The following is a 112,107-nucleotide window of genomic DNA, read 5'->3' on the forward strand; positions in this document are numbered from 1 at the left end:
GTGCGGCGACCCGACTTGCCCCGCGATCACAACAATGGACTCAACCGGCAACCAATACCCGGATCGCCTCCAGGCGCAGTGCGGCTTTTTCCAGCATGGCCAGACCTTGCTCACGTTGCTTGCGCAACGCGTCGATTTCGCTGTCACGCACGCTTGGGTTCACCGCTTGCAAAGCGGTCAGGCGCGCCAGCTCTTCATCGGTTTCCGCTGCCAGGCGGCGCTGCGCTTCGGCAACACGTTCGGCGTGGCGCGGCATGATCTTGGCTTCGCCGCTGTTGATCCGCGGCGTCAGCACATCGCGCTGGGCCTGGATGAACTTGTTGGCACTGGCTTTAGGCACGCTTTCGAGCTGGTCGTTGAGGGTCTCGAACGACACGCGCGAGGCCAGGTCGTTGCCGTTGGTGTCGAGCAAGCAGCGCAAGGCAGCCGGTGGCAGGTAGCGGCCCAGTTGCAGGGCACGAGGTGCCACCACTTCACTGACATACAGCAGTTCGAGCAGCACAGTCCCCGGCTTGAGTGCCTTGTTCTTGATCAGCGCCACCGCGGTGTTGCCCATCGAGCCGGACAGCACCAGGTCCATGCCACCCTGAACCATCGGGTGCTCCCAGGTAATGAATTGCATGTCTTCGCGAGACAGCGCCTGGTTGCGGTCGTAGGTGATGGTGACGCCTTCGTCATCGCCCAGCGGGAAGCTGGCGTCGAGCATTTTTTCGCTCGGCTTGAGGATCAGTGCGTTTTCCGAGTGGTCTTCGCTGTCGATACCAAAGGCATCGAACAGGGTTTCCATGTAAATCGGCAGGGTGAACTGATCGTCTTGCTCAAGAATCGCTTCAACCAGCGCCTGACCTTCACCCGCGCCACCCGAGTTAAGCTCCAGCAGGCGGTCGCGACCACTGTGCAGTTCGGCTTCAAGACGCTCGCGCTCGGCACGGGCTTCGTCAACCAGGGCTTGCCATTCGCCGTCGTCACCGCTTTCCAGCAGCGGCAGCAGGCGCGGGCCGAACTGATGCTGCAAGGCGTTGCCGGTCGGGCAGGTGGCCAGGAAGGCGTTCAGGGCCTGGTCGTACCATTGGAACAGGCGCTCTTGCGGGCTGTTCTGCAGGTGCGGTACATGCAGTTGGATAGTGTGTTTCTGGCCAATCCGGTCAAGACGCCCGATACGCTGTTCGAGCAGGTCTGGGTGGGCGGGCAGGTCGAACAGCACCAGATGATGGGCGAACTGGAAGTTGCGGCCTTCACTGCCGATTTCCGAGCAGATCAACACCTGGGCGCCAAATTCTTCGTCGGCAAAATAAGCCGCGGCGCGGTCGCGCTCCAGAATGCTCATGCCTTCATGGAACACCGTGGCAGGAATACCCGAGCGCACGCGCAGGGCGTCTTCCAGGTCCATCGCGGTTTCGGCGTGGGCACAGATCACCAGGACCTTGACCCGCTTGAGCATTTTCAGGGTATCGATCAGCCAGTCGACCCGTGGGTCGAAGCGCCACCAGCGCTCTTCTTCGTCGCTGTCGCTCTGGGACTGGAATGCCACTTCAGGGTACAGCTCGGCATGCTCGCCCAGCGGCAGTTCCATGTACTGGTCTGGGTTTGGCAGCGGGTAAGGGTGCAGGTTGCGTTCCGGGAAGCCCTGGACCGCAGCACGGGTGTTACGGAACAGCACGCGGCCAGTGCCGTGGCGATCAAGCAATTCGCGAATCAGGCGTGCGCTGGCCTGGCTGTCACCATCGTTGACCGCCGCCAGCAGTGCTTCGCCTTCGGCACCGAGGAAACCTTCGATGGTGGCGTGTGCCTTGGCCGACAGGCGTCCTTCGTCCAGCAGCTCCTGCACGGCTTCGGCCACAGGGCGATAGTGCTCGCTCTCGGCGCGGAAGGCGGCGAGGTCGTGGAAACGGTTCGGGTCCAACAGGCGCAGGCGCGCAAAGTGGCTGTCCTGGCCCAGTTGTTCCGGAGTTGCGGTGAGCAGCAGTACGCCCGGGATCACCTGAGCCAGTTGTTCGACCAGCGCATATTCGGGGCTGACCTGATCTTCGTGCCACACCAGGTGGTGCGCTTCGTCGACCACCAGCAAGTCCCAGCCGGCGGCGAACAGCGCGTCCTGGGCTTTTTCGTCTTCGGTCAGCCATTCCAGCGCGACCAGCGCCAGTTGGGCATCTTCGAACGGGTTGCTGGCGTCGCTCTCAATGAAACGCTCGGCGTCGAACAGGGCAACCTGCAGGTTGAAGCGGCGGCGCATTTCTACCAGCCACTGATGCTGCAGGTTCTCTGGAACCAGGATCAGCACGCGGCTGGCACGGCCGGAGAGCAACTGGCGGTGAATGACCAGGCCAGCCTCGATGGTTTTACCCAGGCCTACTTCATCGGCCAGCAGTACCCGTGGGGCAATACGGTCGGCGACTTCACGGGCAATGTGCAACTGGTGGGCGATAGGCTGGGCACGTGTGCCACCCAGGCCCCACAGGGAAGACTGCAATTGGCGGCTGGTGTGTTCCAGGGTGTTGTAGCGCAGCGAAAACCACGACAGCGGGTCGATCTGCCCGGCGAACAGACGGTCGCTGGCCAAACGGAACTGAATGAAGTTCGACAGTTGGGTTTCCGGCAGGGTGCAGGCCTGGTTCTGCGCATCGAGGCCGTGGTAAACCAGCAGGCCGTCGACATCGTCGACTTCGCGCACGGTCAGCTTCCAGCCTTCGAAGTGAGTGATCTGATCGCCGGGCGAGAAGCGCACCCGGGTCAGCGGCGCATTGCGCAGGGAATACTGGCGGGTGTCGCCAGTGGCCGGGTAGAGCACGGTCAATAAGCGGCCGTCCTGTGCCAGAACGGTCCCCAGACCTAGCTCGGCTTCGCTGTCACTGATCCAGCGTTGCCCCGGTTGATACTGCTGCGCCATACTGCCTGACTCCCGCCTTGAAAAGCCGACTATCTTAACGGATAGGACTCTGCAGACCAAAGAGTCTAGCAATTTGTGCGATAAAAGCTGCGTCGCCAGTGAGGGCCCGAACGTTCATGCGTCTACAGCCGTCGTGTCTACCCCGTTATCTGTTGGTTGCCAGCGTGTCACTGTTGAGCGCTTGCGATTCTCCCAAATTTGAACTGTTGGCGCCGCTCCCGTCCGGGCAACTTAATGCATTGAGGATCGAGTCGCCGGTGCAGGCGGTGCACTTTCGTGACCGCGAGGGCGAAGGTTTGTTGATTCTCAGCCGTGGTGACGATCAGGTTCAGGACGAGCAAACCAGCGAAGACCTCGATCAAGTGATCCTCACCGCCACGCTGTATGGGCGGCCCACCGAGCGCGACACCTTTAAAGTGCGCTGGAAGATCGAAAATGAAACCGACTGTGCCGGGCTGGACCTGGACGTCGGCTTTTATACCGATGTCAGCGGCGTGACTGACCTGAACAATGATGGCGTTGCCGAGCTGACCGTCGCCAGCCATGCGTTCTGCGGGGGTGGCATCGACCCTCACGAGTTGCGTGTTGAGCTTCGAGAAGGTCAGCAAAGCTATGCCATTGTCGGCCAGTCGCTGATCACTCCGCCGGGCGAAGCCCCCTATGGTGGTGAGCGTGAAGACAGCCCGTCATTGCAGGCAGCACCGGTTGCCATCCGTGAGCATCTGGACCAGGTGTGGAACAAAATTCTTACCCGGCCCTGGAACGAGATTGCTCCCATGCCAGAGGACAGCGACGAGCCATAGCCAGGCAACCGCTATACTTGGCCGCAACGCGTGATGTGGGCATCACGTGATTACGGATTCTCGGCTCAAGGCCGCGGCTGGCTAGCCGACACACTGGCGACAGGAGATTACCCCATGCTGCCGCCCATTATTCCGCTCAGTGCTGCTCCCGTGACATCGCAACTGGACCCGGTCAAGCCAACCCCGGATATCAAGCCCGTGGTGCCTGCGCAACCGGCCTCCAGCGAGGGTGCCATCGACTTGAAACATCGCGACCCGGAAAAGTCGGCCTTACTGCTGCGGGAAGAACAGCGCCGCCAGCAGGGCGGGCGCCAGTCGGGCAAGGATCAAGAGCGCTATCAGGCGCAACCGGGGGATGACGTCAATGCCGACAACACCGTGCCGGTCTCGCCCTTGATGGATGACCAGCCGCGCCAGGGCTTGTTGGTCGACATCGAAGTCTGAAGGCAGCCTTCAGACTGGTCAGCGACGGCAACTGCCTTCATTATTGCCAGATCGCAGCCCGCTTTCTGAGTCAGACCATGAGCCAAGATGACAACCTGATCGACCTAGGTGCCGAACGCGCCCGGCGCGTCCACGACCTTAATGAAAAACGCCTGAACGAAGTGCGCCAGGCGTTCGAACAGGCCATGCCACTGGGCAAGGTCAAGAAAAAGCCCAAGGGCAAACCCAAGAAGCGTTGAAAACTTGATGCAGGTCAACCCTGCACACGCCTCCCGCGCCCGGTTCCGGGCGCTATTGACCTCGGTCAATTTCCTCTCGCAGTCCATTCGATACCTTGAACCCATCAGACAGGTACAGGCGAATGGAGGCCGACATGTTCTTCGATAATGTGGTAATCGCTGGAGTGATTACAGTCGGCCTGATGCTGCTGTTCTTTGTCGGATTCGGAATTTTCATCTGGAAGGATTCGAACAAGCGCAACCAGCGCTGATCCTTTCAGTACACGAGCACGCAAGGCATTTAGGGCGACTTCGGTCGCCCATTTTTTTGTGCGTAAAAAAAATCCCGGTAGGAGCGGGCTTGCCCCGCGAGGCGATGCGGCTGATAAATCGCTATCGCGGGGCAAGCCCGATCCTACCGGGCGCTGGACTTTTGATAGTTAGCTAGCTAATAATTCACCTCGAATGCTTCTGCTCCATCCTGTCTATCGTTACAAAACAGTCAGCCAAGGTTCGTCCCGTGCCCATCACTTTGCAGGCCCTGTTGGCGCCGAACAAACTCGCCGTGCAATTTGCCATCAAGACGCTGCTTGGCGGTGGCCTGGCGCTGTGGCTGGCACTGCGCTGGGGCCTTGAACAACCGGCCTGGGCGCTGATGACCGCTTTTATCGTGGCTCAGCCACTGTCCGGCATGGTGTTGCAAAAAGGGCTGGCGCGACTGCTCGGTACCTTGGTGGGTACCGTCATGTCGGTGGTGTTCATGGGCCTGTTTGCGCAGACGCCGTGGCTGTTTCTGTTGGCCTTGGCCTTGTGGCTGGCCTTGTGCACTGCAGGCTCGACCATGCTGCGCAGTGCCTGGGCGTATTCCTTTGTGCTGGCGGGGTACACCGTCGCAATCATTGCCTTGCCCGCAGTCAATCATCCGCTGGCGGTGTTTGACCAAGCGGTAGCACGCTGTACCGAGATCAGCCTGGGCATTGTCTGCGCCACCCTGACCAGTGCCTTGCTCTGGCCGATGCGCGTTGAACAACAGCTAAGCGGTCAGGCACGCCAGGCCTGGGCCAGTGGCCTGCAGGCAGCCAGTGCAACCCTGGGTGGTGAGGCGCAGGCCCGCAAGGGGTTGCTGGAGATCCTCGGGCGGATTGTAGCGGTCGATGCACAGCGTGAGCACGCCTGGTTTGAAGGGCGTCTGGGACGAGAACGTGCCAGGGCGATCCGCAGCTTGAGCCAGAAATTGCTGATTCTGTTGCGCATTGCCCGTTCAGTGCGACGCCAATGGCAGCAACTGGATGACACCCAGGCGCAGCATCTGCAACCCTGGCTTGATGCCGTGCATGACACCTTGGCGGCACCCGATCAGGCCAGTTTGCTGGCCCTGCGGCAACGCCTGTGGGATGCCGCACACGATGAACGACTCAGTTCGGCCGAACATTATTGTCTGGCCCGCCTGACCTTGCTGCTCGACAGCGCCATGGCCGCGACTCTGGCTTTGCGCGCAGTAGAGGAGGGCAAGGCGCCGGACAATGTTCCTGATAGCCTGGCGGTACACCGCGACCTGCCCCTGGCCTTGCTGTTCGGCTCGCGCAGTGCCTTGGCGTTCTTGGCAATGGCAAGCTTCTGGATGGCCACCGCCTGGACCGCAGCCCCTGGCGGGCTGGTGCTGACCTGCGTGGTCTGCAGCCTGTTCGCCAGCCGTGAGAACGGTGCCCAGATTGGCATGAGCTTCTTGCGCGGCATCCTTTTGGCCATGCCGGTGGCGTTTGTGGTCGGGCAGATCCTGTTACCGCAATGGAGCGGTTTTCCCATGCTGTGCATGGCGATGGGTGTGCCGTTGTTTTTCGGCGCACTGGGCATGGCCAATCCACGAATTGGTGCGACGGCGACCTCCTATTGCCTGCACTTCATTGTTTTGGTCGCGCCGCTCAACGCCATGAATTTTGAGGTGGCGACCTTCCTTAATAGTGCCCAGGCCATGCTGATTGGCGTGGGCGCGGCGGTATTAGCCTTCAAGTTGCTGGTGCTGCGTAATCCGGCCTGGCACGGCCGCCGTCTGCGCGCCGCAACCCAGAACGATCTGGCGCGCTTGACCCGACGTGAGTTGCGCGGTGCCGATACCTGGTTCGGTGGGCGCATGGCTGACCGTCTGATACAACTGGCGCGGCACTACGCGGCGTTGACCGAGCAGGAACGCGGGCGTTGGGATGATGGTGTACACGGGCTGGATATCGGTGATGAGCTGCTGCACCTGCGCCACTGCCTAGCGGTCGCGCAGGCGCCGTTGGATGCTGCCGAACGCGAGTACTTGCACCAACTGCAAGCCGTATTGGCACGCGGCCCGGCACCGGGCCGCGGCCAGCGCCTGGATGCCGCCAGCGAAGCCTTCATCGACGCCCTGCAGCGCCAGCCGCCCAGTGATGCGCTGCGTCTGGCGGTTGGGGCAGTGCTGCAGTTGCAGCGCAGTTGGGGCAAATGGTGCCGTCGACAGGAGGAAATCCATGGGGTTGCGTGAGTGGGCGTTGGGCGGGGTACTGCTTAGCCCGTTTCTGATCTATGTGGTGCTGGCCATGGCGCTGACGGTGGTCGTGCGCCTGCTGCTGCGCCTGACGCCATTGGGACGCTGGATCTGGCATGAAGCCTTATTCGATTTCGCGTTGTTCATCTGTGTGTTGACCCTGGTCACGCTTGAGTTGGGACCTCGGTAAGGAGAGTGTTGATGCGAGCTTTACTGCGAATCGCAGTAACCCTGAGTCTGGTGGCTGTGGCGGTATTCGCCGGCTGGAAACTCTGGCAGTACTACATGCTGACCCCCTGGACTCGCGATGCAAAAATCCGCGCCGATGTGGTGATCATTGCCCCTGATGTATCGGGGTGGGTGCGTGAGCTGAAGGTGCAAGACAACCAGCAGGTCAAGGCCGGCGAGCTGTTGATGTCGATTGATCGCGACCGCTTCGAGGCAGCCCTGGATAAAGCCAATGCGGTGGCCGAAACCCGTCAGCAGCAATTGCGCCTGCGTGAGCACGAAGCGTCTCGCCGCGCTGCGCTTGGCCCTCAGGCCATCAGTGCCGAACTGCGCGAAAATGCCCAGATCAATGCGGCGGTGGCCCGGGGTGAGTTGAGCCAGGCGCAGGCGGACGTCAAGGCTGCGGCCATCAACCTGGCCCGTAGCCAGGTCAAGGCCCCGCGTGATGGTCACATCACCAACTTGCGCCTGGCCGAGGGTAACTATGTCAATGCCGGGCAGCCGGTGATGGCCTTGATCGATGACTCGACCTTCTACGTGCAGGCGTACTTTGAAGAAACCAAACTGCCGCGTATTCGTGTCGGCGACCCGGTCAAGGTCTGGCTGATGAGCGCTGGCGAGCCGATGCAAGGGCATGTCGAGAGCATCAGCCGCGGCATCACCGACCGCAATGCCAACCCCGATAGCCAGCTACTTGCCGAGGTCGAGCCTACGTTCAACTGGGTGCGCCTGGCCCAGCGCATTCCGGTGCGGATCAAACTGGATCAGGTGCCTGACGGCGTGACGCTCAGTGCCGGTATGACCGCCAGTGTCCAGGTGCACGAAGACCAGGCGCAGCGCTGATCAAGGCTGCTGGCGAGTAGCGGCCAGGACAATTTCGCGGATGCACACATGTTGCGGTTGCTGATAGGCGTAGGCGATGGCCGAGGCAACATCGTCGGCACTCAGGACCTGACCGCCCATTTCCGCTTTCCAGGCTTGATAGCCGTCTTTGATGGCTTCGTCGGTGGTATGCCCGAGCAGTTCGGTTTCCACGGCGCCTGGGGCAATCGTCACTACCCGCACGTTGTGCGCCGCGACTTCTTCGCGCAGGTTCTCGGAAATCCCGTGCACCGCAAACTTGGTGCCGACATAGGCGACATGGTTGGGGAAGGTCTTGCGCCCGGCCACCGAGCTTACGTTGATGATGGTGCCTTGGCGGCGCTCGATCATGCCGCCCACCAGCGCATGAATACCGTTCAACAGCCCTTTGACGTTGACGTCGAGCATCTGCTCCCACTGCTGTGGGTCTTGCTCATGCATTTGCCCCAACAGCATGACCCCGGCATTGTTGATCAGCGCATCGGCCGGGCCATACAGCGCTTCGGCTTGCTTCACCGCCTTGACGAACCCTTCGCGGTCACTGACATCCACTGCCAGGCACAGGCAATTGGGCAGGTTAAGCGCCTGCATGCGCTCCAGGCGTCGGGCCAGCAGCAACAGTGGGTGGCCGGCCTGGGACATCAGCCGCGCGGTGGCTTCGCCGATCCCTGAACTTGCACCGGTGATAATGACTAATGGTTTGCTCATGGTAACCTCCGAGACATAATCGTTTTGAATGGCTCAAGTGTATTGGCTTGGGTTTGCCCTGAAAAACTGCTTGTTTCTCTGGCTGGCATCGGAATTAGCTATGGATATTCGCCATCTGAAGGCGTTTCTCGCGGTGTTCGAGGAGCGCAACATCACCCTGGCCGCTCAGCGTCTGTGTGTTGCCCAGCCCACCTTGTCGGTGACCATTCGCCAGCTCGAAGAGGAGTTGGGCGTGGCCTTGTTCCTGCGCCAGGCACGCGGTGTTGAGGTCAGCGAGCAGGCCCGTCAGTTGTACCCGCAGGCTCAGCGCATGGTGGCCCAAGCCCAGGCGTTGAGCCGGTGCTTTCGCGAGCCTCAGGATCGTGTGGCGTTGCAATTGGGTATAGAAGCAGATATCGCCGTTAGCCAGGTCGAGGCGTTCGTGCGTTTGGCCACTCAAGCGCTGCCCACTGTGCAATTGACCCTGCTCGACGGCTGTACCGGCGATGCGCGGCTCGGGGTAGAAGCGCTGTGCTGCGAGGACGAGTTGTTTCTGGCGTTGTGGGAGGAGCCGTTTGTGTTTGCCATGGCCACTGGCAGCAACCCGGTTAACCAGTGGATTACCTGCCCACAGCACATTTCCCATCAACGTTTGCTTGGTTTCTATGGCAACGACGAGCAGGTCGGCCATGCCGCTTCTTTGCAGCAGGTGGTGCCAATGGTGGCCGCTGGATTGGGCGCGGCGTTGTTGCCGCAGTCGTTGGTCGAGCGCCATCCCGGCTTGCAATGGCGCCCGTGCCAAGGCTCGGCCCTGAGCCGTCGGGTAGGGTTGTGCTTTGCTGCTCAAGCCTTGCAACTGCCAGTGCTTGAGCAACTCTATCAAGCCTTGGGCGGTGTACCGGCCGGTTAGAGGAACATGCCGCCGGACACTTCCAGGCGCTGGCCATTGATCCAGCCACCGCCATCGCCAAGCAACAGGGCAATAGCCGCGCCGATATCGTCTGGCACGCCCACTCGTCCCAGGGCGGTATTGCTGGCAATAAAGCCGTTAACGTCGGCGTTGTCGCGCACCACACCGCCACCAAAGTCGGTTTCGATCGCGCCGGGGGCCAGAATGTTGACACGGATCCCGCGTGCACCCAGCTCTTTGGCCTGATAGCGGGTCAGCACTTCCATCGCCCCCTTCATCGCCGCATAAGCGGCGTAGCCGGGCAGGGCAAAGCGCGTCAGGCCGGTGGAAATATTGACGATGCGGCCGTGGTCGGCAATCAGCGGCAGCAGGCGCTGAGTGAGGAAAAACGGCCCCTTGAGCTGAATGTTGCAGAGTTGCTCGAATTGCGCCTCGGTGGTTTCGCTGAACGGTACATGGATGCCGATGCCGGCATTGTTCACCAGATAGTCCAGGTTGCTGCGGCCAAACACTGACGAGAGGGTTTGCTGCAATTGCCGGGCGAAATCTTCAAAACCTGCGCTATCACTCACATCCAGTTGCAGCATGGCGGCACGTACACCCTGTTGCTCCAGCGCCTGTACCAGCGCCTGAGCTTCCTCGGCCTTGCTGTGGTAAGTGCCGATGATGTCGATGCCTTGGGCGGCCAGGTGTTGCGCGGTGTTTTTACCCAGGCCGCGGCTGGCGCCAGTGATCAATGCGATTTTGCGGTTCATGTGCTGTACCTCGAAGGGCGGGGTGTCGAGGAAAGTCTATTGGTCGGTTTACTGCTGATAAATCCATGCATTTCGGAAATACTGGTCGGTACTTGCGAACAATCGAGCCTGCACCCATGAACAAGTTGGAGTTGCTGCGTACCTTTGTCCGGGTCAGCGAGTTATCGAGCTTTACCCTGGCCGGAGAGCGCTTGGGGCTTCCGCGATCGACGGTCTCCGAGCAGATCCGGGCCTTGGAGGCATTGCTTGGGACGCGGCTGCTCAACCGCACTACGCGACGGGTCCAGGCCACTCAGGATGGCTTGCAGCTGTACGAGCGTAGCAAAGAGCTGTTGGCGCGTATGGATGAGATCGAAGGCCTGTTCCACAGCGACCAGGCGGCGCTGGCCGGCCGTTTGCGGATTGACCTGCCGACGCTGATCGCGCGGCGCATCATCTTGCCTAACCTGCCGTCATTCGTTGATTGCCATCCGGACGTCGAGCTGGAGATCAGTTGCACGGATCGCCAGGTCGACCTGCTGCGCGAGGGCTTCGACTGCGTGCTGCGCATTGGCACCTTGAGTGACCTTGACCTGATCGCCCGGCCACTGGGGCAGATGCTGCAAGTCAATTGCGCCAGCCCGGCCTATTTGCAGCGCCATGGTGCGCCTCAGAGCCTGGCAGACCTGCAGCACCATCGTTTGATCCACTATGTGAAAAACCTGGGCAGCCGTAGCCCGGGCTTCGAGTACCTGCAAGCCGGTACCCTGCAGGTTCAGCCGATGGCCGGGGCGATCACCGTCAACAGTAGCGAAGCTTACGAGAGTGCCTGCCTTGCCGGCCTTGGCTTGATCCAAGCGCCATTGGCGGGTTTGCAAAGCTATTTGCAGCGTGGCGAGTTGGTCACCCTGTTGCCTGATTTCGTTCCGCCGCCGTTGCCGGTGTCGTTGCTGTATGCCCGGCAGCAGCACCTGCCGCCCCGCGTGCGTGCCTTCATGGATTGGCTGGCGGCGTTGCTTGAGCCGCGCCTGGATCCAGTGGCATGTGGAAACTGAACAGCGTCCCGGCTTCCTGGCTTGAAATCACATCCAGACGCCCGCCATGCGCCAGAGCGATCTGGTTGGCGATGTACAGACCCAGCCCCAATCCGGGCTGTACTGCGTCATTCAGTGGGTGGGAGAAGGGCTGGAACATCTGTGCCAGCACCTGCGGGGAGATTGGAGCGCCAAAGTTGTGAACCCCGAGTAACAGGGACTGGTCACGTATCTGAGCGCTGACTTTTACCGGTTGATCCTGAGCACCATGGGTCAGCGCGTTGGCGATCAGGTTGGAGAGCAATTGGGTGACGCGTTCGCGGTCACAGTTAACATCACTCAAGTCGCCAATCTGCAGGTCGATCTGCCGTTGTGGGTGGATACGTTGCAGTTCTGAAGCAACATGCCTGATGGCATCGCCCAGGTCTGGGCAAGGCTGGATATTGACGGTAATGCCATTGCCCAGGCGTCCGCGGGCAAAATCGAGAATGTCGCGGACCAACTGCGTAGCACGCCGCCCGCAGGTGAGGATGTGCTGGGCAATCGTGCGGCTTTTTTCCTCCTGCAGGCGTTGGGTCAAAAGCTCAGCCCCGGCGGTGATCGCAAACAGTGGATTGCGCAGATCATGGCCCAGTACGGCAATGAATTGTTCGCGTAGCTCAGCCATGGCCCGTTCTTTTTGCAGGGCCTCTTCGGTTTTCTGAGCGCTTTCCTCGCTCTCGATCTGGATCGACAGCAAGCGCGCGAAAGACTCCATCATCGGCTGGATGGCACTGCCTTTAAGGGCTGCGGGTAGGGGGTCAAAGGCGCAGATGGTGCCGAAAAAGCTGCCATCGGTACGGAACACCGGTACCGATATGTAACTTTCGAATTGATAGATACGAGGGGTTTGGTGGTTGCAGTACAGCTCGTCTTCGCTGGCTTTATCGATGACGATGGTCTGATGACTGCCGCGAATTTCGTGGCACAAGGTGGTCCTCAGGTCCAGCTCCTCACCCGCCTTCAAGCCAAACCCCAACAGGTCGAGCACGGCACACGCCGTCCAGCTGTCATCGGTGACCCGTGTCACCGCAGCAAAACGCATCCCGGTGGATTCGCAGATCACCTGCAAAATAGCCGGTACCACATTGATGCGGCCTATTGTGGCGATGTCGGAGGTAATAGCGTTGCTCATGAACCATCCACAGTAGCAGGTGACCTGAACAGCCAGTGTGGCTTAAGTCTAGCGAGCAGGTTCGAATCGGGTGAGAAATCCGTAACGGCTGGTCAGTATTTTCCATTAACCTTGGGGCCAGAGCCGTTCCGCCAGAGAACAGCCAGCAATGCCCAGCGTGCCAATCCCTTTCCCTCGCCCCCAAGGGGCTTCAGTGAGGTTTGACATGCAGATCACATCACAGGACATTTGTGCCGCCGCCGACCAGCTCAAGGGCTTTGTCGGATTTCATCGCAAGTTTGGCAAGCACATCGTGCGTTTCAGTGAAGACTCCTTCGGCATGGACGTTGCCGATGACAGCATCACTCCCAGCAACGAATTCGTCTGGAAGGCGGGGGAGGGCGACGTCATGACACTGAGCCGTGCACTCATCGAAATCCTCCTGGCGCAGAATGTCGATGAGCGCCTGAACGTCAGTGAGCCATTGCGCGTTTACCTGCGCCGCCGTGACTTGCCGGAAATCGCCGCGCAACGGCGTTTACGCGCGTAGTTTCCGCTTCATCGGGCGCGCAGCGAGCGTTCAGTCGGGGTAGGCCGGGTTCAGCGTGGTCAACGCCGGTTGGCAGAAGTTGACCTGGTTGCGCCCGCTTTTCTTCGCCGAATACAAGGCTCTATCGGCTTCGTTGAGCCAGGCTTCGGCGTCGCTCAAACCCTCGCGGTAGCTGGCCAGGCCAATACTCAAGCTGATGCGCAGCTCCGGCAGTTGTGGATTGCGGTAGCTGCCGACCCGCTCGCGCAAGCGCTCCATGGCCCGTTTGGCCTGCTCCAGGTTGGTGCTGGGCAGAATCAGGCAGAATTCGTCACCGCCATAGCGGCCCGCCAGATCCTCTTCTCGCAGGCTGCGTTTAAGCTCGCTGCTCAGTTGGCTGAGTACGCAGTCACCCACCACATGGCCGTACGTATCGTTGATGCTTTTGAAGTGATCGATATCGATGATCGCGATCACCGCCTGGCAGTGCTGCTGCTGGCAGATCTGGAACTTGAGCTGCAGCATGTCCTTCCATGAGCCGTGGTTCAGCAGGCCGGTCAGACTGTCGGTGCGGCTCAAGGCGCTGAGCCGGCGTTTATGTTCGGCAAGCTTCATCGCCAGCGTATAGCAGACCCAGCCAACGGCCATCGGGTAAAGCGTCAGCATCGGCAGGCAGGCATATACCTGCAGCGGCGTAGCTTGCAATTGCACGTGGGCGCCAAACAAGGCCATCGAAAATCCTGCCCCCAGGCCTTGGGCCAGCAATCCCCTGAAGAACAGGCGCTGGCCGCCGGCGGCAAAGTTGTTCATCGTCATCATCGCCAGGATGGTCACGCTGGGCAGGGGATTGAACTGCAGGGCAGCGGTCCAGAATCCGCCCATGAACGAATCGAGCAGCAGGTTACGGTACTCGGCGTTGTACGGGACGGCTGCACGTCGCGCCAATTGATAGGCCAGGTGCGGCCAGAGCAGACCATTGAACAGCAATAGCCCCCACACCCAAGTAGGCATCTGCAGGGTGGAAATACCGGCCATGACGCTGAGCATTCCGATGCCCAGGCCAACAATGCGCGGCAGGTATATTCTCCTGACGAATGAAAGTCCCTTGCCGCTTCTATTATCCATCATGGTGCTGGCCTATTCCGGGGCGCCGTTTATCGCATAAAAAGTGTCAATATTGTTGGACAATCACAGGCTATTGAAAAATGGCCTTACAAGCCATTTCACGGTTGATGCAGCCACCTTGGGGTACTATGAAACTCGCCCTCATCCTTGGAGTGCTTCTATTTATGGCCCCCTTGACTCCCAAGGCCGGTGATCCGGCACCGTACCAGGATGGGCGATATCATAATCAGCGCCAGTTACCGCAAGACAGCGTGTTCAAAAAACTGCGCATCGGCCTGAAGTTTCTGTTCATGGGCAAGCCGCCCGGAACCCGCCCTGAGGTGGAGATCGCTGTGCAGCCCTTGAGCCGCCAGCAGCTGATCGACGCTCCGGATCGCAGCCTGTGGCGCCTGGGGCATTCCACGGTATTGCTCAAGCTGCATGAACGCTTCTTTATTACCGACCCGGTGTTTGCCGAACGCGCCTCGCCAGTGCAGTGGGCGGGTCCCCAGCGTTTTCACCAACCACCGATCAAACTGGAAGATTTACCGCCGCTGACCGCGGTGATTCTGTCCCATGACCACTACGACCATCTCGATGAGCAGACAATACGTCAGCTGGCCGATCAGGCCGAGTTCTTCCTCGCACCGAAAGGGGTAGGGGACTTGTTGATTGAATGGGGTGTAGCCACAGCCAAGGTTCGGCAACTGGACTGGTGGCAGGAGACCCAGGTTGCAGGCATTCGTTTTGTTGCCACACCGGCGCAGCACTTTTCCGGACGTGGTCTGTTCGACAGCAATAGTACGCTGTGGGCGTCTTGGGTCATCCTGGATGAAAACCTGCGGTTGTTCTTCAGCGGCGACACCGGCTACTTCGACGGCTTCAAGCAGATCGGCGAACAGTACGGCCCCTTCGACATGACCTTGATGGAAACCGGTGCCTACAACCTTGAGTGGCCCAATGTGCACATGCAGCCTGAACAAAGCCTGCAGGCCCATCTGGATTTACGCGGGCGTTGGCTGCTGCCGGTGCATAACGGTACGTTCGACCTTTCCGTGCACAGCTGGCATGAGCCGTTCGACCGCATTCTGGCCTTGGCCAATGCTGCCCAAGTGCCGCTCAGTACACCGCAGATGGGCGAACGGGTCAGCCTGGATCAGCCGCACACCGGCCCGGCCTGGTGGTTACCCAAGCCGCTGCGTAACCCGCATGAAGGTAGCGAGCGGGCAATGGCGATGAAGCAGTGGTAGGCACGGCGACCTAGTGCTTTGAGCTGGCACGCGGCTTTTTGTTATCCGCTACTGGTGGCTGTGGTGCGGGCGTGCCGCTGTCGCTACGCACCTGGGCATGGCTGATCAAGGCAAAGATAAAGCTGCCGCCGATGATGTTGCCCACCAGCGTGGGGGCGGCGAAGTCTAGCCAGAACACCTCCCAGCCGATCTCTTTGGCCCACACAAGGTAAGAGATTTCCACCGAGCCGACGACGATGTGGGTGAAGTCCCCCAAGGCCATCAAGTAGGTGATCATCAGGATGATCCAGATTTTCGCGTGCTCCATGGACGGGATCATCCACACCATGGTGGCAATCATCCAGCCAGAGATGATGCCTTTGGCGAACATCTGGCCCCATTCGTTCTCCAGCACCTTGCGGCCAATGTCGAGAAAGGCTTCGTCGGCCTTGGTGTCGAAAATCGGCAGGTTCAGCATTACATAGGACACCAGCATGGTGCCGGCCAGGTTGCCAAGCAGCACAATGGACCATAAGCGCAGCAGTCGGCCGAAGTTACGGGGTGTCGGCGTAGTCATCACCGGCAGCACTGCTGTGAGGGTGTTTTCGGTAAACAGTTGCTGACGCGCCAGAATCACAGCCAGAAATCCGGCTGAGTAACCAAGGCTGGCAATCACCTGACTGCTGTCGCTGTCTGGTAGCCGGGCATAGAACAATCCCATGGCCATCATCGATAGCCCCATGCTGAGCCCGGCGGCCAGCGCCGACCACCACAGCGCAGCGATCGTGCGCTCGAGCTCCTGATCGCCCTGGTAGCGAATGATCTCGTGCAGCACGGCAGCGCGCGGCGGTTGGTTCTGACTGACTTCCTGCTCTTCATCTGCCGACAGGCCAGGGGTCTTGCTGCTTTCAGTCTTACTCATGGCAGTGGCTCGCGTGGGATGCCTTTACTACAGATCAGCGCCAAGCCCGATTAGTTGCCTGAGGGCGGTGTATTAAATGCAAGTTGGGCTATCTGGGAAGAAAGTTGAAATAAGTGCTTGACGCCCCCTCAGATCTCTCTATAATTCGCCCCACTTCCGGCGCAGTCGGAACGGAAAACTCCTTGAGATTCAACGAGTTAGATGTTCAAGGTAGTGCCGGAGGGGCTTCGATCGAAAGATCGACAGCGGTGAAAAAGGTGGTTGACAGCGAATTGAAACGCTGTAGAATTCGCCTCCCGCTGACGAGAGATCGCAGCGAGTTAAGCGGTTGAAGTTGAAAGAGAAATTCTGAAAAACTTCAAAATAAACGCTTGACAGGATCTGAGGAAAGCGTAGAATGCGCGCCTCGGTTGAAGCGAAAGGCTTCAGCCAAACGCTCTTTAACAATCGAATCAAGCAATTCGTGTGGGTGCTTGTGACTCAGACTGATAGTCAAAAAGATTATCAGCATCACAAGTGACTACACGGAAATCGAAAGATTTCAAATTTAGTCATTTGAGATTGCTGAGCCAAGTTTAGGGTTTTCTCAAAACCCAAGCAGTATTGAACTGAAGAGTTTGATCATGGCTCAGATTGAACGCTGGCGGCAGGCCTAACACATGCAAGTCGAGCGGATGAGAAGAGCTTGCTCTTCGATTCAGCGGCGGACGGGTGAGTAATGCCTAGGAATCTGCCTGGTAGTGGGGGACAACGTTTCGAAAGGAACGCTAATACCGCATACGTCCTACGGGAGAAAGCAGGGGACCTTCGGGCCTTGCGCTATCAGATGAGCCTAGGTCGGATTAGCTAGTTGGTGAGGTAAAGGCTCACCAAGGCGACGATCCGTAACTGGTCTGAGAGGATGATCAGTCACACTGGAACTGAGACACGGTCCAGACTCCTACGGGAGGCAGCAGTGGGGAATATTGGACAATGGGCGAAAGCCTGATCCAGCCATGCCGCGTGTGTGAAGAAGGTCTTCGGATTGTAAAGCACTTTAAGTTGGGAGGAAGGGCAGTAAGTTAATACCTTGCTGTTTTGACGTTACCGACAGAATAAGCACCGGCTAACTCTGTGCCAGCAGCCGCGGTAATACAGAGGGTGCAAGCGTTAATCGGAATTACTGGGCGTAAAGCGCGCGTAGGTGGTTCGTTAAGTTGGATGTGAAATCCCCGGGCTCAACCTGGGAACTGCATCCAAAACTGGCGAGCTAGAGTAGGGCAGAGGGTGGTGGAATTTCCTGTGTAGCGGTGAAATGCGTAGATATAGGAAGGAACACCAGTGGCGAAGGCGACCACCTGGGCTCATACTGACACTGAGGTGCGAAAGCGTGGGGAGCAAACAGGATTAGATACCCTGGTAGTCCACGCCGTAAACGATGTCAACTAGCCGTTGGAATCCTTGAGATTTTAGTGGCGCAGCTAACGCATTAAGTTGACCGCCTGGGGAGTACGGCCGCAAGGTTAAAACTCAAATGAATTGACGGGGGCCCGCACAAGCGGTGGAGCATGTGGTTTAATTCGAAGCAACGCGAAGAACCTTACCAGGCCTTGACATGCAGGGAACTTTCCAGAGATGGATTGGTGCCTTCGGGAACTCTGACACAGGTGCTGCATGGCTGTCGTCAGCTCGTGTCGTGAGATGTTGGGTTAAGTCCCGTAACGAGCGCAACCCTTGTCCTTAGTTACCAGCACGTTATGGTGGGCACTCTAAGGAGACTGCCGGTGACAAACCGGAGGAAGGTGGGGATGACGTCAAGTCATCATGGCCCTTACGGCCTGGGCTACACACGTGCTACAATGGTCGGTACAGAGGGTTGCCAAGCCGCGAGGTGGAGCTAATCTCACAAAACCGATCGTAGTCCGGATCGCAGTCTGCAACTCGACTGCGTGAAGTCGGAATCGCTAGTAATCGCGAATCAGAATGTCGCGGTGAATACGTTCCCGGGCCTTGTACACACCGCCCGTCACACCATGGGAGTGGGTTGCACCAGAAGTAGCTAGTCTAACCTTCGGGAGGACGGTTACCACGGTGTGATTCATGACTGGGGTGAAGTCGTAACAAGGTAGCCGTAGGGGAACCTGCGGCTGGATCACCTCCTTAATCGACGACATCAGCTGTTTCATAAGCTCCCACACGAATTGCTTGATTCATTGAAGAAGACGATATCGGTAACAGCTCTTAACTGGGTCTGTAGCTCAGTTGGTTAGAGCGCACCCCTGATAAGGGTGAGGTCGGCAGTTCGAATCTGCCCAGACCCACCAGTTTCTTGTTGGGGCCATAGCTCAGCTGGGAGAGCGCCTGCCTTGCACGCAGGAGGTCAGCGGTTCGATCCCGCTTGGCTCCACCACCCCCTACCGCTTGGTAGTGCTACCGTGTCAAAGCTTAGAAATGAATATTCGCGTCGAATATTGATTTCTGAACTTTTTCAGAATCGTTCTTTAAAAATTTGGGTATGTGATAGAAATAGACTGAATGACACTTTCACTGGTGTTTATTCAGGCTAAGGTAAAATTTGTGAGTTTCTCTTAAGACTTTAAGAGTATTGCGAATTTTCGGCGAATGTCGTCTTCACAGTATAACCAGATTGCTTGGGGTTATATGGTCAAGTGAAGAAGCGCATACGGTGGATGCCTTGGCAGTCAGAGGCGATGAAAGACGTGGTAGCCTGCGATAAGCTTCGGGGAGTCGGCAAACAGACTTTGATCCGGAGATCTCTGAATGGGGGAACCCACTCAGCATAAGCTGAGTATCTTGTACTGAATACATAGGTGCAAGAGGCGAACCAGGGGAACTGAAACATCTAAGTACCCTGAGGAAAAGAAATCAACCGAGATTCCCTTAGTAGTGGCGAGCGAACGGGGACTAGCCCTTAAGTGGCTTTGAGATTAGCGGAACGCTCTGGAAAGTGCGGCCATAGTGGGTGATAGCCCTGTACGCGAAAATCTCTTAGTCATGAAATCGAGTAGGACGGAGCACGAGAAACTTTGTCTGAATATGGGGGGACCATCCTCCAAGGCTAAATACTACTGACTGACCGATAGTGAACCAGTACCGTGAGGGAAAGGCGAAAAGAACCCCGGAGAGGGGAGTGAAATAGAACCTGAAACCGTATGCGTACAAGCAGTGGGAGCCTACTTTGTTAGGTGACTGCGTACCTTTTGTATAATGGGTCAGCGACTTATATTCAGTGGCGAGCTTAACCGAATAGGGGAGGCGTAGCGAAAGCGAGTCTTAATAGGGCGTTTAGTCGCTGGGTATAGACCCGAAACCGGGCGATCTATCCATGGGCAGGTTGAAGGTTAGGTAACACTGACTGGAGGACCGAACCGACTACCGTTGAAAAGTTAGCGGATGACCTGTGGATCGGAGTGAAAGGCTAATCAAGCTCGGAGATAGCTGGTTCTCCTCGAAAGCTATTTAGGTAGCGCCTCATGTATCACTGTAGGGGGTAGAGCACTGTTTCGGCTAGGGGGTCATCCCGACTTACCAAACCGATGCAAACTCCGAATACCTACAAGTGCCGAGCATGGGAGACACACGGCGGGTGCTAACGTCCGTCGTGAAAAGGGAAACAACCCAGACCGTCAGCTAAGGTCCCAAAGTCATGGTTAAGTGGGAAACGATGTGGGAAGGCTTAGACAGCTAGGAGGTTGGCTTAGAAGCAGCCACCCTTTAAAGAAAGCGTAATAGCTCACTAGTCGAGTCGGCCTGCGCGGAAGATGTAACGGGGCTCAAACCATGCACCGAAGCTACGGGTGTCACTTAGGTGACGCGGTAGAGGAGCGTTCTGTAAGCCTGTGAAGGTGAGTTGAGAAGCTTGCTGGAGGTATCAGAAGTGCGAATGCTGACATGAGTAACGACAATGGGAGTGAAAAACTCCCACGCCGAAAGACCAAGGTTTCCTGCGCAACGTTAATCGACGCAGGGTTAGTCGGTCCCTAAGGCGAGGCTGAAAAGCGTAGTCGATGGAAAACAGGTTAATATTCCTGTACTTCTAGTTATTGCGATGGAGGGACGGAGAAGGCTAGGCCAGCTTGGCGTTGGTTGTCCAAGTTTAAGGTGGTAGGCTGAGATCTTAGGTAAATCCGGGATCTTAAGGCCGAGAGCTGATGACGAGTTGCCTTTAGGCGACGAAGTGGTTGATGCCATGCTTCCAAGAAAAGCTTCTAAGCTTCAGATAACTAGGAACCGTACCCCAAACCGACACAGGTGGTTGGGTAGAGAATACCAAGGCGCTTGAGAGAACTCGGGTGAAGGAACTAGGCAAAATGGCACCGTAACTTCGGGAGAAGGTGCGCCGGTGAGGGTGAAGGACTTGCTCCGTAAGCCCATGCCGGTCGAAGATACCAGGCCGCTGCGACTGTTTATTAAAAACACAGCACTCTGCAAACACGAAAGTGGACGTATAGGGTGTGACGCCTGCCCGGTGCCGGAAGGTTAATTGATGGGGTTAGCTAACGCGAAGCTCTTGATCGAAGCCCCGGTAAACGGCGGCCGTAACTATAACGGTCCTAAGGTAGCGAAATTCCTTGTCGGGTAAGTTCCGACCTGCACGAATGGCGTAACGATGGCGGCGCTGTCTCCACCCGAGACTCAGTGAAATTGAAATCGCTGTGAAGATGCAGTGTATCCGCGGCTAGACGGAAAGACCCCGTGAACCTTTACTATAGCTTTGCACTGGACTTTGAATTTGCTTGTGTAGGATAGGTGGGAGGCTTTGAAGCGTGGACGCCAGTTCGCGTGGAGCCATCCTTGAAATACCACCCTGGCAACTTTGAGGTTCTAACTCAGGTCCGTTATCCGGATCGAGGACAGTGTATGGTGGGTAGTTTGACTGGGGCGGTCTCCTCCTAAAGAGTAACGGAGGAGTACGAAGGTGCGCTCAGACCGGTCGGAAATCGGTCGTAGAGTATAAAGGCAAAAGCGCGCTTGACTGCGAGACAGACACGTCGAGCAGGTACGAAAGTAGGTCTTAGTGATCCGGTGGTTCTGTATGGAAGGGCCATCGCTCAACGGATAAAAGGTACTCCGGGGATAACAGGCTGATACCGCCCAAGAGTTCATATCGACGGCGGTGTTTGGCACCTCGATGTCGGCTCATCACATCCTGGGGCTGAAGCCGGTCCCAAGGGTATGGCTGTTCGCCATTTAAAGTGGTACGCGAGCTGGGTTTAGAACGTCGTGAGACAGTTCGGTCCCTATCTGCCGTGGACGTTTGAGATTTGAGAGGGGCTGCTCCTAGTACGAGAGGACCGGAGTGGACGAACCTCTGGTGTTCCGGTTGTCACGCCAGTGGCATTGCCGGGTAGCTATGTTCGGGAGAGATAACCGCTGAAAGCATCTAAGCGGGAAACTTGCCTCAAGATGAGATCTCACTGGAACCTTGAGTTCCCTGAAGGGCCGTCGAAGACTACGACGTTGATAGGTTGGGTGTGTAAGCGCTGTGAGGCGTTGAGCTAACCAATACTAATTGCCCGTGAGGCTTGACCATATAACACCCAAGCAATCTGCAACGCAGATTGTGGTGGTGAAGACGAAAGTCACCGAAAGTTTGCAAAACCACAAATGTCACATACCCAATTCGCTGGAGTGTCTAACAAGACCTTCTGGCAACAGAATTTCTTGACGACCATAGAGCATTGGAACCACCTGATCCCATCCCGAACTCAGCAGTGAAACGATGCATCGCCGATGGTAGTGTGGGGTTTCCCCATGTGAGAGTAGGTCATCGTCAAGATTAAATTCCGAAACCCCTATCTGCGTACGCAGGTAGGGGTTTTGTCTTTTCCGCCGACCAAAATCTGCTGGGATGGGCTTCTTCTGTGGGAGCTGTGGGAGCGGGCTTGCCCCGCGATCGCAATCTGCCTGACACACCGCTATCGCGGGGCAAGCCCGCTCCTACAGGCTGGGGGCACAAAAAAACCACCCCGTGGGGTGGTCTTGTGTTTGCCTAGGCTTAAACGAATGCCTGTGGTGCAACACCTCGAGGCAAGCGGCAGCGATCGGCCTGGGCCGTCAGGCGTTCACGCCAGCTGGCTTTGAAGCAGAACGCAGAAGGCTTCGCCTGGCTTGCCTGACTCGCAAGGCGCTGCTTGCGCAGCTCTGCCAACGAAGGAGTGGCTTTCTTGACTGGGGCCGCGTCGACTTTGTCCAGCGAACGCTGGCACGACTTGCAATCAACCTTGTCGGTTTCAGAAGTGCTGCTGAGATTATTGCCATTGCGGCCGCAAGCGACCGAGTCGCCGCTGGTTGAGTAGTGCATTACCAAAACTGTACATCTCCACACTGTGAACAAAAGCGCCGCTATTTTCGCATAGGTTGGCAGTGGATGCGGCTAAACCTTATCCAGTGCCGTCAGGTACGCCTGGATATCCACGTCGTCGAGCTGTTCAGGCTGAAGGAATTTCTCACCGTACTCGCGATAAACGCCGCTGGTGAGAAACAAGCGAAACAGCTCGGCATCAATGTGATGGTCACGGGCCATGTAGCTGAGGATCGTCAACGACTCTGACAGGGTCTTTGACGCTTTATAAGGGCGGTCCGCTGCGCTTAACGCCTCAAAAATGTCGGCAATCGCAATCACCCGCTCGGCAATGCTCATGTCGTCTTTGCGTAGCCGCCGTGGATAACCGGTGCCGTCCATTTTTTCGTGGTGGTTACCGGCAATGTTCGGTACCCGTTTGAGGTGACGGGGTAAGGGCAGGGTGTTGAGCATGATGATCGTCTGCACAATGTGTTCGTTGATCTTGAAGCGCTCTTCATCCGTTAACGTGCCGCGACGGATGCTGAGGTTGTACAGCTCGCCATAGTTGTAGGCTTGCGCCGGCAAACGCATATCGAAGCCCCAGAGGTTACGCGGATCACCTTTGACTACCGGTGGTTTGCGCTCGCCCCAGGGGACGATGTGATCGTCACGGTCAGCCAGCAAGCGCTCTTGCGCTGGCAGGGCATCGGCTGGCTGGGCGGCCAGGCGCTGCGCTTCGTCGCGGGACAGGCCAAGACGGTTGTCGAAATGCCGTAACCAGTGCCGCGCTCCGATCTGCTGCAAACGTTCGACATCCGTGTCAGACATGAACTCGCCACCAATGTTGGCGTTAGCAATAAAGCTGAACTCATCCTCCAGTTCAGCCTGTCGGTTATGAAGCGTCTGCTCCAGTGCGGGTTGATCGCCGCCTGCGGCTACCCCCTTCCAATAATCCAGCTCAGCGTCGCGCCAGAGCACTTCAAAACGCGTGCGGATTTCGTGGATGCGGTTATACAGCGTCTCCAGTTTGGTGGCCTTGTCGACCACATATTCCGGGCTGGTCACCTTGCCGCAGTCATGCAGCCACGCGGCAATCTTGAACTCGTAGCGTTCCATTGCATTCATGCTGTAGTGGGCATAAGGACCACTCGGGGCCGCAATTACCTTGTCGATGAGCATTTCAGCGAGCTGCGGGACCCGTTGGCAATGCCCGCCGGTATAGGGGCTTTTGGCATCCGTGGCGTCAGCCAGGAGCTTGATGATGGCGTCGAGCAGGCGCTGTTGCGCTTCGATCAGCTGCCGCGTCTCGATCGCTACTGCAGCCGCGCCGGAAAGCTCCTGAACAAAGCGCCGGAACGGTTGCTGCACAGTGCCCGCTTGTTGCTGGGCTTGCCCCAATTGCAGCACCAGAACACCGAGCAATTGCTCGCCGCGGTCGTTCAGCGCAACGGCCAGGTAGTGCGCCTGATCACCCAGGGCGTGCGTGACGGCGGCATCCAGATCGCCGTGGTTGTGGCGAGTCAGCTGCAGTTCGCCAGGATACTCGGCGTCCTGTGAACGAGCCGCCAGTTGCAGGGTGTCGGTGTCGTCGGCAATCAGGTAAACCGCACCCGAGCGGGTTGCGCTGGCTTCCACCAATTGCCCGAGTACCTCGCCGAGCATGTTGTCCAGGTGCGTTTCCCGGCTCAGGGTTAGGGTGATCGCCTGGAAGTTGTTAATGGTGCGAGACATGCTGCCAAGCACCTGACTCAGTTCGCGAACCTCGTTGATCCGTGATTTCACACCGACCTTGCGGCTGAAATCAAAATTGCTCAGAGCCTGTACTTGCTGGGTCAGCTTCTGCAGCGGCTTGGCAATACGTTGGGCGAGTAACCAGCCCACAATCAGCAGCAAAACGATCAAGGCCGCCGTCCACAGCACTTGTTCAAGCAGCATCTGGCGTGCCCCGATCAGCAGCTCGGCAGCCGGTACAGCGATCAGCAAGTGGATGTCGTGTTGGGCAAAGGTCGATAGCGGCACGCGCATTCCATACCAGGCCTGGCCTCCCGACATGTAGCGTCTGGGGCCGGTACTTTGCTGATTGTTGTTGAACAATTGATTCAGGCTGTCCACGCCTAACTCATCAAGGCGCGACAACCGCAGGCTTTCACCCTCCTGGACCAACACCCGTTGCAGATCCGGGTAGGTCAGCACCGTGCCCGAACTGTCCACCACTGCCATCTCAGTGCCGGGGCTGATGTTCAAGTCATCAATGCCACTGCCAAGGTCATTCACCGAAGCATCCATACCCAGCACGACGGCGCCATCAATGCTGCGCTGCGACAAGGTCAGGCCGATCTCGCGGGTGGTGAAGAACACATACGGCTTGGTCAAAGCGGTCGACGCAGCGTTCATGCCCGAGACGAACCAGGGGCGGGTGCGCGGATCGAAGTGGTAATCGGCTTTGATCTGATGCTGCAGCAGCGACAATTGCGCGTCGTAGAAGCGCCATTCGCCGAGCGGTTGTCCGCGATTATCGAGACTGATGCTCTGGACGAGGTAGGCTGCCTCCGTGGGCGCTTGCAGGTGCTGTTTGACCGCCTCATCGCGCAGCACGCGCACCAGCAGGAATTCGCCGTTTGGATAGCCTGCGTACACCGCGCTGAGCATCTTGTTGGCATTCAGGCTGGCCACTAGCAACGGCAAGCGCTCAAGTCGCTGCGCTAACGTGCTGGCTTTGGAAAGCGGGTCATAAGCCAGTAACTGGATAGAGCTGAGCGCCGGGTCGAGCAAGCGTCGGGCCCGTTCGTTGATGGTGCGGCTCAGCTGCTGCGCAGTGTCTGCAGAGGCGCTGAGCAACGCCTGCTGCATACCCACATAGCTTTTGTAGGCGAGCACCCCACCTAGTACGAGGGTGCTGAGCATGATGGCCAGCGCGATAAGCACCCGTAGAGAGAAGCCGCGACTGGCGTTGTTCATGGCTGGGGATCCTGGCTTGTCACTCGTGGTGATGATCGCTGCTGAACAAATCGCGGCGTACGCGTACGACTCTAGACCAGCAACCGCACAGCTGCACGGCTGCTGCTGAAGGCTTTTTTGCGGGAAATCCCGGTGGCATCGCTGACATCAAGATGATGGCGTTTTGCGTTCCAATTGCGCCAAATAATGATTATCATTAGCGATTATTTTTTGCGCCTAATTGATCATGCCTAGCAAGGATGTAGTCGTCAGCCTCTATCAGAATCACAGTGGCTGGCTCAAAGGATGGTTGCAACAACGCCTCGGGTGTTCCAGTGATGCCGCGGATCTGGCCCACGACATCTTCGTCAAGGTACTGCAGCGCAACCTTGAAGACTTACGCGAACCGCGTGCTTTTCTCAGAACCATCGCCCACGGCCTGATGGTAGATAAAGTGCGTCGCAAGGAGCTTGAGCGAGCCTACCTGGCAACCTTGCAACACCTGCCTGAAGCCTTGGCCGCGTCCCCTGAGTTGACCTGCTCGATGCTCGAGAGCTTGTTCGCGCTGGATCGTATGTTGGCCAGTTTGCCGGCCAAGGTGCGCCAGGCGTTCTTGCTCTGCCAGGTAGATGGCCTGAAGTACGCTGAAGCGGCTGAACGCCTCGGTGTCACTGTCAGCTCGGTCAAGAAGTACATGCACACCGCGCTGTTGCGCTGTCTGGAACTGGAGTTGGAGCTTGAGCCATGACCGCGCCGCATGAGCAGCAGAGCCTGAGTGAAGCGCTGAACTGGCTGATCGAACTGCGTGAAGCGCAGGACGGTGACCCCCGCTACCACCGCTGGCAAGCCTGGTTGGCGCAAAGCAGCCAGAACCGCCAAGCCTGGCAGCGTGTTGAAACCCTGGGCCAACGGCTCTCCGGTGCGCAAGGCCGGTCGATGCTTCACGCTGTGCGCACCGCTCCGGCCCATACGTCGCGTCGCGCCTTCGTTGGCAAGCTGTGCCTGCTGCTCGGTGGTGCTGGCACCCTGGGCTACAGTGGGCAGCAACTGCTCTGGCCGCAGCTCAGCGCCGGTTACCACACCGCTACCGGTGAACTGCGTAACCTGACCTTGGCCAACCAGCTTCAACTCACCCTGAACACTGCCACAGCACTGGATGTTGAAGCTGACGTTCAGCGTACGCGGATTGATTTGCTGCAAGGCGAGATCATGGTCGATTCGCGTCAGGTGGCCTCTGAACCGACCCAGGTCCACCTGGCACGGATGAACATCTGGGCAGGGCAGGCGCGCTTTTCGGTGCGTGCGCTGGCAGGGGAACCACAGCGGGTGAGCGTTTACCAAGGGCAACTGAACGTGAACATCGGCGTTCAAGAGCATCCGCTTGCCGCCGGCCAGCAACTGCTGATTTCGCCCAGCGATGTTCGCCGCCAGGTCTTGCCGTTGGCTTCGGATGCCTGGGTCCGCAGCCTGTTGATCACCGACGGCATGCCTTTGTCGCTGTTCACCCGCGAGCTGGACCGCTACCGCAGTGGCCGCCTGCACTGCGACCCGGAAGTCGCAGCGCTGCGGGTTTCCGGTGCTTTCGATGTGAAGCAGCCGGAGCAGGTACTGGCCACGCTCAGCCAGGTGTTGCCGGTCAAGGTGCAATACCGCACTCGCTACTGGGCAACGCTGGTGCCTGCGGTCTGAACATCCGCGCCGGCCGGCGCCAGGATGAACAGTTTCGGGTGGCGTCCCAGCAGGGTTTTGCACAAGGCATTGATGCTGGAGAGCTGCAGATCGCGCACGCGCTGCGGCGCTTGTTCAAGGCTTTTGAAATCATCATCGACCATCGCCACTTGCGCCAAGGCCTGCGCCCAGTAGATGGCACTGCGGCGTTGCTGTGTCAGCTCGTTGAGTTGCGCCTGACGCACCTGCTGCAATTCGCTCTGGCTGATACCGTGCTCAGCCAGCGTCGCCACCACGGCCTGGGCTTGTGCGGTCAAAGCGTCCGCGCGCTCGGCAGCGCTGGTGAAGTTCAGGCGCGCCAGGTAATAGGCTGTCGGCAAGCGGGTCAGTAGCTGGCTGAAGCCGATGGTGTACGTCCCGGAGGCCTCCTCGCGAATCGCCTGGCGCAGGCGTTGATTGGCCACTTTGTCTACCAGGCCTAGCATCAGCACATCGTCGGCACTCCAGCTGGCCGGGCTGCTGTACAGCAGGTTGACCATGGTTTTCGGGCTGCTCGACCACGGGTAGCGGTGTTCCATGCTGTGCTGCAGTGGTTGAACGCCCACATCACGCCACTGCGGTGCAGGCCCGGGTGCGGCAGGCAAGCTGGCCAGCCAGGTGCGCGACAATTCCTTTACCCGCTCTAGAACCATCGGGCCGCTGACTACCAGGGTCATGCCTTGGCGTACGCTGAAGCGATCACGGTACACCTGACGCAATTGCTCGATTTCGAATGTGCGCCAGGGGCCTTGAGCATCACTGACCAGACGCTGACCGTTGCTGTAGGCCGTGCGGTTGATTGCATCCATGAAGCGCCGCTCAGCCGGCTGGTTGTCCAGGCTGGTGCTGTAGCCTTGACGCATTTCTTGCAGGCGGTCGGCATCAAAGCGCGGTGCCGTGAGTTTCAGATTGAGCAGTTTGAACAGGGTTTCCAGTTCATCGGCCGGTGCGCTGCCACGCATACCGTGGAACAGGCTTTCGCTGAAGGGCTTCAATTGCACTTGGCTGGTCTGCCCCAGGCGGGCCAGCTGCAGCGCGGAGTAGTCACCGTAACCACTGCGTTCTGCCAGGCTGATCGACCAGTTGGACACGCCCGCCTGTGCGATAGGGTCGAGTGATGAGCCGCCGAACTGGTGCAGCTCCAGGCGTACGTTATCTTGCAGCGCGGGATCGGCCTTGACGATGACCCGCAGGCCATTGCCCAGTTGCCACTGCACGGCGCCGACTTCGTTGATCGGCGCTACTTGGCTCAGACTGCCCGCTGCAGGGGGTGTCACCTTCAGGGTCTGGGGTCGTGCGGTATGTGGGAAAGGCCCTGGTTGGCTGGCGAGGGCTTGTTGCCAAAGCGCTGCCCATTGCGCTTCGTTGTGTTTCGCACTGTCGCCCTTTGGCCCTACCAGCGCCAGGCGCGGTGATGCGTCACTGAGTAATTCACTCACGGCAGCTTGCAGGTGCAGTGCACCGATGTTCGGGAGCCAGGCTTGCGTCATCTGCCATTGTTGGCGCTTGTCGAACAGCGGCATCTGGAACTCGACCGCTTGCGCAATGCCGTCGGCCAGCACCTGATTGCTATAGCGCTGCTGACCCGCCGCCTGGTTTTCCAGCTTTTCCGTCAGGCGCTGTTTGGCCGCTGCCAGCTCCTGCTCGCTCACAGGCTGGCGCGCCATACGCTGCAGTTCGGTGAACAGTTGCTCGCTGGCTTTGGCGTAGTTGGTGTCGCGTGGGTGCAGCACCATGCGGTATTGGCTGCGTCGGGCATCGAGCAAAATCGCGCGTTCGGCAACGCCGGCCTGGCTGAACAGGCCTTGCTCGACCAACAAGTCCAGGCGCTCATCCAGCACACTCAACCACAAGGCATCGATCAGGTCGCGCCATTGTCCATTCTGACTGTCCAGCGCGGCGGGCAGGTTACGTTGCAGCACCAGTTGCAGCATGCGCTGACCCTGTTCGGCATCGAACACCGAGGTCACCCGCAAGGCCTTGTCGCCACGAAATTTCGCCGCGCTTGAGGCTGGCGCGCTGCCGCGTGGCTGGGCACCGAACAGGGTGTCGATGCGTCCGCGTAATTGCGCCTGGTCAAAGCGCCCGACCAGCAGCAAGGTCATGCGCTGGGGCTGGTACCAATCGCGGTAGTAGGCTTGCGCCTGCTCGACCGGGGCGTGACGAATAACCTCAAGGTCGCCGATCGGGTTGCGGTTCTGGTAATCGCTGTTTTGGTAGAGCAGGTCGTCAATGCGCTGATTGATGCGCTGCCCGACGCCCTGGCGCAAGCGCCATTCCTCGACGATCACCTCGCGCTCGGCCTCGAAGGCGGCCGGGTCGAAACTCAAATGGGCGGCCCAGTCGGCCATCAGGCGCAAGGCGAGGTCGGTATGGCTGCTGTCATCCTCTGCCAACGAGATTTTGTACTGGGTGCTGTTGAAGCTTGTTGCGGCGTTGATGTCGGGCCCCAGACTGATACCCAGACGCTCCAGCGCCGCCAGCCCGGCTTTGCCGGGGAAGTGCTGGCTGCCCTTGAACGCCATATGCTCGACAAAATGCGCCAGCCCGCGCTGTTGCGGGCTTTCCTGCAGTGAGCCGCTGCCGACCAGCAGGCGCAGTTCCAGGCCATCGGACTCGCGGGGGACCAGCATCACGCGCATGCCGTTGGCCAACTGGTAGTCCTGCAGTTCAGGCCTGGCGGGCAATTCTGCACGAGGCGCACTGGGCGCCGGGGTTGTGGCCTGCGGCACTACGGCTGTACCACAGGCGGTCAGCAGCAGCGTGCTGATTAGCAAAAGGGGTTTAAGACTCATGAGCAAAGCGTTCCTCGCAAGGTTGAAGCACGGTATGCAGATCAAGGACGTGGTCGGCCTGAGCGGCGAGATGCGGTTGATGGCTGACCAACAGGATCGCGCTGCTGCGCAAGTGCTGACGCACTACACCCAGCAGGGTGCTGGCGGCTGCGGGGTCAAGCGCTGACAGCGTTTCATCGAGCAGCAGCAGGGCGGGGCGGTTGAGTAACAGGCGGGCAATCAGCAGGCGCTGGCGTTCGCCGCCAGACAAGCACTGCTGCCAGTCCTGGCTCTGCGCCACATCAGCAAAGCGCTGGCCCATGCCCACTGCGTCCAGCGCCCAGTGCAATTGTTGCTGGCTGAAGGTGCCGCTCAGGCTCGGATAGGTCAGCAGGTCGGCCAGCGAGCCATCGCCCAGGTAAGGGTCCTGAGGCACCCAGAACACCGGCGCGCGCGTCATCAGACGGCCTTGGTAGTGCGGCCAGAAACCGGCAAGGCAGCGCAGCAGTGTCGATTTACCCAAGCCGGAGCGGCCACAAAGCAGGGTCAACGTGCCTGGCTGCAGGTGCAGCGCCACTGCAGGCAGCAAGGGCGAACCATCGCTGCGCTGAATCGACAGCTCTGCCTCCAGCATCGTTGTACCGCTAGATGAGGGCGATGTGCTCGGTGCTGGCAACGGCTCGTCCAGCAGGGTGACAAAGCCATGCAGGCGCTCGACACATGCCGCCCAGGCGGCGATGTCGCGGTAGGCGTAGATAAACCAGCTCAATGCGCCCGCGACCTGGCCGAACGCCGACTGGATACGCATCAAACCACCCAGTTGCAGTTCGCCGGAGAGAAACTTGGGCAAGGCGAAAAACAGCGGTGCCAGAATGGTCGCCTGCTGGTAGCCGACCGTGAAAAAAGCCAGGTTGCGTTCCGCCCGCATCAGGCCATACCAGTTGCTGATCACTTCACCGAAGCGCAGGCGCAAGGCTTCACGGTCATGGGCCTGGCCTTGGTGACCAGCGATCGCATCGGCGTGGCGGCGGCGAAACATCAGCGCGCTGCGGTAGTCGGCTTCGCGGTGTTGCTGGCGCACGTTCAGGCCCGGCAGGGCGGCGCCGATCCAATGGGTCAGGGCAATGCCGACCAGGGTGTACGCCAGGCAAACCCAGACCATGTAGCCCGGCAAGCGGTACGAGTCGCCGGCGACGCTGAAGGTCAAAGCCCCCGACAACGTCCAGAGAATACTGACGAACGAGATCAGCGTAACCACTGAGCGGGTGAACGACAGCAGCAGCTTGAGCGAGTGTTCGAGCATCAGCCGCACGTCATCGGCGATACGCTGGTCAGGGTTGTCGGGCTCGCGGTTTTGCAACTGCAGGCGGTAGTGCTGGCCGTCTGGTGAGAGCCAGCGGGTGCACAGGTGTTCGGTCAGCCAGCCTCGCCAGCGGATCAGCAGTTGCTTGCGCAGGTAGTCGGCATACACCACCACCAGAATCATCGCCGCCACCAGGCCGACGAAGCTGTACAGCAGTGGGTACAGGGTGTTGCCGTCGAGTGCTTGCAAGGCGTTGTAGAAATCGCCGTTCCACTGGTTCAGGCGCACGGTAATCGCCACCCCCAGCAGGGTCAGGGCAATGACCGTGGCGAGCAGCAACCAGGCCGGTAACGCTGCCCGCGAGCGCCAGAAGGGGCCAGTGATGGCCCAGAATTGTCGAAGTCGTATCATCAGGATCCACGGCCCTCGCCGAGCCGCTCCGTAAAGTAAGGAGGCGGCCCCGCAGGGCCGCGTGGGCTCAGAAGTCGTAGGTCAGCCCCAGCCAGACCTGACGCCCCGGCTGGTAGATCTTGTAGGTGTTACCGCCCCACGACAGGGTGTCGCTCTGGTTCTTGGTGTTGAGCAGGTTGTTGATCTGAGCGTTGAAGCCCAGGCCGTGTGCGAACGCCGGCTTCCACTGCACGTTGGTGTCCCAGCGCCACAGCGAACCAATGCGTGCCGAGCTGTACTTGCGTACCCGCAGGTTGCTGTCGGGCAGCGGGTAATAGCCGTCTACGCCGGTGTCGTGCTTGTACACCTGGTCGCGGCTGCTCTCCCAGGTCAGGCGGTTGAACAGCGACACGCCGTAATCCTGCCAGTTTGCTTGCCAGTCGACGTTGAGCTTCCACGGTGCGTTGAAGTCGCTGGCGGGCAGGTCTTTGGCATCGATCACTTTGCCTTCGAACCAGGCTTTGCTCGGGTCCAGCTTCATGCTCAGGTCGATGTCGCTGTAGCCCAGCTCAAGCGCGGTGTCGCTGTGGGTGCGTTGCCAGGCCAGGGCGGCGCTGAAACGGTGCTCGGCATACAAGGCGCGCAACGGTTCGATCATGCTAACGCTCAGGTAAACGTTATCGCTGTCGGTTTTGCTGTCGTTGACGAATTCCTTGATCCCGCGCTCGCCACGGACGCGGCTGTCCGGGTACTTGGGCCGGCTGCGCACTTCGTTGCGATGCTTGCGGTTGACGTACTGAATCGCCCACAGGCTGTTGCCCCAACGCTGGTCCAGGCCGAGCATCAATTCATCGCTATAGGGCGTCTTCAGTTTATCCAGCCCTTCGTAATCCGGTGTCGCATCCCAGGTGCCGTCGCCGGTGTCGATCATCGGCCAGCAGTCTTCGTAGCAGTGTTTCAGCCCGCCGTTCTGCGCGCCGTACAGCGCATAGGTGAGCATGGAACTGCCGTAGTAACGGTTGGCACCGGCCTTGAGCACCGTCGCGCCGTTGCCAAAGGCATCGAACGACACCGACAGACGCGGCGCCACGTTGTTCTGGTCGATGAAGTCGTCGCGATCCAGGCGCAGGCCCGGGCGCACGGTCAGGCGGCCCCAGTCCATCTCGTTTTCGGCGAACAGGTAGTAACTGGTGTAGCGGGTGCTGGAAGAACCGGCGAAGAATGCATCCACCTGGCGCAACCGGATGTACTCTTCGAACATGTCGTAGTTGGCAGCGAAATAGGTCTCTTCGCGTTCGAACTTGGCATCGACATGATTGAGCCCGGCACCGAGAGTCACGCGGTGCCCTAGCCCGGCAGCGAACACGCGGTCGAAGGCGAACTGCCCGGACAATTCTGCCGTGTCCTGGTAACTGTTGAGGCTACCGGGGCCGCCGTAGTTATAGGTGATGGGGTTGCGCCAATCGGTGTAGTCCAGCAACGACACACGGTAGTCGGTGTCGCTGTCACGGATGTCGGTCATGTGCCGGTAGCTGGCATTGAGATCCAGTTGCCCCAGCGACGTCAGGTGTTCCAGCTTGAGCATACTGGCCAGGCCATCATGGCTGTTGTGGTAGCCGGAGTTGGCCACGGTGTTCTGGAACATCTGCTCCTCATAACCGGAGTACAGCACCGTCCAGTGCACGGTGGTTTCCGGGGCCGCATACCAGCTGAACTTGGTTGACAGGTTGTCGGACTGGCGGCGTTGCAGGCGGTTACGGGCCGGGTAATCGAAGTCGCTCAGCACGCCGTCCGTGTACTCAAGGCCCGTTCCACCCAGGTCGCGCATGGGGATCTTCGAGTCCCGCCGCGAAGCACTGATGACCACCCCGAGGTTTTCCGCCAGTTGCGTTTCGGCCCACAAGCCGTAGTCACTTTTCTGGTAGCTGGGCTGGAAGCGCGACGGGTGCGACATGCTGTTGTTGGAACTGTCGAAATCCAGGCGGTCATCGGTGAAGGTGGTGTTCCAGTCGGCGTCGGTGTGGCGGTAATACAGTTGCCCGGCCTGGCCACCGCGCCAACTGCGCGAGGTAGCTTCCACCACGCCGCCGGTGAATCCGCTGTAGCGCGCGGAAATGTTCGAGTCGTGCACCTCCAGGCTGTCGATCAGGCGGCTGTCGAGGTAGAACCCCTGCTCACTGGACGTGCCTGAAGCCATGGTCACGCCATTACCGGCGTCCACGGGGTCGAGGTCGTTGTTCATGCGCATGCCGTCGAGGCTGAACAAGCCCTGGTACGGGCGTGAGCCATGGATGGAGATCGAGTCGGGTTTGATCTCGCCTTGGCTCAGGCCGTTCTGGCTGCTGTTGGAAAACTGCACCACGGGGTGGCTGCGCAACAGGTCGGTGAGGTTACTGTTGGCCTGCGGGCGCTGTTCGATCTGCTCGGAGGTCAGCCTGAACGGGTGGGCGAAGCGGTTTTCCTCCTGTACTTCCGGGATGGTGACATTGGTGCTGGGCAGGCGAACGCTGTCTGCCTGCCAGCCTTTGTGCGCCTTGACCAGGTAACCGCCATCGACCGCTTCATAGGTCAACCCGCTGCCTTCCAGCAACAACTGCAGGCCAGAGGCCGGGGTGAAGTTGCCTTGCAACGGTTGTGCTTCAAGCTTGTCGACCAGGCGGGCATCGAAGGCCAGGCGAATCCCGGCGTGCTCGGCAAAGCGCGCAAGGCTTAGCCCCAGCGGCCCGGCGGGCAAGGAGAAATAGCGTTTTTCAGCCGACTGCTCGGCCTGCACAGCAGGCGCAGCAGCGAGTAACAATGAAGCACACAGCAAAGACGGAAGGTGTGGGTGATGGCGGAACATCAATCGGGGATCCTATGCAGTCTCGATGCAATTCCACCGAAGTGGAAATCATTATCGATTGCTATGCCGATCCAGATTGAAAAAGGGACAAAGCCATCCCGTAAATTTTTGGTTCTTCACGGATTGTCGGGGATGGATTGGCTCCTGCATCCGGCCCTGCCGGTGGGAGCGGGCTTGCCCCGCGATGCAGTGTCATTGGCGAAATACGATCGCGGGGCAAGCCCGCTCCTACAGTTCCGAACGCTGTCGCGCGATCCGCGCAGCGAGGGGTAAGAACAAGGCCCAGATCGGCGCCAACAGCAGGCCGGTGTGCGCCCAGCACACATGCCCACCAGCCAACCTGCAACCACAAGGCGTTGCCGATGATCCATCCGCGGCGCATGTTCACTCGCCCGGCAACGGTGCCCGACGTGCCTTCGGCGTAGCCCACAGTAACTGCGCCACGCTGATCGCACGCTCTTCGAAGCCGCCTTGGCAGTAGCACAGGTAGAACTCCCACAGGCGCTGGAAGATGTCGTCGTAACCCAACTCCGTCAGCGCCGTGCGCGCCTGACGCAGGTTGTCGCGCCAATGGCGCAGGGTGCGTGCGTAGTCCTGGCCGAAGTCTTCCAACTGCACCAGGTTCAGCGCGGTCTGGCGGCTGGCGGTGTCGAGCATCACGCTCAGCGAAGGCAGCGCGCCACCGGGGAAGATGTAGCGCTGGATGAAGTCCACAGAGCGGCGCGCCTGGGTATAGCGCTGGTCGCGAATGGTGATGGCTTGCAACAGCATCAGGCCATCGTCCTTGAGCAACGACTCGCACTGGCGGAAGTAGGTGGGCAGGTAGCGGTGGCCGACGGCTTCAATCATCTCGATTGAAACCAGTTTGTCGAATCGCCCGCGCAGGTCGCGGTAGTCCTCGCGCAGCACCGTGATGCGCTGCTCCAGGCCCAGCGCCTTCACTCGTTGGCGCGTATGCGCATATTGCGCGTCGGAGAGTGTCGTGGTGGTGACCCGGCAGCCGTGGCGAGTAGCGGCATGGATGGCCAGGCTGCCCCAGCCGCTGCCAATTTCCAGAAGATGCTCGTCGGGCTTGAGTTCAAGCTTCTGGCAGATGCGCTCAAGCTTGTTCAACTGGGCCTCTTCCAAGGTCTGCTCAGCATGTTCGAACTGCGCGGCGGAGTACATCATGGTTGGGTCGAGCAGGCGCTCGAACAAGGCGTTGCCCAAGTCGTAATGGGCAAGAATGTTGCGTCGAGCCCCCCGCAGGCTGTTGCGGTTGAGCCGGTGCAGCAGGCGCAGGGCTGGACGCCCAAGACGCGCCAGCCCGCTTTCCATCGCGTCGAGCACATCCAGGTTGGCAACGAACAGACGGGTCACCGCTGCCAGGTCAGGGCTGCGCCAGTAACCGTGGATGTAGCCTTCCCCCGAGCCAATCGAACCATTGCTGGCAATCAGGCTCCAGGCCGCGTCCTCAAGGATCTCCACCTCAGCTTGCAACGGGCTGGCCGGGTCGCCAAAGCTCCATTGTTGCCCCCTGCTGAGCACTCGCAGATGCCCCAGGCGCAACCGGCGTAACTGAGCGAGTACGGCGTTTCTGGCGAGGCCGCCAAGCAAGGGGATGATACCTGCGGACTTGCTAACGCTCAGGGTGGGATCGGACATTATCGGAGTCCTCGCGGGGGTGGCCGAGCACCAGGTTGCCCCGGCTGGCGGTGTGATCGTGGACGGGGGTGCGCTTGAGCAAAAGGCGCAGGGCTTGCCAGTAAATGGCTGAGACGGTACGCAGGCTCATCCACGGGAAGGTCAGGATGTGGCGATGCAAGGCGGCGCGATTCAGTGGTAGGCGTTGCAGTGCCAGGTCGGCTTCGAACACTTTGTGCTCCGCACGCCAATTTTCCATGTGGATGCGCAGGCGGTGTTCATCGAGCAGGACGCGCACGTGGTAATCCATGTCCGGCGGCAGGAACGGTGAGACGTGGAAAGCCTTGGCCACGATGAACGCGCCTCCCCGGCCTTCCTGCACCGGCAGCACATAGTGAAAACGTTCGCGCCAAGGCGTGTTGCGAACCTCCAGCAGGATCGCCGCCAGTTGCCCATCCAGCTCATGGCAGAAATAGAAACTGACCGGGTTGAACGACACCCCCCAGCAGCGCGGCTGGGTCAGCAGGTGCACGGCGCCCTCGGGGAGGCGCCCGGTGGCCTGTTCGACCAGCAGGCGTGCGGCTTGGGCCAAGGGTTCACCGTTGCGGGTGAGCTGTGGCAAGTAATCGGTCTGGCGCCAGCTCAGGGGTGCCCACCGCGAGCGACCTAACCAGCAAGACAGGCTCAGCAACCAGGGTTGCTCATCCAGGTCCAGGTAGAACATGCCGACCCGATAGCGGAAGGCATGCTGGCGAGGCGTCAGGCGCCGATGACTGACCCAGCCTTGGCACAGGCGACTGTTCATAGGCGCTCTCCGAAGCACTGCGCCACCTGCAACGCGCTGAGCACGCCGTCTTCATGAAAGCCATTGCCCCAATAGGCGCCGCAGTAATAGCTGTGCTGGCAACCCTGCAGTTCAGCGTGGCGGGCCTGGGCGGTGAGGGCGGTGAGGCTGTATTGCGGGTGGGCATAGTTGAAGCGGGCGAGGACCTGCGCCGGATCCACCTGGGCGTTTTGGTTGAGGCTCACACAGAAGGTGACGGGCGCTTCGATCCCCTGGAGGATGTTCATGTCGTAAGTCAGCGCTGCGCCAGCGTGCTGCGGGTCGCCCAGGCGATAGTTCCAGCTAGCCCAGGCCTTGCGCCGGCGGGGTAGCAGGCGGGTGTCGGTATGCAGCAGCACCTCATTGTCTGCGTAGGTAATGGCACCCAGCACCGCGCGCTCGTCCATACTCGGCGCACCCAGCAGCGCCAGGGCCTGGTCACTGTGGCAGGCGAACACAACGGCGTCGAAACGCTGCGTTCCTGCTGCGCTGAGCAGGGTGACACCCGCCTCGTCGCGGTCGACCCGATGGACCGGGCAATTCAAACGGATGCGCTCAGCGAAAGGCCGGCACAAGGGCGCCAGGTAGCTACGCGAGCCCCCCTCGATCACCCGCCATTGCGGCCGCTGGTTCACCGACAGCAGGCCGTGGTTGCGGCAAAAGCGCACGAAGAACTGCAACGGGAAAGCGAGCATGTCAGCCCGCGACATCGACCAGATCGCCGAGCCCATTGGCATGATGTAGTGATCGATGAAGCGCTGCCCATAACCCTTTGCCCTGAGGTAGCTACCGAGGGTGGCGGAGTCGTCGATACGTTGTTGGTCAAAGTCCGCGAGAACCTGACGATTGAAGCGCAGGATGTCTCGCAGCATGCCCCAGAAGCCGGGTGATAGCAGGTTGCGGCGTTGGGCGAACAAGGTATCCAGCGTGTGACCGTTGTACTCGAAACCCGTATTTGGCTCATGCACCGAAAAGCTCATTTCGGTGGGGCGCGTAGCGACCTGCAGGTGCTTGAGCAGGTTGATGAAGTGCGGGTAGGTCCAATCGTTGAAGACGATGAAGCCGGTGTCTATCGCATACGCTTGACCTTGGCATTGCACATCAACGGTATGGGTGTGGCCGCCCACCCAGGGGGCGGACTCGAACACCGTGACCTCATGCTGGCGCGACAGCAAATAGGCGCAGGTCAAGCCGGAGATGCCACTGCCAATGATTGCAATACGCATGAGTGGCTATTCCTGTCTTGTGGGGGCCAAGCGTCTGCCCAGCGCCAGGCGCCAGCGCGCCGGCAGGGCGCCCAGCAGTCGCAGCACCAAGGTGAACAGGCAAGGGAAGTTGATCTCCAGCGGGCGTCGGGGCAGGCGCTTGATGATGTGCTCTGCGGCGCGCTCGACACTCCACAGTTGGGGCATGGCAAAGTCGTTTCGGCGGGTTAGTGGTGTGTCGACAAAGCCGGGGTTGATCAGCGTGACGTCTATACCCTCGCTGATCAGGTCGATACGCAGTGATTCGATCAGGTAGCGCAGGGCTGCCTTCGATGCGCCATACGCGCCTGCGCGCGGCAGGGCCAGCCAGGTGACCGAGCTGCCGGTGACCACCAGATGCGGGTGTTCGCCGCGACGCAGCAGCGGCAGTGCCGCCGCCAGGCAATGGCTTACCCCGAACAGGTTGGTGCGAACCACTCGTTCGACGAGTGTCGGATCGAAGCGGCCGGGTTCGAGGTACTCACAGGTTCCGGCGTTGAGGATAACCAGGTCGAGTGCGCCCCATGTGCGCGCAATCTGTTCGACGATAGCCGTTACGTGTTCGGGTACATCGACATCACCGATGGCCGCCAATGCCTGCCCTGGGTAGCGCTCCAGCAACAGCGACAGGCTCTCGGCTCGGCGGGCGCCCAAGGCGACCTGATGGCCTTGCTCCAGCAAGCGCGTGGCAAGCGCCGCGCCAATGCCGCTGCTGGTGCCGGTCATCCAGCAGCGGCTCATGCCAGCCTGCCTTTGAGCCAGCGCACCGCGCCGCCCATGATCGGCACGTGCTCGTACAGCAGCGCGCCTGCATCAAAGTAATCCTGATGGAAATAAACCCGCTCTTGCCACCTCAGGAAACTGCAACCCTGCAGGCTGACAGGCTTGCCGTGGGCCAGTCGGGGGTGACGGAAAGCCAGCGACCAACGCAAATAGCCTTGGCCCGGCTGGACTTCGTCGGCACCGGCGAAGGCGTAGCGAATGTCCTGGGCGTGGGCGTAAAGCGCCGCGAAATAAGTGCGAAGGGCTTGCAGGCCATCGATTTGATGCAAAGGGTCACGGAACTGTACATCATCGCTGTACAAGTCTTCGAGGCAATCGAGGCTTTGCCCATCAAGCTTGGCAAAGCGTTCGGCGAAATGTTCCAGGTAAATGGACATCCGAGGCTCCCGATAATCCTGTACAAAATTGAATTTATGTACAAGTTATAGGGAAAGCCTACGACTAAATCTATACAAGTCAACTTCCTTGTATAGATTTTTCCAGCTTTGCGTTACGAACAAAGGTAGGAGCGGGCTTGCCCCGCGATTGCGGTGTATCAGTCACATCTTATCGCGGGGCAAGCCCGCTCCTACAGGTGGTGCAAGACAGTCTCCCACCAGGCGCAGTTCAATCCCCCATCCCCTGCATTCGCAAGCACGCCCGCCAACTCAGCTTGCGCTTCACCGGCGCCACCACAGGCTGTTCCGCCGCCATGACCACCGGAACATCGCGCAAGCGCACCCACGGCTCGCTCTGCCAATACAACAAACTTGCCGTGTGCCCACCCGGCCAGCACATCCGCCCCAGGTGCGGCAGGTCTGCCATCGCCGATTCCTGCCCATCGCGCAACACTGCTACCACCTCGTGGGTCAGCCAGTGCCGCAGGTGGCGGTTTTCCGGAATGTGATGGTGAGCGAGAAGGGTATAGGCACCCGACTCGCTGACCATGGTGGTGGTTTGGTATCGACCGTAGCGCAGCAGCTGCACAGGGCGATGCTGGTCCGGGTCGAGCTTGCGGATGCAGTGTTGGTCGTAGAAGCGTCCGGTCATTCGGCCCAGTTCGTGAGCGCAGAACCAGGCCTGGGATTCCAGCCAGAGGGTATGAAGCGGGCGATTGTGGCGCGTGAAGAGGGTGGGGGCGTGAGCGCACGTCTCGATAGGCATTTACATTACCTCCGTGTAGATCAGCCATTTCAAGGCTGGGTGTCGGGAGCTAAGAAACCCCACACGGTAGGCCGGACGTATTTCCCTTTCAGGTCTTGTATTAGCCCACTCCCGACATAACAGAGTGTTTCATGCGCGCAGCAGTAAACCACACGCACAAAAATGCCGCATCTGTCGGGAGCGGGCTCAGCCGCCGTGGAGGCGTTTCTTAGGCGCCACGAGCGAAGGTAAAAGGGATCGCGCCCAAGGGCAACAAGCAAGGCTGTAGGCTATTTCTGAAATGTGTTCATGCGCATCGACGGACGCTACAGGAAAGCGACGTCTGCACGTCGCGTTCCTGAGCTCAAGGCAGATCAGTGCATCGGCTGGAGCTGCTGACCACGACGTGCCGAGGCCGGCTCGTGCCCTTCCTCGGTCTCGACGATAGGCACTTCGTTGCCGTCATAGTCGTACAGTTTGCCATCGCGGAAAACGTCGCCCTCGATGAGCCCGGCGATATCCCGGTAACGCAGGGTGCGCTCACTCGCAGCAACAAAGACTGACTGCTGGTCGGAGTTGCCCTGACGCAGATGGTTGAACAGCAGGTTCAGCAGGATAGCCATGATCGCGGCGGAGCTGATGCCCGAGTGGAAAATGGTCTCGAACCATGCCGGAAAATGATGGTAGAAGCTCGGCGCGGCAATGGGGATCATGCCGAAGCCGATGGAGGTGGCGACGATGATCAGGTTCATGTTGTTGCGATAGTCGACCTGGGCCAAGGTGCGAATGCCGCTGGCGGCAACGGTGCCGAACAGCACCAGCCCGGCACCGCCGAGCACGGCAGTGGGCACGGCGGCGACCAGGCGTCCCATCACCGGCAGCAGCCCGAGCGTCACCAGAATCAGCCCGGCGGTGGCGACCACATAGCGGCTCTTCACCCCGGTCACCGCAACCAGGCCAACGTTCTGCGCAAATGCACTTTGGGTAAAAGAACCGAACAGCGGCGCCAGCGCGCTGGAGATCATATCGGCGCGCAGGCCGTTGCCAAGGCGCTTGGAGTCGACTTTGGTTTCGATGATCGCGCCTACGGCCAGAATGTCGGCAGAGGTCTCGACCATAGTCACGATAATCACAATCAGCATCGACAGAATGGCGGCGACCTGGAACTGCGGAATACCGTAATGCAACACTTTGGGCAGGGCCACCAGCGGGCCTTCAAAGGTTTGCGAGAAATCGGTCATGCCAACGGCGGTTGCTACCAGGGTGCCAATGACAATCGCCAGCAGAATCGACAGGCGCGAAATGCTCGCGCTGCCCAGTTTGCTGAGCAGCAACACGGTGACCAGGGTAAACGCCGCAAGGCCGATGTTGGCCATGCTGCCGAAATCGGCGGCCTGGCTGTTGCCGCCCATGGCCCAGCGCGCGGTAACCGGCATCAGGGTCAAGCCGATGGTGGTGATGACAATACCTGTCACCAGCGGCGGAAAGTATTTGATGATGCGTGAGAACAGCGGGGTGATTAACAGGCCGATCAACGACGACACGACCACTGCCCCGAACACCACCGACAATCCGCCCGTGCCGTCGCTGCCGATGATGGCAACCATGGTTGCGACACCCGCGAACGATACCCCTTGAACCAGTGGCAGGCGGCAGCCGAAGAAGGGAATGCCCAGCGTCTGCAGCAGAGTCGCCAGGCCACCGGCGAACAGTGATGCGGCAATCAACAAGCCGACCTCGGCAGATGACAGGCCGGCAGCCTGACCGATGATCAGCGGGACTGCGATGATCCCCCCGTACATCGTCAGCACATGCTGCAGGCCATAGGCCAGGTTGGGGCCAATACCGAGGTTCTCGTCTTCAGGACGAGATGAAGCGGGAGATGTCATGGTGAGTAGCTCGCTTTTTTTATAGTGATGCGTCTAACAGCACGGTCTCAGTCGCAGTTGATGCTTCTGTGGGTACAGCAGGTGTTGCGCCGCTGCGCTCAGCATCGAGCGCAGCGGTGTGAAAGGGTCAGTCGCCGCTGACCAGTTGATGGGCCAATTGGTTGTGGCGCTCCAGCACCACGGGCAGGTCGATGGTGGTGATGCGGCCATCCTTGACCACCACCCGACCGTTGATCACGCTGGTATCGACGTGGGTCGGGGTGCAGAACACCAGGGCCGCCAGCGGGTCGTGATGGGCGCCGGCATACGCCACATGGCCCAGGTTGAAGGCGACGAAGTCGGCAATCATGCCCGGTGCCAAAGTGCCGATATCATTACGGTTGAGCACCTTGGCGCCACCCAGCGTGGCGATTTCCAGCGCTTCGCGAGCGGTCATCGCATCAGGGCCAAAACCGACGCGCTGCAGCAGCAGCGCCTGGCGTACTTCACCAATCATGCTTGCCCCATCGTTAGAGGCCGAACCGTCGACCCCCAGGCCTACCGGCACACCGTGGTCGCGCATCTTGCGGATAGGCGCGATCCCCGAGGCCAAGCGCATGTTCGAGCATGGGCAGTGGGCGACCCCGGTGCCGGTACGGGCGAACAGCTCAATGCCGTGCTGGTCGAGTTGAACACAGTGGGCATGCCAGACATCGTGGCCGACCCAGCCCAGGTCTTCGGCGTATTCGGCCGGTGTCATGCCGAACTTCTCGCGGCTGTAGGCGATATCGTTGACGTTCTCTGCAAGGTGCGTGTGCATCGACACACCGTACTGGCGCGCCAGCACTGCAGCTTCACGCATCAGGTCGCGACTGACCGAGAAGGGCGAGCAGGGCGCCACGACCACGCGCAACATCGAGCCATGGCTGGCGTCATGGTAGTCCTCGATCAGGCGCTGGGATTCCTTGAGGATGTCGCTTTCCTTTTCCACCACGGAATCGGGCGGAAGCCCGCCCTGGCTGCGGCCGACACTCATACTCCCGCGTGCGGCGTGGAAACGCATGCCGATTTCTTGCGCCGCATGGATGCTGTCGTCGAGCTTACAGCCGTTGGGGTAGATGTAGAGGTGGTCACTGGAGGTGGTACAGCCAGAGAGAATCAGCTCCGCCATCGCCGTTTGCGTCGATACCGCAATCATCTCAGGGGTGAGCTTTGCCCAGATGGGGTACAGGTTGGTGAGCCAGTTGAACAACTCACCGTCCTGAGCCGCCGGCACTACACGGGTGAGGCTTTGGTACATGTGGTGGTGAGTGTTGACCAAGCCTGGAATGACGACTTTGCCGGCCATGTCCAGAATTTCATCGGCGTGTTGCGGCAGGGTCTCGCTAGGGCCGACCTGCTTGATCACGTTGTCTTCAATGAACATGCCGCCGCGACGGATCTCCCGGCGCTCGCCATCCATGGTGACCAACAGTTCGGCGTTCTTGACCAGTAAAGTTTTTGGCATACGAGTGACTCTCTCGATTGTTGTTCGATTGCAGCTGAATTCGCTTGCAGGCACTGCTGACGGCTACTGTGGCCCGAGCGCAGTTACGCCCACGCGCTGACGCAGCGTGACGGCGCACCACATGAGCGCTGATTAACGCGCAGGCAGATGTCCGCAAAAGCGCGGCCCACGGTTAAAAGCCGAAGCGATTCACGGTGCGTGTGGGGGTGACGGTATTAGGAGGAACGAGTCGTTCTTGCGATGGCTGAAGCCTGTACCGCGGTGAAGGTTGAACGACATTCGAAGAGGGCGCTCGAGCTGATCGAGCTGAAGTGGGTGTTGCATGGCGTAAGACCGTCGCAATATGCATCGGCGATTACCGACGTCATAGGCGTGCGATACTGTAATCAAAAATTCTGGTTTTTGTACACAGAAATAATCGTGGGGTTGGCCGCAAGAGGCGGCCTGTAGCAACTGGATCAAGGACATTGGACTTCCAGACGCGATTGCAGTAACCGCCAAGCGGGAGCGCAACAGGCTCATGTATTACCAAGCGTAATAGCTAAGACCCTTCTTTCTATTTATAGGTAATTCACGGCTGGGGGTAACATCCCTTCCATGCACCGGGATGCGTCGAGCAGCACAGCTGCGAGCCCATGCATGGTTTCGCCGATCAGCGGCCGCCGCTCCTTCCATAAGAACAAGTAATAGAGGAACTCGCATGTCTTTGTCCGTCCCGCTCACCCGTGAGCATTTCGAACGTCTCGATCACGATGATCCCCTGGGCAACTCGCGTGCACAATTTGATCTTCCGGCGGGTGAGATCTATCTCGATGGCAACTCGTTGGGTGCGATGCCCGCTCATGTCCCTGCTCGCATCGAGCGAGTGCTGAAGCAGGAGTGGGCCCACGGCCTGATTCGCTCCTGGAATGACGCCGACTGGTACCCTGCGCCGCAGCGCGCCGGCGGCAAGATCGCCCGGTTGATCGGTGCGGGGACCAATGAGGTGATCGTTGCCGACTCCACCTCCGTCAACCTGTTCAAGGTGCTGGTAGCGGCTATTCGTATGCAGCCAGGCCGCAAGGTGATCCTCGGCGAACGGGGCAACTTTCCGACTGACGTTTATGTCGCCTCCGGCGTGGCCGAGTTGACCGGTTGCGAGCTGCGTTGCGTCGAGCCGGACGAGGTGCTGGCAGCGCTGAACGAAGAGGTCGCAATCCTTTCCCTGACCCATGTGAACTACAAGTCTGGCCGCCGCTACGACATGGCAGCAATCACGGCGCGTGCCCACGAAGTCGGGGCCTTGGTGGTCTGGGATCTGTGCCACTCCGCCGGTGCCATGCCCATTGACTTGAACGGCGCCCAGGCCGACTTCGCCGTCGGTTGTGGCTACAAGTACTTGAACGGCGGCCCTGGTGCGCCGGCGTTCGTGTATGTCGCCGAACGCCACATCCCGCAGGTGCGTCAGCCGCTGACCGGCTGGCACGGGCATGCTCGGCCGTTCGACTTTACCCACGACTACGAGGCGCATCCGACCATCGACCGCATGCTGGTGGGTACCGCTCCACAGTTGGGCATCCTGGCCCTGGAAGCGTCGCTGGAGGTGTTCGACGGCATCGACATGAACGTACTGCGCAACAAGAGCGTCGCGCTCTGTGATCTGTTTATCGAGCTGTGCGACGAACAGTTGGCTGGCCTGGGCGTGACGCTGCGCTCACCGCGCGATGCCGCGCAGCGCGGCAGCCAAGTGTCGCTGGCGCATGCCAATGCCTACCCGGTGATGCAAGCGTTGATCGCCCGCGGGGTGATCGGCGACTTCCGTGCCCCGGACATCCTGCGCTTTGGTTTTGCTCCGCTCTACAACAGCTACGTGGACATCTGGGACAGCGTTCAAGCGCTGCGCGAGGTACTTGCCAGTGGCGAATGGAACGCTCCGCGCTTCATCGCCAGGAAGTCGGTGACCTGATCCCTTCTTGACCAGACCTGAGCACTCGAACATGACAAAAATAACAAGCTCTTTCGATAACTTGGTTCAGCGTGAGCAGGGCCTTAAACAAAGCTTGAGCAGCGGCCAGCTGTCGATGATTGCCATCGGCGGCGCCATTGGCACCGGGCTGTTCCTCGGCAGTGGCTTTGCGATTGGCTTCGCCGGTCCCAGCGTGCTGCTGAGCTATAGCATTGGTGCGCTGATCGCGCTGCTGCTGATGGGTTGCCTGGCGGAAATGACCGTCCGCCACCCGACTTCCGGCTCCTTCGGCTCTTTCGCCGAGTTCTATGTGGCGCCCTGGTTCGGCTTCCTGATTCGCTATGCGTACTGGGCGTCCATCGTATTTGCGGTGGGCACCGAGATCACTGCGGCGGCCATGTACATGAAGTACTGGTTCCCGGACGTGCCGGGCGGCTACTGGATGGTCACATTCTCGGCGGCGCTGGTGTTAAGTAACATCCTCAGCGTCAAGGTCTTCGGTGCAATCGAGTACGTATTCTCTCTGCTCAAGCTGTGCGCCATCGTCGCCTTCATTCTGTTGGGCGCCTGGGTGGTTTATGGCGCGCCGGCGGATTCGTCCATCGGTTTTGCCAACTATACGAATGATCGCGGCTTCTTCCCCAACGGCATGTGGGGCACCTGGGTAGCGGTCATCGTGGCGTTCTTCAGCTACCTCAGCATCGAGATGATCGCGGTGGCAGCCGGGGAGGCCAAGGACCCCAAGCACGCAGTGACCAAGGCCTTTCGCATCACGGTGGTGCGCCTGGTGGTGTTCTACCTGCTGACTATCGCACTTGTCCTGGCGATTTTGCCATGGGGGCAGAACAACGGTGGTCAGAGTCCTTTCGTCACCGTGATGCATGCGACCGGCGTTCCCTATGCTGGCGCGGTGTTCAACGCGGTCATTCTGATCGCGGCGCTGTCGGCGATGAACAGCCAGCTGTACATCACGTCGCGGCTGATGTTCAGCCTGGCGCGAGCTGGCCAGGCGCCGGCGATGTTCGGCCGCGTGAACACTCGGGGCGTGCCGGTGGCGGCGCTGCTGCTGTCGTCGCTGGGGATCGGGCTGGGCACCCTGCTGTACATCGCCTACCCGGAGGATGCCTTCACCCTGATGATGTCGATTGCCATGTTCGGTGCGATGTTCACCTGGGCCGGAATCTTCCTCACCCACCTGTTCTTCCGTCGTCATCAGGACAGTGCGTCCCTGGAGTTCCGTCTGTGGGGCTACCCCTGGACCAGCCTGGCCGGCCTGCTGCTGATGCTGGCGGTGATGCTGACCACGATGTTCACCGAGGAGTTCTCCCTGACGCTGGTCTGTGGCGTGCCCTTCCTGCTGGTGATGGCGCTGATCTACTTCCTGCGCTTTCGCAAGGCCCGTTCCGTCGAGGGTGAGGCACCTAGCCCGCTGCCGATTCGGCGCTGAGTCCAACCCGGCCTGATCTGCCGATCGGGCCGTCGATTCCCTGAACAATTAGTCCCCGGGCGCTTCGCCGTCCGGGTGGGGAGCGGCTTGCCCGCTCACCTCGAGCATTCAGTCGTACGAGGATGATATGCGCGCATTCCGCTCAGCCTTGCCCCTGATTCCTGGCCTGCTGTTCATGCCGGCCCACGCGGCGACGGTGTCCGCCGAAGGCTGGGGCAACCTCGTCGAAGGCAGCCAGCTCAAGCTGTTGTTGCGCAATTCCTACTTCAATCGCAGCAAGCAAGCGGGTCGCCCCGACCAGCGCGACTGGACCCAGGGTATCAACCTGGACTTCACCTCTGGCTTCACCCCCGGCACCCTCGGAGTCGGGGTGGATGCATTCGTCTACCAGGGGCTCAAATTGGATGCCTCGGCGGGCAAGACTGGCACCCGTAACCTGCCGGTGCACGATAACGGCGAGCCGGCCGATGAGTACGCCAAGGGCGGGGCGGCGTTGAAGTTGCGGCTGTCGAAGACCGAGCTCAAGGTCGGCGAGCAGCGCCCGGATACCCCGGTATTTGGCGTCAGCCACTTTCGCATCGTGCCGCAAACCGCAACGGGGCTGACTCTGCGCAGTCGGGAGCGCGACGACCTGGATTTACAGGTCGGCCATTTCACCTCAGCCACCAGCCCGGTAACCACCAATGCCGATGGTGACCTGTGGGCAGTCATGGCCGAAGTCACCACGCCGCGCGCCGACTATGCCGGCGGTACCTGGCAATGGGCGCCGGGGCACTCCCTGGCACTGTACGGCGCAAGATTCGAGGACATCTGGTACCAGGGCTATGCCAGCTTGAATTCGCGATTCGTGCTGAACGACGAGCGCGAAGCGGGGCTGAACCTGACCCTGTACCGGACCACCGAGACCGGCGCGGCGCGCGCCGGCGAGATCGACAACCTGACACTAGGTGCCTCGACCTACCTGCGCCAGGGGAGCCACCGCTTCCTGCTCGGGCTGCAGAAGGTCCGCGGCGACACCCCCTTTGACTACCTCGGTGTGGGCGACAACGACAGCAAAGGTCGTAACGGCAACGACCAAGGGGCCTCCATCTGGCTGCCCAACTCGGCCCAGTTTTCCGACTTCAACGGCCCCCATGAGCGGTCCTGGCAGATTCGCTACGACTATTCGTTCGCGGGCTTGGGGCTGCCTGGCGGCTCGATGATGGTCCGCTACATCCAGGGCGATCAGATCGATGGCAGCGGGATTGCGCTCGGCAGCCCTTACGCCGGGCGCTATGGAGACGACGGCTCGCATCGCGAGACCAACCTGGAATTGCGCTACGTGGTGGCGTCCGGACCGGCCAAGGGGTTGAGCTTTCGGCTGCGCCAAGCCTGGCATCGCGCTGATGCCGGTCAGGGCTCCGGCGACCTCGATGATTTTCGGCTCATCACCGATTACCCGCTGGAGATTTTCTAACGCCTCGCGCAAGGCGGCCTGTGCGCAGGCAATGCGCTCAAAGAAGTTGTTCGGAAAGGATTCCGGGAAAGGTGAAACGCAAAGATTGCCCGATGGGGCACTACCAAACGGAGTAAATAATGAAAACAAAGCTGATCTCTGTTAATCCTGGCAATGCATACAAACGCAGTCGCCTTGCGCTTTCGCTGGCGCTCGCACTGGTCGCCAGCGCGAGCCTGCATGCCCAAGAGCATGCCCCGATGAACATCGTCGACCCCATCGTCAAGCGTCTGACCGAACTGGGACCGGAACGCATTCCGCCGGAACCGGCTCCGGGCAGCTATGGCATGGACAAGGCCACCGGCAAGTTCATCTGGCCGGTAGCCACGCCGTTCTCCCATGAAGGCAAGCCGTTCCCTGGCGAGTTGGATCACTGGGACACCAAGAGCTACATCAAGAACATGAAGGTGGAGGCTTACTACCCGATCGCGGTTGAGCCCTTCCACACGTGGCAGAACATCGTCGACTTCGCTGGCAAGCGCTACCTCTACCAGTACGTGCGCCGCGACCTGAAGATCTTTGATATCACCAATCCCAAAGACGTGAAGGTGCTGCTGTCCAAGGGCGCACCTTGGGGGGTGGAAGGCCCGGGTGAGGAGGTCAACCCGTATCCTGCGGACGACTTCTTCGGCGCCGCGTCGATCCAGTGGAACAAGAAGCTTGGCAAGAACATCATGGTGCAGTCTTTCGAGACCCGCCGTTTCGGCGTGCTGAGCGACAAGTATCGTGAGCCAGACAAGGTCGAAGCCATCCGTAAATCCAAGCACCTCAAGGGCTTCAAGGTTTACGAGATGAATGGCCCGTTGCCCGAGGACTGGAAGCTGATTGCCACTCGTACCACCGACATCGAGCACCCGGATGCGCCAATCGGCGAGCAACAGGGCTCCGGCTCACGCGACATTCCTGCCTACTTCGGCGGCGATGTGATGTATGTGGCGGCTGCACCGAGCGACAACTATGCACTCACCGAGTACCCCAACGATCTGTACAACTCAGGCTATCAGTCCTGGGATATGTCCGATCCGAGCAACCCCAAGCTGCTCGACGTATTGACCGTGCCGGGCCAGATTATCGGCGATCCTGAGCACGAGGCTGTGTTCAAGGCCAACCCGCGCGCTGGCAACCGTGCGTCCTGGATGGGATCACGTGCGTCGCTGTTCATTCCCAAGCCGGTGGAGCAAGGCGGCAAGTACGGTTATGCGGCCATGGGCGGCATGGGCCTGTACGTGGTCGACATCACCGACTCGGCGAACTTGAAGGTGGTCGGCCATCTCGAGTTCCCGGTCAGCGTGGCCGGCACTGAAGGCGACGGCATCGATGTGAGTCAGGTGGAGAAGACAGGCCTGATCTACTTCAGCGGCTACCCGCTGACCGAGGACTGCTACGAGGCGGAAAAGCCGATCTACGCCGTGGATGTTCGCAACCCGACTAAACCGGTGATCAAGCACACCTTGCCGATGCCGACGCCACCGGCCGACGCCGAGTTCACTGACTTCTGCCAGCGCAAGGGCAGCTTCGGTCCGAAGCGCAGTGGCTATTACACCCAGCCTGGGGTATCGCGTGACGGCATCCTGCCGTACGCCTACTACAACGCCGGTGTGCAGGTCTTTGATGTGCGCAACCCAGACAAGCCGACCATCGGTGCCTACTTCGTACCGCCGTACGACACCAAGAACGTAGTGAGCTGGGCCATGGGCAACCTCACCCACGGCACCTACACCGAGTACGACCGCAACCTGATCTGGGTCTTCACCAACCACGGCTTCTATGCGTTGTCGACCCCGTTGCTGGGCGAGCCGAGCTTCGAAGCGCCGAAGAAGATCTGGCCGCCTCGGGACTGATCCACCCCCGCAAGAACCAGTCATACCAATAAAAAACCAGGCCGCGACAGCAGGGGAGTGCTGTCGCGAGCCTCTACTCGTTCTATCGGAGCATGCAATGCGCAAACTTTTACTCATTCTGCCGCTGGTGAGCGGTTACGCCTGCGCGGACATCGCAGACCTTCAAGACGTCTCGGGCATCGACGTTATTGAGCTTTCCGGGGTCATCGACGTCAACTACGAGGTGGCCAAGTCCGGCGGACACACCGAGGAGCGTGCCAACGGCGGCGGCTTGAGCGCCAACCGCCTGCAACTGCACATGCAGGAAGCGGTCACCGACGACCTGTCGCTGAACTGGATTTACCAGGCGCAGTACAACCCGCATTCCGATGATGATATCGGCAAGCGCGAAACCTACTTCGAGGTCATTTCCAAGCGCTGGGGAACGCTGAGCGCAGGCCGCCGGGATACCCCGTCCGCCAACGCCTACGGTTATGCTGACCCGTTGTACAACAACGACTACAGCCTGATCAGTAACGTGATGGTGTTCTACGCGCCGTGGCGTGAAGACGGCTTGCTGATGTACATCAGCCCGCGAATCAATGGTTATGAGTTCCGCGGTGGCGTCTCCAAGGGTGAGGACGATGGCAGCCGCGACGGGCAAGTCATCAGCGTCGCCGTGGATCGCTGGACCGACAGCCCCTGGTACTTTTCAGCTGCTGTGGACCGCAAGTACCAGCGTAACCTGTGGGACAAACACACGATGCAGCAGTCCACCGACGCCTACCTGACCGCGGTGTACAGCATGGGCAAGACCGACCTGTCGGCGGTGTTCCACCGCTACGTGGGCTACTACGCCTACGCGCCCTGGGTGGATTTCGAATCCAACGGCAACGACCTGCAGCTCGGCATGCGCCACAACTTCGGTAACAAACACAATGCCACTGTCAGCTTCATCTACAAGGACGACCGCAAGGATGAAGCACTGAGCGATGCCGCGGCAATCAGCCTCGGTTACATCTACAACTACGACAAAAACATCGACCTCTACGGCGTTTACGCTTACATCCATCACAAGCGGGACAGCGAGATCCGCTATCCGGTCAGTTGGAGCCTGGACAGCCCGCTGCCGAACGAGAACCCGCAAGGCCTGCAACTCGGCGTGCGCATCAAGTTTTAAAGCCCCGCATCCCCGGCAGTGGCCGGGGATGCGCCTTTCTTACCGGGTTGGGCGGCCGGTCGAGCGTCCAGCCTTCTGACCGGAAGCCTCCCATGAACCGCTCCTTCGGTTTTGGCAGCAAGTTGCTGCTGGCCACCTCACTGCTGGTGGTCACCAGCTTCAGCGTATTCACACTGTATAACGATGCACATCTGCAGACCGCGCTCGGACACACGTTGGAGAGCCGCTTGCACAATGCTGGGCGGCAAGCCGCCAATACCGTGCAGCTCTGGCTGGGCGGGCGCCTGACACTGATCGAGCAGGCCGCGCAGGGCATTACCCAGCAGGGTGTCGAGCACGATGCCAGCAATCACCTGGCACTGCAGGTGATGCGCGACAGTTTCGTCCATGCCTACCTGGGGCGAGCCGATGGTACCTTCCAGATGTCGTCGGACGATCCACCTCCGGAGGGTTACGACCCGCGGCTGCGACCCTGGTACGTGGCCACCCGCAATAGCCAAGGCACGGTTGTTACCGAGCCGTATCAGGATGCAACCGCTAGCCAATTGATGTTGACCATCGCCGTTCCGCTCAGGCAACAGGAGCATTTACTGGGCGTGGTGGGCGGTGACCTGAGCCTGGCGACCCTGGTAAAAATCATCAATTCCCTGGATTTCGACGGCATAGGCTACGCCTTCCTGGTCAGCGCCGACGGCAAAGTGTTGGTGCATCCGGAGCAGGACAAGGTGATGAAGCACCTGCGTGACCTGTACCAGCAAGACACGCTGTTACCGAGCGCCGACTTGCGCGAAGTTGAATCCGCTGAAGGCACGCGCATCCTGACCTTCTCGCCAGTACACGGTTTGCCGACGGTGGACTGGTACGTGGGCATCTCGGTGGACAAAGACAAGGCCTACGCCATGCTCAGCGAGTTCCGCACCTCGGCGCTCATCGCCACGCTGGTGACCGTCGTTTGCATCATCCTCCTGCTGAGCATGCTTATCCGCGTGCTGATGCAGCCACTGCGCACCATGGGCCGCGCCATGCAGGACATCGCCGAGGGCGAGGGCGATCTCACCAAGCGCCTGGCGATACAGGCCAAGGATGAGTTCGGCGAACTGGCCGAGGCCTTCAACCGCTTCGTTGCGCGCATTCACGGCTCGATCAGCGAGGTGTCTTCGGCAACCCGCCAGCTCAACGATCTGGCCAAACGGCTGGTCGATGCGTCCAACTCGTCGATGGTCAATTCCGACGAGCAGGCCAACCGCACCCACAGCGTCGCCGCTGCGATCAACGAACTGGGAGCCGCAGCTCAAGAGATCGCTCGCAACGCCGCCGATGCTTCGCGTCAGGCTTCTGATGCTCGCCAGCAGGCTGAAGGTGGTCGTCAGGTGGTCGACTGTACCCTCACCGCGATGCATGAGCTGTCGGCAAAGATCAGCAGCTCCTGCGTCAACATCGAGCAACTCAACAGCAAGACGGTGAACATTGGCCAGATCCTCGAGGTGATCAAAGGCATCTCTGAGCAGACCAACCTGCTGGCCCTCAACGCCGCCATCGAAGCCGCCCGTGCCGGCGAGGCGGGTCGTGGTTTCGCCGTAGTCGCCGATGAGGTGCGCGGTTTGGCGCAACGCACGCGGGAGTCTGCGCAAGAAATCCACTCGATGATCGATGAACTGCAAGTCGGTGCGCGTGAGGCGGTGACTGCCATGGTCGAGAGCCAGCGCTATAGCGAGCAGAGCGTGGAAATCGGCAACAAGGCTGGGGAGCGCCTTGGCAACGTGACTCAGCATATCGTTGAGATCGATGCGATGAATCAGTCGGTAGCCACCGCTACCGAGGAGCAGACCGCGGTGGTCGATTCGTTGAACCTGGACATCAGCGCAATCAACATCCTCAACCAAGGTGGTGTGGAGAACCTGCGTACCACCCTGGGCGCTTGCGCTGAGCTGGAGCGCCAGGCCAGGCGCTTGCAACAACTGGTCGGCAGTTTTCGGGTCTGATGTTGTGGCTGCAAGCTGCAAGCTGCAAGCTTCAAGTATTCCGTAAAGAACCATAAAAAAGCCCCGTATCCGATCAGGGATACGGGGCTAAAAGGCCAAGTGGCCGGAACAAAAGAATTCAGAGACTGAAGAACTCTCGGGCGTTTCCGCCAGCAATACGACGCTTGTCGCTTTCAGACAATGACGGGTGCTCCAGGACGCCAGCGCCGATCTGCTGCTCCCCAAGCGGAAACGGTGCATCGGAGCCCAGCATCACACGATCGGTCCCCATCACATCAACCAGCAGCTTGAGCGAGCGCTGGTCGAAGACTGCGGAGTCGACGTAGAAGCGTTTGACATAGCTGGAGGGCAGGTTGGGGCAGTCTTCGCGGACAATGTCGCGGTGCAGCCATGCGTTGTCGACACGGCCAAGCAGGAACGCGAAGCCACCACCACCGTGAGCGAAACAAAGGCGCAGGGACTCGGGCAGGGTTTCGAAGGCGCCTGAGAGAATCAGCGAGAGGATGCCGAGCTGGGTTTCTGCCGGCATGGCGACCAGCCAGGGCAGCATCCACTTCTTCATGCGCTCGCGGCCCATCATGTCCCACGGATGCACCAGCAGAGGGATGTTCTCGCTGGCGCAGTGGTGGAGGAATGTCACCAGGCCATCGTGATCAAGGTCGTGCTCGCCGACGTGGTTGCCGATTTGCACACCGATGTGCCCACAGGCCTTGGCGCGGCTGGCCTCGCGACAGGCGGCGTCAATGTCCTGCAGCGGCACCTGGGCCAGCACCTTGAGGCGCTCAGGGGCGTGGGCAGCCATTTCCACTGCGCGGTCATTCATCAGTTGCGCCCAGGGCAGGGCGCGTGCAATGGGCTGGTCGTAGCCGAACATCACCGGAGTGGCGCACATCACTTGAATGTCCAAGCCTTGCTCGTCGAGGTGTTCGAGGCGACGCACCGGGTCCCAGAGTACGTCGTGCACCGGGCGGAAGGGCTTGTTGCCAATCATGATCTGCCCGCTGCGGCCTTCGGTATGCAGCCATGGCGCGCGTTCGGGGCTCAGCCGGGCGGCTTCTTCCTGGCTAATGAGGGGGAAAAAGTGCGAATGGATATCAATTTTCATGCGGGGTGGAACTCCTGGAGTGTCTGGTGCCAGGTTTGCCAATCTCGGCCGGGATGGACCTCACCGCATTCCAAGCAGCGGCGCTCTTCATCTGTGGTGGCGTAGAAACGCTCGTACACCGGTGGCAGGTCGGTAACGATACTTTCCAGTTGCATCTCGTAGCGCTTGGTCAGCTGGCCGCAGCGGGCGCAAGACCATTGCAATGCGTCATACAGCCCGGCGGGGCGCTGGCGCTCGATCACCAGGCACAGGCTGCCGGGCTCGGGGCGCTGGGGCGAATGGATGACATGCGGCGCCATCAGGTAGATGTCGCCTTCCTTCAGGTACACCCGCTCATAGTTGCCCCGGTCCCAGATGTTCAGGTAGGCGTTGCCCTTGAATTGGTAGAAAAACTCTTCCACCGGGTCGTCGTGAAAATCGGTGCGCTGGTTGGGGCCGCCGACCACGGTGACCATGAAGTCGCTGCCATGCCAGATCTGCTGGTTACCTACCGGAGGCTTGAGCAGGTGGGCGTGGTCTTCGATCCAGCGATTGAAGTTGAACGGCGGGCTGAAGTGATGCTTGTTCATTATTATTATCTCAACGTGAACGGGGCGCGTAGGCGACGGCTTTGATCTCGATGCGCAGGTGCGGGTGCGGCAGTTGGTGTACGGCGACGGTGGTACGGGTCGGCCCGGTTTCGTCGAAGTACTCGGCATAGACTTGGTTGTATCCACCGAAGTCGTTTATATCGACCAGGAAGGTACTGATCTCCACCAGGTTGTCGAGGCTGGCGTTCTCGCTGGCGAGAATGTCACGTATGTTTTCGATGACCGCGCGGGTTTGTGCGCGGATGTCCAGGTTGGTGGTGCCCATCTCATCGACTTCGACACCGACGAAGCTGTTGTCCGGGCGACGCGAGCTGGTGCCGGAGACAAACAGGAAGTCGCCGGCACGTTTTATGTGGGGGAAGCGGCCGCGAGGCTTGGCCTTGCCGGCGACGACGGTGGCGCGGTTGTCACTCATGATGCGGTTCCTTATGCGGTTGGGTCAGGGGCGCAGGCTGAAGCTGCTTTCGCCCAGACCCTGGATTTCGACGCTGACGTGCATGCCCGGGCGCAGCGCTTCGGCGGCAGTGGCGGCACCGGCCATTACCAGGCTGCCGGCCGGCAGCACCCGTTCGGCGTCGTGCAGCAAGCGCGAGGCTTGCACCAGGCTACGCAGTGGCTGGCCGAGGATCGCGGCGGTGGAGCCGACCTGTACGGCGCGGCCGTCCAGGCGCATCACCACACCGGCGTTGGCCAGCGCGGAGAAATCTCGCGACCAGGGGCCGACGGTCAGGCCGGAGGAGGAGCAGTTGTCCGCCACCACGTCCTCCAGGCTGAACTTGAACGCTTGGTAGCGCGAATCGATGATTTCCAGCGCCGGAGCGCATGCCTCTACATAGTCCGCCGCTTCCAGCAAGGTCAGCGGGCGGTCGATATCTCGGCGCGTGAGGAAACAGATTTCCGGTTCGGCGCGCGGGTGGATGTAGCGCGCCAGATCGACCAGGCCGCCGTCTTCCTCCAGCATGGCATCGGTGAGCCAGCCCCAGATCAGGCTGTCAACGCCCATCTGGATCATCTTGGCGCGGCTGGTGAAGCCCAGCTTGATGCCGATGCAGCGCTCGCCATCGTCGTAGCGGCGCTGCATGGAAGCACGCTGGATGCGGTAGGCGTCATCCAGCGAGAAGGGCGTTTCAACGCTGAACTGCGCCAGCGGTTGGGCGCGCCGTGCCGCTTGGTCGAGCGCGGTGGCGATGCGGGCGATATCGGTGCTCATGGACGGATCTCCGGGCGCTGGGCCAACAGGTCGAGGGCGACGTCAACAATCATGTCTTCCTGGCCGCCGACCATGCGGCGTTTGCCCAGTTCGACGAGGATGTCGAGGGTCTTCAGACCGTACTTGGCGGCGGCCACTTCGGCGTGGCGCAGGAAGCTGGAATAGACCCCGGCATAGCCGAGGCCGAGGGTTTCGCGGTCGACTCGTACCGGGCGGTCCTGCAGCGGGCGCACGAGGTCGTCGGCAGCGTCCATCAGGCGATACAGGTCGGTGCCGTGGTTCCAACCCAGGCGATCCGCGGCGGCGATAAACACTTCCAGCGGAGCATTCCCGGCGCCGGCGCCCATGCCGGCCAGGCTGGCGTCGATGCGGTCGCAGCCTTCCTCTACCGCAACGATGGAGTTGGCCACACCGAGGGACAGGTTATGGTGGGCGTGCATGCCGGTCTGGGTCTCGGGTTTGAGAAGCGCCTTGAAGGCACGCATGCGGTCGCGGATGTCGTTCATGTTCATGGCACCGCCAGAGTCGGCCATGTAGATGCACTGCGCACCGTAGCGCTCCATCAGTTGTCCCTGCCTGGCCAACTCTTCGGCCGGAATCATGTGGCTCATCATCAGGAAGCCGACGGTGTCCATGCCGAGCGAGCGGGCGTACTCGATGTGCTGCTTGGCGACGTCCGCTTCGGTGCAGTGAGTGGCCACCCGCACCGAGCGAGCGCCGGCATCGTAGGCGGCTTTCAGGTCGTGCACGGTGCCGATGCCAGGGAGCAGCAACACGGTGAGCTGGGCGTGCTCGATCACATCGGCCGCGGCTTCGATCCACTGCAGGTCGGTGTGAGCGCCGAAGCCGTAGTTGAAAGACGAGCCCTGCAGGCCGTCGCCGTGTGTCACTTCGATGGAGTCGACGTGGGCCTGGTCGAGGGCGCGGGCGATGGCCTGGACCTGTTCGAGGCTGTACTGGTGGCGGATCGCATGGCTGCCGTCACGCAGGGTCACGTCGGAGATATACAGCTTCTTGCCGTTCATGGGGCGTTCCTCAGGCGTTCAGCAACGATTGCGCCATGCGCTCGGCGGTGGCCAGCGCGGCGGAGGTCATGATGTCGAGGTTGCCGGCGTATGCCGGCAGGTAATGGGCAGCGCCTTCCACCTCGAGGAAAATCGAGGTCTTCAGCCCGCTGAATCGTCCGTGGCCGGGGATGTTCAGCGGCGTGGACTCGGGGATTAGGTCGAATTGCACTTTCTGCTTCAGGCGGTACCCCGGCACGTAGGCCTGCACGGCGACGGCCATTTCCTCCACGCTGGACTGGATGCGGGCCTGGTCGGCGGCCTCGGACAGCACGAATACGGTGTCGCGCATCATCACTGGCGGTTCGGCCGGGTTCATGACAATGATCGCCTTGCCCTTGGCGGCACCCCCTATCACCTCAATGGCCTTGCTGGTGGTCTCGGTGAATTCGTCGATGTTGGCGCGGGTACCTGGGCCGGCGGATTTGCTGGCAATCGAGGCGACGATTTCGGCGTAGTGCACCCTGGCTACTCTCGACACGGCCGCCACCATCGGGATAGTCGCCTGGCCACCGCAGGTGACCATGTTGACGTTAAGTGCCTGCAGGTGCTGCTCCAGGTTAACCACCGGCACGCAATAGGGGCCGATAGCAGCCGGGGTCAGGTCGATCAGGCGCAGGCTGGGCTTGTGGCTGCGCAGCAAGGCGTCGTTCTTCACGTGGGCACCGGCGCTGGTGGCATCGAAGACGAAGTCGATCTCGTTGAAGACTGGCAGGCGGGTCAGGCCCTCGACCCCTTCATGGGTGGTGGGCACGCCCATTCGTGCTGCACGCGCCAGACCGTCTGACGCCGGGTCGATACCGACCATGGCGCCCATTTCCAGATACTGTGCGTTGCGCATTACCTTGATCATCAGGTCGGTGCCGATGTTGCCGGAGCCGACGATGGCGACTTTGAGTTTCTTGCTCATGGGGGCTCCTCTTAACACCGGTTGGCAAAGGTGGCGCTGACGCTGCCCAGGCCCTGAATGTGGGCGGTGAACTGATCGCCCGGCTGGGCCGCGACCATCGGGCCGAGCGCCCCGGTAAGCAGGATGTCGCCGGCTCGCAGCGGCTCGCCGAGTCGAGCCATGGTGTCGGCGAGCCAGACGGCTGCGTTCAGCGGGTTGCCCAGGCAGGCAGCGCCAGCACCGACGGACACCGGCTCACCGCGTAGGGTCATGCTCATGCCACAGCGCACCAGATCCAACTGGTCCAGCTTCACTGCACGGGTACCGAGCACGAACAGGCCGGACGAAGCGTTGTCGGCGATGGTGTCGACCAGCGTGATGTCCCAGTTGGCAATGCGGCTGCCGACCACTTCGATCGCCGGCAGGGCAAAGGCGGTAGCGCGGATCAGGTCGGCCACGGTATGGCGTTCATGGGGAAGATCGTGCTCCAGCACCAGGGCGATCTCGGCCTCGACCTTGGGCTGGGCGCAATCGGCCCAGGCGATTGGTTGGTCGTCGTTGCGGGCCATGTCGGCCAGCAGCAGTCCGAAGTCCGGTTGGTCGACCCCCAGCTGGGCTTGCACCGCCGGGTTGGTCAGGCCGATCTTGCGGCCCACCGGGCGGCGCCCGGCGGCCAGCGCGAGCTGGTTGTTGTGACGTTGCACGGCGTAGGCCAGGGCTATTGCCTCGGCATTCGGTTCATCAGCCTGGGCGACGGCGATGAACTCGCGAATCGGCGGGCAGGGCTGGCCGCTCAGCTGCGCCTGGCGCAGGAGATCGGCGGCTTCGAGGAGGACGGCATGCATGGGAGTACTCCTGCTCAGGCGTTGACGCAAATGGTGGTGGCTTCCGAGTAGAAGTCCAGAGAGTGACGGCCACCCTCGCGACCCAGGCCGGAGAGTCGCGCACCGCCGAAGGGCGTGCGCAGGTCACGAAGGAACCAGGTGTTGACCCACACCATGCCGACGCGCAGCTGGCGGGACACCTTGTGGGCGCGCTTGAGATTGGTCGTCCAGACGGCGGCGGCGAGGCCATAGGCGGAGTCGTTGACACGACGGATCACTTCCTCGTCGCGGTCGAACGGGGCGACGTGGCAGACCGGGCCGAAGACTTCCTCACGCACACAGTGGGCGTCATCGGGCAGGTCAGTCCAGATGGTTGGCTGCACATAGGCGCCATTGTCTCGGGCATCGCCGAAGTGTGGCACGCCGCCACCGGTGACGACTGTAGCGCCCTCGCGGCGGGCCAGTTCAAAGTAGCCCAGAACCTTGTCACGGTGCTGGTGGGAGATCAGCGAGCCCATGTTGACGCCGTCCTCGTCCGGGTAACCGATCTTGAGCTTTTCCGTGCCCTCCTTGAGGGCAGCGACAAAGCGTTCGTAGATTGGCCGTTCGACGTAGACCCGCTCCGAGCAGAGGCATACCTGGCCGGCGTTGGTGAAGCTGGAGCGCAGCACGCCGGCGACGGCAGCGTCGAAGTCGCAGTCGGCGAAGACTACGGCAGCGTTCTTGCCACCCAGTTCGAACGATACCTCGCGCACGCCCTCGGCGGCCGCTTTCATGATGGTGGCGCCGGTGCGCGACTCACCGGTGAACGTAATGGCGTCGACATCGGGGTGACGGGTGAGGAACTCGCCGGCCGAGTTCGGTCCAAAACCATGCACCAAGTTGAACACGCCCGCTGGCACGCCGGCTTCCAGCATGACTTCGGCCAGCAGGGTGGCGGTGGTGGGCGAGTCTTCCGAGGGTTTGACCACTACCGAGTTGCCACAGGCCAGCGCAGGCGCCACCTTCCAGGTGAGCAGCAGCATCGGCAGGTTCCAGGGCGAAATAATGGCGACGACGCCGTGAGGCTTGCGCACCGTGTAGCTGAAGACATCGCTGTCATCGGCGGTACGCATCTCGAAGTACTCGCCGCCGGCCTGGCGAATCAGTTCGGCGAACGTGCGAAAGTTGTGAACACCGCGGGCGATATCCAGGGTCCGGGCCTGCTGTACGGGGCGGCCGGTATCGGCCACCTCCGCCGCGACGAATTCCTCGAAGCGGCGCTCGATGCCTTCGGCGATGCGCAGCAGGACGTCAGCTCGCTGGCTGGCACTGTAGCTGGCCCAGGGACCCTCCTGGGCAGCTTTGGCCGCAGTGACTGCACTATCCACCAGTGCCGCGTCGGCCTTGCAGACCCGGGCCAGGGTGCGACCGTCGATGGGAGACACCTTGTCAAAGGTCGAGGCGGTCGCCACGAACTTTCCGTTCACGAAGTGGCACAGCAGGGGCAAGGGATTGGGCACGGTAACCTCCGATTCTTGGATTTTCGGAGGAGTCTATGGGGTCTTCCTATAAGCGAGTAATGAAAGAATTGCCGTCAGGTATTAGCAAATGGAATTTCTGGCGGTTAGCCTTGCAGTTCGCCATGTTGCTCTTGGGCAGCCTGCTCGAGGCACTCGCGGAACAGCCGGGCTGCCGGCCCCAGCTCGCGGTTGCGCGTTTGGAAGTAGCCGATGTCGCCGAATTGCAGGTGGGTACCCAGGTCCAGGGTGGTCAGCAGTCCGGCTCCGGTAAATTGCCGGGTCGCTTCCAGCGGCATAACGGCGACGGTTTGCTGGTCCTGCATCAGGCTGATGTTGGTGAGAATCGATAAGGACTCGACCACGTTCGGTGGTGCCGTCAGTCCGGCGTCGTCGAACAGGCTATCGACGGTGCGGCGGAGCAACGAATCGCGCGTTGGCAGTACCCAGGGATACTCGAGCAGGGCCTTGAGGTTGACCGGGTTCTGGCCAACTAGCGGGTGATTCGCGCCAGCGACGACGGATAACTCCTCACCATAGAGCACTTGCGCCTCCAACTGTGACGATTCCTGGTACCAACGCCAGTCGTCTGGTACACGCCCCACCACCAGGTCGACCTCGCCCACGGACAGGGCCGGGAACAACTGGTCCATCTGGCCGACCCGCAGTGATACCAGCACCTTGGGTGCTCGTTGTTTGAGCAGTTGCAGGGCACGCGGTAGCAGCGAGCTGGATGCGGAGATCAGGGTGCCAACCAGCACATGTCCCGAGGTGCCTTCCTGGTAGGCATTGACCTCGTCCGTCAGTGAGCGCAGTTCGGCAAGCAGCGATTTGCTACGCCGCACTACCAGTTCGCCCAATGGTGTGGCTCTGACACCCCGGTTACCACGGACCAGCAACGGTGCATCGAAGTAGGATTCCAGCTCGTGGATGATCTTGGTGACCGCAGGTTGGGTCAGGCTCAGTGCCTGGGCAGCGCGTAGCAAGGAGCCGCTCTGCAGGACCTGGTCGAATACCATCAACTGGTAGAACTTGAGTTTGCGCGCAACTGACAGGTGAGTGAACTGCATGCTTGACCTTCGAATGACGGGCTTGTGAGGCGCAGCATTGCACAATAGCTGCAGCTTGAAGCTTGAATCTTTTGCGTACCCGCTCGTTCAGATGACGCTCACAGTTCGCAAAGCCAACCCTTCACCGGGCATTCCGTGAAGAGCCAAAAAAAAACCACCTCAGCGTGTGGCTGAGGTGGCTCAGTTTCTTAGGCTACGGGTTCAGCTGATCGTGAACGCCTGCGGAGCAAGGAATCAATCCCAGCTCAACGCACCACCAGTCTGATACTCGATAACCCGCGTCTCGAAGAAGTTCTTCTCTTTCTTCAAGTCCATGATTTCGCTCATCCATGGGAACGGGTTGGTGGTACCTGGGTACTCTTCCTTCAAGCCGATCTGCGACAGGCGACGGTTGGCGATGAACTTGAGGTAGTCCTCCATCATCGCTGCGTTCATGCCCAGTACGCCGCGCGGCATGGTGTCGCGTGCGTATTCGATTTCCAGCTGGGTGCCCTGCAGAATCATCTGCGAGGCTTCTTCTTTCATTTCGGCATCCCACAGGTGCGGGTTTTCGATCTTGATCTGGTTGATCACGTCGATACCGAAGTTCAGGTGCATGGATTCGTCACGCAGGATGTACTGGAACTGCTCGGCAACGCCGGTCATCTTGTTGCGGCGGCCCATCGACAGGATCTGGGTGAAACCGCAGTAGAAGAAGATGCCTTCCAGAACGCAGTAGTAGGCGATCAGGTTGCGCAGCAGTTCTTTGTCGGTTTCGACGGTGCCGGTGTTGAACTCCGGATCCGAGATCGCACGGGTGTAGCTCAGGCCCCAGGCGGCTTTTTTCGCGACCGACGGGATCTCGTGGTACATGTTGAAGATCTCGCCTTCATCCATGCCCAGCGATTCGATGCAGTACTGGTAGGCGTGGGTGTGGATCGCCTCTTCGAAGGCCTGGCGCAGGATGTACTGGCGGCATTCCGGGTTGGTGATCAAACGGTACACGGCCAGGGCGAGGTTGTTGGCAACCAGCGAGTCGGCGGTGGAGAAGAAGCCGAGGTTACGCATGACGATGCGGCGCTCGTCGTCGGTCAGGCCTTCCGGGCTCTTCCACAGGGCGATGTCCGCGGTCATGTTGACCTCTTGCGGCATCCAGTGGTTGGCGCAGCCGTCGAGGTACTTCTGCCAGGCCCAATCGTACTTGAAGGGCACCAGCTGGTTGAGGTCGGCGCGGCAGTTGATCATGCGCTTTTCATCAACCGCGACGCGGGCGGAAGAGCCTTCCAGCTCAGCCAGGCCTTCGGCGATGTCGAGTTTGTCCAGGGCGGCCTTGGCGCGCTTGACGGCTTCCGAGTCATCGGCGGTCACGGCGCGGGCTTCCAGGGCGGCTACGCCACCGGCGTTGTCCAGCTTGTCGATACCAGCGGCAGCGGCTTGAGTGGCAGTGGCGCCTTTGGCAGCTTCTTCGCTGTCGTCTTTATCGAATTCGTCCCAGCTCAGCATGGTGGGTCTCCTGCTTGAGGGCCATATTCAGTATGGCCGGTGGATCTTGGTTGCGGTGCTTGCGGTTAGGTACGGCGGTGCACGCAAAAACTTGGAATGCTTCCGGGAGCGGGGCTCCGCGGAGGAGGTCAGGGTGGGCCCTGACCTTCTTCTTTGTACTGTGGGAGGGGACTTATCGCGGGGCAAGCCCGCTCCCACAGGGAGACTGCCTTATTGGCAGGCTTCGCAATCCGGCTCGTCGATCGCGCAGGCCTTCGGCACTGGCGCTGGGCCTGCTGCCTGGACCGGGGCGCTGTCGCCACCGCTGGACACGGCGTTGAGCTTGCCGGTGTTGATGGTCGACTTCTCGGTGCTGGTCGCCGCCAGGGCACGGAGGTAGTAGGTGGTTTTCAGACCACGGTACCAGGCCATGCGGTAGGTGACGTCGAGTTTCTTGCCCGAAGCACCAGCGATGTACAGGTTCAGCGACTGCGCCTGGTCGATCCACTTCTGACGGCGGCTGGCAGCGTCGACGATCCACTTGGTCTCGACTTCGAACGCGGTGGCGTAGAGGTCTTTGAGCTCCTGCGGAATACGCTCGATCTGTTGTACCGAACCGTCGTAGTACTTCAGGTCGTTGATCATGACCGCGTCCCACAGGCCGCGGGCCTTGAGGTCGCGAACCAGGTACGGGTTGATCACGGTGAATTCGCCCGACAGGTTCGATTTCACGTACAGGTTCTGGTAGGTCGGCTCGATGGACTGCGATACGCCGGTGATGTTGGCGATGGTCGCGGTCGGCGCGATGGCCATGATGTTCGAGTTACGAATACCTTTCTGTACGCGAGCACGGACCGGTGCCCAGTCCAGGGTTTCGTTCAGGTCGACGTCGATGTACTTCTGGCCACGGGCTTCGATCAGGATCTGTTGCGAATCCAGCGGCAGGATGCCTTTGGACCACAGCGAGCCCTGGAAGGTCTCGTAGGCGCCACGCTCGTCGGCCAGGTCACAGGAGGCCTGGATGGCGAAGTAGCTGACCGCTTCCATCGACTTGTCGGCGAACTCGACGGCAGCGTCGGAACCGTAAGGGATGTGCTGCAGGTACAGCGCGTCCTGGAAGCCCATGATGCCCAGGCCAACCGGACGGTGCTTGAAGTTCGAGTTGCGCGCTTGTGGTACCGAGTAGTAGTTGATGTCGATTACGTTATCGAGCATGCGTACGGCGGTGTTCACGGTGCGTTGCAGCTTGGCGGTGTCCAGCTTGCCGTCAACGATGTGGTTCGGCAGGTTGATCGAGCCCAGGTTGCAGACGGCGATCTCGTCCTTGTTGGTGTTCAGGGTGATCTCGGTGCACAGGTTCGAGCTGTGGACCACGCCCACGTGCTGCTGCGGGCTACGCAGGTTGCACGGATCCTTGAAGGTCAACCATGGGTGGCCGGTCTCGAACAGCATCGAGAGCATTTTGCGCCACAGGTCTTTGGCCTGGATGGTTTTGAACACCTTGATCTTGTTGTACTCGGTCAGGGCTTCGTAGTACTCGTAGCGCTCTTCGAAGGCCTTGCCGGTCAGGTCGTGCAGATCAGGTACTTCGTTCGGCGAGAACAGGGTCCACTTGCCGTCATCGAAGACACGCTTCATGAACAGGTCAGGGATCCAGTTGGCGGTGTTCATGTCGTGGGTACGACGACGGTCATCACCGGTGTTCTTGCGCAGTTCGATGAATTCTTCGATGTCCAGGTGCCAGGTTTCCAGGTAGGCACACACAGCGCCTTTGCGCTTGCCACCCTGGTTAACGGCAACGGCGGTGTCGTTGACCACTTTCAGGAACGGTACGACGCCCTGGGATTTACCGTTGGTGCCTTTGATGTAGGAGCCCAGTGCACGCACAGGGGTCCAGTCGTTGCCCAGGCCACCGGCGAATTTCGACAGCATGGCGTTGTCGTGGATCGCGTGGTAGATGCCCGACAGGTCATCCGGAACGGTGGTCAGGTAGCAGCTCGACAGCTGTGGACGCAGGGTACCGGCGTTGAACAGGGTCGGGGTCGAAGCCATGTAGTCGAAGGACGACAGCAGGTTGTAGAACTCGATCGCACGGGCTTCTTTGTCTTTTTCTTCCAGCGCCAGGCCCATGGCCACACGCATGAAGAACACCTGAGGCAGCTCGAAGCGCACGCCATCCTTGTGGATGAAGTAACGGTCGTACAGGGTCTGCAGGCCCAGGTAGGTGAACTGCTGGTCGCGCTCGTGGTTGATTGCCTTGCCCAGTTTTTCCAGGTCGAAGTCGGCCAGGGCAGGGTTCAGCAGTTCGAATTCGACGCCTTTGGCGACGTAGGCCGGCAGGGCCTTGGCGTACAACTCGGCCATTTCGTGGTGGGTGGCGCTGTCGGCCACGCCGAGGAAGCCCAGGCCTTCGGCACGCAGGGTGTCCATCAGCAGGCGGGCGGTGACGAACGAGTAGTTCGGCTCACGCTCAACCAGGGTACGGGCGGTCATCACCAGGGCGGTGTTGACGTCTTTGATGGCCACGCCGTCGTAGAGGTTCTTCAGGGTTTCGCGCTGGATCAGGTCGCCATCGACTTCGGCCAGGCCTTCGCAGGCCTCGGAGATGATGGTGTTCAGGCGGTTCATGTCCAGCGGCGCGAGGCTGCCGTCGGCCAGGGTGATGCGGATGCTTGGGTGCGGCTGCACGTTGCTGTCTTCGGCGTGGACGCGGGTCGCACGCTCTTTGGCGCGCTGGTCACGGTAGATCACGTAGTCGCGGGCGACTTTTTGCTCACCGGCACGCATCAGGGCCAGTTCGACCTGGTCCTGGATTTCTTCGATGTGGATGGTGCCGCCCGAAGGCATGCGACGCTTGAAGGTTGCAGTGACTTGTTCGGTCAGACGGGCAACGGTGTCGTGGATGCGCGACGAGGCAGCAGCGGTGCCGCCTTCAACTGCGAGGAACGCCTTGGTGATGGCCACGGTGATCTTGTCGTCGGTGTAGGCGACGACAGTGCCATTGCGCTTGATCACACGCAGTTGGCCTGGGGCGGTAGCAGCCAGATCCTGGTTCGAATCAGCGGCCTGCGGCGCCTTGGCCTGCGGGTTCTCGCGAGTTGTGTCGGTTTGCATGGGTGTCTCCACGTTCTCTAAGTTTGTTTAGGCGCCTTGTGGGCGCCAACCGTTCCGTCCGAAAGCTCAACAACCGACGCCGATGGCACACAAGAGCACGGCGCTCTGGCATGCCGACCAGGTCGGGCATACTCACTTCGGGACAGATCAGGAAAAAAGGGGCAATCGTTTGCCGCTCCCTGGCCGAAGTCAAAGGTTCTGAATCCACGACTCAAAACTGTTGCTGTCAGGTGTGCCGATGGCTTGCAACACCCGTACCCGAAACAACACCCTCCGAGGGTTTGCATCGGTCGCCTCCGCAGGAGCGGTTTGGCTGCTGATTCCGTTTAAAGTTCAGGCAAAAAAGCACCGTTTAAGGGCTTGAGTTCTTTGCTTGACTTGTGCTTGGGATTTGCTTCAAACCCCAAGATGTAGTGTTTTGTTTCAATGGGGATACAAGATAATGCGGTCTCGGGGGTATTGCAAGTTGGTGCTCTGTGGATAACTTGTGCGTAGTTTGTGAGTGATTTTCGCCAACGCCTTGTAGGCCGCGTCTTAGCGCCAGATGACCGTCCGTCACCCTTTTTTCACTGACAGCGGTTATCCAGGTGGAATTTTTCGGGCGCGCACCCTACCACAAATCTGTAGGCCTTCCGAGCATTCTGCGTTGTGCTGTATCAGCGCTGCTGGCGACGGTTGGCAGGCGTCGGTGCCCGACGTAGTATCCGGGGCCGGTGTTGCCTTTTGGTGCAGCAATATTCAAGGCACGCTTTCAATAACAACAAGCCGTCGAGGTGAGCCGTGGAGCAGCAGCGCAGTCAGGTATTGATCGTCGAGGATGACCAGCGTCTGGCCGATCTGACCCGCGAGTACCTGCAGGCCAACGGCTTTGACGTCGGGGTCGAGGGCGATGGTGGCAAGGCCGCAGCACGGATCATTGCCGAGCAGCCGGACCTGGTGATTCTCGACCTGATGCTGCCCAATGAAGACGGCTTGAGTATCTGTCGTAAGGTGCGCCAGCAGTTCGCCGGGCCGATCCTGATGCTCACCGCTCGTAGCGACGACCTGGATCAAGTCCAGGGCCTGGATCAGGGCGCCGACGACTATGTTTGCAAGCCAGTGCGGCCACGGCTGTTGCTGGCGCGGATCAACGCGCTGCTGCGGCGCACCGAACCTGCGCCCAGCGAACCGGCTCAATGCCTGGAGTTCGGGCCGCTGCGGGTAGACAACAGCTTGCGCGAAGCCTGGCTGCGCGATGAGCGCATCGACCTGACCAGCGCCGAGTTCGACTTACTCTGGTTGTTGGTCAGCAACGCCGGGCGGATTCTCTCCCGTGAGGAGATCTTCACGTCGTTGCGTGGGGTCGGCTATGACGGCCAGGACCGCTCCATCGATGTGCGTATTTCCAGGATTCGCCCGCGAATTGGCGACGACCCGGAGCACCCCCGGATGATCAAGACCATCCGCAGCAAAGGCTATCTGTTCGTACGCGAGGCAGCCGAGGCCATGGGCCAGGCGCGATGAATTCGATTTTCCTGCGCATCTACGGCGGCATGCTCGCCGCGCTGGTGCTGGTGGCGGTGTTGGGGGCGCTGAGTGTGCACCTGCTCAACGAGGTGCGTGCCGACCAGTACCGCGAGCGTCTGGCGCATGGCACCTTTACCTTGATGGCTGACAACCTGGTGCCGCTGGGCGAGCTTGAGCGCAAGCGCACCTTGTTGATCTGGGGGCGCTTGCTGGGGATTCCGCTGCAACTGCAGAGCATGGCGGTGGCCGGTGTCGATGGTGGCCAGCGCAGTCAATTGCAGCGCGGCCTGGTGCTGGTGGAAAAGACCGGCCCGCATGCAGCCAAAGTCATGCGCCAAATTGGTACAGAAGACCTGCTGCTGACCGGCGAAGTGGAGCAGATCAGCGAGCAATTGGCGCGAGCGACTATTTACCTGTTGGTCGATGAACTGGTTCGCTACCCGATTGGAGAACAACCGCGACGGCTCGCCGAGCTGAAAAAGAACAAAGGTTTTGGTTTTGACCTGAGTCTGCGTCGTCTGGAACAGACCGACATGGACGACGACCAGCGGCGGCGTGTCGATGAAGGCGACACAGTGATGGCGCTGGGCAAGGATGGTGACTCGATCCGCGTAGTGGCTGGCCTGGCCGGCACGCCCTGGGTGCTGGAGATCGGCCCGCTGTACCAGATGAACCCCTATCCACCGCAGTTGCTGGCGCTGATTGCGCTGCTGGGGCTGTGCCTGATTGGCTTGATCGTGTATCTGCTGGTGCGCCAGTTGGAGCGGCGCCTGTCCGGCCTGGAAACTGCCGCCACGCGCATTGCCCAGGGCAGCCTGGATACCCGCGTGGCGGCGGATGACGCCGATTCGGTCGGACGCCTGGCCGCCGCCTTCAATGGCATGGCCGAACACTTGCAGCGTTCGCTGGCGATTCAGCGTGAGCTGGTACGCGCGGTGTCCCATGAACTGCGCACACCGGTAGCGCGCTTGCGTTTCGGTCTGGAAATGATTGCCAGCGCCCGCGATGACCAAGCCCGTGAAAAGTACCTGCTGGGCATGGACGGCGATATCCAGGACCTGGACAAGCTGGTCGATGAAATGCTCACCTACGCCCGCCTGGAACACGGCGCACCGGCGTTGAATTTTCAGCGTGTCGACCTCGACGCCTTGCTGGATCAGGTGATTGCTGAGCTGGCGCCGCTGCGCCGCGACGTCAGGGTGGTGCGCGGGCCGTGCCAGGTGGAAGAGGCAGGCGGCGAGGCGCAGGAGCATTGGGTCGAGGCCGAGCCGCGTTACCTGCACCGCGCCCTGCAGAACCTGGTGAGCAATGCCATGCGCCATGCTGAATCACAGGTCAGCCTCAGCTATCAGTTGGGTGTACAGCGTTGCCGGATCGACGTCGATGATGATGGCCCGGGCATCCCGGAAAATGTCTGGGACCGCATCTTTACCCCCTTTACCCGCCTGGATGACAGCCGTACCCGTGCCTCCGGCGGGCATGGCCTGGGCTTGTCGATTGTGCGTCGGATCATCTATTGGCATAACGGGCGGGCGCTGGTCGGGCACAGCGAGCGCCTGGGCGGCGCGTGTTTCAGCTTGAGCTGGCCGCGTACTCAGAGCGCGCCATGAGCACCACGCTGTCGCTACCGCAGTTGCTGCAACAGGCCCGTTTCGAACCTTTGCTGCTTGAGCTGTATGGCCCTGAGCTGATGCCTGCGCAACAGCCGGTACTGGTGTCGCAGTGGTCCAAGTATTACTTCGCGACGGTCTGGCAGATGTTGCTGAGCGGTGCAGTGCTGCCGGTGTTCGATGCCACCGAGGTCACCCTCGACCGCCGCGGCCTGCCGCAAGCGCTGAGCGGGCAGGACGCTGCTTGCCAAGGACTGGAAGCGATCATGGTGTCTCATCTGCAGCCGCTGGTGGCGCGTCTGGCGGCGCTGGGCCCGTTGATGCCTCGGGTGCTCTGGGGCAATGCCGGCGATTGCCTGGATCAGGCGTTGCAGCGTGCCGACGCTGATACCGGTGAATTGGCGCGCTTGCTGAGCTCAGTCGATAGCCCGTTGTATGCGGCCGTCAGCCTGGATGCCTCAGGTCGGCGCCGACGCCGCAGCTGTTGCCTGAGCTACAAGGTGGAATGGGTGGGGCATTGCGAGCACTGCCCATTGCTCGACTGAACCTCAGACGCTGACCAGGCTGAGCAACTGCTCATCCTGCAGGCAAAACTGCCCCTCAAGTTCCCGTCCTTTATGCCACTGCGCCGACAGATCGGTGAGCAGGCGCAGGCGCGCATGACCGTCGGCGGTCCACGCCAGCACTTCGGCATGCTCGAAGTAGAAACGCTGCTGGACGATAGGGTAGAGGGCCTTGAACAGGCTTTCCTTGAGGGAAAAGGTCAGGGTGACGGTCAAGCCCAGCTGGCTGGCATCCATCCTGGCCAATTCCGCTTCAGTGAGGATTTCCCGCGCCAGGCGTTCGGCGCGTTCGTCGCTGAGCAGGCATTCCTGATCCAGCCCCAGCCCCTGACAGTCACTGCTGTGTGCCACCACGGCGGCGGCCCAGCCTTTGCCATGGGTGATCGAACCACTGATGCCGACCGGCCAGATTGGCGAGCGATCTTCGTGGGTACCGGGCACGTATTCACGGCCATCCAGGCGTTGTAGCGCCGCACGTGCACACACACGTCCAGCCAGGTATTCGGCCTGACGCTTGGCGACCGAGCGTTGCAGGCTTGGCGTTTGCTCGATGCCCGCGCGGGCGAAATCGTCGCTGGCCAGCAAGGCCGGATCGAACGGGCAACTGACCAACACCGCCCCTGGAACCGGGCGCGGCAGGGGCCAATGGTGCAGCAGCGGGGCACAACAGGTGGGGAGTGGCTTCATGCGCGCCATTGTGCCATAGGACAGAACCGGTAGGAGCGGGCTTGCCCCGCGATTGCGGTGTGTCAGTGGAATCGAATCGCGGGGCAAGCCCGCTCCTACCAGGTTGTTCAGCTCAGGTTCAGCGAGGGTTCAGCGGTCGTTCAGGCAGTTTTCCTTACTCTGGCTTCAACACCCAAACGGCACATTGCCAGGAGTAAACCTTATGAAAGCGCTCAACACGCTGTTCCTCGCCGTCGCCTTTTTCGGCGCCAGTGCTGCTGTCCAGGCAGCTGACACGACCTTCGCCGGTGTCACTTACGGCCAGACCAGCGACAAGATCAAAAAGTCCGGCCTGCTCAGCAGCAATACCGATCACCTCAACACCGACGGCATCATCAGCAAAGACGACACCTGGGGCGTCCGTGTCGGGCAGATGAATGACCAGCGCCGCTACTACCTCACCTATGACAACGTTTCCAACGACCATAGCGGCCTGAAAATGCGTCAGGAAAACCTGCTCGGCAGCTACGACATGTTCTACCCGCTGGGTAACAGCACCAAACTGTTCGGCGGCGCCAGCGCCGGTGTCACCAAGCTCAGCCAGGAGTCGTCCGGCTATAGCCGCGACACCGACACCGGCTATGCCGTAGGCCTGCAGGCCGGTGTGCTGCAACAGGTCACCGACAATGCCTCGGTGGAACTGGGCTACCGTTACCTGCGCAGCAATGCCAGCACCGAGCTGGTCGAGCATGGCGGTTCGAAGATCGGCACCCTGCGCCTGGACAGCAGTGCGCAAACCTATCTGTCGGCCAACTACGCCTTCTGAGCCGCTGATCAGACGCGCCGAACCGGCTGTGCAGGGGCAGGGCCGGTTCGCTGTTATGCTGCAGGCGCCAGGTAGGTTGCCGCAGGTGTGTATTAGGGAGGAAGCTATGAAACTGCTGGTGGTTGAGGACGAAGCGCTGCTGCGTCATCACTTGTACAGCCGCTTGAGTGAAAGCGGCCACGTGGTTGAGGCCGTGGCAGATGCCGACGAGGCGTTGTACCAGGCCGAGCAATACAACCATGACCTGGCGGTGGTCGATCTGGGCCTGCCAGGCATGAGCGGCCTGGACCTGATCCGTCAATTACGCTCCCAGGGCAAGAGTTTCCCGATTCTGATCCTCACCGCGCGCGGCAACTGGCAAGACAAGGTCGAAGGCCTGGCGGCCGGTGCGGACGACTATGTGGTCAAGCCGTTCCAGTTCGAAGAGCTGGAGGCGCGCCTCAATGCCCTGTTGCGTCGCTCCAGTGGCTTCGTGCAGTCGACCATCGCCGCGGGGCCATTGCTGTTGGACCTGAACCGTAAGCAGGCAACCCTCGACGATGAACCGCTGGCGCTGACGGCCTATGAGTACCGCATTCTGGAGTACCTGATGCGCCATCATCAGCAGGTGGTGGCCAAGGACCGTTTGATGGAGCAACTGTATCCCGATGACGATGAGCGCGATCCGAATGTGATCGAAGTGCTGGTCGGCCGTCTGCGGCGCAAGCTTGAGGGCAACAACGGCTTCAAACCGATCGATACGGTACGTGGCCTGGGCTATCTGTTTACCGAGCGCTGCCGATGATCCGCTCGCTGCGCTTGCGTTTGATGGCGGCGGCGGCGTTGCTGGCCGTGTTGTTCATGCTGGCGCTGCTGCCGGCCTTGCAAAAGACCTTCAGCCTGGCGTTGCAGGAGGCGATCGAAAAGCGCCTGGCGTCAGACGTGACCACCCTGATTTCTGCGGCACGCATCGAGCATAACCAGCTGCAGATGCCGATGTTGCTTCCCGATGAACAATTCAACCTGCCAGACAGCCGCTTGCTCGGTTACATCTACGATCGCCAGGGCAATCTGGTCTGGCGTTCACGCGCGACCGCCGATGAAAACATCAACTACACCCCGCGCTATGACGGCCGTGGTAACGAATTTGCGCGGATCCGCCAGGACGATGGTGAGGAGTTTTTTGTCTACGACGTCGAGGTCAAGCTGCTCGGCGGCAAAACCGCCGCCTTCAGTATCGTTGCCCTGCAACCGGTGCGTGAGTACCAGCAAACCCTCAATGGTCTGCGTGAGCGCCTGTACCTGGGCTTTGGTGCGGCGCTGCTGGCCTTGCTGGTGTTGCTCTGGGCCGGTCTGACCTGGGGGTTGCGTTCCTTGCGCCAATTGAGCCACGAGTTGGACGATGTCGAGTCCGGTGCCCGTGAAGGGCTCAGTGCGCAACACCCGCGGGAGTTGCTGCGCCTGACTGGCTCGCTGAACCGGCTGCTGCGCAGTGAGCGTGAACAGCGCCAACGCTACCGCGATTCATTGGGCGACCTGGCCCACAGCCTGAAAACCCCGCTGGCAGTGCTGCAAGGGGTGAGTGAAAGCCTGGGCCAGCGTCGCGAAGACCGCGAGCAGTCGCGAATCCTGCAAAGCCAGATCGAACGCATGAGCCAGCAGATCGACTACCAGCTGCAGCGTGCCAGCCTGCGCAAGAGCGGCCTGGTGCGTCACCAGGTGCTGCTGCGGCCATTGCTGGAAAGCCTGTGCAGCACCCTGGCCAAGGTGTACCGCGACAAGCAAGTCAAAGTCACCCTGGATATTCCCGAACACGCCGTGGTGCCGATGGAGCAGGGCGCTTTGCTGGAGCTGCTTGGCAACCTGCTGGAAAACGCCTACCGCCTGTGCTTGAGCCAGGTGCGTGTCAGCCTGCGTGATCAACCCACACAGGTTGAACTGTGCGTCGAAGATGATGGCCCTGGCGTGCCGCCGGCGCAGCGCGAACGCATCCTGCAGCGCGGCGAACGCCTGGATCGGCAGAACCCGGGGCAGGGCATCGGTCTGGCGGTGGTCAAGGACATCATCGACAGCTATGACGCCAGTCTCACCCTCGAAGATTCGCCCTTGGGCGGCGCCGCGTTTCGTATTGGCCTGAGCCGCGACTAAGGTGCTTCACGCCGGGCGGATTACCGCCATCCTTGTCCCTTTGCAAAACATGTCGGGCGGAAATCCGCCAAGCCGCTCGGCATTTCTGCTTCCTCATTGTGCGTTGAACCCCAGCAAATACGGGGTCTGCACCGCTAAAGCGCATTTTGGCATCGGGCTTGCTATTGCCTAGACAGAGTTCTGCCAGGCAGCTCGACACAACAAATCCCTCCAGTGCAGGAGGGTTCGCGCTTTAGGTACCCCCGCGTCCTGGGAAGGATCGGTCCGGTACACTTGAGGAAATAGCCATGACGACGCGTCAGCCACTGTACAAATCGCTGTATATCCAGGTGTTAGTAGCGATCACCATCGGTATCCTGCTGGGCCACTTCTACCCTGAAACCGGCGTTGCCCTGAAACCGTTGGGTGACGGGTTCGTCAAACTGATCAAGATGGTTATTGCCCCGATCATCTTCTGCACCGTGGTCAGCGGCATCGCTGGCATGCAAAGCATGAAGTCGGTCGGCAAGACCGGTGGCTATGCGCTGCTCTACTTCGAAATCGTCTCGACCATTGCCCTGATCATCGGCCTGGTCGTGGTCAACGTGGTCAAGCCTGGCGCTGGCATGCACATCGACGTCAGCACCCTGAACGCCAGCAGCGTGGCCGCGTATGCCGCCGCCGGCGCGCAGCAGACCACCGTCGGCTTCCTGCTCAACATCATCCCTAACACCGTGGTTGGCGCCTTCGCCAACGGTGACATCCTGCAAGTACTGATGTTCTCGGTGATCTTCGGTTTTGCCCTGCATCGCCTGGGTGCCTACGGCAAACCGCTGCTCGACCTGATCGACCGTTTCGCCCATGTCATGTTCAACATCATCAACATGATCATGAAGCTGGCGCCGGTCGGTGCCTTTGGTGCCATGGCGTTCACCATCGGCCAGTACGGTGTGGGTTCGCTGGTGCAGTTGGGCTACCTGATGGCCTGCTTCTATGTCACCTGCGTACTGTTCATTCTGGTGGTGCTGGGTGGTATTGCCCGCGCTCACGGCTTCAGCGTTATCAAGCTGATCCGCTACATCCGTGAAGAGCTGATGATCGTACTCGGCACCTCGTCGTCCGAGTCGGCCCTGCCACGCATGCTGACCAAAATGGAGCGCCTGGGTGCGAAGAAGTCGGTAGTGGGTCTGGTGATCCCGACCGGCTACTCGTTCAACCTCGACGGTACCTCGATCTACCTGACCATGGCGGCGGTGTTTATCGCTCAGGCCACTGACACCACCATGGACATCACCCACCAGATCACCTTGCTGCTGGTGCTGCTGGTGGCGTCCAAAGGTGCTGCGGGCGTGACCGGCTCGGGCTTTATCGTGCTGGCGGCAACCCTGTCGGCTGTTGGCCACCTGCCGGTTGCCGGCCTGGCGCTGATCCTCGGTATCGACCGCTTCATGTCTGAAGCCCGCGCCTTGACCAACCTGATCGGTAACGCCGTGGCGACCGTGGTGGTGGCCAAGTGGGTCAAGGAGCTGGACGAAGACAAGCTGCACAGTGAGCTGGCTTCGGGTGGTTCGCCGCTGGTTGATACCCGTCCGATGGATGATCTGGGTGTGGCTGAAGGTCCGGCTCGCTAATAGTCGTCGGCCTTATTCGCGGGGCAAGCCCGCTCCCCCAGTGTGGGAGCGGGCTTGCCCCGCGATGCTTTCTACTCCACCCGCGTCTCGCCGCTATACACCAAGGTATGCCGACAGCGCCGACACAGGTAGCGCCGCCCCTGGCGCACCAGGCTGTGACGTTGGGCCGAGAAGGCGAAGTCGCTGTCTACACATGGGCAGCGATAGATGTAGCGCGTCACCGTGCGCCGTTTCACGGCATAGTTGTGGCAGCGGTTAGGCGGCAGCTCGTACACCCCACGCATAATCAATTGCCACTCTTCGCCATGCGGCTGGATACGGTCACCAAACAATTGGTGCGCCACCAGGTGGGCAACTTCGTGGGCCACGGTTTGCTTGAGAAAGTCTTCACTGTTTTCACGGTACAACTGCAGGTTGAAACGCAGCAGGTTCTCATGCAAATGGGCGACGCCAGCCTTTTGCCCACGCAGTTTGAAACTGACTTCAGGGCGAGGGAAGGGGCGCTTGAAAAAGGTTTCGGCTTGCTGGTAACAGGTTTCGACGCGTGATTTGAGCAGTTCGGGCATATCGGGGAACACTCCTGACCGGCAATTATGCCGCAACCGTCGCAGCACTGCCGAGCCACCTGTCAGCGCACAGCATCAGGCCACCTTGCGGTGGCCTGATGGTTTCTGCGCCTATGTTGCAGTGTTTCTTATAGTGGTAGGGGCGGGCTTGCCCCGCGATGGCGGTGTCTCAGTCACATCGTATCGCGGGGCAAGCCCGCTCCTACTAGTTGGTGTACACAGGCCCCACGCCAAGTCCCCAGACAATCACGGTGAAGGCCATGATGGCGACCAGCACCACCAGGCCGACCGCCAGTACCGAACTCGAGAACAGGAAGCCTTCATCTGAAGGTATGTTCATGAAGGTCGGCAGGCCGACATAGAGCAGATAAACCGTGTAGCACACGGCTGCCGTGCCGATGATCATTCCCAGCCACAGGTGGGGGTAAAGCGCCGCCAGGCCGCCAACGAACAGCGGCGTTGCGGTGTAGGTGGCGAACGCGATGCAGCGCGCCATACTCGGGTTGGCATCGTAGGTTCGCGCCATCCAGTGAATGAACGCACCCATCACGGCGACGCCGGCCAGCATGGCCAGGTACGACATGATGGTCATCCATAGCGCGCTTTCCTGGGTCAGCATGACCGGGGCGCGATCGCCGATGACCCAGCCGACCTGGGTGGTGCCGATAAACGCTGATACCGCAGGGATTGCCGCCAGTATCAGGGTATGGGTCAGGTACATGTGGCTGATGCTTTCTTCCTCGCCACGGATTTCTTTCCATTCTTGGTCAGGATGGGTAAACAGCCCCAAAACGTGATGGATCATGCCAGTCACTCCTTCCGTTGTTGCCATCGCCCCCCAGCGGAGCGCTTGCGACCCCAAGTGATGGGGGCCAGAGGATCGAGGTCACCTTTGATGTGGCCTTATGTCGCAGTATAGGAAGGAGTTAGCTGCTCAAAGCCCGCTTTTTAGAGCAAATTGCGCTGTCAGTGCTGCGGCTAATCACCTTGCAGTCTTTATCGGATTGGCCTACGCCTATCGGCGGTTTGTGCGTAAAATAGCCCGCTTTTGTCACACCTCGCGGATTCCAAGCGCTATGGGCACCCTTTCGGTCAACCAGAACAAACTGCAAAAACGCCTGCGTCGTCTCGCTGGCGAAGCCATCACCGACTTCAACATGATTGAAGACGGTGACAAGGTCATGGTCTGCCTGTCCGGCGGCAAAGACAGCTACACCATGCTCGATGTTCTGCTGTACCTGCAGAAAGTGGCGCCGATCAAGTTCGAAATCGTCGCGGTGAACATGGACCAGAAGCAACCGGGCTTCCCTGAGCACGTGCTGCCGGCCTACCTCAAGAGCCTCGGCGTCGATTACCACATCGTCGAGAAAGACACCTACTCGGTGGTCAAGGAGCTGGTTCCGGAAGGCAAGACCACTTGCTCGCTGTGCTCGCGCCTGCGTCGCGGCACCCTGTACACCTTCGCCGACGAAATCGGCGCGACCAAGATGGCCCTCGGTCACCACCGTGACGACATTGTCGAGACCTTCTTCCTCAACATGTTCTTCAACGGCACGCTCAAGGCCATGCCGCCGAAGCTGCGCGCCGATGACGGCCGTAACGTGGTGATCCGCCCGCTGGCCTACTGCAGCGAGAAAGACATCCAGGCTTACTCGGACCTGAAAGAATTCCCGATCATTCCGTGCAACCTGTGCGGTTCGCAGGAAAACCTGCAGCGTCAGGTGGTCAAGGACATGCTGGTGGAGTGGGAACGCAAAACCCCGGGCCGTACCGAGAGCATCTTCCGTGGCCTGCAGAACGTGGTGCCGTCGCAACTGGCCGACCGCAACCTGTTCGACTTCGTTAACCTCAAGATCGACGACACGGCGCCGCCTCGCTTTCTCGACGTGCTGAACCTCTGACCGGCATGCGTGACTATCAATGGCTGCATGAGTACTGCCTGAATCGCTTCGGCTCTGCCGAGGCGCTGGAGGCGTACCTGCCTCAGGCGAAAAGCGCAGAGCAACTGCGTGCCCTCAGTGCCGACCGTTACCTGTCGCTGCTGGCCCTGCGGGTGTTTCGCGCTGGGCTCAAGCACAGCCTGGTAGACGCCAAGTGGCCAGCCTTCGAGCAGGTGTTCTTCGGTTTTGATCCGCACAAGGTCGTGCTGATGGGCGCCGAGCACCTTGAGCGGCTGATGCAGGACACACGGATCATCCGTCACCTGGGCAAGCTCAAGAGCGTGCCGCGCAATGCGCAGATGATCCTCGACGTCGAAAAGCAGCAGGGCAGCTTTGGCAATTTCATTGCCGACTGGCCGGTGACCGATATCGTTGGCCTGTGGAAGTTTCTGGCCAAGCATGGCAATCAGCTCGGTGGGCTGTCGGCGCCGCGTTTCTTGCGCATGGTCGGCAAAGACACCTTCATCCCCACCGATGACATGAGTGCGGCGTTGATAGCCCAGGGCATCATCGACAAGCCGCCGACCAGCCAGCGCGATCTGGCCTTGGTCCAGGCGGCGTTCAACCAGTGGCATGCCGAAAGTGGCCGGCCGCTGTGTCAGTTGTCAGTGATGTTGGCGCACACCGTCAATCATTAGTGCTCTGTGGGAGTGGGCCTGCCCCGCGATTGCGATCTGCCAGACACATCGCATCGCGGGGCAAGCCCGCTCCTACAGGTTTCAGTTTTCTCCAGCCAACCGCCGGTCGTACTGAAAACGCCAGCGCACATACAGCAAGGCGCTGACAAACAGTGCCAGGCTGATCGCCACTTCCAGCCAGCCGAACAGCGCCCGTGCCGGGTCGAAGGCGGCCAGTACCCCTTTGATGAAGTACAGGTTGACCACGAAGCAGGTCCAGGCGTGGGCACGTGCATTACCCAGGAGCATCCCGGGCAACAGCAGCGCCAATGGCACCAACTCGACCGCCAGGATCACCCCGATGCGCGCACCGTGCAGGTCGGCGAACATCAGGTTGTTGATCGTCAGCAGCGCGATCAGGCCGAAAAAACTCGCCAGGCTCAACGCCCGCGCCAGGCGCAGGCGGGGTGCCAGCCAGTCTAACGAGGGCAGCACCTTGGGCTTTTTAGCCACGGCTGTTCTCCAGCAGTTTGGCGGTGGTTGCCAGGCGTTGCCCCAAGGCGCGGCACAGGGCGATTTCGTCGGCATCCAGGTCGCGTTTACCGTCGGCCCCGGCGTGGTGGCTAGCGCCATACGGGGTGCCACCGCCACGGGTTTCCAGCAAGGCCGACTCGCTGTAGGGCAGGCCCATGATCAACATGCCGTGGTGCATCAACGGCAGCAGCATCGACAGCAAGGTCGACTCCTGACCGCCGTGCAGGCTGGCGGTAGAGGTGAACACTGCCGCTGGCTTGCCGACCAGGCCACCGCTGAGCCACAGGCTGCTGGTGCCGTCGATGAAGTACTTCAGCGGCGCGGCCATATTGCCAAAGCGCGTCGGGCTGCCCAGGGCCAGGCCCGAGCAGTGGCGCAGGTCGTCGAGGGTGGCGTACAGCGCGCCGGATTCGGGAATGTCCGGGGCGACCGCTTCACATTCGGTGGAAATCGCTGGGACGGTGCGGATACGCGCTTCCAGGCCGCTCATTTCGACGCCACGGGCAATCTGCCGCGCCATCTCGCTGGTCGAGCCGTGGCGGCTGTAGAACAGAATCAGAATGTACGGTGCGCTCACGGCAGGATCTCCAGCACCTTCTCTGGCGGACGGCCGATCACGGCTTTGTCACCGGCGACCAGGATCGGCCGCTCGATCAGTTTCGGGTGCTTGACCATGGCCTCGATCAACTGCGCCTCGCTTAAGTCCGGGGCGGCCAGGTTCAGGTCTTTGTACTCGTCTTCACTGGTGCGCAGCAGTTGGCGTGCGCTGATGCCCAGCTTTTCCAGCAGGGCCTTGAGCGTGGCTGCATCGGGGGGTGTTTCCAGGTAGCGAACCACCGTTGGCGCCAGGCCGCGGGCTTCGAGAATTTCAAGCGCGCCACGGGATTTGGAGCAGCGAGGATTGTGATAGAGGGTCAGGTCAGTCATGTTCGGGTCGCATCCAGCAGGGTGTGGCGGCTATTCTAACCGCAGCGACTTCGCATTTTGCTTGAATCTTCGAGAAGGATTGACCCATGACAAGGCGTTTGGCAGCAGCACTGGCCATCACCGCGAGCTTGCTGCTCGGTGGTTGCGGTGCAGACTATGGCCTGGACCAGAACGGACAGACCGTGAAAGCCGAGCAGATGGACGGGCACTGGCTGGTGCTCAATTACTGGGCCGAGTGGTGTGGCCCGTGCCGGACTGAAATTCCGGAACTCAACGCCGCCGCTAAACAGTGGCAGGCGCAAGGCATCAAGGTGGTCGGGGTGAACTTCGATGGCCTGCAGGGAGAAGAGCTGAAAAAAGCCAGTGAGGCCCTGGGGATCGGCTTCACCGTATTGGCCAGCGACCCGGCCGAGCGTTATGAGCTGCCGCGCAGCGAAGCCTTGCCGGTGACTTACATCATCGATGACAAGGGCAAGGTACGTGAGCAGTTGATGGGCGAGCAGACCCTGGAAGGGTTGAACGCCAAGATCAAGGCGCACAAGGGTAGCTGATCGGGGTGGGTTCTATCGCGGGGCAAGCCCGCTCCTACCGGACTGGTGGGAGCGGGCTTGCCCCGCGATGCATTTCAGCCCTCTTCAGGCCAAAAGCGCAAAGGCTTGCCTTCGGCAGGCCAGAACCGTACCTGCTCGATCGGCGAGATGTCCCAGCGCTGGACCGTCTCCAGCGCCTGCAGGAAGCGCTTTTCCTGTTCCATCAAGGCCGGGGCGCACAGTTTGCGGGTGCTGCCGACTTTGCCGAAGGTCAGTGTGTGGCCGTCCAGCTGGTAAGGCGCGAACCAGTGGTTGCAGCCCGCGTTGCCATAGGCGCGGCCGTCGTCAGCCAGGGTCAGGGTCAGGTGGCTGTAGTCCATCAACGGGCGTTCGCCGATCCATTCCAGAATATAGCTACGCTCTTGTTCCAGCTTCATCGGCTCTGCGGCGCACCCCAGCAGGGTGGTGCCGGCCAGGGCTGAGAGCAACAGGGTTTTCACTGGGCCGTCTCCTTGCATTTCGGGCACAGGTGCTTGTCGCTACGGCTGCTCCAGCCCAGTTCGGCAATGCGGGCAGTGGCGGCAGGCTGCAGGGCTTTTTTGCCCAGCTTGGCATCAACCGCAAACTCGAAGCTCAGGTTGGCCTGGCAGCTGTCGCAATTGACTTGCCAAGTGTGGATGGCCAGCTCGCCAAACACCGGGCCACTGGCAACCGCGACCCATTGACCGGTCGGGTTGATCAGGTGGCGTACGGTTTCCACGGTCAGGCGCATGGACAAGTCTTTGCTGCCCTTGAGGGTGACCAGCAAAACATCGTGCTTCTGGATCGAGCCACCGTTGCCAGTCACCTGGTAGCGGCCTGGCACCAGGGCGCGGCATTCGATCAGGGTGTGTTGCGGGTTAAACAGGTTGTAGCGGAAATCGTGTTCGACCATGGGTCCTCCAAATCTGCCGCGTATCCTAGCATCAACCCTCGACCAAGTTTTGCGGATTGCCTGCCGCCCAGCGGGTAATGTTGTCGAGTGTCGTTTCAGCAATCGCCGCCAGGGCTTCACGGGTAAGGAACGCCTGGTGGGCGGTAACGATCACGTTGGGGAAGGTCAGCAGGCGCGCCAGCACGTCGTCTTGCAATGGCAGGTCGGAGCGGTCTTCGAAGAACAGTTGGGCTTCTTCTTCGTAGACATCCAGGCCGAGGTAGCCCAATTGACCCTCCTTCAAGGCTTCAATCAGCGCCGGGGTATCGATCAGCGCGCCGCGTCCGGTGTTGATCAGCATGGCGCCGGGCTGCAGTTGGGCCAGGCTCTGTGCGTTGATCAAGTGGCGGGTGTGCTCGGTCAATGGGCAATGCAGGCTGATGATCTGTGCCTGGCGCAGCAGTTCGGGCAGTTCCAGGTAGCGTGCGCCGAGGGCCAGCAGTTCGGGGTTGGGGTAGGGGTCGTAGGCCAGCAGCTGGCAGCCGAAACCGGCCATGATCCGCGCAAAGGTGGCGCCGATCTGGCCGGTACCGACCACGCCGACGGTTTTCCCGTGCAGGTCGAAGCCGGTCAGGCCATGCAGGCTGAAGTTGCCTTCGCGGGTGCGGTTGTAGGCACGGTGCAAACGCCGGTTGAGGGCCAGGATCAGGGCGACGGCATGCTCGGCGACGGCGTGGGGGGAGTAGGCGGGGACGCGTACCACCGCCAGGCCCAGGCGTTTTGCTGCCGCCAGGTCGACATGGTTGTAACCGGCCGAGCGCAGGGCGATCAGGCGCGTACCGCCTGCGGCAAGGCGCTCAAGCACCGGGGCACTGAGGTCATCGTTGATGAAGGCGCAGACCACTTCATGGCCTCCGGCAAGCGCGGCGGTGTCTTCAGTCAGGCGTGCGGGCTGGAAATGCAGCTCCAGGCCGTGGGTCGCCGGGGCGTGGTTGAAGCTGTCCTGATCGTAGGTCTGGCTGCTGAAAAACAGTACACGCATGGGGTCTTCCTGAGTCGATTGCGGGTCACTTTAGCCGTAAGGGCTGTTCGTCATCTTGCTGCAGATCAGGCGCTCAGGCGCGCCTGGGCAGTGAGTCGGATAATCGCCCGGTCCAGCTCGTCCAGAGCATGGGGTGCTTCGGGGTCATTCTGTTTGAGCAGGGTTTCGCTGCGCTGGCAGGCGGCGCGCAATTGTGGCACCCCGCAGTAGCGAGAGGCGCCGTTGAGGCGGTGCACCCGTTCGATCACCCCATTGCGGTCGGCGGCATCGCGGGCGATGCGAATCGCCTCACGGTCGGCTTCCAGCGAAGCCAGCAGCATGGCCAGCATGTCGGCAGCCAGGTCGGGTTTGCCAGCCGCCAGGCGCAAGCCTTCCTCCGGATCGAGCACCTTGAGTTCACTGTTGTTGGCGATGCGTTCTGGCTGGCGTTCACTGTGCGGCGCGGCGATGTTCAGCCCGGTCCACTTGAGCACCACTTGCGCCAGTTGCCGCTCACTGATCGGTTTGGTCAGGTAGTCGTCCATCCCACTGTGCAGCAAGGCACGTTTTTCGTTAGCCATGGCGTGCGCGGTGAGGGCGACGATCGGCAGCGGTGCGCCGTTCTGGCTGCTTTCCCAGCGGCGGATCTGCTCGGTGCACTCGCGACCGTCCATGCCCGGCATCTGCACATCCATCAACACCAGATCGAAGCGTTCATCCTGCACGGCCTGCACGGCGGCATAACCACTGTCGACCGCCAGCACCGAGGCGCCCATGTCTTCGAGCAAGGTCTGCACCAGCAGCAGGTTGGCCGGGTTGTCGTCGACACACAGTACTTTCGGCAGCGGCTGTTCGCTGTTGGCCTGGGCCTCGTTGATACCGCGTCGAGGCTGCACCAGATCAAGCAGGGCGCGGCGCAACTTGCGGGTACAGGCCGGCTTGGCCTGGAGCTGGCTGTGGGCGTTGGGCAGATACGGGTGATAGAGCGCCTGCTCGGTGGTCGGGCACAGCACCAGGGCCTGGCACTCCAGGCGCTCCAGTTGTTGGATGTATTGGCCCAGGCGCTCTGGCGATACGCTGTCGAGGTTGACCCCCAGTACCGCCAGGGTAAAGGGTTCGCCTGCCATCCGCGCTGCTGCCGTGGCGTGCAGCAGCGGATCGATTGAGTTGAACGCCGTGACCCGCAAGCCGCAGTCTTCCAGTTGGTGTTCCAGGGCCTGACGCGCCAGCTCATGGGCATCGACAATCGCTACCCGGCGATCCACCAGCGATTGCAGCGGCAGGTCCTCGGCGTCGTCACGGGCTTTGGGCAGGCGCACACTGACCCAGAATTGCGAGCCTTCGCCCGGCGTGCTGTCGACCCCGATCTCGCCACCCATTTGCTCAATCAGGCGTTTGGAAATCACCAGGCCCAGGCCGGTGCCGCCGGGTTGGCGAGACAACGAGTTGTCGGCCTGGCTGAAGGCTTGAAACAGTGCTCGCACATCCTGGCTGGACAGGCCGATGCCGGTGTCTTGAACACTGATTCGCAGTTGTACGCTGTCTTCGTGCTCTTCTTCGAGCATGGCGCGGGTGACGATGGTGCCTTCGCGGGTGAACTTGATCGCATTGCTGATCAGGTTGGTGAGGATCTGCTTGAGCCGCAACGGGTCGCCCACCAGCGACAGCGGCGTGTCACGGTACACCAGGCTGACCAGCTCCAACTGCTTGGCGTGAGCGGCAGGGGCGAGGATGGTCTGGGTGTCCTGGATCAGGTCGCGCAGGTTGAATGGAATGCTGTCGAGCACCAGCTTGCCGGCCTCGATCTTGGAGAAGTCGAGAATCTCGTTGATGATTCCCAGCAGGCTGCTGGCCGACTTCTCGATGGTGCCGAGGTAGTCGAGCTGACGCGGGGTCATCTCACTTTTCTGCAGCAGGTGGGTGAAGCCGAGAATGCCATTGAGCGGCGTGCGAATCTCGTGGCTCATGTTGGCGAGGAACTCGGACTTGATCCGGCTGGCCTCCAGGGCCTCCTTGCGCGCCATGTCCAGCTCGATGTTCTGGATCTCGATGGTTTCCAGGTTCTGGCGCACATCTTCAGTGGCCTGGTCGATGCTGTGCTGCAACTCTTCATGGGCGTTGTGCAGGGATTCGGCCATGCGGTTGATACCGGCGGCCAGCTCATCCATTTCGTAACTGCCCATGGCCGGCAGACGCTCTTCCAGGTTGCCGTCCTTGAGCTGGGTCACCGCGTGCTTGATCTGACCGATCGGGTCGTTGATCGTGCGGCTCATGCGCATCGCCAGCAGGGCTGTGGCGAGCAGGCCGAAAAATATCAGCAGCAGGCTGGTAAACAGGCTGCGGTAGCCGCGCAACAGCGTGCCGTCGTGGGACAGCTCGATTTCTACCCAGCCCAGCAGCCGATCGGTTTCGCTGGGAATATGTTCGCCGGCCAGGTCACGATGGTGGCCGAATACCGGCAGCAAGTAGCGGGTCGCATCACGGCCAGTGCGTTGCAATAGCTCAGTGCCGCCACCGGCCGGGGCCTGGTTGAGCATGCTCGGCCCCGCGTGGGCAAGGTTGTTGCGCTCCGGGCTGAGCAGGGCGACGGCGCGCACATCGGCTTGTTCCAGGGTTTGCGCGGCGACGCGCTCCAGCTGTGCCAGGTCGTGGCGCGCCAGGGCCGGTGCCACCAAAGGCGCCAGATGCTCGGCGATCATCTTGCCGCGCTGCAGCAATTGGGTTTGCAGCTCGCTCTGCTGCAGCCAGGTGAAATAGCTGCCCAGCACCAACGCCATCAGGCCGGCAGGCATCAAGGCCAGCAGCAATACGCGGCTGCGGATTCCCAAACTGTTGAGCACGCAACTCTCCTGTGCCTGGCAAGTGCTGTAAATCGCCGTCGGCGCTAAGCGACGGAGCAAATCGGAAAAGTACCGCGCCTGCTGACGCAATGCACTCATTTGTAGCTATTTTCGACGTGGGCAAAATCTTAGTGGCAGCCCCGGCCAGCAGTTGCGGGTTGAATGAGCAAGGCAATTACTCAATAATCGCGTAACTGAGAATTGCTAGCACCCGCCAATGAATCCCGAAGTCGTTAGTGAATCCACCATACTTGCCATTGAGGACGATCCCGTTCTCGGCGCGCACCTGCACGAAACACTGCAACGTGGCGGCTTCAAGGTCACCTGGTGCAGAAGTGGGCGCGACGGCCTGGATGTCGCGCGCCAGTCACGTTTCGATGTGGTGCTGATGGACATCCTGCTGCCGGGCCTCAATGGTCTGGACGTGCTGGCAAAGTTTCGCGAAAGCAGCTCGACGCCGGTAATCATGATGTCGGCCCTGGGCGCCGAGGCTGACCGTATCAGTGGCTTCCAGCGCGGCGCCGACGACTACCTGCCCAAGCCGTTCAGTATGGCTGAATTGCAGGTGCGTATCGAAGCGATCCTGCGCCGTGTGGCACTGGAGCGCCGCCGTCAGGCGCCAGTCACGCACGCGGTCAGTGCCTTGCAGTTCGACGAGCAGGCCTGTGATGTGCACTGCGGCGAGCGCTGGGCGGGTTTGACCCTGAGCGAGTACCGTCTGCTCGACACGCTGCACCGCAGCCATGAAGAAGTGCTGAGCAAAGCCTTCCTTTACCAGCAAGTACTACAGCGCGGCTACGCACGTCACGACCGCAGCCTGGACATGCATGTCAGCCAGATCCGCCGCAAGCTCAAGGCTATCGGCTATCAAGAGCGGGAAGTGCGCACGGTGTGGGGTAAGGGCTATGTGCTCAGCGCCGCTGAGGTCAACTGAATTGCCCAGCCGTCACTCGTTGTTCTGGAAGCTGGCGATCCTGCTGGTGGGCTTCTGTTTGCTGATGATCGGCCTGAGCTGGAGCTGGGGTCGGCACATGGAAACCCAGAACGCTTTTCTTTCTAAAGAAGCGCGCGCGACCCTGACCCACTATGCTGCCGAAGCCGAACAGGCCTGGGAGCAGGGCGGGCAGTCGGGTGTGGATGCCTGGTTGGTTGACATGGCCAGCAAGGAAAACACCTGGCTCGCTGTGCTCGGGCCCGACTTGCAGTCGTTGAGCAGCACCCCGCTGACATCAGAACAAGCGCGCAAAATCACCTTCCTGCGCGGTATCGACTGGCCTGTCAGCCGCCGCGTGATCGGCTTGCCATGGATGCGCGTCCCCTTTGTTGAACACCCCGAGCAGGGATTGCTGGTGATTGAATTGCCGCAACGCCTGTTACCCGGCCAGTACCGCCTGTTCTGGCGGATCATGACCAACGGCATCATTCCCGGTTTGTTCACCCTGTTGCTGTGCGTAGGGTTGTACCGCATGTTGATCATGCCGTTGATCCAGCTGCGCGAGCAGGCCAACGCCTGGCGCGCGGATCAACTGTCGGCACGGGTAGCCAGCAGTACCACCAGCCGCCGGGATGAGCTGGGCGAGCTGGGCCGTGCCTTCGATGACATGGCCGAACGCCTGCAGGGCACGGTTGCCTTGCAGCAACAGTTGTTGCGTGACCTGTCCCACGAGTTGCGCACACCCTTGAGTCGGCTGCGCGTCGCCAGCGAAGGTGAAGTGGACGCCGAGCAACTTCGCGACCGCGTGAGTCGAGAAATCGATTGCATGCAGCGACTGGTGGAAGACGCCTTGCAACTGGCCTGGCTCGACACCGAGCGGGCACCGCTGAGCAAAGAGCCCATCCAGGTTCAGGCGTTGTGGGAGATGCTCGCTGAGGATGCCTGTTTCGAAAGCACCTGGCCGACGGCGCAACTGCATTGCGCGCTGGATGCCTCGTGTTGGGTGCAGGGTAACCTCAACACCCTGGCGCAGGCGCTGGAGAACATCCTGCGCAATGCCATCCGCCATTCGCCTGCTACCGGCGTGATTCGCCTGGATGGGCGTCGTCAGGGCGATCACTGGCTACTGTGGCTGGAAGATCAGGGCGGGGGGGTGGCCGAGTCTGAGCTGGAGCGCATCTTCGCGCCGTTTACCCGGCTGGACGGTTCGCGTCCGGGGGATGGTGGATTTGGCCTGGGCCTGAGCATCGCCCGCAACGCCATCGCCCGTCAGGGCGGCCGCTTGTGGGCGCAGAACACCGGTGAAGGCTTGCGCCTGAACATCCAACTGCCAATCGCCGTGTAGGAGCGGGCTTGCCCCGCGATACGATGTGACTGACACACCGCAATCGCGGGGCAAGCCCGCTCCCACAGTAAGCCCGCTCCTACAGCTTATAGCTTTGCGCTATAACCCCTACACATTGCGTGATATGGGCAACGCGCGTTTGCCGGTATGATAGGCGCCCCCGCAGTCTGGATTGCGAACTACGCCATGACCTTGCAGTACCCAACCATCGCCGATTGCGTCGGCAACACGCCTCTGGTCCGCCTTCAGCGCATTGCCGGTGAGACCAGCAACACCCTCCTGCTCAAGCTTGAAGGTAATAACCCGGCAGGTTCGGTCAAGGACCGCCCAGCGCTGTCGATGATCACCCGCGCCGAACTGCGTGGGCAGATCAAGCCAGGCGACACGCTGATCGAAGCGACCTCGGGCAATACCGGGATCGCCTTGGCCATGGCGGCGGCGATCAAAGGTTACAAAATGATCCTGATCATGCCTGACAACTCCAGTGCCGAGCGCAAGGCGGCCATGACCGCTTATGGCGCCGAGCTGATTCTGGTCAGCAAGGAAGAAGGCATGGAAGGCGCGCGCGATCTGGCAGATCGTCTGCAAGCCGACGGCCGTGGCCTGGTACTCGACCAGTTCGGCAACGGTGACAATCCCGAAGCCCACTATGTCAGCACCGGCCCTGAAATCTGGCAGCAGACCCAGGGCACTATTACCCATTTCGTCAGTTCCATGGGCACCACCGGCACCATCATGGGCTGCTCGCGTTACCTCAAAGAGCAGAACCCAGCGGTACAGATCGTCGGTCTGCAGCCGATGGAAGGCTCGGCTATTCCGGGCATCCGTCGCTGGCCTGAAGAATACCTGCCGAAAATCTACCAGGCCGATCGTGTCGATCGCGTGGTCGATATGGCGCAGAGTGAAGCTGAAGAGACGACTCGCCGTCTGGCCCGAGAAGAGGGCATTTTCTGTGGCGTGTCTTCTGGTGGTGCAGTGGCAGCCATGTTGCGGCTGTCGCGCGAGCTGGAAAACGCCGTGATCGTGGCAATCATTTGTGACCGTGGCGACCGTTACCTGTCGACCGGCATTTTCGACGCGGCGAACTGATGTCCAAAAGTAAACGTAACAGCGGCCTGCGCTTCCAGCCGGCCGGCGGTAGCCGTACTCCGCAGATCCCCACCGGCAAAAAGCAGCGCTTGCGTATTGAGCGCCTGACCGGTGATGGTCGCGGCATTGCTTTTCTCGAAGGGCGCACCTGGTTTGTCAGTGGTGCGCTGGCCGAGGAAGAGGTTGAAGCACGGGTGCTCAACGCCCACGGCAAAGTGGTCGAAGCGCGTCTGGAGCGGGTGTTCACCGCCAGCCCGGAACGCCGTGAAGCACCCTGCAAACATTTCGATCGCTGCGGCGGCTGCAATTTGCAGCACCTGCCGCATGCCGATCAACTGGCGCTGAAACAGCGCTTGCTGGCTGAGCAGTTGCAGCGCGTTGCCGGTGTCGTCCCTGAGCGCTGGGCCAGCCCGTTGAGCGGTCCTGAGTTTGGTTACCGGCGTCGTGCGCGGGTCGCGGTGCGCTGGGACAACAAAGCGAAAAAGCTCGACGTCGGGTTCCGCGCTGAAGCCAGCCAGGACATCGTCGCCATCGATGACTGCCCGGTGCTGGTACAACCCTTGCAGGCCATCATGCGTCATTTGCCGCTGCTGTTGCAGAGCTTGAGCAAACCGCAGGTGGTTGGCCATGTCGAGTTGTTCAGTGGTACCGCAGTGGCTTTGCTGCTGCGCCACACCGCGCCATTGGCAGATGCAGACCTTGCGCGGGTACAGGCGTTTTGCGCCGAGGCCAACGTGCAGCTGTGGTTACACGGTGACGGTGAACCTTATCCGGTTGATGCCAGTCAGAGCCTCGGCTTTACCCTGACACCCTGGAACCTGGAGCTGGCGTACCGGCCTGGGGACTTTGTGCAGGTCAACGCTGAGGTCAACACGGCAATGATCGAGCAGGCGCTGGCCTGGCTGGCGCCGCAAGCCGACGAGCGCGTACTCGATCTGTTCTGCGGCCTGGGCAATTTTGCCTTGCCGCTGGCCCGTCAGGTGCGCGAAGTGGTGGCGGTTGAAGGGGTACAGGCAATGGTCGAGCGGGCAGCGGCCAATGCACGAAACAACAATTTGCATAATACGCAGTTTTTTCAGGCCGATTTATCGCAGCCTTTGTCTGCCTCCGGCTGGGCCGCTGGAGGCTTTTCTGCGGTACTCTTGGACCCACCGCGAGACGGTGCTTACGAGGTAGTGCGAAATATCGCAGACCTTGGGGCGAAACGTCTGGTGTATGTATCGTGCAACCCGGCAACCCTGGCCCGCGACACGCTCGAGCTGGTCAGGCAGGGTTACCGGCTAAAATGTGCCGGGATTCTCGACATGTTTCCTCAAACGGCGCATGTCGAAGCCATGGCGTTATTCGAAGCGGGCTAGCGGGACTGGCGCGTCAGGCGCTGCACCTTGGGTCCGGCAGGGGCAGCACCAGTGATTTCAAGCGCATCGCGAATGCGCTGTAGGGAAAGGTAAACAAAGATGGTACAGGTGAGAGTGCACCAGCCGGTCAACACAGACGGCAGTATCAATCTCGAAGCATGGCTGGATCATGTGGTGAGCGTCGACCTGGCGCTGGACCGTGAAGCCCTCAAGGCGGCTTGCGAGTTCGCTCAGGAAATCGAGAAAAAGGGGAACCCGGCCAAGCATTCCTGGGCCGATGGCACCTCCAGTTTTCAGGCCGGCCTGGAAATTGCCGAAATCCTCGCTGACCTCAAGCTTGACCAGGATTCGCTGGTAGCCGCAGTGATTTACCGCGCCGTGCGCGAAGGCAAGGTGACCCTGGCCGAAGTCGGTCAACGCTTTGGCCCGGTGGTGTCAAAACTGATCGACGGCGTGCTGCGCATGGCCGCCATCAGCGCCAGTCTCAGCCCTCGCCAGTCGCTGGTGCTGGGTTCCCAGGCGCAGGTCGAGAACCTGCGCAAAATGCTTGTGGCCATGGTTGATGACGTGCGCGTGGCGCTGATCAAGCTGGCTGAGCGTACCTGCGCGATCCGTGCGGTCAAAGGCGCCGACGACGAAAAACGTCACCGCGTCGCCCGCGAAGTCTTCGATATCTACGCCCCGCTGGCGCATCGCTTGGGCATCGGCCATATCAAGTGGGAGCTGGAAGACCTGTCGTTCCGCTACCTGGAGCCGGAGCAGTACAAGCAGATCGCCAAGCTTCTGCACGAGCGCCGCCTGGACCGTGAGCGGTTCATCAGCGATGTGATGAACCAGCTGCAGAATGAGTTGCTGGCTACCGGGGTCAAGGCCGACATCAGTGGCCGGGCCAAGCACATCTATTCGATCTGGCGCAAAATGCAGCGCAAAGGCCTGGAATTCAGCCAGATCTACGACGTGCGCGCCGTGCGTGTACTGGTGCCGGAAATGCGCGATTGCTACACCGCGCTGGGTATCGTGCACACCCTCTGGCGGCATATCCCGAAAGAATTCGACGACTACATCGCCAACCCCAAGGAAAACGGCTATCGCTCCTTGCACACCGCAGTGATCGGCCCCGAGGGCAAGGTGCTGGAAGTGCAGATCCGTACCCACGCCATGCACGAAGAGGCCGAACTCGGCGTTTGTGCGCACTGGCGTTACAAGGGCACCGACGTCAAGTCCAGCTCCAACCATTACGAGGAGAAGATCTCCTGGTTGCGGCAGGTGCTGGAGTGGCACGAAGAGCTGGGTGACATCGGCGGCCTGGCTGAGCAGCTGCGGGTTGATATCGAACCCGACCGGGTCTACGTGTTTACCCCGGACGGCCATGCGATCGACCTGCCCAAAGGCGCCACGCCGCTGGACTTCGCTTACCGCGTGCATACCGAAATCGGTCACAACTGCCGCGGCGCGAAGATCAACGGACGGATCGTACCGCTCAACTACAGCCTGCAGACCGGTGAGCAGGTCGAGATCATCACCAGCAAACACGGCAACCCGAGCCGTGACTGGCTGAACTCCAACCTCGGTTACGTCACCACCTCGCGGGCGCGGGCCAAGATCGTTCACTGGTTCAAGCTGCAGGCCCGTGACCAGAACGTGGCCGCCGGCAAAACCCTGCTTGAGCGTGAACTCAACCGCCTGGGCCTGCCGCAGGTCGACTTTGAGCGGTTGGCGGAAAAAGCCAACCTCAAGGCGGCTGAAGACATGTTCGCCTCGCTGGGGGCCGGTGACTTGCGCCTGGCGCACCTGGTCAACGCTGCCCAGCAGTTGGTTGAGCCGGAGCGCAGTGGCCACGTTGAGCTGGTGCCGCGCAAGGCGACCGGGTACAAGCCAGGCAAGCGTGGCGATATCCAGATTCAGGGTGTTGGCAACCTGCTGACGCAAATGGCCGGTTGCTGCCAACCGCTGCCAGGCGATGCGATTGTCGGCTACATCACCGTAGGGCGTGGGGTAACGATTCACCGTCAGGACTGCGCCTCGGTGTTGCAACTGGCGGGGCGCGAGCCCGAGCGGATCATCCAGGTCAGCTGGGGCCCGGTGCCGGTGCAGACCTACCCGGTCGACATCATCATTCGTGCCTACGACCGTCCGGGCTTGCTGCGTGACGTCTCCCAGGTACTGCTCAACGAGCGGATCAACGTTCTGGCGGTCAATACCCGCTCGAACAAGGAAGACAACACCGCGCTGATGTCGCTGACCATCGAGATTCCGGGGCTGGATGCGCTTGGGCGGTTGCTCGGGCGGATATCGCAGTTGCCGAACATCATCGAGACGCGGCGTAATCGTACCCCTTGAAATCATGATCGCGGGGCAAGCCCGCTCCTACAGTAGGAGCGGGCATGCCCCGCGATAAGGACCCGAGATGTACAACCTGGATGACCTGCTACACCTCATGGCCCGCCTGCGTGACCCGCAGTACGGTTGCCCGTGGGACCTCAAGCAGACCTACGCAACGATCATTCCCTATACCCTCGAAGAAGCCTACGAAGTGGCCGACGCCATCGAGCGCAGCGATTTCGAGCATTTGCAGGGTGAGCTGGGCGACCTGCTGTTTCAGGTGGTGTATTACAGCCAACTGGCCCGTGAAGAAGGCCGTTTCGAGTTTGCCGGGGTGATTGACAGCATTACCCGCAAGCTGATCCGCCGCCATCCCCATGTGTTTCCTACCGGCGAGCTGTACGCGCCGCTGGATGCGCCGAAGCTCGATGAGGCCCAGGTCAAGCAACGCTGGGAAGAGATCAAAGCTCAGGAGCGCGCCGAGAAGGGCGTTCCTGAACAGCTGTCGTTGCTCGATGATGTGCCGGCAGCCTTGCCCGCATTGTCCCGCGCCGCCAAGCTGCAAAAGCGCACGGCCAAGGTCGGCTTCGATTGGCCGGATGCCTTGCCGGTGCTGGACAAGGTCCGTGAAGAACTCGACGAAGTGCTCGAGGCAATGGCCAATAATGACAGCGCAGCGCTGGCCGAAGAGCTGGGTGATTTGCTGTTTGCCACCGTCAACCTGGCTCGGCACCTGAAGGTTGATCCGGAGAACGCCCTGCGTGGCGCGAACCAAAAGTTTGAACGACGTTTCCGATTTATTGAGCAGGCATTGCGCGAAAGCGGGCGTCCGATTGAAGATTGCACCCTGGAAGACATGGATGCGCTGTGGGGCGAAGCCAAACGTCAGGAAAAGAACCAGCCCAGCTGCGGCTGAACTGAAGTTTATAAGTGAGTGAACAATGAGCCTTTCCCTTCGTGACCAATTGCTCAAAGCCGGTCTGGTCAACCAGAAGCAGGTCAAGCAGGTCAACAAAGAGCAGAAGAAACAGAAGCGCCTGGAACACAAGGGCCAGGTCGAAGTAGACGATAGCCAGCAGCGGTTGGCCAAGGAAGCGATGGCGGAAAAAGCCCAGCGCGACCAGGAGCTCAACCGCCAGCAGCAAGAGAAAGCCGAGCAGAAGGCCCGGGCGGCGCAGGTCAAGCAGTTGATCGAAGTGTCGCGCCTGCCCAAGCTGACCACCGAGGATTACTACAACTTCGTCGACGACAAGAAGGTCAAGCGCCTGTCGGTCAACGCCCTGATGCGCAGCAAGCTGAGCAGCGGCTCGCTGGCCATCGTTGCCCACGGCGGTGGCTACGAAGTGATCCCTCGCGAGGCGGCCTTGAAGATCCAGGAGCGCGATCCCAAGCGTATTGTCTTGCTCAATACCCAGGTTGAAGCGCCGGATGCCGATGATCCGTACGCCGCTTACGTCATCCCTGACGATCTGATGTGGTAAAAACGACAAACCCCGCTTCGGCGGGGTTTGTGTTTTCTGGAGGGCGTTATTGCGGCTGCTGCCTGCTTTCCAGGAACTCAAGTTCAATCCGGTAATCATGGGCTTCATGCTCATTGTGGAACATGCCCACCAGCTCATCCTGCTGGTGCACATCCCAGATGCGCAGACCTGCTGCCAGGCTTTCATAAGACATTTTGCTTTCGTCGCGCTCAGTTACTTTGACAGTCATCTGCAAACTCCAGGTTCAGTTAACTGCGGCACTTTGTCGCAGGTCTCTTTTATAGAATTTGTTAGCTGACTAAGTAAATGCTTGCCTCATGAAACATCTTTCATGTGGGGGAGGGCTTACTGTAGGAGCGGGCTTGCCCCGCGATTGCGGTGTGCCAGGTTTACCGCAATCGCGGGGCAAGCCCGCTCCTACAGCCCATAAAAAACCCCGCACTGGGCGGGGTTCAGTAATCAGTTGCCTTTGACAGCCTTGCCATCAACCGTACCGTCTTGCAGCACGATCACGTACTCTTTGCCGTCGGTCTCGACCTGGCGCAGTTGTACCAGCAGGTAGTCCCAATCTTTGGCGAACCACAGTTCGGTAATACGTTTGCTCTGGCTTGGGTCGCGTACGCGCTCAACCTTGATGGCATCGACCTGGCCGGTTTTGGTGGTGACCTTTTCGGTACCCAGAACGCGGAAGTCGTAGGTGTCGATTTCGTCGCCATCAACCACCTGGTAGCTCACGCTTTTCTTGCCGGCAGCCACGTCGTGCTGCAGGGCCAGTTGGTAGGTGGACTTGTCGAGCACGCCACGGTTCAGCGGCAGCTTGATCGCGTCACCACGATCGGTGCCGGTGATCTGCTTGCTGTTCCAGTCAAAGTTCAGATCGACCTTCTTGGCTTTGCCCAGGCCGCCACGTTCAAAGTGGTAGGTCTGTGGCAACAGGGTGTCCTTGTCCAGGCGCAGGGTGCTTTGCTCTGTCAGGCTGGCGATCATCATCGATGCCTTGAAGTTCAGGCTCCAGGTACCGTTGGCGTTCTTTTCCAGGCTGCGCTCGGCGGTGCCGCTCATGGGCAACTGCTTCCAGTCAGCGGTGTAGCTGGCCGAGAATGGCTTGAGGTCTGCTGCCTGAAGCGGCAGTGCGAGCACGGCAAGAGCGAAGAGCAGGGCGCGACGCATAGTATCTCCTAGGGTCGAATCAAGTGGCCGCTGGCCGCCAGGGGCTGGCCATCCAGTAGAGCACCGTGTTCACCAAGGCGCAAACGGCCTTCGGCGAACCAGCGCACTGCCAGCGGGTAAATCTGATGTTCCTGGCTGTGAACCCTTTGTGCCAGGCGTTCCGGCGTGTCATCCAACTCTACCGGTATTACAGCCTGTACGACCAGCGGGCCGCCATCGAGTTCCTCGGTAACGAAATGCACGCTGCAGCCATGCTCCTGGTCACCGGCCTCAAGGGCGCGCTGATGAGTGTGCAGGCCTTTGTACTTGGGCAGCAGCGAAGGGTGGATGTTCAGCAGGCGGCCCTGATAGTGGCGGACGAAGCCGGCACTCAAGATGCGCATGAAGCCTGCGAGCACCACCAGTTGAGGCTGGTAGCCGTCGATCAGCTCGACCAGTGCGGTATCGAACGCTTCGCGGCCTTCGAAGGCCTTGTGGTCGAGTACCGCAGTGTCGATACCGGCATCACGGGCGCGCTGCAGGCCGTAGGCATCAGCGCGGTTGGAGATGACAGCACGGATCCGCACCGGGCTATCGCCGGTGCGGAAGCTGTCGATCAAGGCTTGCAGGTTACTGCCGGTGCCAGACAGCAGCACCACCACATCACAGGGCGTGCTTGGCATCAGTGCGCCTTGACGTTTTTCAGCTCGACCTGGGCAGCGCCTTCGGCAGCGACGCCGATCTGGCCGATGACCCATGGTTGCTCGCCGGAATCACGCAGGTTCTGCAGGGCGACTTCGACCTGGTCCTGGGCCACGCAAATGACCATGCCAACGCCGCAGTTCAGCACGCGGTGCATTTCGTGCTCGTCGACGTTGCCTTGCGCTTGCAGCCAGTCGAACACGGCAGGGCGGTTCCAGCTAGCGACGTCAACAACGGCCTGGGCGCCTTTTGGCAGGACGCGCGGGATGTTGTCGAGCAGGCCGCCACCAGTGATGTGGGCCATGGCTTTGACCGCGCCGGTGTCTTTGATCAGCTTGAGCAGCGGCTTGACGTAGATGCGGGTCGGGGCCATCAGCAGTTCGGTCAGCGGCTTGCCGTCGAGCTGGATGTTTTCGATGTCGGCACCGGCCACTTCGATGATCTTGCGGATCAGCGAGTAACCGTTGGAGTGCGGGCCGGAAGACGGCAGGGCAATCAGGGCATCGCCAGTGGCAACTTTGGAGCCGTCGATGATTTCGGCTTTTTCCACCACGCCAACGCAGAAGCCGGCCAGGTCGTAGTCTTCGCCTTCGTACATGCCAGGCATTTCAGCGGTTTCGCCGCCGACCAGGGAGCAGCCTGCCAGTTCGCAGCCAGCGCCGATGCCAGTGACCACGGTGGCCGCTACGTCGACGTTGAGCTTGCCGGTGGCGTAGTAGTCGAGGAAGAACAACGGCTCGGCGCCGCACACCACCAGGTCGTTGACACACATGGCGACCAGGTCCTGGCCGATGCTGTCATGCTTGTTCAGGTTCAGCGCCAGGCGCAGCTTGGTGCCAACACCGTCGGTGCCGGACACCAGAACCGGTTGTTTGTAGCCGGCCGGGATTTCACAGAGGGCGCCAAAACCGCCCAGGCCGCCCATGACTTCCGGGCGCGCCGTGCGCTTGGCAACGCCTTTGATGCGTTCGACCAATGCTTCACCGGCGTCGATGTCTACACCGGCGTCCTTGTAGCTCAGGGAGGGTTGCTTGCTCATGATCCAGGCCTTTAAGAGGGAGGGATTCAGGGGAATCGACCGTGACCTGCCAGACAAGGTGGGGAAATTCCGCCTGCCTGACCGTCAGCGGTCTGCGAAGGCGCGCGATTTTATCAGGGTTGCCCGGTAGCGGCCATCCTCAGGCCGACGGGCAGGGCCCTGATTGGGCAAAAAAATCATTGGCTGCGGCTTTTCCTGGTAGGCGCGGGCTTGCCCCGCGAGGCGATGTGCCTGAAAGATCGCTGTCGCGGGGCAAGCCCGTGAACAAACAAAAAATAGCCTTTAATAGTGTCTGACTGGTTGCCAGGGCACAGGCTGTATAAGGTATAGCAAAGGCGATGAGGTGGAACTGGACGCCCAGGCCGTTGCTCAAAGCATCGCTTCTTTATTATCAGGACAGGAATCCTTCATGCGTTTGCGTAAATACCTGGCCGCTGGCTGTCTTGCCTTGTTTGGCCTGTCGGCACAGGCCGAAACCGTCTCTGGCCTTTATCAGGTGCGTGAACCGGTCGATGGCCAGGGGGCCGAGGCCCGTACTCAGGCCACCGGTAAAGCCCTTGAAACCCTCATTCTGCGCTTGACGGGCGACCCCAAGGCGGCGCAGAGCCCGGCCCTGGCAGGGTTGCGTAAGGACCCCCAACAAATCATCAGTCAGTTCGGCTTCGAAGCCGGACCGCCGGAAACCGTACTGGTGGACTTCGACCCGGGCAGCACCGAGCGCACCTTGCGTCAGGCTGGCCTGGCCTTGTGGGGCAACAACCGGCCTGCAATCCTCGGCTGGTGGCTGAACGACAGCGCCGAAGGCTCAAGTCTGGTCGGCGATGGCCAAAACAGTGCCGCACCCTTGCGCCGCGCCGCGCAACATCGCGGTCTGCCATTACGACTGCCATTGGCCGACCTCAACGAACAATTGGTGGCCACCGCAAAAAACCTGGAAGGTTCAGACCCAGCGCCGCTGCGCGATGCTTCGGAACGATACGGCGCAGATGCCTTGTTAGCGGTGCACGCCAGTGAGGCCGATGGCAAGTGGCAGGGCACCTGGCGCCTGTGGCTGGGCGAGCAGCGCGAGCAGGGCAAGGTTGAGGCAGGCGACCAGGCCGCGCTGGCCGATGCAGTGATGCTGGCGGTCAGTACCCGTCTGGCGCCGCGCTTTGTGGCACGCCCAGGCGCCAGCAGCGTCATGCAAGTGCAGGTTCAGGGCATGACCCTGGCACGCTATGCCGAGTTGGGCCGGGTGCTGGAACCTTATGGCGCACGCCTTAATCAGGTAACCGGCGACACCCTGACCTATCAGGTGACCGGCAACAGCGATCAGTTGCGTGCCCAGCTTGGCTTGGCCAAGTTGCAGGAACTGCCCGCCGAAGCACCGGCAGCACAGGCGCAACCGGTGGTTGACCCGGCCAATCCGGCCGCCACTCAGGCAACTGCTGTAAAACCGTTCGATGGCCTGCGTTTTCGTTGGTAATCCCTGACCAGGCTTGGAGCCGTTCATGATTGATATGCGTCGTTGGGTATGGCCCGGCGTAATTGTGCTGTGCGCAGCACTGTTGTACTGGCTGCATCCGATTCTCTCGCCGTTTCTGGTGGGCATCATGCTGGCGTACCTGGCCGATCCGCTGGTGGATCGCCTGGAGCGAGCCGGCATGTCACGCACCTGGGGCGTCGTGGTGGTATTTGCCCTGTTCACCCTGCTGTTGACCCTGCTGCTGTTGGTACTGGTACCGATGCTCGCCAAGCAATTGGTGCGCCTCTACGAGCTGGCGCCGCAGATGCTCGACTGGCTGCAGCACGATGCCTTGCCCTGGCTGCAGACCCGTTTCGGGCTGGCCGAAGGCTTCTGGAAGTTCGACAAGATCAAGGCCGCAATCAGCGGGCATATGGGGCAGACCGGCGACATTGTCGGCGTCATCCTGTCCCAGGCAACCGCCTCGGGGCTGGCACTGCTGGGCTGGCTGGCCAATCTGGTGCTGATCCCGGTGGTGAGCTTCTACCTGCTACGCGACTGGGACGTGATGATGGCCAAGCTGCGCAGCCTGTTGCCGCGTCAGCGCGAGGAGCAGGTGGTGGGATTGGCGGGCGAGTGCCATGAAGTGCTCGGTGCATTCGTTCGCGGTCAGTTGATGGTGATGCTGGCGCTGGGTGTGATCTACGCCTCTGGCTTGATGCTGGTTGGCCTTGAGCTTGGGCTGTTGATCGGCCTGCTGGCTGGGTTGGCGGCCATCGTGCCGTACATGGGCTTCATTATTGGTATCGGCGCGGCAATGATTGCGGGCTTGTTCCAGTTCGGCGCAGACCCTTATTCGTTGCTTGCTATCGCTGCGGTGTTCATGGTCGGCCAGGCGCTGGAAGGGATGGTGCTAACCCCGTTGCTGGTGGGGGATCGAATTGGATTGCACCCGGTGGCGGTGATTTTTGCCATTCTTGCTGGCGGAGAGCTGTTTGGCTTCACCGGGATTTTGCTGGCGCTGCCCGTGGCGGCGGTGATCATGGTGCTGCTGCGGCATGTCCACGATCTCTATAAAGAGTCGGATATGTACGGCGGTGAGATCGACCCCGAGCTCTAGCTTAATGGCCAAAGGCTTTCATCGACCGCCAGGCATCGATGCAAGCCTTTGATTTTACTTGTGGTCCGCGCCGATTGTGCCAGGGGCGCCACGGGTATAAACTTTGCAGACTTTTCACAAAAGGCCCTTTGTGGTTCTTCGGAACTGCCCAGCCAGCATGAAACCGATCCAGTTGCCCTTGGGTGTGCGTCTGCGTGACGACGCCACCTTCATCAACTACTACCCGGGTGCCAACGCCGCCGCATTGGGCTACGTCGAGCGACTCTGCGAAGCCGACGCCGGCTGGACCGAAAGCTTGATCTATCTCTGGGGCAAGCAGGGCGTCGGGCGTACCCATCTGTTGCAAGCCGCCTGCCTGCGCTTCGAGCAATTGGGCGAGCCTGCCGTTTACCTGCCGCTGGCACAGTTGCTGGACCGGGGTGTCGAGCTGCTCGATAACCTCGAGCAATACGAGCTGGTGTGTCTGGATGACCTGCATGTGATTGCCGGTAAGCCCGAGTGGGAAGAGGCGATGTTTCACCTGTTCAACCGCCTGCGCGACAGCGGCCGCCGCTTGTTGCTGGCGGCCTCCAGCTCGCCGCGGGAGTTGCCGATCAAACTGGCCGACCTCAAGTCGCGTCTGACCCTGGCGCTGATTTTCCAGATGCGCGCGCTGTCTGACGAAGACAAGCTGCGTGCCCTGCAACTGCGTGCTTCGCGCCGCGGCCTGCACCTGACAGACGAAGTCGGGCATTTCATTCTGACCCGCGGCACGCGCAGCATGAGCGCATTGTTCGACCTGCTCGAACGCCTCGATCAAGCCTCTTTGCAGGCTCAGCGCAAGCTGACGATCCCGTTTCTGAAAGAAACTTTAGGCTGGTAAGGTAGGGGCTAGAGCCTCGGAACATAAAAGTCACATTTTTTTCGATTGAATTTGCAAATCGATGCGATAGAAGGCATAGTCTCGACTTCTTTAAATCTCAAGACACGGTCGTGCCCATGCTAAATCGCTTCGCACCCCTCGTGCCCCTCGCACTTGTGACCCTGCTTTTTGGCTGCGCGGCGCATAGCCCGGTTTCGCAGCAGCAGGATCAACAATCGGTCATTTCTCAGGTCTCGGCCAAATCCTCCACCTCGTCGGTGTTCGAGGAAGAGCTGGCCACTGAAGAAGACCTGCAAGATTTCGCCAGCAGCAAGCCTTACCAATTGCCAGCCCTGGCTGACAACATTCTCGAACGCGGCATGTCGCTGATCGGTACCCGTTACCGTTTTGGCGGTACCTCCGAGAACACCGGCTTTGACTGCAGTGGCTTCATCGGCTACCTGTTCCGCGAAGAAGCCGGCCTGAACCTGCCACGTTCCACCCGCGAAATGATCAACGTAAAAGCCCCGCTGGTTGCTCGCAACAACCTCAAGCCGGGTGACCTGTTGTTCTTCAGCACCAATGGTCGCGGTCGTGTCAGCCACGCCGGGATCTACCTGGGTGACGATCAGTTCATTCACTCCAGCAGCCGCCGCAGCGGTGGTGTGCGCATCGACAAGCTCGGTGATCGCTACTGGAGCAAAACCTTTATCGAAGCCAAGCGTGCATTGGCCATGGCACCGACTGCGACGACTATTTCGCGCAACTGAACCCTGGCCTTGCCATACCACGGCGACGTCGCTGAAAAGCGCGTCGCCGTGCGTGTTTACAGAAAGCGTCTAATCTAAATTCTCAACTATTTCCGGCCACACCGCCGGACGGCTTCAGACAGGATGTTCTGACCATGGCGATGAAGGCGCGCTTCGCTCTACTTTCCCTGCTGGCACTGCTCGGTGCCTGCTCCAGTCATGCCCCGAAACCCGCCAAAGTGGTTAAACCGGTGGTCATGGCGCCTCAAGTGTATTTCTCTCCCGTTGCTGAAGATGTGCTGTTTCAGGCCCTGGGTCTGGTCGGTACGCCTTATCGCTGGGGTGGCAATACCCCCGATTCGGGTTTTGATTGCAGCGGCCTGATCGGTTACGTCTATCGTGACTCTGCGGGTATTTCACTGCCGCGTACCACCCGTGAAATGATCGGCATGCGTGCGCCCACTATCGACCGCACCGCGTTGCAGTCGGGCGATCTGGTGTTCTTCGCCACCAATGGCGGCTCCCAGGTCAGTCACGCTGGCATTTACGTGGGTGAGGGGCGCTTCGTGCATGCCCCGTCTGCCGGTGGCACCGTGCGTCTGGATTACCTGTCCAACAGCTACTGGAACAAAGCCTACCTCAACGCCAAGCGCGTTCTGGCGCCGCCTCAACTGGCGCGTAACCCCTGACCTGGCGAGGTAGGCGATGACGGCACAAACGCTATACCTCGACGATGCGCTCTACCACTACCTGCAAGCGGTGTCTGTTCGCGAGACACCGCTGTTGGCGCGTTTGCGTGTGGAAACCCAGGCCTTGCCCGAGGCGCGCTGGCAGGTAGCGCCGGAGCAAGGGCAATTGCTGGCCTTGCTGGTACGCCTGATCGGTGCACAGCGAGTCATCGAGGTGGGTACCTTCACCGGCTACAGCGCGCTGTGCATGGCCCAGGCCATGGAGCAGGGGCAACTGCTGTGTTGTGATCTTGAAGGCAGCTACAACGCGATTGCCTGGCGCTACTGGCGTGAGGCGGAGGTGGCACAGCGCATTGAATTGCGCCTGGGGCCTGCCTTGAAGACCTTGGCGAGTCTGCCGTCAGAGCGCTACGACCTGATCTTCATCGATGCCGACAAGGCCAATTATCCGGGTTATCTGGAAGAGGCGCTGCGTTTGCTGCGTTGCGGTGGGCTGGTGCTGTTCGACAACACGCTGTGGAGCGGGCGGGTGTTGCAGGAACAGCCTGACAGTGACGATACGCGGGCGATCCAGGCGTTGAATCTACAGCTCAAGGATGATGCGCGGGTGGACCTTTCCCTGTTGCCGATTGGGGACGGTTTGACGTTGTGTCGTAAGCGTTGAGACTCAATCGCGGGGCAAGCCCGCTCCTACCCTGTAGGGACGGGCTTGCCCCGCGATCGTGCCCTGATTTCAAGCCTGCTTGAGCAGCAAGGCAACCCCCGGATAATACTGCCCCGCCTCGTTATGCAGCTTGCGGTAGGCATAAGGGAAATACCAGGCAATGGCGCAAGCCGTATGCTTTTGCAGATCTTCAACCAGGTCCTGCAGCTCTTCCGGGCTGGCATGCTGCCCGGCTTTCCACGGGCTGGCGAACAGCGCAGCCACTTTGAGCTGACTGGGGGCGGCCACCTGGCGGGCAGCGAACACGGTTTCCTGCAGGGCGTTGCTCAAGTCAAGGCGGCCGATACGCGGCCAGCGCTGGCTGCCTTGCAGGTAGGCGGCCTCTTCACGATTGGCGATGTACAGGTCGCAATGTCCTTCGCGGTCGCCTTCGTCGCGCTGCTTTTTACTCGGGTGGTGTTGCAAGGTCACGAGCTCAGCTTGCCAGGCGGCAGCGCAAAGCACACTGAGGTTGGTTTGAGCGCCGTGCCAGTAAGGCGCTTCGCTGTCGCCCAGGGTCTGGTTGAGTCGGTCAATGCATTCAACCCAGCGCTCCAGCGCCGGGCGCAGGAATTCCAGGCGCGGGTTGTTGATGATCAGACCTTGCATGCCGTTCTCTCCTTTATCGTTGTAATTGAGTGCAGCCAGATCATGGCTATTTGATATCACTGATATCAGGGTGACACAAGCCGACAAACACGCCATTGATCCAGGCCAGTGCAGCACCTTTCATTGACGCTCCGGGTGCAACCCTCTAACCTTCGCGACTTGTTTCAGGTGCTCTGTGGGCTGCGGTCTGGCAGGGTGAAACAGGGAAGCCGGTGGCTGCGCTAATGCGTGCGAGTCCGGCGCTGCCCCCGCAACGGTAGGTGAGTCAAGGTCGCGCATGGCCACTGGGTAATGAACCCCGGGAAGGCGCACGACCCTGGGTGTTCAAGGCCCCGCTCACAAGCCCGGAGACCGGCCTGTTACAGCCAACGGCATCACGGAGGGTGATGCGCGTATCCTTCGGCCCATGCCGCAGCCTTGCGCGTTTCTCCGTCTGCCTTATCCATTCATCTATTACTGTCTTTTTTGCCGCGAACGCTGTACGGCCCTGTGCCGACAAGCTCGCTGCGAACTGACGGATAGTGCTATGCGGAGACTGCGATGACTGAATCCAATGAGCGTGACGAACGCCACCTGGCGCGTATGCAGCGCAAGAAGGCGGTGATCGACGAGCGTATTGCCAATGCGCCGAACGAGTGCGGTTTGCTGCTGGTGCTCAGCGGCAATGGCAAAGGTAAAAGCAGCTCCGCTTTCGGCATGCTGGCCCGGGCCATGGGCCACGGTATGCAGTGTGGCGTGGTGCAGTTCATCAAGGGCCGCAACAGCACTGGCGAAGAACTGTTCTTCCGGCGCTTTCCAGAGCAGGTGCGTTACCACGTGATGGGCGAGGGATTCACCTGGGAAACCCAGGACCGCCAACGCGATATTGCCGCCGCTGAAGCTGCCTGGGCGGTGTCGCGTCAACTGCTGCAAGACCCGGCCATTACCTTTGTGGTGCTGGATGAACTGAACATCGCCCTCAAACACGGCTACCTCGACCTGGAGCAGGTGCTCAGCGACCTGCAGGCGCGCCCGCCGATGCAGCACGTGATTGTCACCGGGCGTGGCGCCAAAGACGAAATGATCGAACTGGCCGACACCGTCACCGAGATGGGCATGATCAAGCACGCCTTTCAGGCAGGCATCCGCGCCCAGAAAGGCGTTGAGCTATGAGTGACACGCGCCACTGCCCGGCGGTGCTGATCGCCGCCCCGGCCTCTGGTCAGGGCAAGACCACCGTGACCGCCGCTCTGGCGCGGTTGCACCGCAATCTCGGGCGCAAGGTGCGGGTGTTCAAGTGCGGCCCGGACTTTCTGGACCCGATGATCCTAGAACGGGCCAGCGGCGCCCCGGTGTACCAGCTGGACCTGTGGATGGTCGGTGAGCAGGAAAGCCGTCGGCTGCTCTGGGAGGCAGCAGGTGAGGCCGATCTGATTCTGATCGAAGGGGTCATGGGTTTGTTCGACGGCACGCCATCGAGCGCTGACCTGGCCCGGCATTTTGCCGTGCCTGTGCTTGCGGTGATTGACGGGACCGCCATGGCCCAGACCTTCGGTGCACTGGCCCTGGGCCTGGCGCGCTACCAGCCGGACTTGCCGTTTGCAGGCGTGCTGGCCAACCGTGTCGGTACCTTGCGTCATGCGCAGTTGCTTGAAGGCAGCCTGACCGAAGGGCTGCGTTGGTACGGTGGCCTGTCGCGGGAAACCGGGATCGAGCTGCCAAGCCGCCACCTGGGCCTGGTGCAGGCCAGTGAACTCAACGATCTGGATGTGCGCCTGGACGCCGCCGCTGCGGCGCTGGCAGCCAGTTGCGAGTCGTCGTTGCCGCCGGCTGTGGCCTTCGCTGCGCCGAGCGTGCAGGTCATCGAACCCTTGCTCGAGGGCGTAACCGTCGCTGTGGCCCGGGATGAGGCGTTTGCCTTTACCTATGGCGCCAACCTCGAGCTGCTGCGCGCCATGGGCGCCGAGCTGAAGTTCTTTTCACCGCTGCATGATCGTACGCTGCCGCAGACCGACAGCCTGTACCTGCCGGGTGGCTATCCGGAGCTGCATCACCAGGCGCTGGCTGCCAACACCTCGATGCTGGCGGCGATTCGCGATCATCACCAGGCCGGCAAGCCGGTGCTGGCAGAGTGTGGCGGCATGCTCTACCTGCTGGAGAGCCTCACCGATGTCGCGGGTACGCGTGCCGAGTTGCTCGGCCTGTTGGCAGGCGAGGCGGTCATGCAGAAGCGCCTGGCTGCCCTGGCGTTGCAAGCGGTGGAGTTGCCGGAGGGCACCTTGCGCGGGCACACCTACCACCATTCGCTGACCACCACCGAGTTGCAGCCGATTGCCCGCGGGCACAGCCCCAATGGCGGGCGCGGTGCCGAGGCGGTCTACCGTCAGGGCCGCTTGACGGCGTCCTACGTGCATTTCTACTTTGCTTCCAACCCCCATGCGGCGGCGGCGCTGTTGGCGCCATGAGCGATCAGGCTTTCAGCGATGCCGAGCGCGCCGCGGTGTACCGCGCCATCGGCGAACGCCGCGACATGCGCCATTTCATCAAGGGCGAGGTAGCCCCTGAGCTGCTGGCGCGCCTGCTGGCGGCGGCGCATCAGGCCCCCAGTGTCGGGCTGATGCAGCCCTGGCGTTTTATCCGCATCACCGACCAGGCCTTGCGCCAGCGTATACAGGCGCAGGTGGAAGCCGAGCGGGTGCGCACGGCCGAGGCGTTGGGCGAGCGTTCGGATGAGTTCATGAAACTCAAGGTCGAAGGCATCAGCGAGTGCGCTGAGTTGCTGGTGGCCGCCTTGATGGATGACCGTGAGAAGCACATTTTCGGCCGCCGCACCTTGCCGGAGATGGACCTCGCTTCGCTGTCCTGCGCAATCCAGAACCTGTGGCTGGCGGCGCGTGCCGAAGGGTTGGGCATGGGCTGGGTGTCGTTGTTCGAACCTCAGGCGTTGGCCGAGCTGTTGCACATGCCGGCGGGCGCCAAGCCGCTGGCGATTCTGTGCCTGGGCCCGGTCCGGGCGTTTTACCCGGCGCCGATGCTGGTGCTGGAGGGCTGGGCTGCCGAGCGCCCGCTGAGCGACATGCTCTTTGAAAACCAGTGGGGAGAGTCTTGATGAGTGTGGCGTTGCTGACCGTTGCCGGTGTAGCGCTGGATGCGCTGCTGGGCGAGCCCCGGCGTCGGCATCCGTTGGTGGCTTTCGGGCGTCTGGCCGGGCGCCTGGAGCAGCGTTTCAACGCCGGGGGATGTGGCTGGCGCAGCCACGGCGTCACGGCCTGGTTTCTGGCAGTGATTCCCCTGACCTTGTTGGCCACCTTACTGTCCTGGCTGCCCTACATCGGCTGGCTGGTGGAAATTCTGGCGCTGTACTGCGCGCTGGGGCTGCGCAGTTTGGGCGAACACGTGACCCCGGTTGCCGCCGCATTGCGTGCCGGTGATCTGGAGCAGGCACGCCAGCGCGTGGGCTATCTGGTCAGCCGCGAAACCCGCGAGCTGGACGAAACCGCCGTGGCACGCGCCGCCACCGAATCGGTGTTGGAGAACGGCAGCGATGCGGTGTTTGCAGCGCTGTTCTGGTTTGTCGTGGCGGGCGCGCCGGGTGTGGTGCTCTATCGCCTGAGCAACACCCTGGACGCCATGTGGGGTTACCGTAACGAGCGCTTCGAGCGTTTTGGCTGGGCGGCGGCGCGTATCGATGATGTGCTCAACTACATTCCGGCACGCCTGGTGGCGTTGACCTACGCTCTGCTCGGCAAGACCCGACTGGCCCTGAGCTGCTGGCGCCGTCAGGCACCGCTGTGGGACAGCCCCAATGCCGGGCCGGTGATGGCCGCTGGCGCGGGCGCCCTGGGTGTCGAACTGGGCGGCCCGGCGGTGTACCACGGTGAATTGCACGAACGCCCGCAACTGGGCGAAGGTCCGGCGGCGGATGCCGACGCCATCGAGCGTGGCTGGCGTCTGGTGTGTCAGGGTGTGTGGTTGTGGTTGCTGCTGATGTGCCTGGGGGCTGAACTCTATGCTTGAACACGGTGGGCGCCTGCAACGCGCCGTGCAGCACTACGGCATTGCCCGGGAGCAATGGCTGGACCTGTCCAGCGGCATTGCCCCGTGGTCGTTTGCCATTCCAGAGATTCCACTGCGTGCCTGGGCGCGCTTGCCCGAGACCGACGATGGCCTGGAGCAGGCCGCCGCCGGGTATTACGGTGTCGAGCACCTGCTGGCGGTCGCCGGTTCCCAGGCCGCGATTCAGGCCTTGCCCCAGCTACGCGCGCGCGGCACGGTGGGCGTGCTGTCGCCGTGTTACGCCGAGCATGCCGAGGGCTGGCGCCGTGCCGGGCATCAGGTGCTCGAACTGCGCAGTGAGGAGGTCGATGAGATGCTCGACAGCCTTGATGTGCTGGTGGTGGTCAACCCCAACAACCCAACCGGTTGCCTGCATCCGGCTGCACAGTTGCTGGGCTGGCACCAGCGTCTGGCGCGGCGCGGCGGTTGGTTGCTGGTCGATGAAGCGTTCATGGACAACAGCCCGCAGCACAGCATTGGCGCCCATGCCCAGCAGGCGGGGCTGATCGTACTGCGCTCGTTTGGCAAGTTCTTCGGCCTGGCCGGGGTGCGGTTGGGCTTCGTGCTGGCGGAGCCGCTGCTGTTGCAACGCCTGGCGGAATTGCTGGGGCCCTGGACCGTCAGCGGGCCGACGCGAACGCTGGGCCAGGCGTGTTTGCTCGACAACGCCGCGCACCAGCAGCAGATCGCTCGTTGTGCCGCTGCCAGCCAACGCTTGGCCGCTTTGCTGAGCCGGGTCGGCTTTGCCCCGACGGGGGGCTGTGATCTGTTCCAGTATCGGGTGATTGATCAGGCTGCACAGGTGCATGAGTTCATGGCCCAGCGCGGCATCCTGCTGCGGCTGTTCAGCCAGCCCGCCAGCCTGCGCTTCGGCCTGCCAGCCACTGATGCGGATTTTCAGCGCCTGGAACAGGCACTCAACGATTACTGCAAGGAAACACCATGACGACCCTGATGGTGCAGGGCACCACCTCCGATGCAGGCAAAAGCACACTGGTGACCGCGCTGTGCCGCTGGTTGCTGCGTCAAGGCGTGGCAGTGGTGCCGTTCAAACCGCAGAACATGGCGCTCAACAGTGCGGTGACTGCCGACGGTGGCGAGATTGGCCGGGCTCAGGCGGTTCAGGCCCAGGCAGCGCGGCTGGCGCCGCACACCGACATGAACCCGGTACTGCTCAAGCCCAACAGCGACACCGGCGCTCAAGTCATCGTTCACGGCCGTGCCGTTACCAGCATGAATGCCGTGGCGTACCACGACTACAAGGTTATCGCCATGCAGGCGGTGCTGGACTCGCACCAGCGTCTGGCTGCGCAGTACCCGGTGGTGATGGTGGAAGGGGCAGGCTCACCCGCAGAGATCAACCTGCGCGCTGGCGATATCGCCAACATGGGCTTTGCCGAGGCGGTGGACTGCCCGGTGATCCTGGTTGCCGACATCAACCGCGGTGGCGTGTTCGCCCATCTGGTCGGCACCCTGGAACTGCTGTCGCCCAGTGAGCAGGCGCGGGTCAAAGGTTTTGTGATCAACCGTTTCCGTGGCGACATTGCCTTGCTGCAGCCCGGCCTGGACTGGCTGGAGGCGCGTACCGGCAAACCAGTGCTCGGGGTGCTGCCTTACGTGATGGACCTGCACCTGGAAGCCGAAGATGGTATCGACCAGCGCCAGGGCGACAAGGTTGCACGCGCCCTCAAGGTGATCGTGCCGGTACTGCCACGCATCAGCAACCACACTGACTTCGACCCGTTGCGCCTGCACCCGCAAGTCGACCTGCAGTTCATCGGCCCGGGTGATTCGATTCCCCCCGCAGACTTGATCATCTTGCCAGGCTCCAAAAGCGTACGCGGCGATCTGGCGCAGTTGCGTGCCCGCGGCTGGGACCAGGCCATCACTCGCCATCTACGCTACGGTGGCAAGGTCCTGGGGATCTGCGGTGGCCTGCAGATGCTCGGCAAGCGAGTGGACGATCCGCTCGGCCTGGAAGGTCCGGCCGGTAGCAGCGAGGGGTTGGGCCTGTTCGATTTCGTCACGGTGTTGGAGGCGCAAAAACAACTGCGCAACGTTGCCGGTACCTTGCAGTTGGAGCAGGCGCCGATCAGCGGTTATGAAATTCACGCCGGGGTGACGCAGGGCGCGGCGCTGGAGCAGCCTGCGGTGCAACTGGCGGATGGACGCAGCGATGGCGCCATCAGTGCCGACGGGCAGATTCTGGCGACCTACCTGCATGGCCTGTTCGAGAGCCCGCAGTCGTGCGCGGCGTTGTTGCGCTGGGCGGGTTTGCACGAGGTCGAGCAGGTTGATTATCAGGCGCTGCGTGAGCGTGATATCGAACGCCTGGCTGATCTGGTCGAGCAGCACCTGGATACCATCCAACTACGGCAACTGTGCGGGCTGAACTGACATGCTCAATCTGATTCTCGGCGGTGCCCGTTCCGGCAAGAGCCGCCTGGCCGAGCAATTGGCCGAACGCAGCGGCTTGCCGGTGACCTACATCGCCACCAGCGAGCCGCTGGACGGTGAAATGAATGCCCGGGTGCAACTGCACCGTGAGCGTCGCCCGGCCAGTTGGGGGCTGATCGAGGAGCCGCTGGCCCTGGCGCAGGTGCTGCGCGCCAATGCCAGCGCCGATCGCTGCCTGCTGGTTGACTGCCTGACCCTGTGGCTGACCAACCTGCTGATGCTGGACAACCCCGAGCGCCTGCTCGCTGAGCGCACGGCGTTGCTCGAGTGCCTCGACACGCTTCCGGGCGAGATCATTCTGGTCAGCAACGAGACCGGTCTGGGCGTGGTGCCACTGGGTGAGCTGACGCGTCGCTATGTCGATGAAGCCGGCTGGCTGCACCAGGCCATTGCCGAGCGCTGCCAGCGGGTAGTGCTGGCGGTCGCTGGTCTGCCACTTACTTTGAAAGGAACCGCACCATGAGTCAGACCTGGTGGCTTGATGCCTGCCGTGCCGTCGATCCTGCTGCCCGCCAGCAGGCGTTGGCGCGTCAGCAACAATTGACCAAACCCAGCGGCTCGCTTGGCCGCCTGGAGTCGCTTGCGGTGCAACTTGCCGGACTGCAGGGGCAACTCAAGCCCAGTGTGGAACAGGTCAGCATTGCGATCTTCGCCGGTGACCATGGCGTGGTGGCCGAAGGCATTTCCGCCTATCCGCAGGCGGTCACCGGGCAGATGCTGCAGAATTTTGTCGCCGGTGGCGCGGCGATCAGCGTGCTGGCGCGTCAGCTCAATGCCCAGCTGGAAGTCGTTGACCTGGGCACCATCGACCCGGACCTGAACCTGCCGGGTGTGCGTCACCTGCGCGTGGGGCCCGGTACAGCGAACTTTGCCAAGGCCCCGGCGATGACCCGTGAGCAGGGCCTGCAGGCGCTGCAGGGCGGGCGAGACGCTGCCTTGCGTGCTGCCGCCTGTGGCGCCCGGCTGTTCATTGGCGGTGAGATGGGCATTGGCAACACCACCGCTGCCAGCGCACTCGCATGTGCCTTGCTGGGCTGCCCGGCCAGCGAACTCAGTGGCCCGGGTACCGGCCTGGATGGCGCAGGGGTTGCGCATAAGGCCGAGGTTATCGAGCGGGCGTTGGCACTGCACGCAGGCCTGGCAGATGACCCGTTGCGGCGCTTGTTCTGCTTTGGCGGCTTTGAAATCGCCGCCTTGGTAGGGGCTTATCTGGGCTGCGCGCAAGCCGGAGTCGCGGTACTGGTTGATGGTTTTATCTGCACGGTCGCTGCGTTGGTGGCTGTGCGCCTCAACCCGGATTGCCGTGACTGGCTGTTGTTTGGCCACTGCGGCGCTGAGCCTGGGCATCGCCGGGTGCTGGACGCGTTGCAGGCCGAGCCGCTGCTGGCGCTGGGCTTGCGCCTGGGCGAGGGCAGTGGCGCGGCGCTGGCGGTGCCGTTGCTGCGCCTGGCCTGCGACCTGCACGGGCAAATGGCGACTTTCGCCGAAGCGGCCGTGGCGGATCGCCCGGCATGATCATCGACCTGTTGCGCCACGGCGAAACCGAACTTGGTGGCGGGCTGCGCGGTAGCCTGGATGATGCGCTGACCGCCAAGGGCTGGGCGCAGATGCAGGCCGCAGTGGACACGGCCGGGCCCTGGCAGGTCTTGGTCAGTTCCCCGTTGCAGCGTTGCGCACGATTTGCCCAGTTGCTGGGTGAGCAGCGAGGCCTGCCGGTGCACTTGGCGCCCGGGCTGCAAGAGTTGCATTTTGGTGAGTGGGAAGGGCGTAGCGCCGCTGACTTGATGCTCACCCACGAGCAGCAATTGGGTCAGTTCTGGGCTGACCCCTACAGCTTCACCCCGCCAGCGGGAGAGCCGGTCAGCGACTTTTCTGCGCGTGTACTGACGGCACTTGCCGCCTTGCGTGCTGAGTATGCCGGCAAGCATGTGTTGCTGGTCACCCACGGCGGTGTGATGCGCCTGTTGCTGGCGCGTGCCAGGGGCTTGCCGCGTGAACAACTGCTGCAAGTAGAAGTCGGCCATGGCGCCCTGTGCCGCCTTGAAGTGCTGGCCGATGGCACTCTGCGAGAAGCGCTCTAAGATGCTGGCGTTCTGGATAGCCCTGCAATTTCTAAGCAGCCTGCCTGTACGCCTGCCGGGGATGCCGACAGCCGAGCAGATGGGGCGCTCGCTGCTGTTTTACCCAGCGGTGGGATTCGTGTTTGGCGTGCTGCTGTGGGGGCTGAATACCGCACTCGACGGCAGCCCGCTGCTGTTGCACACGGCCCTGTTGCTCAGTGCCTGGGTGCTGCTCAGTGGCGCCTTGCACCTTGATGGCCTGGCCGACAGTGCCGATGCCTGGTTAGGCGGCTTCGGTGACCGCGAACGCACCCTGCAGATCATGAAAGACCCACGCAGCGGGCCGATCGCGGTGGTGACTCTGGTGCTGGTGTTGCTGCTCAAGTTCTGCGCCTTGTTGGTGTTGGTCGAGCGTGGCCAAGGGCTGTTGTTGATGGTAGCGCCACTTTTGGGCCGAACCGCCATGCTCGGGCTGTTTCTCACCACACCGTATGTGCGCGCAGGTGGATTGGGACAGGCGCTGGCCGAGCATCTGCCGCGACGCAGTGGCTGGTGGGTACTGCTGGCCAGTGGCGTGCTGTGTTTGGGCCTGACAGGCCCGCAAGGTCTGTATGTGCTGGCTGCGGCGGGCGTCGTGTTTTTCTGCTTGCGTCGCTTGATGATGCGTCGACTGGGCGGAACCACCGGCGATACTGCTGGCGCGTTACTGGAGTTGCTGGAGTTGGCGGTGTTGCTAAGTCTGGCGTTGTAGTCGAGCAGGAAATGCTTGCACCTGAATAGATGCGGGTATATACACGTATTCATGTTGACCAGCGAATGCATCTGCACCCACCTGCGTCGAGCGGCCCGTGGGGTTAGCCGACATTACGACGAGGCCCTCGAAGGCTTCGGGATCAACGTCGCGCAGTTTTCCCTGTTGCGTCATTTGCGCCGCCTCGATCAGCCGAGCATTTCCACCCTGGCCGAGGCCATGGGGCTGGATCGCAGTACCCTGGGGCGTAACCTGCGGGTGCTGGAAGCTGAAGG

General features: G+C 61.0%; 99 protein-coding genes, 2 tRNA genes, 3 rRNA genes, 1 pseudogene and 1 riboswitch (1 of these 106 running past the window's edge). Of the genes and pseudogenes, 60 read left to right on the forward strand and 45 right to left on the reverse strand.

Annotated features, from left to right (window positions below; genetic code table 11):
* Window positions 1–40 precede the first annotated feature (40 nt).
* Window positions 41–2,887: an RNA polymerase-associated protein RapA gene (gene rapA / locus ACVWSC_RS06855; protein WP_442112615.1), complete on the reverse strand. Its 2,847-nt coding sequence runs from the start codon at window positions 2,885–2,887 to the stop codon at window positions 41–43.
* Window positions 2,888–3,003: 116 nt separating this feature from the next.
* On the opposite strand from rapA, the gene ACVWSC_RS06860 reads away from it, so the two are divergent.
* The 7 genes from ACVWSC_RS06860 to ACVWSC_RS06890 all read left to right on the forward strand — a co-directional run bounded on the left by ACVWSC_RS06860 (window position 3,004) and on the right by ACVWSC_RS06890 (window position 7,935).
* Window positions 3,004–3,690, forward strand: a complete 687-nt coding sequence (locus ACVWSC_RS06860) for a M949_RS01915 family surface polysaccharide biosynthesis protein (protein WP_442112617.1) — start codon at window positions 3,004–3,006, stop codon at window positions 3,688–3,690.
* Between the two features lie 114 nt (window positions 3,691–3,804).
* On the forward strand, window positions 3,805–4,134 hold the full coding sequence (locus ACVWSC_RS06865) for an aspartate-semialdehyde dehydrogenase (RefSeq protein ID WP_442112619.1): 330 nt from the start codon (window positions 3,805–3,807) through the stop codon (window positions 4,132–4,134).
* 77 nt (window positions 4,135–4,211) lie between these two features.
* Entirely contained in the window at window positions 4,212–4,373 is a 162-nt protein-coding gene (locus ACVWSC_RS06870; RefSeq protein WP_165957326.1) for a hypothetical protein, read from the forward strand.
* A 134-nt stretch (window positions 4,374–4,507) separates the two neighbouring features.
* Complete coding sequence (gene ccoM / locus ACVWSC_RS06875) at window positions 4,508–4,624, forward strand: cytochrome c oxidase subunit CcoM (RefSeq protein ID WP_305955358.1); 117 nt, start codon at window positions 4,508–4,510, stop codon at window positions 4,622–4,624.
* Between the two features lie 248 nt (window positions 4,625–4,872).
* Entirely contained in the window at window positions 4,873–6,861 is a 1,989-nt protein-coding gene (locus ACVWSC_RS06880; protein WP_442112622.1) for an FUSC family protein, read from the forward strand.
* Window positions 6,848–7,054: a DUF1656 domain-containing protein gene (locus ACVWSC_RS06885; RefSeq protein ID WP_442112624.1), complete on the forward strand. Its 207-nt coding sequence runs from the start codon at window positions 6,848–6,850 to the stop codon at window positions 7,052–7,054. The genes ACVWSC_RS06880 and ACVWSC_RS06885 overlap by 14 nt, the downstream gene beginning before the upstream one ends.
* Before the next feature lie 11 nt (window positions 7,055–7,065).
* On the forward strand, window positions 7,066–7,935 hold the full coding sequence (locus ACVWSC_RS06890) for an efflux RND transporter periplasmic adaptor subunit (protein WP_442112626.1): 870 nt from the start codon (window positions 7,066–7,068) through the stop codon (window positions 7,933–7,935).
* On the opposite strand, the gene ACVWSC_RS06895 is transcribed toward ACVWSC_RS06890, so the two are convergent.
* Window positions 7,936–8,661 (reverse strand): SDR family oxidoreductase, encoded by a 726-nt coding sequence (locus tag ACVWSC_RS06895; protein ID WP_442112628.1) that lies wholly within the window; start codon window positions 8,659–8,661, stop codon window positions 7,936–7,938.
* Window positions 8,662–8,761: 100 nt separating this feature from the next.
* On the opposite strand from ACVWSC_RS06895, the gene ACVWSC_RS06900 reads away from it, so the two are divergent.
* A complete protein-coding gene (locus ACVWSC_RS06900) occupies window positions 8,762–9,550 on the forward strand; it encodes a LysR family transcriptional regulator (protein ID WP_442112630.1) in 789 nt (262 codons plus the stop codon).
* Here the strand turns inward: ACVWSC_RS06900 and ACVWSC_RS06905 are convergent.
* Window positions 9,547–10,305 carry an SDR family NAD(P)-dependent oxidoreductase gene (locus tag ACVWSC_RS06905; RefSeq protein WP_442112632.1) on the reverse strand — a complete coding sequence of 253 codons (759 nt, stop codon included), beginning with the start codon at window positions 10,303–10,305 and terminating at the stop codon, window positions 9,547–9,549. The two genes, ACVWSC_RS06900 and ACVWSC_RS06905, sit on opposite strands and share 4 nt — an antisense overlap.
* A 116-nt stretch (window positions 10,306–10,421) precedes the next feature.
* On the opposite strand from ACVWSC_RS06905, the gene ACVWSC_RS06910 reads away from it, so the two are divergent.
* The gene (locus tag ACVWSC_RS06910) at window positions 10,422–11,339 is read left to right on the forward strand and encodes a LysR family transcriptional regulator (protein ID WP_442112634.1); all 918 of its coding nucleotides are present in this window, start codon (window positions 10,422–10,424) and stop codon (window positions 11,337–11,339) included.
* Here the strand turns inward: ACVWSC_RS06910 and ACVWSC_RS06915 are convergent.
* Window positions 11,278–12,492, reverse strand: a complete 1,215-nt coding sequence (locus ACVWSC_RS06915; RefSeq protein WP_442112636.1) for a GAF domain-containing sensor histidine kinase — start codon at window positions 12,490–12,492, stop codon at window positions 11,278–11,280. The genes ACVWSC_RS06910 and ACVWSC_RS06915 overlap by 62 nt on opposite strands.
* Before the next feature lie 205 nt (window positions 12,493–12,697).
* Between ACVWSC_RS06915 and ACVWSC_RS06920 the strand changes: the two genes are divergently transcribed.
* Window positions 12,698–13,021, forward strand: coding sequence for a DUF2025 family protein (locus ACVWSC_RS06920; RefSeq protein WP_442112638.1), 324 nt, complete (start codon window positions 12,698–12,700; stop codon window positions 13,019–13,021).
* A gap of 30 nt (window positions 13,022–13,051) precedes the next feature.
* Here ACVWSC_RS06920 and ACVWSC_RS06925 read toward each other — a convergent pair whose 3' ends face one another.
* Entirely contained in the window at window positions 13,052–14,128 is a 1,077-nt protein-coding gene (locus ACVWSC_RS06925; RefSeq protein ID WP_442112640.1) for a diguanylate cyclase, read from the reverse strand.
* Window positions 14,129–14,253: 125 nt separating this feature from the next.
* Between ACVWSC_RS06925 and ACVWSC_RS06930 the strand changes: the two genes are divergently transcribed.
* A complete protein-coding gene (locus ACVWSC_RS06930) occupies window positions 14,254–15,354 on the forward strand; it encodes an MBL fold metallo-hydrolase (protein ID WP_442112642.1) in 1,101 nt (366 codons plus the stop codon).
* A 10-nt stretch (window positions 15,355–15,364) separates the two neighbouring features.
* Here ACVWSC_RS06930 and ACVWSC_RS06935 read toward each other — a convergent pair whose 3' ends face one another.
* Window positions 15,365–16,255, reverse strand: coding sequence for a formate/nitrite transporter family protein (locus tag ACVWSC_RS06935; RefSeq protein WP_442112644.1), 891 nt, complete (start codon window positions 16,253–16,255; stop codon window positions 15,365–15,367).
* A gap of 605 nt (window positions 16,256–16,860) precedes the next feature.
* On the opposite strand from ACVWSC_RS06935, the gene ACVWSC_RS06940 reads away from it, so the two are divergent.
* From ACVWSC_RS06940 to rrf, 5 genes are all read left to right on the forward strand, one after another.
* Window positions 16,861–18,397, forward strand: a 16S ribosomal RNA gene (locus ACVWSC_RS06940).
* Window positions 18,398–18,481: 84 nt separating this feature from the next.
* Window positions 18,482–18,558 (forward strand) — tRNA-Ile (locus tag ACVWSC_RS06945).
* 10 nt (window positions 18,559–18,568) lie between these two features.
* Window positions 18,569–18,644, forward strand: a tRNA-Ala gene (locus ACVWSC_RS06950).
* A gap of 253 nt (window positions 18,645–18,897) precedes the next feature.
* Window positions 18,898–21,788: ribosomal RNA gene (locus ACVWSC_RS06955) — 23S ribosomal RNA — on the forward strand.
* A 130-nt stretch (window positions 21,789–21,918) separates the two neighbouring features.
* Window positions 21,919–22,034: ribosomal RNA gene (rrf, locus tag ACVWSC_RS06960) — 5S ribosomal RNA — on the forward strand.
* The 16S, 23S and 5S rRNA genes sit together here with 2 tRNA genes alongside, the layout of an rRNA operon.
* Window positions 22,035–22,253: 219 nt before the next feature.
* On the opposite strand, the gene ACVWSC_RS06965 is transcribed toward rrf, so the two are convergent.
* Both ACVWSC_RS06965 and ACVWSC_RS06970 read right to left on the reverse strand, forming a co-directional pair.
* Window positions 22,254–22,559 (reverse strand): hypothetical protein, encoded by a 306-nt coding sequence (locus ACVWSC_RS06965; protein ID WP_442112646.1) that lies wholly within the window; start codon window positions 22,557–22,559, stop codon window positions 22,254–22,256.
* A gap of 72 nt (window positions 22,560–22,631) precedes the next feature.
* Window positions 22,632–25,499 (reverse strand): HD domain-containing phosphohydrolase, encoded by a 2,868-nt coding sequence (locus ACVWSC_RS06970; protein ID WP_442112648.1) that lies wholly within the window; start codon window positions 25,497–25,499, stop codon window positions 22,632–22,634.
* A 226-nt stretch (window positions 25,500–25,725) separates the two neighbouring features.
* Here ACVWSC_RS06970 and ACVWSC_RS06975 point away from each other — a divergent pair, with 226 nt between their 5' ends.
* Together ACVWSC_RS06975 and ACVWSC_RS06980 are read left to right on the forward strand one after the other, a co-directional pair.
* Window positions 25,726–26,226, forward strand: coding sequence for a sigma-70 family RNA polymerase sigma factor (locus ACVWSC_RS06975; RefSeq protein WP_442112650.1), 501 nt, complete (start codon window positions 25,726–25,728; stop codon window positions 26,224–26,226).
* Window positions 26,223–27,167: a FecR domain-containing protein gene (locus tag ACVWSC_RS06980; RefSeq protein ID WP_442112652.1), complete on the forward strand. Its 945-nt coding sequence runs from the start codon at window positions 26,223–26,225 to the stop codon at window positions 27,165–27,167. Before ACVWSC_RS06975 ends, ACVWSC_RS06980 begins: the two co-directional genes overlap by 4 nt.
* On the opposite strand, the gene ACVWSC_RS06985 is transcribed toward ACVWSC_RS06980, so the two are convergent.
* The 3 genes from ACVWSC_RS06985 to ACVWSC_RS06995 all read right to left on the reverse strand — a co-directional run bounded on the left by ACVWSC_RS06985 (window position 27,137) and on the right by ACVWSC_RS06995 (window position 34,494).
* Window positions 27,137–29,980, reverse strand: coding sequence for a M16 family metallopeptidase (locus tag ACVWSC_RS06985; protein WP_442112654.1), 2,844 nt, complete (start codon window positions 29,978–29,980; stop codon window positions 27,137–27,139). The genes ACVWSC_RS06980 and ACVWSC_RS06985 overlap by 31 nt on opposite strands.
* Entirely contained in the window at window positions 29,970–31,673 is a 1,704-nt protein-coding gene (locus ACVWSC_RS06990; RefSeq protein WP_442112656.1) for an ABC transporter ATP-binding protein/permease, read from the reverse strand. The genes ACVWSC_RS06985 and ACVWSC_RS06990 overlap by 11 nt, the downstream gene beginning before the upstream one ends.
* A 67-nt stretch (window positions 31,674–31,740) precedes the next feature.
* Complete coding sequence (locus tag ACVWSC_RS06995) at window positions 31,741–34,494, reverse strand: TonB-dependent receptor plug domain-containing protein (protein ID WP_442112658.1); 2,754 nt, start codon at window positions 34,492–34,494, stop codon at window positions 31,741–31,743.
* Between ACVWSC_RS06995 and ACVWSC_RS07000 the strand changes: the two genes are divergently transcribed.
* Window positions 34,483–34,767, forward strand: a complete 285-nt coding sequence (locus ACVWSC_RS07000; RefSeq protein WP_442112660.1) for a hypothetical protein — start codon at window positions 34,483–34,485, stop codon at window positions 34,765–34,767. The two genes, ACVWSC_RS06995 and ACVWSC_RS07000, sit on opposite strands and share 12 nt — an antisense overlap.
* 111 nt (window positions 34,768–34,878) lie before the next feature.
* On the opposite strand, the gene ACVWSC_RS07005 is transcribed toward ACVWSC_RS07000, so the two are convergent.
* The 8 genes from ACVWSC_RS07005 to ACVWSC_RS07040 all read right to left on the reverse strand — a co-directional run bounded on the left by ACVWSC_RS07005 (window position 34,879) and on the right by ACVWSC_RS07040 (window position 43,464).
* Window positions 34,879–36,138, reverse strand: coding sequence for a class I SAM-dependent methyltransferase (locus ACVWSC_RS07005; protein WP_442112662.1), 1,260 nt, complete (start codon window positions 36,136–36,138; stop codon window positions 34,879–34,881).
* Window positions 36,113–36,922, reverse strand: a complete 810-nt coding sequence (locus ACVWSC_RS07010; protein WP_442112664.1) for a DUF1365 domain-containing protein — start codon at window positions 36,920–36,922, stop codon at window positions 36,113–36,115. Before ACVWSC_RS07010 ends, ACVWSC_RS07005 begins: the two co-directional genes overlap by 26 nt.
* On the reverse strand, window positions 36,919–38,166 hold the full coding sequence (locus ACVWSC_RS07015) for an NAD(P)/FAD-dependent oxidoreductase (protein ID WP_442112666.1): 1,248 nt from the start codon (window positions 38,164–38,166) through the stop codon (window positions 36,919–36,921). Before ACVWSC_RS07015 ends, ACVWSC_RS07010 begins: the two co-directional genes overlap by 4 nt.
* Window positions 38,167–38,172: 6 nt before the next feature.
* Window positions 38,173–38,925 (reverse strand): SDR family NAD(P)-dependent oxidoreductase, encoded by a 753-nt coding sequence (locus ACVWSC_RS07020; protein ID WP_442112668.1) that lies wholly within the window; start codon window positions 38,923–38,925, stop codon window positions 38,173–38,175.
* Window positions 38,922–39,344: a nuclear transport factor 2 family protein gene (locus tag ACVWSC_RS07025; protein ID WP_442112670.1), complete on the reverse strand. Its 423-nt coding sequence runs from the start codon at window positions 39,342–39,344 to the stop codon at window positions 38,922–38,924. The genes ACVWSC_RS07020 and ACVWSC_RS07025 overlap by 4 nt, the downstream gene beginning before the upstream one ends.
* Window positions 39,345–39,573: 229 nt before the next feature.
* Window positions 39,574–40,110, reverse strand: a complete 537-nt coding sequence (locus tag ACVWSC_RS07030) for a BRO-N domain-containing protein (protein ID WP_442112672.1) — start codon at window positions 40,108–40,110, stop codon at window positions 39,574–39,576.
* A 353-nt stretch (window positions 40,111–40,463) separates the two neighbouring features.
* Window positions 40,464–41,978 (reverse strand): nucleobase:cation symporter-2 family protein, encoded by a 1,515-nt coding sequence (locus tag ACVWSC_RS07035; RefSeq protein WP_442112674.1) that lies wholly within the window; start codon window positions 41,976–41,978, stop codon window positions 40,464–40,466.
* 127 nt (window positions 41,979–42,105) lie between these two features.
* A complete protein-coding gene (locus ACVWSC_RS07040; RefSeq protein WP_442112676.1) occupies window positions 42,106–43,464 on the reverse strand; it encodes an 8-oxoguanine deaminase in 1,359 nt (452 codons plus the stop codon).
* A 700-nt stretch (window positions 43,465–44,164) separates the two neighbouring features.
* Here ACVWSC_RS07040 and kynU point away from each other — a divergent pair.
* The 7 genes and pseudogenes from kynU (at window position 44,165) to ACVWSC_RS07075 (ending at window position 53,333) form a co-directional block, all read left to right on the forward strand.
* Window positions 44,165–45,409, forward strand: coding sequence for a kynureninase (kynU, locus tag ACVWSC_RS07045; protein WP_442112678.1), 1,245 nt, complete (start codon window positions 44,165–44,167; stop codon window positions 45,407–45,409).
* A gap of 31 nt (window positions 45,410–45,440) precedes the next feature.
* Window positions 45,441–46,856, forward strand: a complete 1,416-nt coding sequence (locus ACVWSC_RS07050; protein ID WP_442112680.1) for an amino acid permease — start codon at window positions 45,441–45,443, stop codon at window positions 46,854–46,856.
* A gap of 127 nt (window positions 46,857–46,983) precedes the next feature.
* The gene (locus ACVWSC_RS07055; protein ID WP_442112682.1) at window positions 46,984–48,312 is read left to right on the forward strand and encodes an OprD family porin; all 1,329 of its coding nucleotides are present in this window, start codon (window positions 46,984–46,986) and stop codon (window positions 48,310–48,312) included.
* A 119-nt stretch (window positions 48,313–48,431) separates the two neighbouring features.
* Window positions 48,432–50,192 (forward strand): LVIVD repeat-containing protein, encoded by a 1,761-nt coding sequence (locus ACVWSC_RS07060; RefSeq protein WP_442112684.1) that lies wholly within the window; start codon window positions 48,432–48,434, stop codon window positions 50,190–50,192.
* 97 nt (window positions 50,193–50,289) lie between these two features.
* Window positions 50,290–51,351: a porin gene (locus tag ACVWSC_RS07065; protein WP_442112686.1), complete on the forward strand. Its 1,062-nt coding sequence runs from the start codon at window positions 50,290–50,292 to the stop codon at window positions 51,349–51,351.
* 92 nt (window positions 51,352–51,443) lie between these two features.
* Window positions 51,444–52,475: pseudogene (locus ACVWSC_RS07070) on the forward strand (HAMP domain-containing protein); the annotation flags it as partial.
* Between the two features lie 93 nt (window positions 52,476–52,568).
* Entirely contained in the window at window positions 52,569–53,333 is a 765-nt protein-coding gene (locus tag ACVWSC_RS07075) for a methyl-accepting chemotaxis protein (protein ID WP_442114266.1), read from the forward strand.
* 118 nt (window positions 53,334–53,451) lie between these two features.
* Here ACVWSC_RS07075 and ACVWSC_RS07080 read toward each other — a convergent pair whose 3' ends face one another.
* The 11 genes from ACVWSC_RS07080 to ACVWSC_RS07130 form a co-directional block, all read right to left on the reverse strand.
* Window positions 53,452–54,438 carry an amidohydrolase family protein gene (locus ACVWSC_RS07080; RefSeq protein ID WP_442112688.1) on the reverse strand — a complete coding sequence of 329 codons (987 nt, stop codon included), beginning with the start codon at window positions 54,436–54,438 and terminating at the stop codon, window positions 53,452–53,454.
* A complete protein-coding gene (locus ACVWSC_RS07085) occupies window positions 54,435–55,007 on the reverse strand; it encodes a 3-hydroxyanthranilate 3,4-dioxygenase (RefSeq protein WP_442112690.1) in 573 nt (190 codons plus the stop codon). The genes ACVWSC_RS07080 and ACVWSC_RS07085 overlap by 4 nt, the downstream gene beginning before the upstream one ends.
* A 10-nt stretch (window positions 55,008–55,017) precedes the next feature.
* Window positions 55,018–55,443 (reverse strand): RidA family protein, encoded by a 426-nt coding sequence (locus ACVWSC_RS07090; RefSeq protein WP_442112692.1) that lies wholly within the window; start codon window positions 55,441–55,443, stop codon window positions 55,018–55,020.
* A gap of 24 nt (window positions 55,444–55,467) precedes the next feature.
* Window positions 55,468–56,238 carry a 2-keto-4-pentenoate hydratase gene (locus ACVWSC_RS07095; protein ID WP_442112694.1) on the reverse strand — a complete coding sequence of 257 codons (771 nt, stop codon included), beginning with the start codon at window positions 56,236–56,238 and terminating at the stop codon, window positions 55,468–55,470.
* On the reverse strand, window positions 56,235–57,263 hold the full coding sequence (gene dmpG, locus ACVWSC_RS07100) for a 4-hydroxy-2-oxovalerate aldolase (protein WP_442112696.1): 1,029 nt from the start codon (window positions 57,261–57,263) through the stop codon (window positions 56,235–56,237). Before dmpG ends, ACVWSC_RS07095 begins: the two co-directional genes overlap by 4 nt.
* A 10-nt stretch (window positions 57,264–57,273) precedes the next feature.
* Window positions 57,274–58,212, reverse strand: a complete 939-nt coding sequence (locus ACVWSC_RS07105; protein ID WP_442112698.1) for an acetaldehyde dehydrogenase (acetylating) — start codon at window positions 58,210–58,212, stop codon at window positions 57,274–57,276.
* Window positions 58,213–58,223: 11 nt separating this feature from the next.
* Window positions 58,224–59,036 (reverse strand): 2-keto-4-pentenoate hydratase, encoded by an 813-nt coding sequence (gene mhpD, locus ACVWSC_RS07110; protein ID WP_442112700.1) that lies wholly within the window; start codon window positions 59,034–59,036, stop codon window positions 58,224–58,226.
* A 14-nt stretch (window positions 59,037–59,050) separates the two neighbouring features.
* Window positions 59,051–60,517, reverse strand: a complete 1,467-nt coding sequence (locus ACVWSC_RS07115; RefSeq protein WP_442112702.1) for a 2-hydroxymuconic semialdehyde dehydrogenase — start codon at window positions 60,515–60,517, stop codon at window positions 59,051–59,053.
* 104 nt (window positions 60,518–60,621) lie between these two features.
* Window positions 60,622–61,584: a LysR substrate-binding domain-containing protein gene (locus ACVWSC_RS07120; RefSeq protein WP_442112704.1), complete on the reverse strand. Its 963-nt coding sequence runs from the start codon at window positions 61,582–61,584 to the stop codon at window positions 60,622–60,624.
* 234 nt (window positions 61,585–61,818) lie between these two features.
* Window positions 61,819–63,066 (reverse strand): ribonucleotide-diphosphate reductase subunit beta, encoded by a 1,248-nt coding sequence (locus tag ACVWSC_RS07125; protein ID WP_442112706.1) that lies wholly within the window; start codon window positions 63,064–63,066, stop codon window positions 61,819–61,821.
* A 210-nt stretch (window positions 63,067–63,276) separates the two neighbouring features.
* Window positions 63,277–66,159, reverse strand: a complete 2,883-nt coding sequence (locus ACVWSC_RS07130; RefSeq protein WP_442112708.1) for a ribonucleoside-diphosphate reductase subunit alpha — start codon at window positions 66,157–66,159, stop codon at window positions 63,277–63,279.
* Window positions 66,160–66,939: 780 nt separating this feature from the next.
* Between ACVWSC_RS07130 and ACVWSC_RS07135 the strand changes: the two genes are divergently transcribed.
* From ACVWSC_RS07135 to fhuF, 3 genes are read left to right on the forward strand one after another with little or no spacing between them, the layout of a single operon-like run.
* Window positions 66,940–67,662, forward strand: coding sequence for a response regulator (locus ACVWSC_RS07135; protein WP_442112710.1), 723 nt, complete (start codon window positions 66,940–66,942; stop codon window positions 67,660–67,662).
* A complete protein-coding gene (locus tag ACVWSC_RS07140) occupies window positions 67,659–69,275 on the forward strand; it encodes an ATP-binding protein (RefSeq protein WP_442112712.1) in 1,617 nt (538 codons plus the stop codon). The genes ACVWSC_RS07135 and ACVWSC_RS07140 overlap by 4 nt, the downstream gene beginning before the upstream one ends.
* Window positions 69,272–69,820: a siderophore-iron reductase FhuF gene (gene fhuF, locus ACVWSC_RS07145; protein WP_442112714.1), complete on the forward strand. Its 549-nt coding sequence runs from the start codon at window positions 69,272–69,274 to the stop codon at window positions 69,818–69,820. Before ACVWSC_RS07140 ends, fhuF begins: the two co-directional genes overlap by 4 nt.
* A 3-nt stretch (window positions 69,821–69,823) precedes the next feature.
* On the opposite strand, the gene ACVWSC_RS07150 is transcribed toward fhuF, so the two are convergent.
* Complete coding sequence (locus tag ACVWSC_RS07150) at window positions 69,824–70,525, reverse strand: 4'-phosphopantetheinyl transferase family protein (RefSeq protein ID WP_442112716.1); 702 nt, start codon at window positions 70,523–70,525, stop codon at window positions 69,824–69,826.
* A 202-nt stretch (window positions 70,526–70,727) separates the two neighbouring features.
* Between ACVWSC_RS07150 and ACVWSC_RS07155 the strand changes: the two genes are divergently transcribed.
* The 4 genes from ACVWSC_RS07155 (at window position 70,728) to ACVWSC_RS07170 (ending at window position 75,067) form a co-directional block, all read left to right on the forward strand.
* Window positions 70,728–71,330 (forward strand): outer membrane protein, encoded by a 603-nt coding sequence (locus ACVWSC_RS07155; RefSeq protein WP_442112718.1) that lies wholly within the window; start codon window positions 70,728–70,730, stop codon window positions 71,328–71,330.
* Window positions 71,331–71,436: 106 nt separating this feature from the next.
* Window positions 71,437–72,114 carry a response regulator gene (locus tag ACVWSC_RS07160; protein ID WP_442112720.1) on the forward strand — a complete coding sequence of 226 codons (678 nt, stop codon included), beginning with the start codon at window positions 71,437–71,439 and terminating at the stop codon, window positions 72,112–72,114.
* Window positions 72,111–73,457: an ATP-binding protein gene (locus tag ACVWSC_RS07165; protein WP_442112722.1), complete on the forward strand. Its 1,347-nt coding sequence runs from the start codon at window positions 72,111–72,113 to the stop codon at window positions 73,455–73,457. The genes ACVWSC_RS07160 and ACVWSC_RS07165 overlap by 4 nt, the downstream gene beginning before the upstream one ends.
* A 287-nt stretch (window positions 73,458–73,744) precedes the next feature.
* On the forward strand, window positions 73,745–75,067 hold the full coding sequence (locus ACVWSC_RS07170; RefSeq protein WP_442112724.1) for a dicarboxylate/amino acid:cation symporter: 1,323 nt from the start codon (window positions 73,745–73,747) through the stop codon (window positions 75,065–75,067).
* Window positions 75,068–75,138: 71 nt separating this feature from the next.
* Here the strand turns inward: ACVWSC_RS07170 and ACVWSC_RS07175 are convergent, their stop codons facing one another.
* Window positions 75,139–75,633: a SprT family zinc-dependent metalloprotease gene (locus ACVWSC_RS07175; RefSeq protein WP_442112726.1), complete on the reverse strand. Its 495-nt coding sequence runs from the start codon at window positions 75,631–75,633 to the stop codon at window positions 75,139–75,141.
* A gap of 205 nt (window positions 75,634–75,838) precedes the next feature.
* A complete protein-coding gene (locus ACVWSC_RS07180; protein WP_442112728.1) occupies window positions 75,839–76,438 on the reverse strand; it encodes a Yip1 family protein in 600 nt (199 codons plus the stop codon).
* A 271-nt stretch (window positions 76,439–76,709) separates the two neighbouring features.
* Between ACVWSC_RS07180 and ttcA the strand changes: the two genes are divergently transcribed.
* A complete protein-coding gene (gene ttcA / locus ACVWSC_RS07185) occupies window positions 76,710–77,534 on the forward strand; it encodes a tRNA 2-thiocytidine(32) synthetase TtcA (protein ID WP_442112730.1) in 825 nt (274 codons plus the stop codon).
* A gap of 5 nt (window positions 77,535–77,539) precedes the next feature.
* Window positions 77,540–78,211: a DNA-3-methyladenine glycosylase I gene (locus ACVWSC_RS07190; protein WP_442112732.1), complete on the forward strand. Its 672-nt coding sequence runs from the start codon at window positions 77,540–77,542 to the stop codon at window positions 78,209–78,211.
* A gap of 81 nt (window positions 78,212–78,292) precedes the next feature.
* On the opposite strand, the gene ACVWSC_RS07195 is transcribed toward ACVWSC_RS07190, so the two are convergent.
* Genes ACVWSC_RS07195 through arsC form a run of 3 tightly spaced genes read right to left on the reverse strand, consistent with a single transcriptional unit; the run spans window position 78,293 to window position 79,651 of the window.
* Window positions 78,293–78,703, reverse strand: a complete 411-nt coding sequence (locus ACVWSC_RS07195) for a DUF2069 domain-containing protein (RefSeq protein ID WP_442112734.1) — start codon at window positions 78,701–78,703, stop codon at window positions 78,293–78,295.
* On the reverse strand, window positions 78,696–79,301 hold the full coding sequence (gene wrbA, locus ACVWSC_RS07200; protein ID WP_442112736.1) for an NAD(P)H:quinone oxidoreductase: 606 nt from the start codon (window positions 79,299–79,301) through the stop codon (window positions 78,696–78,698). The genes ACVWSC_RS07195 and wrbA overlap by 8 nt, the downstream gene beginning before the upstream one ends.
* Window positions 79,298–79,651 (reverse strand): arsenate reductase (glutaredoxin), encoded by a 354-nt coding sequence (gene arsC / locus ACVWSC_RS07205; protein WP_442112738.1) that lies wholly within the window; start codon window positions 79,649–79,651, stop codon window positions 79,298–79,300. The genes wrbA and arsC overlap by 4 nt, the downstream gene beginning before the upstream one ends.
* Window positions 79,652–79,737: 86 nt before the next feature.
* Here arsC and ACVWSC_RS07210 point away from each other — a divergent pair, with 86 nt between their 5' ends.
* On the forward strand, window positions 79,738–80,202 hold the full coding sequence (locus tag ACVWSC_RS07210; RefSeq protein WP_442112740.1) for a TlpA disulfide reductase family protein: 465 nt from the start codon (window positions 79,738–79,740) through the stop codon (window positions 80,200–80,202).
* 74 nt (window positions 80,203–80,276) lie between these two features.
* Here ACVWSC_RS07210 and ACVWSC_RS07215 read toward each other — a convergent pair whose 3' ends face one another.
* The 4 genes from ACVWSC_RS07215 to ACVWSC_RS07230 form a co-directional block, all read right to left on the reverse strand.
* Window positions 80,277–80,681 carry an META domain-containing protein gene (locus tag ACVWSC_RS07215; protein ID WP_442112742.1) on the reverse strand — a complete coding sequence of 135 codons (405 nt, stop codon included), beginning with the start codon at window positions 80,679–80,681 and terminating at the stop codon, window positions 80,277–80,279.
* Complete coding sequence (locus ACVWSC_RS07220) at window positions 80,678–81,115, reverse strand: hypothetical protein (RefSeq protein ID WP_442112744.1); 438 nt, start codon at window positions 81,113–81,115, stop codon at window positions 80,678–80,680. Before ACVWSC_RS07220 ends, ACVWSC_RS07215 begins: the two co-directional genes overlap by 4 nt.
* 31 nt (window positions 81,116–81,146) lie before the next feature.
* Window positions 81,147–82,136, reverse strand: a complete 990-nt coding sequence (locus ACVWSC_RS07225; RefSeq protein WP_442112746.1) for a 2-hydroxyacid dehydrogenase — start codon at window positions 82,134–82,136, stop codon at window positions 81,147–81,149.
* A 65-nt stretch (window positions 82,137–82,201) separates the two neighbouring features.
* The gene (locus ACVWSC_RS07230) at window positions 82,202–84,955 is read right to left on the reverse strand and encodes a response regulator (protein ID WP_442112748.1); all 2,754 of its coding nucleotides are present in this window, start codon (window positions 84,953–84,955) and stop codon (window positions 82,202–82,204) included.
* A 217-nt stretch (window positions 84,956–85,172) separates the two neighbouring features.
* Between ACVWSC_RS07230 and ACVWSC_RS07235 the strand changes: the two genes are divergently transcribed.
* From ACVWSC_RS07235 to ACVWSC_RS07265, 7 genes are all read left to right on the forward strand, one after another.
* Window positions 85,173–85,889: a response regulator transcription factor gene (locus ACVWSC_RS07235; protein WP_442112750.1), complete on the forward strand. Its 717-nt coding sequence runs from the start codon at window positions 85,173–85,175 to the stop codon at window positions 85,887–85,889.
* Window positions 85,861–87,234, forward strand: coding sequence for a histidine kinase sensor domain-containing protein (locus tag ACVWSC_RS07240; RefSeq protein ID WP_442112752.1), 1,374 nt, complete (start codon window positions 85,861–85,863; stop codon window positions 87,232–87,234). Before ACVWSC_RS07235 ends, ACVWSC_RS07240 begins: the two co-directional genes overlap by 29 nt.
* Window positions 87,235–87,420: 186 nt before the next feature.
* Window positions 87,421–88,323, forward strand: a complete 903-nt coding sequence (cysM, locus tag ACVWSC_RS07245) for a cysteine synthase CysM (RefSeq protein ID WP_442112754.1) — start codon at window positions 87,421–87,423, stop codon at window positions 88,321–88,323.
* Window positions 88,323–89,681 carry a 23S rRNA (uracil(1939)-C(5))-methyltransferase RlmD gene (rlmD, locus tag ACVWSC_RS07250; protein ID WP_442112756.1) on the forward strand — a complete coding sequence of 453 codons (1,359 nt, stop codon included), beginning with the start codon at window positions 88,323–88,325 and terminating at the stop codon, window positions 89,679–89,681. The genes cysM and rlmD overlap by 1 nt, the downstream gene beginning before the upstream one ends.
* A gap of 99 nt (window positions 89,682–89,780) precedes the next feature.
* Window positions 89,781–92,021: a GTP diphosphokinase gene (gene relA, locus ACVWSC_RS07255; protein WP_442112758.1), complete on the forward strand. Its 2,241-nt coding sequence runs from the start codon at window positions 89,781–89,783 to the stop codon at window positions 92,019–92,021.
* Window positions 92,022–92,088: 67 nt separating this feature from the next.
* Entirely contained in the window at window positions 92,089–92,919 is an 831-nt protein-coding gene (mazG, locus tag ACVWSC_RS07260; protein ID WP_442112760.1) for a nucleoside triphosphate pyrophosphohydrolase, read from the forward strand.
* 25 nt (window positions 92,920–92,944) lie between these two features.
* Window positions 92,945–93,484 carry a DUF2058 domain-containing protein gene (locus ACVWSC_RS07265; RefSeq protein ID WP_442112762.1) on the forward strand — a complete coding sequence of 180 codons (540 nt, stop codon included), beginning with the start codon at window positions 92,945–92,947 and terminating at the stop codon, window positions 93,482–93,484.
* Window positions 93,485–93,530: 46 nt separating this feature from the next.
* Here ACVWSC_RS07265 and ACVWSC_RS07270 read toward each other — a convergent pair whose 3' ends face one another.
* From ACVWSC_RS07270 to purM, 4 genes are all read right to left on the reverse strand, one after another.
* Entirely contained in the window at window positions 93,531–93,713 is a 183-nt protein-coding gene (locus ACVWSC_RS07270) for a hypothetical protein (protein ID WP_442112764.1), read from the reverse strand.
* Between the two features lie 230 nt (window positions 93,714–93,943).
* The gene (locus tag ACVWSC_RS07275) at window positions 93,944–94,654 is read right to left on the reverse strand and encodes a DUF3108 domain-containing protein (protein WP_442112766.1); all 711 of its coding nucleotides are present in this window, start codon (window positions 94,652–94,654) and stop codon (window positions 93,944–93,946) included.
* 8 nt (window positions 94,655–94,662) lie between these two features.
* On the reverse strand, window positions 94,663–95,316 hold the full coding sequence (gene purN, locus ACVWSC_RS07280) for a phosphoribosylglycinamide formyltransferase (protein ID WP_442112768.1): 654 nt from the start codon (window positions 95,314–95,316) through the stop codon (window positions 94,663–94,665).
* Window positions 95,316–96,374, reverse strand: a complete 1,059-nt coding sequence (gene purM / locus ACVWSC_RS07285; protein ID WP_442112770.1) for a phosphoribosylformylglycinamidine cyclo-ligase — start codon at window positions 96,372–96,374, stop codon at window positions 95,316–95,318. Before purM ends, purN begins: the two co-directional genes overlap by 1 nt.
* A 409-nt stretch (window positions 96,375–96,783) precedes the next feature.
* Here purM and ACVWSC_RS07290 point away from each other — a divergent pair, with 409 nt between their 5' ends.
* The 6 genes from ACVWSC_RS07290 (at window position 96,784) to ACVWSC_RS07315 (ending at window position 101,881) form a co-directional block, all read left to right on the forward strand.
* Window positions 96,784–97,839, forward strand: coding sequence for a DUF2066 domain-containing protein (locus ACVWSC_RS07290; protein ID WP_442112772.1), 1,056 nt, complete (start codon window positions 96,784–96,786; stop codon window positions 97,837–97,839).
* Window positions 97,840–97,864: 25 nt separating this feature from the next.
* Window positions 97,865–98,938 (forward strand): AI-2E family transporter, encoded by a 1,074-nt coding sequence (locus ACVWSC_RS07295; RefSeq protein WP_442112774.1) that lies wholly within the window; start codon window positions 97,865–97,867, stop codon window positions 98,936–98,938.
* 157 nt (window positions 98,939–99,095) lie between these two features.
* On the forward strand, window positions 99,096–99,800 hold the full coding sequence (gene hda, locus ACVWSC_RS07300) for a DnaA regulatory inactivator Hda (RefSeq protein ID WP_010220358.1): 705 nt from the start codon (window positions 99,096–99,098) through the stop codon (window positions 99,798–99,800).
* A gap of 116 nt (window positions 99,801–99,916) precedes the next feature.
* Window positions 99,917–100,549 (forward strand): C40 family peptidase, encoded by a 633-nt coding sequence (locus ACVWSC_RS07305; protein WP_442112777.1) that lies wholly within the window; start codon window positions 99,917–99,919, stop codon window positions 100,547–100,549.
* A 134-nt stretch (window positions 100,550–100,683) separates the two neighbouring features.
* Entirely contained in the window at window positions 100,684–101,217 is a 534-nt protein-coding gene (locus tag ACVWSC_RS07310) for a C40 family peptidase (RefSeq protein ID WP_442112779.1), read from the forward strand.
* Between the two features lie 16 nt (window positions 101,218–101,233).
* A complete protein-coding gene (locus ACVWSC_RS07315; RefSeq protein ID WP_442112781.1) occupies window positions 101,234–101,881 on the forward strand; it encodes an O-methyltransferase in 648 nt (215 codons plus the stop codon).
* Window positions 101,882–101,950: 69 nt separating this feature from the next.
* Here ACVWSC_RS07315 and ACVWSC_RS07320 read toward each other — a convergent pair whose 3' ends face one another.
* The gene (locus tag ACVWSC_RS07320; protein WP_442112783.1) at window positions 101,951–102,529 is read right to left on the reverse strand and encodes a hypothetical protein; all 579 of its coding nucleotides are present in this window, start codon (window positions 102,527–102,529) and stop codon (window positions 101,951–101,953) included.
* Window positions 102,530–102,678: 149 nt separating this feature from the next.
* Window positions 102,679–102,903, forward strand: a riboswitch (cobalamin riboswitch).
* 166 nt (window positions 102,904–103,069) lie between these two features.
* Between ACVWSC_RS07320 and cobO the strand changes: the two genes are divergently transcribed.
* The 11 genes in view from cobO to ACVWSC_RS07375 are tightly spaced (at most 51 nt apart) and all read left to right on the forward strand, a layout consistent with a single transcriptional unit that may run on beyond the window.
* Window positions 103,070–103,681, forward strand: a complete 612-nt coding sequence (gene cobO / locus ACVWSC_RS07325; protein WP_442112785.1) for a cob(I)yrinic acid a,c-diamide adenosyltransferase — start codon at window positions 103,070–103,072, stop codon at window positions 103,679–103,681.
* The gene (locus ACVWSC_RS07330) at window positions 103,678–104,973 is read left to right on the forward strand and encodes a cobyrinate a,c-diamide synthase (protein ID WP_442112787.1); all 1,296 of its coding nucleotides are present in this window, start codon (window positions 103,678–103,680) and stop codon (window positions 104,971–104,973) included. Before cobO ends, ACVWSC_RS07330 begins: the two co-directional genes overlap by 4 nt.
* Window positions 104,970–105,617 carry a 5,6-dimethylbenzimidazole synthase gene (bluB, locus tag ACVWSC_RS07335; protein ID WP_442112789.1) on the forward strand — a complete coding sequence of 216 codons (648 nt, stop codon included), beginning with the start codon at window positions 104,970–104,972 and terminating at the stop codon, window positions 105,615–105,617. Before ACVWSC_RS07330 ends, bluB begins: the two co-directional genes overlap by 4 nt.
* The gene (gene cbiB, locus ACVWSC_RS07340) at window positions 105,617–106,525 is read left to right on the forward strand and encodes an adenosylcobinamide-phosphate synthase CbiB (RefSeq protein ID WP_442112791.1); all 909 of its coding nucleotides are present in this window, start codon (window positions 105,617–105,619) and stop codon (window positions 106,523–106,525) included. The genes bluB and cbiB overlap by 1 nt, the downstream gene beginning before the upstream one ends.
* On the forward strand, window positions 106,518–107,510 hold the full coding sequence (gene cobD / locus ACVWSC_RS07345; protein WP_442112793.1) for a threonine-phosphate decarboxylase CobD: 993 nt from the start codon (window positions 106,518–106,520) through the stop codon (window positions 107,508–107,510). The genes cbiB and cobD overlap by 8 nt, the downstream gene beginning before the upstream one ends.
* On the forward strand, window positions 107,507–108,961 hold the full coding sequence (locus ACVWSC_RS07350; RefSeq protein WP_442112795.1) for a cobyric acid synthase: 1,455 nt from the start codon (window positions 107,507–107,509) through the stop codon (window positions 108,959–108,961). The genes cobD and ACVWSC_RS07350 overlap by 4 nt, the downstream gene beginning before the upstream one ends.
* 1 nt (window position 108,962) lies before the next feature.
* A complete protein-coding gene (gene cobU, locus ACVWSC_RS07355; protein ID WP_442112797.1) occupies window positions 108,963–109,484 on the forward strand; it encodes a bifunctional adenosylcobinamide kinase/adenosylcobinamide-phosphate guanylyltransferase in 522 nt (173 codons plus the stop codon).
* Window positions 109,481–110,536 carry a nicotinate-nucleotide--dimethylbenzimidazole phosphoribosyltransferase gene (gene cobT, locus ACVWSC_RS07360; protein ID WP_442112799.1) on the forward strand — a complete coding sequence of 352 codons (1,056 nt, stop codon included), beginning with the start codon at window positions 109,481–109,483 and terminating at the stop codon, window positions 110,534–110,536. The genes cobU and cobT overlap by 4 nt, the downstream gene beginning before the upstream one ends.
* Complete coding sequence (cobC, locus tag ACVWSC_RS07365) at window positions 110,533–111,102, forward strand: alpha-ribazole phosphatase family protein (protein ID WP_442112801.1); 570 nt, start codon at window positions 110,533–110,535, stop codon at window positions 111,100–111,102. Before cobT ends, cobC begins: the two co-directional genes overlap by 4 nt.
* A 1-nt stretch (window position 111,103) precedes the next feature.
* Window positions 111,104–111,832 (forward strand): adenosylcobinamide-GDP ribazoletransferase, encoded by a 729-nt coding sequence (locus ACVWSC_RS07370; RefSeq protein WP_442114267.1) that lies wholly within the window; start codon window positions 111,104–111,106, stop codon window positions 111,830–111,832.
* Window positions 111,833–111,883: 51 nt separating this feature from the next.
* A protein-coding gene (locus ACVWSC_RS07375) for a MarR family winged helix-turn-helix transcriptional regulator (protein WP_442112803.1) crosses the window boundary here: on the forward strand, window positions 111,884–112,107 show its 5' portion. 181 nt of this gene lie beyond the right edge of the window; only the first 224 of its 405 coding nucleotides appear in the window; its start codon is at window positions 111,884–111,886; its stop codon lies off the right edge, out of view.

The sequence above is a fragment of the Pseudomonas sp. NUPR-002 genome, from assembly GCF_056322725.1.

Excerpts from the sequence above, each read along its gene's own strand:
- ACVWSC_RS07050 (WP_442112680.1), top strand. The coding sequence starts at position 45,441 with ATGACAAAAATAACAAGCTCTTTCGATAACTTGGTTCAGCGTGAGCAG.
- ACVWSC_RS07000 (WP_442112660.1), top strand. The coding sequence starts at position 34,483 with ATGGCGGAACATCAATCGGGGATCCTATGCAGTCTCGATGCAATTCCA.
- ACVWSC_RS07170 (WP_442112724.1), top strand. The coding sequence starts at position 73,745 with ATGACGACGCGTCAGCCACTGTACAAATCGCTGTATATCCAGGTGTTA.
- ACVWSC_RS06905 (WP_442112632.1), bottom strand. The coding sequence starts at position 10,305 with ATGAACCGCAAAATCGCATTGATCACTGGCGCCAGCCGCGGCCTGGGT.
- ACVWSC_RS07330 (WP_442112787.1), top strand. The coding sequence starts at position 103,678 with ATGAGTGACACGCGCCACTGCCCGGCGGTGCTGATCGCCGCCCCGGCC.
- ACVWSC_RS07235 (WP_442112750.1), top strand. The coding sequence starts at position 85,173 with ATGAATCCCGAAGTCGTTAGTGAATCCACCATACTTGCCATTGAGGAC.
- ACVWSC_RS06915 (WP_442112636.1), bottom strand. The coding sequence starts at position 12,492 with ATGAGCAACGCTATTACCTCCGACATCGCCACAATAGGCCGCATCAAT.
- ACVWSC_RS07275 (WP_442112766.1), bottom strand. The coding sequence starts at position 94,654 with ATGCGTCGCGCCCTGCTCTTCGCTCTTGCCGTGCTCGCACTGCCGCTT.
- cbiB (WP_442112791.1), top strand. The coding sequence starts at position 105,617 with ATGAGTGTGGCGTTGCTGACCGTTGCCGGTGTAGCGCTGGATGCGCTG.
- ACVWSC_RS07305 (WP_442112777.1), top strand. The coding sequence starts at position 99,917 with ATGCTAAATCGCTTCGCACCCCTCGTGCCCCTCGCACTTGTGACCCTG.
- ACVWSC_RS07140 (WP_442112712.1), top strand. The coding sequence starts at position 67,659 with ATGAATTCGATTTTCCTGCGCATCTACGGCGGCATGCTCGCCGCGCTG.
- ACVWSC_RS07180 (WP_442112728.1), bottom strand. The coding sequence starts at position 76,438 with ATGATCCATCACGTTTTGGGGCTGTTTACCCATCCTGACCAAGAATGG.
- ACVWSC_RS06920 (WP_442112638.1), top strand. The coding sequence starts at position 12,698 with ATGCAGATCACATCACAGGACATTTGTGCCGCCGCCGACCAGCTCAAG.
- ACVWSC_RS06975 (WP_442112650.1), top strand. The coding sequence starts at position 25,726 with ATGCCTAGCAAGGATGTAGTCGTCAGCCTCTATCAGAATCACAGTGGC.
- ACVWSC_RS06890 (WP_442112626.1), top strand. The coding sequence starts at position 7,066 with ATGCGAGCTTTACTGCGAATCGCAGTAACCCTGAGTCTGGTGGCTGTG.
- ACVWSC_RS07315 (WP_442112781.1), top strand. The coding sequence starts at position 101,234 with ATGACGGCACAAACGCTATACCTCGACGATGCGCTCTACCACTACCTG.
- ACVWSC_RS07150 (WP_442112716.1), bottom strand. The coding sequence starts at position 70,525 with ATGAAGCCACTCCCCACCTGTTGTGCCCCGCTGCTGCACCATTGGCCC.
- purN (WP_442112768.1), bottom strand. The coding sequence starts at position 95,316 with ATGCCAAGCACGCCCTGTGATGTGGTGGTGCTGCTGTCTGGCACCGGC.
- rapA (WP_442112615.1), bottom strand. The coding sequence starts at position 2,887 with ATGGCGCAGCAGTATCAACCGGGGCAACGCTGGATCAGTGACAGCGAA.
- rlmD (WP_442112756.1), top strand. The coding sequence starts at position 88,323 with ATGTCCAAAAGTAAACGTAACAGCGGCCTGCGCTTCCAGCCGGCCGGC.
- ACVWSC_RS07030 (WP_442112672.1), bottom strand. The coding sequence starts at position 40,110 with ATGCCTATCGAGACGTGCGCTCACGCCCCCACCCTCTTCACGCGCCAC.
- ACVWSC_RS07160 (WP_442112720.1), top strand. The coding sequence starts at position 71,437 with ATGAAACTGCTGGTGGTTGAGGACGAAGCGCTGCTGCGTCATCACTTG.
- ACVWSC_RS07095 (WP_442112694.1), bottom strand. The coding sequence starts at position 56,238 with ATGAGCACCGATATCGCCCGCATCGCCACCGCGCTCGACCAAGCGGCA.
- ACVWSC_RS06970 (WP_442112648.1), bottom strand. The coding sequence starts at position 25,499 with ATGAACAACGCCAGTCGCGGCTTCTCTCTACGGGTGCTTATCGCGCTG.
- arsC (WP_442112738.1), bottom strand. The coding sequence starts at position 79,651 with ATGACTGACCTGACCCTCTATCACAATCCTCGCTGCTCCAAATCCCGT.
- cysM (WP_442112754.1), top strand. The coding sequence starts at position 87,421 with ATGACCTTGCAGTACCCAACCATCGCCGATTGCGTCGGCAACACGCCT.
- ACVWSC_RS07105 (WP_442112698.1), bottom strand. The coding sequence starts at position 58,212 with ATGAGCAAGAAACTCAAAGTCGCCATCGTCGGCTCCGGCAACATCGGC.
- ACVWSC_RS07120 (WP_442112704.1), bottom strand. The coding sequence starts at position 61,584 with ATGCAGTTCACTCACCTGTCAGTTGCGCGCAAACTCAAGTTCTACCAG.
- relA (WP_442112758.1), top strand. The coding sequence starts at position 89,781 with ATGGTACAGGTGAGAGTGCACCAGCCGGTCAACACAGACGGCAGTATC.
- ACVWSC_RS06870 (WP_165957326.1), top strand. The coding sequence starts at position 4,212 with ATGAGCCAAGATGACAACCTGATCGACCTAGGTGCCGAACGCGCCCGG.
- ACVWSC_RS07025 (WP_442112670.1), bottom strand. The coding sequence starts at position 39,344 with ATGTCCATTTACCTGGAACATTTCGCCGAACGCTTTGCCAAGCTTGAT.
- ACVWSC_RS07055 (WP_442112682.1), top strand. The coding sequence starts at position 46,984 with ATGCGCGCATTCCGCTCAGCCTTGCCCCTGATTCCTGGCCTGCTGTTC.
- ACVWSC_RS07125 (WP_442112706.1), bottom strand. The coding sequence starts at position 63,066 with ATGCTGAGCTGGGACGAATTCGATAAAGACGACAGCGAAGAAGCTGCC.
- mhpD (WP_442112700.1), bottom strand. The coding sequence starts at position 59,036 with ATGCATGCCGTCCTCCTCGAAGCCGCCGATCTCCTGCGCCAGGCGCAG.
- ACVWSC_RS06910 (WP_442112634.1), top strand. The coding sequence starts at position 10,422 with ATGAACAAGTTGGAGTTGCTGCGTACCTTTGTCCGGGTCAGCGAGTTA.
- ACVWSC_RS07090 (WP_442112692.1), bottom strand. The coding sequence starts at position 55,443 with ATGAGTGACAACCGCGCCACCGTCGTCGCCGGCAAGGCCAAGCCTCGC.
- ACVWSC_RS06865 (WP_442112619.1), top strand. The coding sequence starts at position 3,805 with ATGCTGCCGCCCATTATTCCGCTCAGTGCTGCTCCCGTGACATCGCAA.
- ACVWSC_RS07065 (WP_442112686.1), top strand. The coding sequence starts at position 50,290 with ATGCGCAAACTTTTACTCATTCTGCCGCTGGTGAGCGGTTACGCCTGC.
- ACVWSC_RS07190 (WP_442112732.1), top strand. The coding sequence starts at position 77,540 with ATGCGTGACTATCAATGGCTGCATGAGTACTGCCTGAATCGCTTCGGC.
- ACVWSC_RS06965 (WP_442112646.1), bottom strand. The coding sequence starts at position 22,559 with ATGCACTACTCAACCAGCGGCGACTCGGTCGCTTGCGGCCGCAATGGC.
- ACVWSC_RS07295 (WP_442112774.1), top strand. The coding sequence starts at position 97,865 with ATGATTGATATGCGTCGTTGGGTATGGCCCGGCGTAATTGTGCTGTGC.
- ACVWSC_RS07005 (WP_442112662.1), bottom strand. The coding sequence starts at position 36,138 with ATGTCCGATCCCACCCTGAGCGTTAGCAAGTCCGCAGGTATCATCCCC.
- ACVWSC_RS06895 (WP_442112628.1), bottom strand. The coding sequence starts at position 8,661 with ATGAGCAAACCATTAGTCATTATCACCGGTGCAAGTTCAGGGATCGGC.
- ACVWSC_RS07155 (WP_442112718.1), top strand. The coding sequence starts at position 70,728 with ATGAAAGCGCTCAACACGCTGTTCCTCGCCGTCGCCTTTTTCGGCGCC.
- ACVWSC_RS07075 (WP_442114266.1), top strand. The coding sequence starts at position 52,569 with ATGGTCAATTCCGACGAGCAGGCCAACCGCACCCACAGCGTCGCCGCT.
- ACVWSC_RS07130 (WP_442112708.1), bottom strand. The coding sequence starts at position 66,159 with ATGCAAACCGACACAACTCGCGAGAACCCGCAGGCCAAGGCGCCGCAG.
- ACVWSC_RS07175 (WP_442112726.1), bottom strand. The coding sequence starts at position 75,633 with ATGCCCGAACTGCTCAAATCACGCGTCGAAACCTGTTACCAGCAAGCC.
- ACVWSC_RS07085 (WP_442112690.1), bottom strand. The coding sequence starts at position 55,007 with ATGAACAAGCATCACTTCAGCCCGCCGTTCAACTTCAATCGCTGGATC.
- mazG (WP_442112760.1), top strand. The coding sequence starts at position 92,089 with ATGTACAACCTGGATGACCTGCTACACCTCATGGCCCGCCTGCGTGAC.
- cobT (WP_442112799.1), top strand. The coding sequence starts at position 109,481 with ATGAGTCAGACCTGGTGGCTTGATGCCTGCCGTGCCGTCGATCCTGCT.
- cobU (WP_442112797.1), top strand. The coding sequence starts at position 108,963 with ATGCTCAATCTGATTCTCGGCGGTGCCCGTTCCGGCAAGAGCCGCCTG.
- ACVWSC_RS07310 (WP_442112779.1), top strand. The coding sequence starts at position 100,684 with ATGGCGATGAAGGCGCGCTTCGCTCTACTTTCCCTGCTGGCACTGCTC.
- cobC (WP_442112801.1), top strand. The coding sequence starts at position 110,533 with ATGATCATCGACCTGTTGCGCCACGGCGAAACCGAACTTGGTGGCGGG.
- ACVWSC_RS06990 (WP_442112656.1), bottom strand. The coding sequence starts at position 31,673 with ATGATACGACTTCGACAATTCTGGGCCATCACTGGCCCCTTCTGGCGC.
- ACVWSC_RS07210 (WP_442112740.1), top strand. The coding sequence starts at position 79,738 with ATGACAAGGCGTTTGGCAGCAGCACTGGCCATCACCGCGAGCTTGCTG.
- ACVWSC_RS07350 (WP_442112795.1), top strand. The coding sequence starts at position 107,507 with ATGACGACCCTGATGGTGCAGGGCACCACCTCCGATGCAGGCAAAAGC.
- fhuF (WP_442112714.1), top strand. The coding sequence starts at position 69,272 with ATGAGCACCACGCTGTCGCTACCGCAGTTGCTGCAACAGGCCCGTTTC.
- ACVWSC_RS07290 (WP_442112772.1), top strand. The coding sequence starts at position 96,784 with ATGCGTTTGCGTAAATACCTGGCCGCTGGCTGTCTTGCCTTGTTTGGC.
- ACVWSC_RS07035 (WP_442112674.1), bottom strand. The coding sequence starts at position 41,978 with ATGACATCTCCCGCTTCATCTCGTCCTGAAGACGAGAACCTCGGTATT.
- ACVWSC_RS07040 (WP_442112676.1), bottom strand. The coding sequence starts at position 43,464 with ATGCCAAAAACTTTACTGGTCAAGAACGCCGAACTGTTGGTCACCATG.
- ACVWSC_RS07220 (WP_442112744.1), bottom strand. The coding sequence starts at position 81,115 with ATGGTCGAACACGATTTCCGCTACAACCTGTTTAACCCGCAACACACC.
- hda (WP_010220358.1), top strand. The coding sequence starts at position 99,096 with ATGAAACCGATCCAGTTGCCCTTGGGTGTGCGTCTGCGTGACGACGCC.
- ACVWSC_RS06935 (WP_442112644.1), bottom strand. The coding sequence starts at position 16,255 with ATGAGTAAGACTGAAAGCAGCAAGACCCCTGGCCTGTCGGCAGATGAA.
- ACVWSC_RS07015 (WP_442112666.1), bottom strand. The coding sequence starts at position 38,166 with ATGCGTATTGCAATCATTGGCAGTGGCATCTCCGGCTTGACCTGCGCC.
- dmpG (WP_442112696.1), bottom strand. The coding sequence starts at position 57,263 with ATGAACGGCAAGAAGCTGTATATCTCCGACGTGACCCTGCGTGACGGC.
- purM (WP_442112770.1), bottom strand. The coding sequence starts at position 96,374 with ATGAGCAAGCAACCCTCCCTGAGCTACAAGGACGCCGGTGTAGACATC.
- ACVWSC_RS06985 (WP_442112654.1), bottom strand. The coding sequence starts at position 29,980 with ATGAGTCTTAAACCCCTTTTGCTAATCAGCACGCTGCTGCTGACCGCC.
- ACVWSC_RS06980 (WP_442112652.1), top strand. The coding sequence starts at position 26,223 with ATGACCGCGCCGCATGAGCAGCAGAGCCTGAGTGAAGCGCTGAACTGG.
- ACVWSC_RS06925 (WP_442112640.1), bottom strand. The coding sequence starts at position 14,128 with ATGATGGATAATAGAAGCGGCAAGGGACTTTCATTCGTCAGGAGAATA.
- ACVWSC_RS07020 (WP_442112668.1), bottom strand. The coding sequence starts at position 38,925 with ATGAGCCGCTGCTGGATGACCGGCACCAGCAGCGGCATTGGCGCGGCG.
- ccoM (WP_305955358.1), top strand. The coding sequence starts at position 4,508 with ATGTTCTTCGATAATGTGGTAATCGCTGGAGTGATTACAGTCGGCCTG.
- ACVWSC_RS06930 (WP_442112642.1), top strand. The coding sequence starts at position 14,254 with ATGAAACTCGCCCTCATCCTTGGAGTGCTTCTATTTATGGCCCCCTTG.
- bluB (WP_442112789.1), top strand. The coding sequence starts at position 104,970 with ATGAGCGATCAGGCTTTCAGCGATGCCGAGCGCGCCGCGGTGTACCGC.
- ACVWSC_RS07060 (WP_442112684.1), top strand. The coding sequence starts at position 48,432 with ATGAAAACAAAGCTGATCTCTGTTAATCCTGGCAATGCATACAAACGC.
- ACVWSC_RS07240 (WP_442112752.1), top strand. The coding sequence starts at position 85,861 with ATGTGCTCAGCGCCGCTGAGGTCAACTGAATTGCCCAGCCGTCACTCG.
- ACVWSC_RS07225 (WP_442112746.1), bottom strand. The coding sequence starts at position 82,136 with ATGCGTGTACTGTTTTTCAGCAGCCAGACCTACGATCAGGACAGCTTC.
- ACVWSC_RS07010 (WP_442112664.1), bottom strand. The coding sequence starts at position 36,922 with ATGAACAGTCGCCTGTGCCAAGGCTGGGTCAGTCATCGGCGCCTGACG.
- ttcA (WP_442112730.1), top strand. The coding sequence starts at position 76,710 with ATGGGCACCCTTTCGGTCAACCAGAACAAACTGCAAAAACGCCTGCGT.
- ACVWSC_RS07370 (WP_442114267.1), top strand. The coding sequence starts at position 111,104 with ATGCTGGCGTTCTGGATAGCCCTGCAATTTCTAAGCAGCCTGCCTGTA.
- ACVWSC_RS06885 (WP_442112624.1), top strand. The coding sequence starts at position 6,848 with ATGGGGTTGCGTGAGTGGGCGTTGGGCGGGGTACTGCTTAGCCCGTTT.
- ACVWSC_RS06995 (WP_442112658.1), bottom strand. The coding sequence starts at position 34,494 with ATGTTCCGCCATCACCCACACCTTCCGTCTTTGCTGTGTGCTTCATTG.
- ACVWSC_RS07165 (WP_442112722.1), top strand. The coding sequence starts at position 72,111 with ATGATCCGCTCGCTGCGCTTGCGTTTGATGGCGGCGGCGGCGTTGCTG.
- kynU (WP_442112678.1), top strand. The coding sequence starts at position 44,165 with ATGTCTTTGTCCGTCCCGCTCACCCGTGAGCATTTCGAACGTCTCGAT.
- ACVWSC_RS07270 (WP_442112764.1), bottom strand. The coding sequence starts at position 93,713 with ATGACTGTCAAAGTAACTGAGCGCGACGAAAGCAAAATGTCTTATGAA.
- ACVWSC_RS06860 (WP_442112617.1), top strand. The coding sequence starts at position 3,004 with ATGCGTCTACAGCCGTCGTGTCTACCCCGTTATCTGTTGGTTGCCAGC.
- ACVWSC_RS07320 (WP_442112783.1), bottom strand. The coding sequence starts at position 102,529 with ATGCAAGGTCTGATCATCAACAACCCGCGCCTGGAATTCCTGCGCCCG.
- ACVWSC_RS07080 (WP_442112688.1), bottom strand. The coding sequence starts at position 54,438 with ATGAAAATTGATATCCATTCGCACTTTTTCCCCCTCATTAGCCAGGAA.
- ACVWSC_RS07265 (WP_442112762.1), top strand. The coding sequence starts at position 92,945 with ATGAGCCTTTCCCTTCGTGACCAATTGCTCAAAGCCGGTCTGGTCAAC.
- cobO (WP_442112785.1), top strand. The coding sequence starts at position 103,070 with ATGACTGAATCCAATGAGCGTGACGAACGCCACCTGGCGCGTATGCAG.
- ACVWSC_RS06900 (WP_442112630.1), top strand. The coding sequence starts at position 8,762 with ATGGATATTCGCCATCTGAAGGCGTTTCTCGCGGTGTTCGAGGAGCGC.
- cobD (WP_442112793.1), top strand. The coding sequence starts at position 106,518 with ATGCTTGAACACGGTGGGCGCCTGCAACGCGCCGTGCAGCACTACGGC.